This window comes from Chitinophaga sp. GbtcB8, assembly GCF_019091455.1.
Lineage (GTDB): Bacteria > Bacteroidota > Bacteroidia > Chitinophagales > Chitinophagaceae > Chitinophaga.
Genome location: NZ_JAGXJN010000003.1, coordinates 1 through 115,343, shown reverse-complemented (window position 1 = coordinate 115,343; position 115,343 = coordinate 1). Strand labels below are relative to the sequence as shown.

Below are 115,343 nucleotides of genomic sequence, written 5' to 3'. Positions count from 1 at the left end.
CTATTAAACAGGTGAACCAGGCGCGGAAAAGAAGCTTCCTGGATAAGCTGTACTGGGGCATTGGCGGCTTAGGCATAGGCGTGGCTGTTACGGCGATAATTGCAGCGGCGAATTAGGAGAGCGGTTAGCTGTTAGGATCGTAGCGGATTAGTGGGCAGTTGTTGCTTAATTTCTTATTGTTAACAACAGTAGCCATTACTGTACTATTTCCATAATGCATAACCGGCCCTAACAGCTAACGGCTAACGGCTAATTGCTAACCGCTAACCAGCCACTCCTGACAGTTATATTAAAATTTGTTCAATTCCCCAGGGCAACGGTTTCCACTGTCTGCCCGTATTAAAAGAAATTCGTATTATTATAGGGCAATTAATGGTAATCTTCACCGATCAATTTGCGCTTTTCGTCGAGCCATTCGCACAAATGCACTTTTTTCGCGTTTATATGTTTTACCAGATCAGTACCATTGTAACGTGGTAAGCCAACTATTAATCAGCTAAATGCAAGTTTGAATGAGAAAGCATTTTTTATCGGCCGGAATGCCCATGATAATAATGAGCCTGCTTTGCAGCAGCGTGTTCTTTTCCTGTAAAAAAGATAAAACATCACCGGGGGATGATAACTCCGGGAATAATGGCACCGCACGTACTGACGAGGATTCACTGAAATACCTGATGTACCGCATTATGCAGGTAACGTATGCAGATGGCGGCCGGAATGCAGCCAAAGGCCTGCCTACCTACTACTGGTACAGCCAGTTGCCTTCCATTGACCCGTTCAGCACTTCCTACGCCAAAGCGGAAGACCTGCTGAGCACCATGATCAGCTACCCTAAGCTGAACGGCAACAACCTGGACCGCTACAGCTTCCTGGACCGTACCGGCTCCCTTGCCAATAAGCTGCAGAACGGTGTGATCGAGAAAGCAGCCGGCACCAACGGCAGCCTGGGAATGGAAGTAACCTATGCCCTGGACCAGAACGATGCCAGCCATCTGATGGTGCTATATGCGGATAAGAACAGCCCGGCCGGTGTGCAGGGCGTACAGAGAGGCTGGGAAATAACCGCTATTAACGGCGATGATAATATTGCGTATGATAACGGCGGCGCTAACACTACCAAGGTAACCAATGCGGTCTATAACCCTACCGGCGCAACCTCCTTTACCTTTAAGAAAGCTAACAGCACTACCGCTACACTTACCCTAACGCCTTCCTCTTACAATGTAAACCCGGTATTATTTGATACTGTTTATACCGTAAGCGGAAAACAGGTAGGTTACTTCGTGTTCTATACTTACTCCAGTGTAACCAATACCAGCGGTGCAGCCACGCCTACCAAACAGGTGCTGGACCAGCTGTTTGCCAAATTTAAATCCGCCAATATCAGTAACCTGATCGTGGATCTGCGGTACAATACCGGCGGGGCCGTATCTACCGCGCAATACCTGGATAGCGCCATAGCGCCGTCCAGCGCGCAGAACAAGGTAATGTACAACTACACCTATAACGATAAGCTGACGCAGAACCTGGCGGCTACCGGCCTGCCGGCGTCTATTAAATTCAGCGCCACTGGCGGCCTGTCACTGGAAAAAGTATTTTTTATCACTGCTGGTCAAACAGCTTCTGCCAGCGAGCTAACGCTGAACAACCTGAAGCCGTATATGACCGTAAAACTGGTAGGCGACACTACCTACGGCAAACCAGTAGGCTTTTTCAGCTATACTATTTCGGATTATGACAGCACCGGCAAGGAAAATTACCTGGCCGACCTGTATGCCATTAACTTTGAAACCAAGAATGCATCCAACCAGGGCGGGTATTATTCCGGCATAGCGCCGGACCAGGCAGCTACAGACTATGTAAACATCCCCTGGGGCAGCACCGGCGACGACCACCTGAGCAAAATATTCAGCTATATCAGCACCGGCAGGTTCCGCCAGGCATCTACAGAGCTGCGTATGACAGCGGATCCAAGCCTGCGTAAAAATATTAAACGTTCCATTACCTCCGGCCAGTTTAATGGCATGGTGGATTTCAGAAAATAATGTACAGATCTGCAAATGTGCAAATGAAGGATCCTGCTTTGCCGGATACCGGTCATTTGCACATTTGCATTTCAGGCATTTCCATACCTGCGCTGTTCACATCCCCCCCGTAAATTATTGCCGGTTTTATTTATATTTGAATTAACCGCCTTTACCTATCATCCCTATCCTGCTGAAAGCAATATTTTCCTCAGATCGCAGTACACTATGTTACCAACCAGCGGAGCATGCCTGCGAAGCCTGTAATGAGGTAAAAAAAAAGTATTGGCCTGCAAATTGGATATTTATGGTAACGTACGTAAGTTAGCAGGAGATAAGGACTGGTACCTTTCCGGTACCAGGGGTAGTATGAAGATGCAGAAGGCCGGAATAACGGGCATGGTGCACCCGGATAACATGAAGCACTTTAAAGTCCTTAATAATATTCATCGCCATGGCGGATATACGATCAAAGGTTGAGCTGATTGATGAAGAGATCACCAAAGCATACAAAGAGCCGGCTGTAGATTTTACGCAGCCGGAGTGGGAAAAAACTATGCAGGCCGCCACACAGGCCTTCAGGCTTACCATACAGCCGGAGCTGGCCTTTATACGGCAGGCCATACTGGAATGCCTGGAACAGGCCAATTATGGCAATGTACATACCATCGCCAAACTCATTGGGCAAACGCATCAGCTGAAAAATTTCCTGGCGCCCATCACAGATGAAATAATAGCAGATCAGCAAAACCTGCAATATGCGCTCACCTTTTTTATGATGCGCGACCTGATGCCGGATGCACGGGATGAGATCATGTACTTCAACGATCTGCTGAAAGCCTGCAAAAAAAAGCGGATCCAGCTGGCGCCCCTGCTGGAAAAATTATTACCACATGCCAGCAGCCAGATACGGTTTGGCAACTACTCCGTAAAAATGTTATTTGAAGGCGCGCTATGAACCCTGCCGGCAAGTTAATCTTTAAGGATGCCAGCACCGGGCAGGTAACCGTTTTCCATTACCATACATTCTATGAAATGGTGATTGCATGTATTGTGGGGGAGAGGATGATTACTTTGACCGGTACGATGATTATATAGCAACCCACCAGCTGGCTACAGAACTATTGGTGGATGAATGAGTATCTTTAATCTATGAAGTATTTCCTTTCTGTTATCTGCACCATCCTATACTTTAGCGCGGTTGCGCAACACCCGGCTTTTAAGGTAATTCCCCTGGGTGTAAAAGGTGGTATGGATGAAAGCAATCTTTCCGCTTACCTGGTAGCCCCGCAGGGATCCAACAACTACATATGCCTGGATGCAGGCACCTTACACGCCGGCCTGCAAAAAGCAGTACACAACGGCCTTTTTAAAAAACCGGCGGGTGATGTGCTGAGGCAAAACGTAAAAGCATACTTCATTTCCCATCCTCACCTGGATCATGTGGCAGGGCTCATCATCAACTCCCCGGATGATACGGCCAAGACCATTTACGGCCTGCCTTTTTGCCTGGATGTGATCAAAGACAAATACTTTTCCTGGAAAAGCTGGGCCAACTTTGCCGATGCCGGTGAAACCCCGCAGCTGAAAAAATACCATTACAGCCCCATGGGGCCCGGTGAAGCAACACCTGTTACGCAAACGGAGCTAAGCGTGCAGGCGTTCCCGTTAAGTCACTCCGCTCCTTTACAGAGCACCGCCTTTTTGGTGCGTTCTAAAGATGCTTATTTACTTTATTTGGGCGATACCGGTGCAGATGCTGTTGAAGGGTCTGATAAGCTGTTACAGTTATGGCAAACCGTAGCGCCTTTGCTGAAAGCCAAACAGCTGAAAGCTATTTTTATAGAAGTATCGTTCCCCGAAGAACAGCCACGGAAGCAGCTATTCGGGCACCTTACCCCCAGCCTGCTGATGCAGGAAATGCATACGCTGGATAGCCTGGGCGGGCCGCATGCTGTGAATGGGCTTCCGGTAGTGATCACGCATATTAAACCTTCCGGTAATAATGAAGTTGCTATTCATAAACAGCTAACCAGCATGAATGCATTACACCTGCGGCTTATTTTCCCTGAGCAGGGAAAGCTGCTGGTATTTTAACGATGCTGCTCATACACATTCACCGCTACCGCCGCTTTTAACTGCTCCAGCTCCCCGGTATTCAGCAAAGGAGCATCAGTTGCCGCCACTGCATCCTGCAGCTGTTCAGGCGTGCGTATACCTACCACCGCAGCTGTTACCGGCCCTTGCTGCAGCACAAAACGCAGGGCTGTTTGCGCAGGGCCGCGTTGTGCATTGGAAAGGGCTTTAACGGCGTTGGCTGCGCGTTGTACTTCCTCTGCCGTATAATTTAAATACGCAGCAGCAGGTTTATTTACCAGCAAACCTTTGGCTACACTGCCGCGGGCCAGTATCCCAATATTATGCTGCTGCAGCAGCTCAAAACAGGTTTCTTCCGGGCGGCGGTCCAACAGGCTGTATTGCATCATTACACTTACGATACGGGACCTTTCCACATAGGCGCGTATTACATTCGGGCGAATGGAGGAAATGCCGTAATTACGGATCTTGCCCTGTTCCTGCAGCCGTTCAAAGGCTTCAATAGTTTCATCAATATTATCTTCCAGCGTGCCGCCATGCAGCTGGTACAGCTCAATATAATCTGTTTGCAGGCGTTGCAGGCTGCCCTCTACGGCGCTTAAAATATATTCCTTCCGCGGGTTCCAGTCCCAGCCGCTGCCATCAGGCCGCCACTGGTTACCTGCTTTAGTGGCAATGATCACCTCTTTGCGTTTGCCCTGTAAAGCCTTGCCCAGTGTGCTTTCATTAGCGCCTTTGTCATACAGATCTGCTGTATCAAAATAATTGATACCGGCGGCCAGCGCCTGCTGTATTAGAGCGGCATTGTCCGCATCACTACCCTGTAAAGACATTCCCCCAAAAGCAATTTCGCTGATCTTCAGATCAGAACTGCCTAATAATTTGTAGTTCATACAGCAAAACTAGGGCATTCGCTTTCATATACCAATCGCGTCATTGCGAGGAGCAAAATAAAGCCAGGGCGTGTGGGGCGACAAAGCAATCTCCCGAATGGCTGGGGATTGCTTCGTCGCCCTTCCGGGCTTCTCGCAATGACGATTGATTAGCCTTACTCATTTATAAAATAGTAACAGGATAGTCTATTGTGCGTGTAAGATCCGCTGCGTATATTGTTGTATGAAGAAAAAACTGGTACGCGCCGGCCTGCTCTTTTGCGCCGGTATCATAACATTATCATTTAACGCGCATGCGCAGCACAAAAGCCCGGTACTAAATCATATAGCCATTGCCGTATACGACCTGGATAAAGCCACTGCTTTTTACCGCGATGTAATGGAGATAGACACCCTGGCTGAACCCTTCCACGACGGCAAACATACCTGGCTGAAGATCGGCCCCCACAGCCAGCTGCACCTGATCAAGGCTGCCAGGGAAGTTTCAGAACATGATATAGCTGCACACTTATGCTTCAGCGTGCCCTCCATAGATGATTTTATTATTAAGCTGAATAAGCTGAACATTCCTTTCCGTAACTGGCAGGGCGAAAAGCAAAAGTATACCCTCCGGGTAGATGGTGTTAAACAGGTGTACCTGCAGGACCCTGATAAGTATTGGGTAGAGGTGAATGATGATAAATACTAAAATTATTTAGCGCCGTCCAGGTGGGCCCGGGTAGAGTGATCCTCGTTCGGTTTATACTGCACGTTCTCTATTTTCAGCACTACCGGGTTGGGCCACTTATTATTGGTGTAAAAACGCTGTCCGTTCACAGCGCTGATCACCAGCCCAACAGGGGTGGGTTGTACATAGATGTGCGCATCAAAATCCTTTTTATACTCCACCAGCTCACTGGCATAACCTAATATGGATACTTTGGTTTGTGCATTACCCTCCAGGGTTTTCAGCACCAGATCCTTACGCTCTCCATATTTCCATTCTGTACCGGCAGGTACAAAGGCATACACGGTATTGCCGGTTTTTGCTTTGGTGAACCAGATGTTGCCTTCGCGGATAATGTTCCAGGGGCGGATGGCGGCAATGCCTTCCTCATTGGCCATATTCCATAAAGCCAGCTCACGCAATAGGGATTCCTGCTCTATCTGGATCTCCCCATCTGCCTTGGGCCCTACATTCATAAGCAGGTTACCGCCTTTGGCGCGGGTTTCAATGAGCATGTTAATGATCTCTGTACCGGATTTGTGGGGATCGTTGGTAGGTTTCCACTGCCAGTCTGTACCCATGGTAAAGCAGGCTTCCCAGGGACCGGGCACCGGCTGGTTGGGCAGCTCCTGCTCCGGTGTGCGCATGGCGCCGCGGGTTACCAGTATATCCGGCTGCAGCTGCCAGGCATATTCCTTTAATCCATCTGCCGGACCGTCAAAAAATATCAGGTCTATTTTTCCGTATTGTGTAAGCAGCTCTTTTACCTGTGCCTTGTCATAGGCCATCAGCTCCGGGTTCTGGGCGGGGAAGTGCTGTGGCACCTGCATTCTGCCCAGGGGAATGTTATGTTTCCAGAAGTAGTGAAAATCTTCCGGTGAAAAATACAGGCCAATGGCTATGCCCTGTTTACGGAAAGCCGTAATGATCTCCTTCAGCGCATCGCGCTTAAAGGGGGTATGCATAATGCTGAAGTCTGTGGTTTTGGTGTCCCACATGCAGAACCCTGCATGGTGCTTGGTAGTGAACACCACGTATTTCATGCCGGCCAGTTTTGCCAGCACGGCCCATTCCTCCGGATCAAACTTTTTAGGGTTAAAGGTTTTAGGCAGCTCCGTGGTGAACTTCTGCAAATAATTTTCCGATGCGCCGGCCATAGAATGGCTGATCACTGCGCCCAGCTGCACATCCACGCTCCAGTGAATGAACATGCCCAGGCCCATATCCATGAACCATTGCTCTCTTTCAGGTTTGTTGGCGGTTTGCTGCGGGTAGACCATGCTGCCGGTTAAGATCAGCAGCAAAAGGATCGGAATAGTACGCATAAGTATTACGATGCTGGTTTGTTAAGGTACCTAAGATACAATCAAAACCAGGTGGCTGTATACCTAATCCCGGCCTTTACAACAAAGTATCAGGCTTTGATAATATAAAATCAGGTAGTAAACACCCCCGCTTCCCAAATATTCCGCTTTAGATAAAAATATTTCCCGATTGCGTAAACGGGACATAGATATGATGCAGCACATTTGCAGCACGAAATGCTTATATGAAAAAGGTCCTTTTATGTCTGGCGGGATGCTTCATCGCTATACCCTTCCTATACTCACAACAGTACACTCCTGCGCAGCAGCTAGTATTACGCACCAACGAAGATTCCCTGAATGCCGGTGTGGCCACAAATAAAACGGTAGTATCCGGTTATGGATCTGCGTTCTATCAACGGAACTTTAATGAAGAAATGTCCAGGGCTACGCTGGAAAGAGCGGTATTATTCATTGGGCACCGGTTCAATGACAAAATCTCATTCTTCAGTGAAATGGAGCTGGAAAATGCTGTGGTGGAAGCCGGGTCAGACAGTAAGGACAATTTTAAAGGGGAGCTGGCTATGGAGCAGGCCTACCTGCGCTTTAACCTGAATCCCCGCCAGTATATAGTGGCAGGTTTATTCACCCCGCGCATTGGTATGCTCAATGAAAACCACCTGCCGGTGAATTTTAACGGGGTAGAACGCCCGCTGGTAGAGCAGCTTATTATACCCGCCACCTGGCGTGAGCTGGGCATTGGCTTTTACGGCCGCTTACGCCGCCAGCCTTTGAACTATAGCATTGCGCTCTTAAACGGGCTAAGCGCAGCCTCTTTTGAACATGGCACCGGCATTATAGAAGGCCGGGCAGAAGGCTCCGGCGCTTTTGCCAACGATATTGCCATTACAGCCTCCCTCCAGTACTACTGGCAGAACTTCCGCTTCCAGGTATCCGGTTATATGGGTGGCACCAATGGCGCCAACAAACGCCAGTCAGACAGCCTGCAGCTGCACCACGGCGCATTTGGGCTGCCCCTTTATTTAGGTGAGGCCAACATACAATATTCGCATAACGGGTTTGCCTTTAAAGCCATTGGCAGCATTATCTCTTACCCTGATGCAGCCGACATTAACAAAGCTTACGCCAACAACGTAAGTAAGGTAATGTATGGCGCCTATGCAGAACTGGCCTATAACCTGCTGGAAAAAAGTATCAAGTACAAAGAGCAGCAGCTGAATGCCTTTGCACGTTACGAGGTGTTTGACCTGAATTCCTCCGTTCCTGCTAATGGCATTTATGATGGTACGCTTAAACAACAACACCTGATAGCCGGCCTCACCTACCTGCCCATTCTTAACGTAGCCATTAAGGCAGATGTACGGCTGGCGCATACCGGCGATGAAAATCCCGTGCTGGTTATTAATCCCAGCCCGGCGCGCATCCCTTATAAAACAAACAATACTTTCCTGAACGTAGGTATTGGCTACGCATTCTAAACCTGAAAACGCATAACGGTGAATAGAAGAAACTTCCTCAAAGATACGTGTAAGGCCTGCCTGTTAAGCGCTGCTGCTTTCTCCATGGCCGATGTGCTGGATGCCTGCGGCACTACCATGAAGGGTTTTAAGACTTCCGTAAATAACAACCGGGTAGAAGTACCGCTATCATTATTCGCCACCGGCGATCTGCAGATCATCAGCCCTAAGAATTATGAATACGAAATTGCCGTGCGCAAGAATGCGGATAACACCTATGAGGCATTGTTAATGCGCTGCACCCACCAGGCCAACCAGCTGATACCTACCGGCAACGGTTTTCTATGCAGCCTGCATGGCAGCCAGTTTGATAAAACCGGCCTGGTGAAAAAAGGCCCTGCAGAAAAGCGCCTGCTGCAGCTGGCCACAGAAACCAACGACACAAACCTTATCATACATATATAACAAGTAAAACACCATGAAAAAATTATCCATACTATTGGCAGCCTGTAGCTTAACCCTGTTTGCGTGCAGTAAAGATGATAACAACGGCGGTGATACCAATGAAGATTTCAATACCATGAAAACCACCGTGCTGGTGGATTTTGCTACTAAAACCGGCTTGCCGGGCTACAGCAACCTGAAAGATAAAGCCACTACTCTGAACAACGCCATCACAGCCCTGAACAGCAGCGCTACCGATGCAAATCTTACCGCTGCGCAGGCAGCCTGGCGCGATATGCGCAGCACCTGGGAACAATGTGAAGGTTACCTGTTTGGCCCTGTGGAAGATGATAACTACGATCCCAACATGGACACCTGGCCGGTGGATTATGTGCAGATGGACTCCCTGCTGGCCAGTAGCAATGCTTTGCAGCTGACAGACATTGAGAACCTGAGCACCCTTTCCCTGAGAGGTTACCACCCGATAGAATATGTGCTGTGGGGTAAAGACGGTAAGCGCACCGCAGCTTCCATTACGGCCCGCCAGAAACAATACATCACCAGCCTTTCCCTGGACCTGAAGAATATTTGTACGGCACTGTACACCAGCTGGGCGCCGGAAGGCGGCAACTATGCCAGCAAAGTACAAACCGCCGGCAGCGGCAGCACCGTATTTGCCAAAAAGCAGGAAGCCTTTATTGCCATTGCAGATGGTTTGATAGGTATTTGTGACGAAGTAGGCAGTGGTAAAATGAAAGAGCCCTTTGATGCGCAGGACCCGCAGATCGTGGAATCACCTTTCAGCGGTAACTCTGCTATTGACTTTAAGAACAACATTACCGGCGCATATAACGTATACATCTGCAAATTCCTGGGTAATGAAGGTACCGGCTTAAACAAGCTGGTGGCCATGAAGAACATTTCCCTGGATAATGAGATCCAGCAGAAGTTCCAGGCAGCTATCACCTCATTCAACAGCATTACGGTACCTTATGAGCAGGCCATTCTGACCCAGAAAGTACAATGCCAGAATACCATGAATGCCATTAATGATCTGAAAGCAACACTGGAAGAAAAGCTGAAGCCTTTCATCATTACCAACATTACCGACTAAGGCCGGTAGCTTATTATACACCACATGCAGATAAGGAAGATATACCTGGTGGCAGCATTGCTTACCTTACCATTTATGGTAATAATGTGTAGCAAGCCAGCCACTTTTGAGGACAATGAATACGACATTCGCCTGAGCGGAGGCGCTGCCACCGCGTTTGATGAAACCAGCAAAGCCTTTGGGCATATGATGGATGGCATGAATAGCAATGATCAACATGCACATGAGCTGGGCGACCATGCCGTGGAGCAAACCTTTGTAACAGCGCCTGCGCCCATTAACAGCGGCTTAGGCCCCATCTTTAATAATGTGAGCTGCGTAAGCTGCCATCATAACGACGGGAAAGGCAATCCCACCACGGGTTTGGTAAGCTCTTCCATGCTGGTACGTTTAAGCATGCCCGGTACCGACGAACATGGCGGACCGGCGCCTGTGCCCGGCTTTGGCCTGCAGCTGCAGGATGTGGCCATTTTTGGCAAACAGCCGGAGGCAAAGATAGGCGCCACCTACACCGACCAGCCTTTTACTTACCCGGACGGCACTATTGTAACACTGCGCAAACCCTGGTATACAATATTGAATCCTTACATTCCATTGCCTTCCGGCGTAGTTATCTCTGCCCGTATGGCGCCGCCCTTTTTTGGATTAGGGTTGTTACAGAACATCCCTGAATCCACGGTGCTGGGTTTTGCAGATGAAGGTGATGCAGATGGCGATGGTATCAGCGGGCGGCCCAACTATACCTGGGACCCCGTGAATAAAAAAATGATGCTGGGCCGTTTTGGAATGAAGGCCAATACCGCTACCATCCTTACCCAGGTGGCTGCTGCCTACCAGCAGGATATGGGTATTACCAGCACCGTATTTCCGCAAGAAAGCTCCTTTGGGCAGCCGCCGGCTGATGGGTTAAAGGATGACCCGGAGCTGCCGGATTCTATTTTAAACGCTACTGCATTTTACATACAAAGCCTGGCTGTACCGGCCCGCAGAAGTGTAACAGACCCGCAGGTACAACAGGGTGAAAAATTGTTTGCGCAAACCGGTTGCGCCAGCTGCCACAAACCTACCGTGCAAACGGGAGTGGATGTACGCTTTAAGCAATTAAGCAACCAGCGCATTCACCCCTACACCGACCTGCTGCTGCATGACCTGGGCGCGGACCTGGGTGATGGCCGCCAGGACTTTACGGCAAACGGGAATGAATGGAAAACACCGGCATTGTGGGGTATAGGCCTGTTTGAAAAAACAAACGGTACGCCTTTTTACCTGCATGACGGCCGTGCACGCACGCTGGAAGAAGCTATTTTATGGCATGGCGGCGAGGCGTCAAAAAGCCGCCAGCAGTTTGCAGCCCTCAGTAAAACAGAGCGGGATGCACTGATACGTTTCCTGAAGTCTATTTAAGAATCATTTATAGATCTATCAAGGCAAACCGGCCTGGAACAGTGAAAGCTGGTCTTCGCCGGTTTTGCTTTTTTCTTTTTTAGGGGCAGCCTTCACCGCTTCGCGCAGCTCATCGGGAATATGCATTGAACAGCCCTTCATAACTGCGCTCTGTATTAAACAGGTTAGCTTCCCGTCCCAGCTTCTGGGGCGAGTGTGCATCTGAGTTGGATATTAACGTAAAGCGGTCCAGCGCGCTCCATTGCCAGTTCATGGCGGGGTCTGATGACAGGCCGGTTTCAATAGCAAAGATGTGACCCGAAAGATCACGGAAACATTCGTCGATACTGTCATAACCGCCACGGGAGCCCAGGGTGGAGAACCAGGGTGTCCACACATGCGCTGGCACCAGGTAGGCCTGGTCGGAAGCGGCCAGCACAATTTCCAGCAGATCGCGCGATGGTAAACCCAATATAGGCCGTCCATCTGAAGCCAGGTTACCGATAGTGGAAAGCTTTGCATTGATGCGGGCTACGGTTTCAAAATCCGGCGCATATACCAGGTTATGGTTCTTGCGCACCTTATACCCGTACTTATAAATAGAGCTGATCTCTGAGGTGAGGCAAAAACGTACATCAATATCCTGCACCTTCATACCCGGCAGTGCCGGTGTGGCGGGCGGGTTCTTCAGGCGGAACAAACCATTGCCATCGGGCTCCAGTTTTTCCTGTAATTCTTTGAACCATTGGGGATGCGTAAAATCGCCGGTACCTACTACATGAATGCCTTTTACCCGGGCCCATTGATAGAGGGTTTCCAGGTTAAGATCCTTGCTGGTAGCACGGGAGTAGTGGGAATGGATATGGAGGTCTGCTATATAGAACATACAAATGACGGGGGGTAAATAGTAAAGATAAGGAAAGTCGATGGTCCATGGTGGATGGTCCATTGCATAAGATGAGCAAGAATTGGAATAGGGCTCCAAACCCCTGCATATACTTGCTGAACAGCCCTCATGAACGGGCTATGGACCATCAACTATGGCCCATGGACTAAAAACCATTTTTCATACTGATAATTTATTTATTTTCGTGTACATGGACCAGGTGCAAAATGGACATTCCGTATATGTACTGAAAACCGGGAAGAACCTTTATAAGATCGGCAAAACGCAGGATCTGCAAAAAAGGCTTTCTTCCTATCATACCCACCTGCCTATTGTTTTCCGCCTGGTACGCCAATACACCACTACACTTATGGATGACCTGGAAGTAAGCCTGCACATGGCTTTCCAGCATAAACGCGTAAAGGGTGAATGGTTTGAGCTGCTGCCGGATGATCTGGTGATCTGTGATAATATTGCCCGCGGTTTTGCCTGGGTACAGAAACCAAAGGAACGCAGCAAACATACCCAGATCCAGTACAGCAGTAATCCCATGCTGCAGGTAATGGAAGCCAACGAAAAATACCTGCACGACTATTCGCGTATTGCCGATGATCTTACCCTAGGCCTGAGCATTGACGAGGTATTTGCCCTGCATGACGGCGACGTTAGCATGACGGTTATCACCACCGTAAAACGCCTGCTTCAATACCGCACGCCCAACGCCGAATTCCTGGGTCAGTGGTGGTACATTGTAAGCGACCTAGGCGCCGGCATGAGCGAAACCAAAGTGGTGGAAAAATATAAAGGCCAAACCACCCGCACTACCGTGCAAATGATCAAACGCATCCTGCGTAACCAGCTGTATTAATTTTATTACTCCTCCTTAAAGAAATTGCCTGCATATTTAAACCCTGACATGAACTTCACTAGGGATGGACTAGTGAGAAACATGGGATCCAGTAGGGAAAGACATGAGAAACACATGAGAAAGACATGGGAAAAAGTGCGTAATTTATCCCTATGAAACGTTTCTTTTTCCTCACCCTGCTGTTGGGCTATACCCTGCTTACCTACTCACAATCCAAAACCAAAAGTTACTTTCCACCCCGCGGAGAATGGCAGCACCGCCCGCCCGCCGCATTGGGGCTGGATTCGGCCCAATTACAGGCCGCTATTAAATTTGCACGCGATAATGAATCCAAATATCCCCGCAACCAGGAGCTTACCCAGGCTATCCAGTTTGGGAAAGAGCCGTACAGCGCAGGCATAGGCCCGTTCTCTGAACGGGGAGAGCCTACGGGTGTGATCATCTACAAAGGTTATATTGTAGCGGAGTGGGGAGAACCGCTGCGTGTAGATATTACCAACAGCGTTACCAAAAGTTTTTTATCATCCGTGATAGGCGTGGCGGTAGACCATGGGCTTATACGCAGCGTAACAGATACCGTAGCGCCTTATATACCACCCATTGAAGTATATAACCCCGTTAGCACGGCTTCCACACCTGGGCAGCCGGCTTTGTTATATCCCTTTGCAGGTGAGCATAACCGTACCCTTACCTGGGATGTAATGTTACGGCAAACCAGCGACTGGGAAGGTACTTTATGGGGGAAGCCGGATTGGGCAGACCGTCCGGTGGGCAATGATCCCGAAGTTTGGCTGCACCGTAAACGCAATGCCCCCGGCGCCGTATACAAGTACAATGATGTGCGGGTGAATGCCCTGGCGCTGGCAGCTACCTGCGTATGGCGGCAACCGCTGCCGCAGGTATTAAAGCAGCATATTATGGACCCCATTGGCGCATCCAATACCTGGCGCTGGTATGGCTACCGCAATGCGTGGATCGTGCTGGATGGCGCACCCGTGCAATCAGTCAGTGGCGGCGGGCATTGGGGCGGTGGTATGTTCATCAGCGCATATGATATGGCCCGTTTTGGCCTGCTAACCCTGCACCGGGGTAACTGGAACGGTCAGCAGCTGTTGTCTGAGCAATGGGTTAAACAAGCGCTTACACCTACAGCTGCGGAGCCTACTTATGGTTATATGAATTGGTTCCTGAACACAGATCATAAGCTGGCGGCCAGCGCACCGGCAAATGCATTTATCCATATCGGCAATGGCACCAATTTCATTTATGTTGACCCCGATCATGAGCTGGTAGCCGTAGTAAGATGGATTGATTATAAAGCCATGAACAGCATGATAGCGCAGCTATTAAGTGCAATAAAATAATTGCCGGATTAACTGCTACCCTTATACGTAGTTATACGTAGATGATAGAACGCAGCCCGTCAGAACGCGCTAGCCTTTCATGTAAAAAAGGGGCCGTTTCCGGACGTATTACTGGCTAAATTCATACTTTTGGTCCGGGTGACTAATAAGTTCAGAACACGATGTAGCTTACCCGCAGACCAGTGATGCGACCAACATCCAAGGTCATTTCCCATCCGCTTTCAGGCGGGTAGGATTTTTTTTATCCATGAAACAGTATAGCCCCCGTGAACCGGGGGCTATATGCTCGCTTATGGGGAAGCCTCAACCTAGCTTCCTGATTTGCCTAAGCACCAGTTAGAAAACTGCACTCATTTATCTTGATGACTTGTAAGTGAACTTTTCGTTGAAAGAAGTTCTTACGGCGCCGTTCTGCGTCATAAAATAGCTTACTTCAAAAGAAGCCACTTTACCATCGCCGCCAAAGGTGATCTTGTTCACACCTGTAGGGTCCAGCTCTGCAGAGCGTTTATTGGCGCCGGACAGCTGCCCGTAATAATTGGTGATGGAGGTGATCTTTCCTGCATCATCAAAAAAGAACACCGGGCTAAAGCTGCCGTAGTAAGAGGTGCCGGTAGCGCCGCTCCTGATAGCATGGCCATAGGTTTTGGCCACAACCGGATCATACATGGCAATGGAATTACCGGAATAAGTGATCATGTTCACATCCAGCGGATAGTAACCCGTGAGGGAGGAGCTGGTGTTATCTGTCATAGATCCCGTCATGGTGTAAATTCCATCATAGCTGTTACGCACAGCAAAGGAAAACAGCGCAGTACCAAAGTTTCCGCTGATAATACCGGTGGAGGCAGATGCGATCTTTAACGGCAGCGCATAGTTCACATTAAAATCAAAATCGCTGCTCCGGGTAATAGCCACATATACCTGGATCTTTTGCGTACCGCTTTTGATCACAATATTGCTGGGCAGATGGTATACGCTGGCAGGGGGCGCAACATAGTTCGTCCCCTGTTCTGCATTGTATGCATTTAATGCAGCAGTGTCAACCTCCAGCGTTACCGTAATATCATTGGGCGCCATTTCCGCGCCTGAATAGCTCAGGTTAATATTTATGTTGGCAGACTCTCCTACTCCCAGGCTGCCCAGATCCACTGCAAACCGGGGCACTATAGCGCCGGCAGGTGATACAATAGAACCGGTATTCTCAAATTCCACCACGTTGTTAGACTGTGCAGGATCCATGGCCAGGTGATCCTTTAAGCAGGAAGTAAATGCCAGCGCCATTACAGCAAGCGATACTTTCTCTATGATATATTTCATCGTATTTTTTTTAATTGTTTATACTTCACAAAACGGCTCCCCTTACTGTGCTGCCCAGAAAATAAGTGATGAAAAAGGATTGATCCCTTTCGGCATGTTAGTACCGTTGTTGGATGATTCTGTATTGGGATACAGTAAGCGGGTAGGCAGCCTGTCAGCACGGGTGCTGATGGATTGTGTGGATGCAAATGTTTTCAGCGCATCTGAGGAACCATTTGTAATCGCAGGGTAATGTGTTCTGCGGTACTCATTCCAGGCCTCATGCCCATGTATGAAGTTCAGCGCCACATACTTCTGGGTAATGATGGCTTCTATCTGCTGCGGCTGCGTAGTGGCCAGGTCAAAATGCACCAGGTAGCTGCCTTCATTGTTCTCCAGGTAAGCATCGTAATCTACCTGCGGATCCCAGCCATTCAGGTCAAAGGTGCCATCCGGTTTCATATAATCATATTTGAAAGAGGCAAGTACGCCTGCATCAAACAGCGCTTTTGCATCGCCGGTAACAAACCCTCTTACCACGCCTTCTGCCTGCAGTAAAAAACTCTCAGCCGCTAACAGCAAAGGCTCGCCGGCGCTGGGCGCTTTGAAAATGCCAATGCTGCCACCGGCCGTAGTGCTGCCCCTGTCGCTGCCTGCATTGGCGCCGGATAACCAGGCGCTGCCTGCGGGTGCAGAGGGTACGCTGTTGCTCTCATAACCCAGCTGGTTGGCCGTAGTGCTTGGGAACTGGTAATAAATGGCATAACCCCGGTAATCATCCAGCTTGGTACCATCGTAAAATGAAAGGATCCATTTAGTAGGGATCCAGGCCTTATTGCCTGCGCTGCCGGTAGAAGTATATATCCAGGTGTTCCAGGCAGGGTTTTGCCGGTTATTATCCCTGGCATAACCGGGGTTTATAATGGCATCAGTGGTCAGGAAGCCGGCATCATCAAAAGCAGTGCTGGCAAAAGTAACCTTGCTGCCGGCACGTATCATTAAGCGGAGCTTAATGGTGTTGGCCAGCTGTTTCCATTTTTCCATGTCGCCTTTGAACATAGGATCAGAGCTGCTGCCCAGGTCTTTTACGTTACTGGTGGTGCTGCCTTCCTGGCTGGCTTGTGTATTTTTAATGATGGTGATGGCAGAATCCAGCTGTATGGCCAGGTCCTTGTAAATATCTTCTGCCTTATCATAAGCAGGTGTAAGCTCATTAACGCCCTTTAATGCATCCTTGTAAGGAACATCATTATAAGTATCTACCAGCAGCTGGAAGTTGAAAACTTTCATAATGCGGGCTGCTGCGTTAAAGTAGCCGTAATCCGCTATGGTATCTGTTTGCTGTATCACGTACTGGAAATCTTCCAGCAGGTCGTAGGAGGAGGTCCATAAGCCGGTGCTGGTAGCATTACTGAAATTGTAGGTGACCGCTGCGCCAAAACCACCGTAACCACCGGCGTTGGCGGCATAACCTACCAGCTGGGAGCCGTAGCTGTTAAAGCTGCTGATGTTGGCAGCCGTATATACAATTGCCTGCGGCAGCACTACTTCCGGCGTAGCGGAGGTAGCGGTATTCGGGTTGGTGTTGATATCCAGGTATTTTTTACAGGAGCTTCCCAACACAACCATCCCTATGGATATAAAAAGTAATAAGCGTTTTTTCATTTCTCTGATTTTTTAAGCTGCAGTTAGAATGTCAATGACAGGGTGGCACCGTAAAAACGGGAAGGAGGCGTTTGCCCCAGGCCGGTAAGGCCTATACCGTTGCTGTCATTACCTGCATCACTGTATTCAGGATCTGTATAATAGTTTGATTTGGCCAGCCAGATGAACAGGTTACGTGCCTGCACACTAATCGTGGCGGCTTTAATAACCCTGATCTTGCTGAGGAAGGATGCCGGCACGTCGTATGACAATGCGATCTCCCTCATCTTCCAGAAATCGCCGGAAGTAATGTAGTTAGAGGCCACCGTACGGTTTTCATCATTGGTCCAGAATCCGGAGTTACCATTACCATCTGTAACGGTGATGTTGGTATTCTTAATGTACTGGCCCGGATGGTTAGGATCTTCATATACGGAGTTGGGGAATACAAAACGGTCACGGTTAAACGCTGCTGACCTGTAACCGGTACCGGACCAGTCCAGCTCACCACCCATGTTATTAAACACCATGTAACCACCGCGGTATTCAAATAGGGCTGTTAAACGAAATTGTTTGAAACGTACGCTCAGGTCCAGGCTCAGGCGATGGCGCGCCACCGCATTACCCAGGATCTTAATGGTATCATCTGTTTTAGGTGTACCGGTAATACGGTCCACGATCACATGACCTTCCGGATCACGGCTGTAATCCTTACCCATAATTACCGGGAACATATTGCCGGCTACGGCATAAGAACCGGTACCGCTGCCATAGGAGGCCAGTGATAAACGGGGCAGATCCGCGCTGATGTTATTTACCTTATTGTCCAGGAAAGTATAGTTACCGCCTACAGTTACATCCCAGTCAGCCGTTTTGATGGGGGTTACGTGTGTGGTTACTTCCAGGCCGCGGCTGGTGGTTTGCCCGCTGTTCACACGGAAAACGGAGAACCCGGTAGCGCTGGAAACCGTAGTATTTACCGTTTGGTTATCGGTTTTGGTGCTGTACCAGGTTACACTGGTAGTAATGCGGTCATCCAGCAGGTTTAAGTCAAAACCAGCTTCATAACCTTTGGTGATCTCCGGTTTCAGGCTGGAGGAGATCAGCGTATTATTCACCGTATAACCGGCTACGCCATTGTAAGGGTAACCATTGGCCTGGCTAAAGGTGGGCTGCAGGTAGTACGCACCAAAATCACCGGCGTTACCCAGGTTCACCTGGCCTACTTTTGACCAGCCACCTCTCAGCTTCAGGTAAGTAATGGTGCGGCTTTGTTTTAATGCGGTAATGGCGTCGCTGGCTATGAAAGATACATCCACAGATGGATAGAAGAAAGACCTGTTATCAGGCGACAGTATGGAAACCCAGTCATTACGGCCGGTACCATGCAGGAATAGGAAATTCTTATAGCCGATACGAAAATCAGCATAAACACCCATCTGGCGGGCTTTATAATTCACCTCACCACCGCCCAGGTTAGAAGTAGTGTTACTGCTGTTATATAGCTCCGGGATGGTTAAGCCGGTTGCATTAACATTTACGAACTTGGATTCGTCCTGGCGCCACTGGCCGCCGGTGATCAGGTTAAAGCTGAAATCTCCGTACTCTTTGCGGAACTGTGCAAATGCATCGCTGAGCAGCTCCGTGATATAACCGCTTTCATCGGAAACCGCAGCAGGGATATCTGTTTTCGCTCCGCTGGTAGTTTCTGCATAAGCCGTATAATCAAACGCGCCCTGCCAGGTTTTGCCGGAGTAATTCCTGGTAGCAATACCCTGGCGTACCGTCAGGTCAATCCACTCAGCCGGGGAATATTTCAGCTCCAGGTTACCAGTTAAATAATCATTCCGGCTTTTGGAACGGTTGTTATCCAGGGTAAAGTAAGGGTTCTGGTACCAGGGATTATAGAACCCGTTGGGGTTGGCAAACTTATCGGTTTGCCAGTTCTTATACTTGGTAATATCCACGTTCTGCGGCATGTTCAGCAGGTTAGCATACATGCTGGCAGTTTGCGTGGTAATATCCCACCTGTTCTGCGTATAGCCAATAGCGTAAGTGCTGCTTACTTTACTGCCTATTTTACGGGTACCGTTGGCGCGTAAGGTGGTGCGGTTGAATTTATCTTTAGGTGTAGTACCTTTTGTGGTAGCGTACTGGCCAGAAAGGTAGAAGGTAGATTTATCATCGCCACTGGTAACGGAAAAATCTGTCTGGTTGGTTAAGCCATGCTGCCAGAAATTGTTGTGCTCATTGTTGCCGCTATATAGAGCGGAATCCTGGCTGCCATCTTCCAGCGGCACGCCCAGCGGTACTTTAGTGCCGTCAAATGCAGGACCGTATGACTGGTTTTCCAGGTTGGAGAACAGTGGTTTGCCGTTAACATCATACCCATAAGAGCTGCCACCTGCGCCAAAACCATTTTGCAGCTTAGGAAAGTAGGCTACAGATTCAATGGTGGTAGTGTTAGATGCTTTTACCTGCGTAATGCCATTTTTACCTTTTTTAGTGGTTACGATGATGGCGCCGTTAGATGCCTGAGAACCGTATAAAGCCGCTGCACCGGCACCATTTAGCACTGTCAGGTCTTCCACGTCTTCAGGGTTCAGGTTACCTAATACGGTGTTAGGTACAATTACGTTGTCCAGCACTACCAGCGCCTGGTTGTTACCGGTCAGGGAACGCTGGCCTCTTAATATCAAACGGTAGTTGGGATTTACACCACCATTGGTAGCATTGATCTGCAAACCGGCTACCTTACCCTGTAAGCCGCCGGCAATGTTCACTGCTTTTCCGGCCACCAGCGTTGCTGCTTTAATAGTAGTGTTGGCGGTACCTACTTCGCGGCGTTTGGATTTAATACCACCGGCGGTTACGATCACCTCTTCCAGTATGCTATTGCTTACTTTCAGTACAATGCGCAGGGCGGCCTCGCTCTCTACTTTTATTTCCTGCTGCTCATAACCTACAGAACGGATCACCAGCGTAGTGCCAATGGGTACGTTCAGCTCAAACCGGCCTTCCCCATCCGTAACGGTACCGGAGCTTTTGCCCTTTATCTGGATAACGGTGCCGGGTACGGGACCGCCATCAGAGCTGATCACCACTCCTTTCACAGGCCCTTGCACAGCCGCGGGTGTTATGCTTGCCTCAGCGCTTACATTGGTGGAGCCGGTGCTTCTTTTTACGATCACCACTTTATCTACAATGTTGTAGGTAAGCGGCTGACGTTGAAAACAAAGTTTTAATACGGATTGAAGATCTACATTTTTTACCTGCAGGTTGACAGGTTCTGCTTTTTCCAGGTCTTCTCTTGAGTATAGGAAGGAGTAACCTGTTTGTTTTTGTATCTCTTTGAAAGCCCTGTCCAGGGTAATGTCCTTTAAAGAAAGGGTAATGCTTTGTAAGGTACCGGCACTTACAGGCAGGCAAACGGCGAGTAATAATACCAGTGACAGGAATGATGTAACAAGCCTGCCTCTGCACCAGACGGCGAAGATCATAGATTAGATTTTGGTTGATTAATAAATGTTCAGAACACGATGGTTTAGATCACCCACAGGGTAATAGGGGAATGCGACCAACATTCCTATTTCCTTTTAAGGGTATTCATTTTGTTGTTTTCTCTACATTAATAAGCTGGCTGTTTTTAAAGGTGATAAAATAACAAGTCTAATACGAATTACTTAACGGTAAAATGATGACGTTCAATAGTTATTTGAAAACGGTTTACGGTTGATTACTTTACTTTGGTTGAGCTATAATATTTATTACGGTTGCGTTACTATTATCTTTTTGCCTTCTATCCTGAAACGGAGCCTTCCGGTTAGCTCCAGCATAGTTAGCAGTTTGGAAACCGGCACATCCCTGGGTATGGATCCCACAAAATGTTGTGATACGGCGCTGGTGTAAACAATTTCCGCATCGTACCAGCGGTTCACCTGCCGCATTATAGAGGCAATATCTGCATCGTTAAAGGCAAACATGCCATTCTTCCAGGCGGTAACAGCGGCGGTGTCGGTATCCGGCATCAGGCGGAAAGTGCCGTTGGGCTGTAATTGCGCCTGCTGGCCCGGTTGCAGCACCTGTATATTATTTCCCCTGCTTACTCTTACTGCTCCTTCTAAAAGTGTGGTGCTGATCCCTGCTTCGTCCGTGTAGGCATTAATGTTAAAACAAGTGCCCAACACGGTTACCTCCATACCGTTCACCATTACTTTAAATGGTTTATCCGGGTTCCTGGCCACTTCCAGGTAAGCCTCCCCGGTAATGGTTACTGTACGGCTGCTGCCTGTAAAGGTTACCGGGTAAGTAATGGACGATGCGGCATTCAGCCATACTTTACTGCCATCCGGCAATACCAGCCTGAACTGGCCGCCCCTGGGCGTGGTAAGCGTATTATAACCTGCTGTGGCGGCAGCATCGGAGGGCGTATCGTACACCAGCTCTCCGCTGTTCAGCTTCAGGCCCTGGGTATTTTCCAGCTGTGAAAGAAAGCTGCTGCTTCCTTCATACAACGCTATAGAGGTGCCGTTGGCCAGCGTTAATACCGCTTTACTGTTACCCGGCGGCAGATCATTCTGAAACCGGTTATGCGCCCATGCCGGCTCATGATGTTTTTCTCTGAACAGGAAGTAAAGCCCCGTAGCCGCCATCAGAACTATGATGGAGGCTGCAGCTACGGCAGGCCATGCCAATAACCGCTTTACTTTATTTCGTTTACCCGTTGCCGGTAGTGCATTGCGGGTAACCCTGCCGTACATATATTCCCAGTCAATGGGCGGTTCTGCCGTTCCGGGAAGTATATTTTCCAGGTGTTCATCGGCCAGCGCTTCCAGCTTTTCCTTCATTCCCGGTTGGCCGATGTATTCAAAAAACTCCTGCAATTCTACTTCCGTACATGTTCCATTAATATACTTCCTATACAAATAGGTGAGGCGGTCGGAATTCCCCGTCATTTGTTGACATTTTTGTACTCTGTACTTATACAGACTGTTTTAAAAAGGGATAGTACCGGGAAGAAAATATATATATTTTTCCGTTATGTGCCAGAGCCTTCTTAATGGCGCTTAAACAGGATTATAGTATTTAACCAGCAACATACAATGGATAATAATTGTGCATGCCGGGAGAGGTACGACTTTATATATTTTAATATATCCGTAAGATTATTTTTCACCGTTTGCACGGAAACGTCCATTTGCCGGGCTATTTCCTGGTGCGACAACCCATCCCGGCGGCTGAGCCAGAAAATGGCCTGCTTTTTTTCTGGCAGCTGGGCAATCACTTCGTTAATAAGCCGCTGACTTTCCTGCGCCTGCAAAAGCTCTTCTGTTACATTCTGCAAAGGGGAAAGATTGGCCCATATAGCCTGCATGGCCTTTTTATCTTTGGCCAGGGCAGCCAACAGGTCCAGGGCACGGTTGCGCGCCATGGTATAGATGTATTTACGGGGATAGCTGATAAGGGCCAGCTGCGCCCTGTTCTCCCAAAGTTTTAAGAAAATGTCCTGTACAATTTCTTCAGCATCGACAGTAGAATGCGATAACTGGTACGCAAAAATGAAGAGCCGTTGCCTGTACATCTCAAATAGCTGACGGAAGGCGGGCTCATTTCCTTCGGCTATACGCTTAAACAGTTCGGTTTCGTTATAGGAGCTCTGTTGCATTTCACCCGTTAGATGTTTGTTGCCACGGTTTATACTCTTATGTTATTTCACTTTCGGTTGGACAAGCTGCTTAAAAGCATTGCTGTTCAATGATGCCGGCAGATCTGTTGCTCCGTTTTGCTCCTTCTGGCCGGTTGGAAAACCTGTTTTGCCTTCATTAGGAACGTACTTCATTTGTTTTAAACACAAGCGATCCTTTTTTTCAGGTGATCAGGTCGCCCCCCTCTGGCAGTTCTCCTGTATGGCAGGGAAAGGTTATCATGCTCGGTTTCAATAAAATAGGTGAAGCTTCCCGGAAACTGCAGGAACTAAATTAATAGAAAATTTGTCTCTTTTCAGTCAAATTCCGACGAATCATATTTTTTCATCTTTTAATTGCGTTCTGCCTTATATTGTATAAATAACAAAAGTGGTATAGTAAATATCAGATAGTATTACCAAATTGTTATACCACGTGGCTATAGCTGGTTAAACAGATAGCTGAACGTAATTTTGTGGAACCTACAACTGCTACTATGAATAAGCAACCGTTCATTGCTGCCGCCGCCTGCATGGCGGTAGCGATCTGTTTGATTGGCTGCACCAGAGAGCTACCTGTTTACGAAGCACGCCCGGAGGCGGCATCCTATTTCAAGCACGCCACCTTTAAAACCTCTACGCCGGCGTATCCTGCCACCATTCCGCTTAGCGGCTGGATGGAGATGGTGCCTGGTAATGTGAACCTTACACACCTTTCCCTGCCCGGCTCTCACAATGCCTGCGCGCGTTACGAGCGTTTTGGCAAAACCGCTAAATGCCAGACATTAACTATCAGCGAACAGCTGGAGGCAGGCATCCGCTTCCTGGATGTGCGCTGCCGCCACATTGATAATAAATTCTCCATTCATCACGGTATTGTGTACCAGCGGCTTGATTTTGATGCTGTCATGCACGCCTGCACGGAATTCCTGGACCGCCACCCCGGTGAATGTATTATCATGAGCATTAAGGAAGAATACCGGTCTGTTAATAATACCCGCTCTTTTGAGGAAACATTTGATACCTATGCAAAACGGTATGCAGATAAATGGTATTTAAGCCCTACCATCCCTACCCTGCAGGAAGCCAGGGGCAAAATTGTATTGCTGCGGCGCTTTACCGCTAAAAATGAAGATATGGGGATCGATGCTACCGGCTGGGCCCGGAACCGCACCTTTACTATTAATAACGGCCCTACGCAGCTACGGGTGCAGGATGAGTTCCTGGTGCCGCGTAACCGTATTAAATGGAGCAACAGCAATGCGCTGCTTACAGAGGCCCGCTCCGTAAATACAGAAGCGCTGTATATTAATTTCCTGAGTGGGTATAAACCGCGCGCATTCCTACGCATTCCCAATATTAAAAAAGTATCCCTGGCCATGGGTAATAATATTATCCGCTTTTTTACGGCTAACCAGCGCGGGCGTTTTGGCATTGTGGCGATGGATTTTGCAGATGCGAACAAGGCTTCGCTCATTATCAGCACCAACTTTCAGCCAGTTACTGAAAAAGAGGCGCAGACCATTTATGTGTTAAATAACCCTGAATAAAAGCGGCGACTTTATTATCTTGTTATTCCTAATAAATAACACGATTATGAAGAAACCCACCCTGTACCGCCTGATGGCGGTTTTGTTCTTTACTGCAGCTGTTAACACCGGCGCTGTGGCGCAATCCAGGAAAGCCAATGCTTATTTTAAAGATCTTCCCAAGGGCAGCACCCCACAGGAAGTTGGCAAACGTGTAGCGGAACATTTTATTGAAACCCCGCACGGCAATGTGGGACATGGCCCTTCTAAATTTATTATTTACCCGGAAACCTGCGCCTGGTACGGCTCCTTAACCTTTGCCAAAGAAACAAAAGATAAAACCCTGTTAGATAAGCTGGAACAGCGTTTTATCCCGCTGTTCACCACAGAATCATCCCTGGTGCCGCAAGCGGTGCATGTAGACTATACCGTGTTCGGCGCAGTGCCGCTGGAATTATATATGCAAACCAAAGATGAGAAATATTTAACCCTGGGCCGGCAAATAGCCGACCAGCAATGGAGCGCACCGGAAGGCGCCCGCGCCACCCCGGAGGCAATGGAATGGTACCATAAGGGTTATACCGGGCAAACCCGTTTATGGATCGATGATATGTATATGATCACCGCAGTGCAGGCCCAGGCTTACCGCGCTACCAACGATCCGAAATACATAGAACGCGCCGCCAAAGAAATGGTGATGTACCTGGATAGCCTGCAACGCCCCAACGGCCTTTTTTACCATGCACCGGATGTGCCTTATTTCTGGGGCCGCGGCAATGGCTGGATGGCAGCCGGCATGAGCGAGCTGTTACGCTCTCTGCCCGAAAATAATCCTGACCGCGCCCGCATCATGAAAGGATATAAGACCATGATGGCCTCTTTATTAAAATACCAGGCCGCAGATGGTATGTGGCGGCAGCTGGTGGATGATGCCAGCTCCTGGCCGGAAACTTCCTGCACCGGCATGTTCACCTTTGCCATGATCACCGGTGTAAAGAACGGCTGGCTGGATGCTGCCACTTATGGCCCGGCTGCCCGCAAAGGCTGGCTGAAGCTGATCACTTACCTGGACGAAGACAATAACATCCGTGAAGTATGTGAAGGCACCAATAAAAAGAATGATCATCAGTATTACCTGGACCGCGGCCGTGTTACCGGCGATCTGCACGGGCAGGCGCCTGTGCTGTGGTGTGCAACGGCGCTGCTGCGGTAACAGTAGCGGTCCATGGCGTAGTGCGGTGGTATTAGTACTTCGTAAAGCCGTCCATTGACTATAGTGCGTTAGAATGATCTCTCAATAAAAAAGCAAGCATTTAAATGGCTTTGAGCTTCATTTAAATGCTTGCTTTTTATTTCTAGTATAACTAACTAATCCAACATAAGGCCATCATCCCTGGACCGTGATCCGTAGACAGTGGGCTGTAGCCCGCACCTACAACAGCTTTCCGGACTTGTTGCCAAAGGCTGCCTTCATTTTTTGCAGCTGCGGAATAATGTATTCTGCAGCACGCTGATAATCGGTACGCAGATCATTCGTTAGCTTATCATCCGGTAAAGATTCATAATAGGCGATCTGCTGCTCACAATCTTTGATGATCTTTTTTGAGATCGCTTCTGCCTTTGCCGGGTTACCGGCCAGGTAATAAGCATAGGCCACCTGCATGGAGCTCATGTTATGCGAATTTCCCTGCGAGGTCATGCCGTATGCATAATTATCTTCACGTATGTTACGATCCATGGTATCCAGCACATGCAGCGCTTTTGTTTTATCACCTTTGGCAGCCAGGTCAATAGCCAGGCGTGTATAGGTGGCGCGCAGCTGCTGCAGCATGCTACGGTTAGGCTCATCAAAGTAAACGCCCTTTTTATCCGCGCTGCAGAAAGCAAACTTTTTCAGGTTATCATACATCCTTCCTGAGTTTACCGGCACCCCGTCTACCGCAGCGGCAGCAGCATCGTCCGCAAGCGGTGTTAAAGGCACCAGGCGGTAGGTCATGCCTTCACTTTCCAGGTAGTTCTCCAAACCGGTGCCACGCGGAATAAACGGGTTGGCAAAATAAATGGGGCGTTCCCAGTTATTGGTGGCAATGATGTCCAGCATGGCCAGGTCGTTCTTATATAACGCATTCTTGTTAATGCGGAAGGTTACCTGCGGGGCCACCCGTGCACTGTCTGCCGCAGATACGGTACCATTCGCCAGCACCTGCGCTTTATTCACCGGCAGGAATAACTGCTGGGAGGGCAGGTAGTTCATGGATTCACCGCTGCTGGTCATAAGCTGCGCGCGCTGATCATCGCTGCCCATAAAGGCCATTACCTCTTTCAGGTTATAGAATTTATCCTGCGGAAAAATACCGGCATCATGGTATAGTATGTAATTGTGCTTATCTCCTTTATATTGATCGGCCCCCCAGGTCATGGCTACCGGCTTGCCGGCTTTATTGGTGCGCCGGGTCTGCTGCTCAATGTACCAGTCGGCGCTCAGCAGGCTGGTATGGATCACGCGCACATCCGGGCGGATGCCTTCAACTTCCTGGGCATACCACAAGGGGTACGTTTCATTATCACCTGCTACAAACAAAATAGCATTGGGTGCGCAGGATTCCAGGTAATCTTTGGCAATATCACGGGCCAGCACTTTCTGGGAACGGTCATGATCATCCCACTCCTGGGAAGCCATTAAGGCAGGCACTGCCAGCAGGCAGGTGAGCAGCGCTACCGGTGCCGCATATACGAACTTCAACCTGGCGCGCTGTTGTAACCAGGTGTGCACCGCTAATACCCCCAGCCCTATCCAGATGGCAAAAGCATAGAAAGAGCCAACAAAGGCATAATCCCTTTCCCTGGGCTGGTTGCCGGGCTGATTGATATAGAGCACAATAGCCAGGCCGGTGAAGAAGAATAAAAGTCCCACCACCAGGCTGTCTTTTCGCCGCTGTTTGTAATGATACAACAAGCCAAATATGCCTAAGATCAGCGGCAGGAAGAATAAAGTATTATGCGCTTTATTTTCTTTCAGGCTATCCGGCAGCTTACTCTGATCGCCATACAGCAGGTTGTCTATGAAAGATACGCCGGATACCCAGTTACTATCCCGCACGTTGCCGGATCCCTGTATATCATTTTGCCGGCCTACAAAATTCCACATGAAATAACGCAGGTACATAAAGTTCACCTGGTATCCCATAAAGAAGCGGATGTTATCCTTAAACGTAGGCTGCTCGCCCTGCGCCAGTCCCAGCCACTGCCGGTAAGCATCCACATGTCCCTGGTCGTTCTGCGTGTCCCAAACGCGGGGAAAAAGCATCATATCCTTACTGTCATACACGGCCTCATAACGTTTGCCGGTAACTTCATACTTATCAGCACCCTTGCTGTAGGTATTACCGGTTTCTTTGTAGTCCTGCGGTTTGGCAGTGAATACCTGCCCGTACACCAACGGAAAATCACCGTAATTCTCCCGGCCCAGGTAGCCCTTCAATGCCACGGGATTATCTACATTATACATATCAATACCAGGGTTGGCATTGGAACGGATGAGTGTTGTAATGTAAGTGGAGTAACCAATGAATAAAAAGATGGTGCACAGTAATCCCAGCCGCACAAAGTAATGTCCCTTACGTTTTGCCCAGCGCATACCCAGCACAAGCGCTACTACCATCATTACTACAAAAAACAGGGAGCCGCTGTTAAACGGCATGCCCAGTGAATTTACAAACCATACGTCCATTGCGCCGGCAGCTTTAGCAGGGTATTGGATAAACCCTATTTGTACAACCCCTGTAATGGCGCAGCCCAGCATTAACGCCAGCAGCGTGCCCCTGAGTGTAGGTTTGTGACGGCGGAAATAATATACCATTACCATGGCCGGAATGGTCAGTAAGTTTAAGAGATGCACACCAATGGATAATCCTATAATGTAGGCGATCAATATCAGCCAGCGGTCTGCATAGGATCTGTCTGCCTCCTGCTCCCATTTTAGAATGGCCCAGAAAGCCATTGCCGTAAACAGGGAGGACATGGCATATACTTCACCCTCCACAGCAGAGAACCAGAAAGAATCAGAGAAGGTATAAGCCAGCGCACCTACTACACCGGCGCCCATGATCAACAACGTTTGCTCCCCGCTGATGGTGGTATTGTCCTTTACCATTAGCTTACGTGCAAAATGCGTAATAGTCCAGAAAAGAAAGAGGATGGTAAACCCACTGGCCAGGGCGTTCATTACATTCACCCCTACCGCAGCCTGCGCGGGCGACAACCACAAGGTAAACAGGCGGCCCAGCAGCACAAACAACGGGGCGCCCGGCGGGTGAGGGATCTGTAATTTGTAGGAAGCGGCTATAAATTCCCCGCAATCCCAAAGACTGCCGGTGGCTTCCATAGTAAGCAGGTACACGGTACACGCAATCACACACACGATCCAACCGGTAATGTTGTTGATCTTGTTGAAGTTCATGTTTGATGGTTTTAATTGAGCATGGGCAGGGTTATGCCCTATTAAAATAAAACATCATTTCTTAAGAGTATGTTAAAGTGGAGGGGGCGCCCCAGCCAGTCATATGGCTTCTTACTGATCTTAATATGATCCGGATTATTTAAAAGGGCTTTACAGACATCTGCATCACAGCCGTGGAAACCTATGATGAGATTGGGCTTAACATCATACATTCACTACTTATTATGGGAGTAACAAACTATTTATTTACGGAGATCCCTGACAACCTTTGCAAGATTTTGGTAAGGCGCTGTGAAATTGCCATCCTTATCCAGGATACCGGCAGCTACAAGCTGACGCAATGCTTCCTCTGGGGTGACCTCTCTCTCAAGCTCTTCTTTGGCAGCTTTCATTGCCAGGTCGTAGGCAATACTATACTCGCTCATTTGCTAATCATTTTAGTAAATTTAGCACTTCCCCATCTTTCTACCAAAAAAATAATCATAGTATCACGCCGCCTTTTGCTCCTTCAAACTCCCTACCGGCGTGGCTTTTCCTCTTTTCAACACCCTATCTCTCAATCTTAAAAACGGTTTCTCAACCACCCATCTCAACACCAGGGCTGCCAGCACTACCATCCCGGTACAGATCACAAACATGCCCAATCCTGTGGGATCTAAAAATTTGCCTAACCACAATTGTGTGAGGTGTACCACTCCTTTATGGCTTAAGTAAATAGAGTAAGATAAAGTAGCAATTAAACGGGTGCCGTGCGCCGGCAGCTTATACAAAATGCAGGACGGACTTAACGCCGCTATCACCATCACACCAAACGCAATGGAGATCAGCGGAAAGCCGATCACAGTGGTATTCCAGGTGAACATCTCTTTATTACACAAAAAATAAGCGCCGGTGATCAGCGCCAGGCCCAATATCAGCATAACATTCCCGTGCCGGGTGAGCTTTTCTTTCAGCGCCGGGCGGTACTGGAATACGGCAGCTATGGCAATGCCGGTCAATAATCCATCGAGGCGGTTATAGGTAGGGTAATAGATCCATTTAAACCAGGCCAGGCCAAAACCATCCTGCCCGTCTAATGGCGCTACAAAATGCGCCCAGCCCCAGGCACGAATGAAAAACCCGGCAACAAAAAGGGTAAGTAATCCAAAGGCCATTACCCGCGGCACATTGAACCGGGAAACAAACAACAGGATCAATGGCAGTAATAAATAAAACTGTTCCTCAATACACAAGGACCATGCATGGCTGAAAGCCCTTGCAGTACCCAGGTACAGGCCAAAGTTCTGCGTAAAGGTGAGGAATTTCCAGAGCGGTGGTAAGCCTTCAAATTCCTTAAAAGCAGGCACGGCAAAATATAAGGTCAGCACTGCCAGGTAAGCCGGCAGAATGCGAAAAAACCGTTTGATGTAAAACTCTTTGAGGGAAATGCCTTTGCCCTGCTGCAAACTTTTGAAAAGCTGTGCGGAGATCAGGTAACCACTCAGCACGAAGAAAAGGTCCACGCCTGTCCAGCCGAAGCTGCCTGCTTCATTCACCCAATCCGGGTGGCCAAACATCCGGTAATGACAAAGGAATACCAGTGTAATGGCAAGCGCCCGTAAATGATCCAGTCCGGCCAGCTTTTTTACAGGCGGTTCCGTTACTCCGTTGGAAAATTGCATAATGGTTATACTATAGCAGATGAAGGCTTTAAAGATAATAATTATTTTTTCCGCCTGCCTTCCAATATGCGGTAAAAAGAACGGCTCCTGATCTCATCCAGCGTAAGGCCGGTGGTCAGAGCTTCAGATTCCCCGATGGCACCGCAGTTCATGGCTTTTAAGAAGAAGTTAAGCAGTCCCTGCCCGGTAGCGGCATCATCAAAAATATCTTTGGTAAGGGTAGAGATGGCAGCCCGTTCCACAAAAGTTTTTAAACGGAATACCGCATCTTCATAACTGCTTAAAAAGAAGTTATAGGTAGCGGCATAACGCATAGGCAGCTGTGCAGGATTCAGGTCCCAGCCCTGGTAAAAACCATTAATGAGGGAGTGCATGGTATGATGGAAACCGGTGCGCCAGCCGTTGTGCACAGCAGCGCGGTTCTCTGCCTGTTGTTCAAAAGTAAGGTCCTCTCCGCGGTGCGGGCCAATCGGCATTACATTGGTAGCCCCGTCTGACAGGAAAATGCCGGTACCTCCCAGCGCAACCTTGGTCATATGATGTGCAAAATCACATACCGGGTGCGCCATGGTCTGGTACCTGGCCGTAATACCGCAGGACGCCGTATAATCATACGTACCAAAATGTGCGGCAATACAGCGGCCTTCGCTGGCCTTAATGATGCGCATTAAAGGGTTACGGCCTTCCTCATCCATAATGATCTGCGTAGCTTCTACCATGGTTTCCATTTTCAGGGAACCTGCAGGCAGGTGATGCGCTTTTTCCAGTATTTCAAATAAACGTACCAGTGTAATTACCTGTTCCGGGATGGTAACCTTGGGTAACATCACTACAAAGTTGGCCGGCAGCACACTCTTGGTAGCTTCCAGCAAAGTGGTAATGAACAGGTCCAGCGTGCGCACGCCGCGGTGTTTAAGATCTTCTGTGAAGGGTTTGATGCGGATGCCGATAAAAGGCGATACTGTTTTTTGCGCCATACCTTTAGCCAGCTCCTGCGCAGCGGCAATGGCAGTGGCATCTTCCTCCGCATCCGGCCGGTTGCCAAAACCATCTTCAAAGTCTATACGAAAATCCTCTACCGGTTCTGTGCGCAGTTTGTGGATGATCTTGTTATACACGGTATAGGCCAGCCAGGCGGATTCCTGCCGGCGGGCGGGCTCCGGTAAACTATCCAGTTTATGCGTAAGGGTTATAATATCTTCCAGGGAATGAGGTAAATGCTGATGGCCGGCCAGCTCCAGCACATTGGCCAGCACAACAAAATTGGGCGCATAGGTTTGCAGGTTCTTTAAAGCCACCTCTCCCATTTTTACACAGGTATCTGCCTTAAACAGGTTAGCGCCGCCATACACCGTATGTACCGGCTGGCGGTCTGTTTTATCACCGGGATAGGTTTGCTGAAATTTTTTATTGGCTTCGCCCAGTGTGTTGAGCAACCGGGCCTGGTCGTTTTCATTAATGGACAGCATCATGAGTTAGAATTACGAATTATCAATCACGATCCCCGGTACGTGCTATACCCATACGGGCTTACCAGCAGCGGCACATGATAGTGTTCTCCCTTATTGAGATAGAATACAATTTCCACATAAGGATAAAACGTATTGATGCCTACACTTTCATAATATTCCTCCGTAGCAAATTTCAGCTTGTAGATGCCTTCTGTTAATACAGCATCTTCGCCCAGCATGTCCGGCAGGCGGCCATCATCGTCTGTAGCACCGCCGCCAATGGCTTCCCAGTCGTTATTATTCTGGTATTGGTATAAAAAAACAGTCATATCCACCACCGGCTTTCCCTGGCTGGTATCTAATACATGGGTAGTTATTTGCGTCATACGACTAATAATTTTTGTAAACGGATCCTGGTGATCTTGCCCTGTTCTGCCATGGCAATCCATATTTCTTTTGCCGGCTCATTGGTTAGCCGTTCCTCTAACAGTTGTAGCATTTCAGCGGCAGACTTACCGGTAGCGCAAACTATGAATATATATCCAAACTTTTGCAAATAGGCTCGGTTCGCATCTGCCAGCAGCAGCAAAGTGACGTTGGTAGCATGTTGTACAGCAGCCTGCTCTGCGGTTGCCCATTGGGTAGTACCGGCAAACTTTTTTTCCAGATCTTCCAGGTCGCCAATCATCGGATGGTGGGAGAACGCTTCTTTCCAGTCTCCGACAGTACAGCTTTCCCAAACTTCCGTTGCGGCCTGGTATAATGCAGCTTCATCCTGGAACGGAAAACGTCTGCTCATCCGCTCTACCCAGGTAGTAGAGCCGCAACATTGAAAAAGGGTTTCTTTTAAAACTGGCTGTGTCAGTTTGTTAAGTGCTTCAATAGTCATGGTGTAAAGGGGAATCGGTTTACGTTTTTATAATAAATGTATACAGCAGGCTCTTTACCCATGGCGGTAAACCACTGCTGACAGTACGGCGCCATCCAGATGGAATCGCCTTTTTTTATGGGATACCATTCCTGGTCCAGCATATACACGCCCTGCCCCTGCAGGTACAGCAGACCGTGTTCCATAATATGCGTTTCCACAAAAGGCAGGTGCCCGCCGCTATCGTAGGTAAATATATTCACGGCCATATCAAAGGCCGGGTGATCGGGTAGTAATACCTGCAAACGCAGGGCAGGATCGCCCAGGTAGGTAGGGCCCTCGATCTGCGCAGCATCACCAAAGATCACCGGTGGCGGCGCAAAGCCTTCCAGCTTTTCGTACACTTTATGGAAACAGAGTATTTGTGTACCCGGCACCGTATTTTCCAGCTGGTAAGTTTTACCAATGGGCACATACAGAAAACGTCCTGCGCTCAGCAGGTTCTTTTTACCGTCCGCAGTGGCATGGCAGCCGCCATTGATCACGTAAAAGAATACCTGCGAGGCGTGCGTAGCGCCGGTAATGCGCCCGCCTTCCCTGGCGGTAATGAGGGTTTGGGTGAGCTGCGCACCCATAGCCTCACTGATGATCACATTCACGGTGCAGTTTGTCCAGCCGGGAACGGTGCTGTTCACGTATCCGTCCGGGCTAATAACGGCATGACTGCCTTTTACCACGGAACGGGTTAATGCTGATATTTCCATACCTGATCATATTGATGAATAACATGCTGTATAAAATTGTCTGCTACCTCCACGGCAGCAATAAGATCCTTTAGCGCTACATCTTCCAGCGGGTGATGGCTTATGCCTTTAAAGCAGCGCACAAATAACATACTTACCGGCGCTACTGCAGCAATGGCCACGGCATCGTGCCCGGCTCCGCTCACTAATGCCAGCGGCTTATAACCGGCATCCGCAATGGCGGCTGTGAGCAATGCGTTTAAACCGGCGTCGCATAAGACCGCTGCGGTTTCCTGCACGGGCATCCATTCAAACAGTATGTTACGCTGTTTACAAATAGCAGCCGCTGTTTGCTGCAGCGTTTCATATGTGGCCGCTAACATACTTTCATCAGAACTCCTGAGGTCCAGTGTGCAGGTAACAAAGCCCGGAATTACATTGCTGGCGGCATTTTCCACCTGCAGCTTACCTACGGTAGCCACTATCTTATCCTTATGTAACAGGGCTGTTCTTTCTACTGCCTGCACAAATTCTGCCGCACAGCACAGGGCATCCTGCCGCATATCCATCGGTACGGTACCTGCATGGCCGGCCATTCCCCTAAAGGTAAGGCCTATTCTTTTTTGCCCGGCAATGGCCTGTACCACTGCTACCGGTATATCTTTTTCATATAACACAGGGCCCTGCTCAATATGTATCTCAAAATAGCCTAACCAATCCTGCGCCCCTATAGCATCATCCGGCAAGCCGGCAGGGTGGCTGCCATTAGCATGTATCACATCCTGTATAGTAACACCGGCTGCATCCGCATGCGCCAGCAAAGCAGGTTCAAAAGTACCGGACAGCACTTTGCTGCCCAGGTAAGTGGTATGAAAACGGCAGCCTTCCTCATCACAAAAAGCTACCAGCTCAATATCAAAAGGAAGCGCGGTACGGTTGCGGATCAATGCTTTCAGCATATCCAGGCCCATAACCACTCCCAGCGGCCCATCAAATTTACCGGCATTTATTACGGTATCCATATGGGAAGCAATCACAAAGGTTTTGGCGCCCGGTAGCCCGCAACGCAGGCGTCCCCTGACATTACCAATGTTATCCATACTTACTGTTAACCCGGCAACCTGCATCCAGCCCATGATGGTTAATGCGCCCTGCCGCCAGGCAGCGGTACCATAGGTACGCGTAATACAGCCTTCCATTTCACTGATCCTGGCCAGCGCCTGTATGCGATCCATAATATCTTCCGCTCGCTGTTTATACGTTTGCATGGCTTATCTTAATATAATGTTGCCGGTATGCGGCGCCGTTAAACGGCCCTTGTCATATACCAGCCGGCCCCCCAAATAAGTTTGCTCCACTACCCCATACAGGGTTTCATTGATATATGGTGTAACCTTATGTTTATGATGTAATATACCTTCTGTTACCTTAAACGTGGCTTCCGGGTCCCATATTACAAAGTCGGCACTATACCCTTTAGCGATCATGCCTTTTTGCAAACCTGCCAGCCGGGCCGGTGCAGCGCCCAACCATTCCGCCATGGCTGTTACCGGGATATTCCTTTTACGGGCGGCGGTCCACAATACGGGTAAGGCCAGCTGTAAAGAGGCTATGCCACCCCAGGCTTTGCTGAAGTTACCACTTTCCAGCTGTTTAAGGGCAGGCGTAGCAGGCGAATGATCTGTAGCTACAAAATCAATAATACCCTGCTGCAAGGCTTCCCATAACTGCTCATTATTGACTTTGTCACGAATGGGCGGCGCACATTTAAACTGCGTTTGCCCGTCAGCGATAGTTTCCGCATTAAAGTATAAATAGTGCTGCGCGGTTTCAACGGTAATTGGCAGCCCTTTTTCTTTGGCCTGCCGCAGCGGTGTTATGGATGATGCGGCGGACAGGTGTACAATATGCACACGGCAGCGGTATTTTTCACATAGCTGTATCATTAAGGCAATGGCTGCATCTTCCCAACGCGCGGGGCGGGAGGCCAGGTATTGCCGGTATGAATGTGGATCCGTTACAGGTGGCGCAGTATCATCACTTAATTCACAATGCACCAGTAAAGGCAAATTACTTTCGGCAATAAGAGGCATTATCTTTTCCAGGTCAGCGGCCGTAACATTGGGAAAATCATCAATACCGGAATGCGTGAGGAATGCTTTAAAACCCAATACGCCTTTGTCAATTAAACCGGGGATCTCCTTTTCATTACCCGGCACTACCCCACCCCAAAAACCACAGCTGGTATGCAGCTGATCTGCGGCAACCGCTAATTTTTGTTCAAAGGCTTTTACGGTAGTAGTAACCGGCAATGCATTCAGCGGCATATCTACCAGGGTAGTAATGCCTCCTGTAATAGCGGAGCGGGTAGCGGTTTCAAACCCCTCCCATTCCGTGCGGCCCGGTTCATTAATATGTACATGGGGGTCAATAACCCCGGGCATCAGCAGCCGGTTGCCTATATCTGTAATGTTATCAGGGGAAATATTATCCGGCAGGGCAGGCGCCACATCCACTATCCGGCCATGGCTCACTAATACCACCGCGCGTTGCAGCCCATCGCGCGTAAGGATTTTGTTGCCGCTTATAGCCAGATCAAACATACACGGGAGCCGGTTTTACTAAAAGTAGAATTAATTTTTTAAATTAGGATACGCTAAAGTTAAGTAAAACAAGCTCTATGAAAATCAAACTGGGTGAGAATGCTTACGGCAAAAATGCGGTGGAATTGTCAAAGATCATCCGGCATGCCGGCTACCATGAATTTCGCCAGGTATCTGTAAATACACTGCTGGAAGGCGATTTTGAAACAGCTTATACCCAGGGCGATAATACACGCATACTGCCTACTGACACCCAGAAGAATACCGTGTACGCTTTAGCGAAAGAACATTTTACCGGCAGCATTGAAGATTTTGCGCTGTACCTGGCCAATCACTTTAGCACCCATAATCCGCAGATACATAAGGTGCAGGTGGAAATACAGGAACATACCTGGACCCGCATGCAGTTTAACGGAGAGCAACACCCGCACGCTTATACCGGCGGCGGATCAGAAAAACATACCGCCCTTATTTTGCAGGAAGGCAATACCATTAGCGTTAGCGCCGGCATTGCGGACCTGCTGATCCTGAAAACCACCGACTCTGCTTTTGAGCATTATATCCAGGATGCATATACTACCCTTAAACCTGCCAGCGACCGCATACTGGCTACACAATGCACGGCCACCTGGCGTTATACCAAACCAGCAGAGGATTTCAGCGCATTGTTCAGCAACATCCGTCAAACGCTGTTACATACCTTTGCGCACCACAAAAGCCTTTCTGTACAACAAACCCTGTATGATATGGGTAAAGCCGTGCTGGAAGCCTATGATGCCGTGCAGGAAATTAGCCTGGTAATGCCCAACAAACATCATATTCCCTTTAACCTGGAACCCTTTGGCATGAAAAACCAGAACGAGGTATTTGTAGCTACCGATGCGCCTTATGGTTATATTAGCGGTACGCTGGTGCGGGAGTAAGTTTTAATCTTCTTTATTCTTAACCTGTATGATCTCCGCTGCAATGCTCACGGCAATCTCTTCCGGCGTATGACTGTTAACAGGCAGTCCCACCGGGGCATACAGGTTATACAGCTGCTCAGGCTTAAAACCTTCTGCAATGTATACCTCAAACATTTTTTCTATTTTACTTTTACTGCCCATTATCCCAAAGTAGCGGAATTTTTTATTGAGCAAGGCGCGGATGGCAATATCATCTGTACGGTAACCAAAGGTCATTACCACTACATAATGGTGATGGCCGGCAGATATTTTCTCTGCCAGCTGGCTGTAATCCTCTAACATACATATTTCGTCCGCATAATCATTTTGCAGGATGGTATGCAGCTCCGGCCGGTCATCGTATACATGAATGTAAAAGTTCATTGTGCTCATAAGCCTGGAAAGGGCCAGCGCACAATGGCCGCCACCGACAATGAACAGATGCGAGCGGTAACCGGTATTCTCCTGGTACACCCAGTTGTTTTCATCGGTCATCTCAAAGTAAGGCTCATCCTGTGGCATAAAGCTTTCCCGGAAATGCAGGCCTTCCGGTGATAGCTGTAAGCCGCCCTGCCGGTGCTGCTGCAGGCAGGTAATGATCTGCTGTATAGCGGGTGCTTCCTCCTGTTTTACACGGTATAATAAAATAGTTTGCTCACCGGAGCAGATCATGCCGCTTTGATCTTTCACCGCATTTTTATTGTGTACCTGTTTGCGGATGGTGGTTTCATCTTCGTGCTGCCGTAACCGTTCCCTGGCCATTTCCACAAACTTGTGCTCCATAATGCCCCCGCCAATAGAGCCTTCCATGGCCCCATTGGCCGCTACCGCCATAAAAAAGCCAGGACGGCCCGGGCTGCTGCCATGGCTTTGCAGCACGTACAACAGCATTACAGGCACCTGCTGCTGTAAACAATTATTTATCAACTGCCAGGTGGCTAACTGTATTTTCATGCGCTACAATAGTTCCGTTGGCTGGTTTTGAATACAAAGCCAGTAATACTTTTTCCGGTGTCATGGGTGCGGTAAAGGGAATATCGGCGGCGGGGTTAAAAGCCAGCATGGCATTGCGTAAGGCAAACCAGGCTCCAATGCCATACATCAAAGGCGGCTCCCCTACCGCTTTTGAGCGGAAAATGGCCAGGTTGTCCTGCTGGGTATCCAGGAATTCTATCAGTATTTCCTTCGGCGCTGCATAAATATCCGGCACTTTGTAGGTGGAGAGTGCGTTGGAGCGCAGGCGCCCTTCTGCATCATAGATCACTTCTTCCATGGTCATCCAGCCAATGCCCTGTACAATACCGCCTTCTATCTGGCCCTGGTCTATAGCGGGGTTCATGGTGGCGCCAAAGTCGTGCACCACTTTTACGGTATCTATGGTGTAGGTGCCGCGCAGACAATCTACCGTTACTTCCAGTATGCCCGTGCCATACACATGGTAGGCAAAAGGATGGCCCTTTTCCTTAACACCATCAAAGTGTATTTCTGGGGTGGCGTAGTGCGCATGTTCCGACAGGCTTACCCGTTTTGCGTAAGCAGCCATCAGCAACTTTTTCCAGTTCCAGCCTGTAGGTACTCCGTGTACGTGTACCCGTTCCTGTTGGAAGGTGATGGCATTAACGTCCACATTTAATTCCGCTGCTGCTACCTCTTTTAAACGGCCGGCAATAGCGGTGCATGCCATCCAGGTGGCTTTACCATTCAGATCGGCCGTGGCGCTGGCGGCGGAGGGCGATGTGTTGGCTATGCGGAAAGTGCTGGTAGGCTGTATGCGTACCTTATCCGCATGCAGCCCGAATACGGCTGCTGCTACCTGTACTATTTTTGTGTTCACCCCCTGCCCCATTTCTATGGCGCCGGTGCTTATGCTCACACTGCCATCCGTATACACATGCACTAATGCGCGGGCCTGGTTCATGAGGGTTTTGGTAAAGGAAATGCCAAAACAAACCGGCATCATGGCCATGCCTTTTTTATACAGCTTATTGGCGGTATTAAATGTAAATATGTTGTGCCGGATGGCAGCTGTATCATACCATTCCTCCGCCTTGTTCCAGCAGGCATGCGCTTCGCTTTGGGCCTTTTGCCCGTAAGGAAATTCATCGCCGGTATGCAGCAGGTTCTGTCGCTGGATCTTAGCGGCAGGCACACCCAGCGCAGCAGCGGCTTTGGCAATAGCCGCTTCAATCACAAACATGCCCTGGGGGCCGCCAAAACCCCTGAAAGCGGTATTGGGCGGCAAATGCGTGCGGCAGCTATAAGCCGTGGCCTTTACATTGGGAATAAAATATGAATTAGTGCAATGGAACAAAGTGCGCTCCAGCACAGCTGGCGACAGGTCGGCCGCTGCGCCGGCATTCTGGTAAAAAGTAACCTCGTATGCTACAATTTTCAGCTCATGATCCAGCCCTATTTTAAAATCGGAGGAGTAGGGATGCCGTTTACCCGTCATGGCCATATCATCCATACGGTGCAGCGAATATTTTACCGGTTTCTTTAAGTGATGGGCTGCCAGGGCGCATAATGCGGCCCAGGTATTGGCCTGGTCTTCTTTACCACCAAACCCGCCACCCAGGCGGGTTATCTCCACATCCAGCATATGCATGGGCAGACCCACAGATCTTGATACGGCCCGCTGCACAGCAGTAGGCCCCTGGGTGGAGGAATATATTTTCAGCACATTATTTTCCTGCGGAATTACATACGCACCCTGTGTTTCTATATACAAATGTTCCTGCCCGTTAGTATCAGCCCGGCCTTCTATCACATGCGTGCACTGCTGCCAGGCAGTGCTAACGTCGCCCAATGTAAAAGTGCGGGGCGGTACTATCAGCTCGCCCCGGGCCTGCGCCTGCCGCGGGTCGGTGATCACCGGCAGCGGGGTAATGGCAGTTTTTATTTTTTTGACCGCAGCACGGGCTGCCTCATTACTGGTGGCTACTACAAAGGCCAACGGCATACCGCAAAAATGTGTTTGCCCTTCGGCAAACAGGGGTTCATCGGGAATAATACCTCCTATCTGGTTTTCACCGGTAATATCTGCATGGGTAAAGATCCTCACTACCCCGGGCATTTGCGCAGCTTCCGTTACATCCAGCTGCTCAATATTGCCATGCGCTAGGGGGGATCCATATGCCGCGCCAAACAGCGTACCATTCACCAGTGGAATATCATCCAGGTAAACAGATCCTCCTTTTACATGTGTGCCGGCATCTATATTCTTCATCTGCTAAAGATTTAAAAGGTCTGCTACAGATAGCTGCGGGAACAGGCTTATAAAATGCGCTTTGATCAGCTGGTTCAGTAACAATCGTTTATACGCTTCCGTACCCCGGGCATCACTGATAGGGGTAATTTCTGTCTGGGCAATGTTCAGCGCCTCCTGCAGCAGCGCGGCGCTCAGCCATCGTCCCTGTAAAAAAGCAGCGGTACGTTCCAGCCGCATAGGCACCGGGCCTACGCCGCCGGCAGCCAGGTGCACCTCCGCCATTACTTCCTGCTCCATACGAATGTGCAGCGCTGTATTTACGCTGGCAATATCCAGGTGGGTGCGTTTGCTTACTTTTTCAAAGCGGAACAGGTGCTGCGCAGTTTCCGGCCACTCAAACCAGAGCTGCGTAATATATTCTTCCGGTGTTTTGGCCAGCTGTTTATACCCTTTATACAATTGGCGCAGCGGCAGCTCACGGGTATGCTCCCCGTCGCTTAATACCAATGTAACATCCAGCGCCAGGAAGAAAATGGTGAAATCCCCGATGGGGGAAGCATTAATGAAGTTACCGCCAATGGTGGCCATGTTACGTATAGGCGTAGAGGATACCAGCTTTATATACTCATCCAGCTGCGGAAAACAATCCTGCATAACAGGTGATTCCTGCAGATCCGTAACTGTTACGGCCGGCCCCAGCACCACGCGGCTGCCCTGCCGGGTAATGCCGTTCAGGGGCGGCTGGTCAAACAAAAAGCGGATGGCCTTTTGTTTCATCTCCTCCGGTTTTTGCACATACACATCCGTGCCGCCGCCTACGTAGTGTGCGCGCACATCTTCAGCCGGCGTCATTTCCCCGTTCAGGGATAACTGCAAGGTTTGCAGGCGTTCTTTAATATTGGAAAAATAAGCAGGTAGTATCTGTTGTTCCGCTGCAAATACAGCGGGCGCTGCTTCACCCCGGTCCTGTACCAGCTGTGCCACCCTGGCTGCGGCCCGCTCTATGGATTTATACCCTGTGCAGCGGCAAATATTGCCATCAATGGCCCTAATGGCCTGCTGCGTGGTGGGCGCTGCCTCGCTTAAACAAAACCCGGCCAGCGACATTACAAAACCCGGCGTGCAAAACCCGCACTGTGTGGCTGATTCATCGTACATAGCCTGCTGAATAGGGTTAAGCCCCTGCATATTAATACCCTCTATGGTCACTACATGTTTGCCATGCACATTACCCAGGGGTGTAAGGCAGGAGGTAAAAGAACGGTATTGCAGGCGGTTATTGACAAGGCGCCCTATCAGCACCGTACAGGCGCCGCAATCACCCTCATTACAGCCAATTTTAGTCCCGGTCAAATGCTGGTGGTAACGGATAAAATCCAGCAGCAACATCCCCGGGGGCATATCAGTGTGTAAAAGATTGTTATTGAGGAAGAAAGTTGTCAAAATTTTGGGTTGCTGGTCTATTTAAATTTACCACAAATCGGGCAATTAAAGAACAGGGGCAGACATATAGAAAAATATATGTTAATATTATCCCTATAAGATGATTATTAATAAATAATATATTATTTTCACGCATTTACGGATTTTACAACTTTAGTACATTGTCCCTATTCCTCTATTGGCTGGCGCTGCCATTCATTTACCTGGTATCGCTGCTGCCATTTCCGATACTCTACTTATTATCAGACGGGGTGTACCTGTTGTTATACTACGTAGCCGGCTACCGGAAAAAAGTGGTTGTTCAGAATTTACGCAATGCCTTCCCTGATAAAACGGAGGCCGACATCAAAAAGATCAGCAAAGAATTTTACCGTTACTTCTGTGATCTGTTCCTGGAAACCTTTAAAACGCTAACTATCAGCAAACGTGCCATGGTAAAGCATTGCAGCTTTCACCCGGACACGGTGGCCCTTTTTACCAAACTGGCGGCTGAAAAGCAAAGCGCTATCCTGGTAATGGGGCATAAAGGCAACTGGGAATGGGCAGGCAATACCTTTAGCATTCTTTGCCCGCAGCAATTGTACGTGATCTATCACCCGCTGGCGAATAAGCATTTTAACGGGCTCGTGTACAACATGCGCACCCGCTTTGGCACCAGGCTAATTGCCATGCAGGATACCTTCCGGGATATGGTGAAGTACAGGCAGGAAGTGAATGCCACGGCTTTTATTGCGGACCAGACACCGCAGCCGCAAAATGCCCACTGGATGACCTTTTTGCACCAGGATACCCCGGTGTTTAAGGGTACGGAGAAAATAGCGCAGAAAATGAATAACCCGGTGGTGTATGTGACTGTACAACGCATTAAACGGGGATACTATACGGTGCTGGCAGAGATCCTGGTAGAACAGCCTGCAGGCACCGCAGACGGGACAATTACAGAATTGCATACGAGGAAGCTGGAAAAAGACATTATGGATCAACCGGCTACGTGGTTATGGTCGCACCGCCGTTGGAAACATAAACGCATCTGAAAATTATTATTGTACTCATATCCTATGCTAGAAGGTAAAGACCTTATATTGGCCACCAAGCCATATGCCACTGAGATTAGAGCCAAGAGCTGGTTATACACCATCTCTACGCTGCTTTTGCTGATCCTGTCATTAACCGGCACCATTATGCTGCCTTACCTGCTGTTAAGGGTATGCAGCAGCGTGCTGGCAGGGTTGCTTATTGTACGCATGTTCGTGATCTATCATGATCATCAGCATCATACCATTTTACACAATTCCCCCCTGGCCAACGCTATTATGACCGTGTTCGGCATTTATGTGCTGGCGCCTACCAGCATCTGGAAACGTTCCCACGACTATCATCATAAACATAATTCCAAATTATTCAGCGCGGATATTGGCTCTTATCCCATTTTCACGCGTAAAAAATTTTTATCGTTGCCGCCCAAACAGCAACGGGCTTACCTGGTTATCCGCCATCCGCTTACCATTGCGCTGGGTTATTTTTCCATGTTCCTGCTGGGCATGTCCTTAAAATCATTTATTTCCAGCCCCCGCAAACACCTGGATTCTTTGCTGGCCATGGTGCTGCACGCAGCCGCTATTACCCTTACCGTTATATTCCTGGGCTGGCAGGCGGCCCTGCTGTTCATTTTTGTGCCCTTCTTTATTGCCTGCGGCATAGGCGCCTACCTCTTCTATGCACAGCATAATTTTCCCGGGGTGTCTTTTAATAGCAATGAAGACTGGTGTTACCATGATGCGGCCCTGCTTTCCTCCAGCTATATTGTAATGAATCCTGTAATGGCCTGGTTTACAGGCAATATCGGTTATCATCATATCCATCACCTGAACGCGCGGATCCCTTTTTACCGCCTGCCGGAGGTGATGGCCGCCATCCCGGCCCTGCAAACACCTAAAACCACCTCTTTCAGGATCGGGGATATTTATGCCTGCCTGCGCCTGAAGGTGTGGGATGCCGAGCGCAAGGAGATGGTAGGCCTATAAGTTGTTTGCCCGGAAAATTTTCCTTAGCTTAGGGTATACTCCAAAGGACACATGAAAAGACGTAACCTGTTAGCCATAATAGTTTTCCTGCTAACAATCTTATTTGCGTACGCTGCTGCGGTAAAGGCCCTGGCCTATGATAGATTTATTATGGACCTGGACCAGTCGCCCCTGCTTACGAACATTAACAAACCTATGCTGGCAAAAGCTATACTGGGCTTTGAATTTTTAACGGTAGTGCTGCTGCACATCACCTCTACCAAAAAATGGGGGTTGTATGCCGCTTTTTTCCAGCTGCTCATTTTCAGCGGATATTTAAGCACGCTGTACTTTTTTTACGCGCACATCTCTTATGCCTCCGATGGCATCCTGGGAAAGATCCCTTATCCCCTGCATATAGGATTTAATCTTGTTTGCACGCTGTTAGCTTTGTGCGGGGTGTTCCTGTTCAATAATATTCATAAAAGGCCCCAGCTGCGGGTGGTTTATAATGTGCACGCGCTTACACCAGCAGTTGATTATCAATAGCGCATTTCACCAGCATGGCGGAATTGCGGGCATTCAGCTTAGCCAGTAAGTTCTTGCGGTGACTGTCTACCGTAGTAGCGCTGATAAACAGCTTTTCTGCAATTTCCGGGTTGGTATATCCTTCTGCTATCAGCAGCAATATTTCCTTTTCTCTTTTGGTTAAATGCGGGTTACGCTGCCCGTTGGCTGGCTGCTCTGCCGGCTGTATGGCCTGCGCCGCCCCGGACGATAAATAGGTTTTACCGGCATGCACCAGGTGTATAGCCTGCAACAGCTCCTCCTTATCCGCATTTTTCAACAGGTAGCCGCTGGCGCCGCTGTCCATCATGCTGCTTACATATTTGCGTTCTTTAAAAGAGCTGAGGCCCAGCACCATAGTATCGGGATAGCGGGCTTTAATGGTGGCACAAAGGTCGCTGCCGCTAATGTCCGGCAGTATGCTGTCCATCAGGATCACATCTGTGCTGTGGTCCAGTAAAAATGAAAGGCAGGACTGCCCGTTGCGGGTTTGGCCTACCAGCTCAATATCTGATTCGGAACGTAACAGGGAACGCAACCCTTCCAGTACCAGTGGCTGGTCATCTACAAAATACAAGCGGATCATGGTTATTTCCAGTTTACTTTAACGGTCTTAACAATTTGGCACAGTTAACAGGTGCTAAGACGGGAATACAGGTTTAGATTAACTCTAGTAATATAGTGAAAACAGGGCTAATTTTCAGCAATTCTCTTAGTACTTGAAAAGATTAGCAGGGTGTTATGACAATAACAGGCAGCGGTCCCAGGCAGGCGCGGTTTGGGTGTCTACTGCTGCAATCAGCGCCAGCCCTACCCCGGTAATACCTTCCAGCAGGTTATAACTGTTCTGATAATCAGGATGTGCAAAGAATTTATACCCGGCCAGTCCATCCTGCCAGGTGTTCATTTCCAGTGTAGCCTGCAGCCATTTATCAGCGCCCTGCAGTAATAGCGCATCCCGGTTATCCAGCGCCATGCGCCGGTAAATATGGGCTATGCCGGCACTGCCGTGGCACAAACAGGCGTCGTGCACACTGCCATTTTTAAGGGTGCGCTGGTGTATGCTATGTTCAAAAATTGTGTATGCCGCCTGCTGGTAAACGGGCTGGCCTATACGTTTTCCGGTGTTCCATAAAGCAGCAGCAATGCTCAGGTCACCATAACACCAGCCCAGGCGGCTTTGCCCGCCGTTAATAGCTTCATTGGCCTCGCCTACCAGTGGCGGGTAAATGGAGCTAAGGCCTTCTGCCGGCGGGTTCTGAATGGCCAGCAGCCATTGCAGGCTGCCTTCTATCAGGCGGCGGGTGCTTTCCACTTCAATACCTTTTTCGTAGATCATGCCCAGGATAGTGATAATAGCCGGCATGCCATGCGCCAGGCCCAGGTTAAAGCAGCTTTGCCCGCGCACCTGCTCTTCCCTGCTGGTAAGGGAAAAACGGTCTTTCCAGCGTATGCCTTGCGCATCTGATACCGCGCTTTTTTCCAGCTGCTGTACCACCCCGCTTAAATATTTTACTGCCGTGGGATGCGGCAGGCGTTCTAAAAAGTAAATGGCTGTACCTAAGCCCTGGTGCAGAAAATCGTAGTTGTTATCGCGCAGGTCCTCATCCATAAAGTTGCCCAGGATCTCGTCGGCTTCTTCAAAAATATCCTGCATCCCATCCCCTTCCGCAAACCCCGCGTTGATGAGGTGCTGAATACTCCAGGTTATGCCGGAAATGCCGCTGCAATGGGAAAGCATCATTTGCTGCTCAGACAGGGCCTGTATGCTTTTCAGCATTACCGTATGCACCTGTTTCAGGTATTTCTTTTTACCGGTGAGATAGTAGTAGTAGGCGTAGAATAATGCGCAGCCGGTGTAACCGCTCAATAAACCGGGTGTTCCTTCCTGTTGAATAAAGTCGTCCAATATGGGACTGATCTGTTGTAATACCTTACCGGCCTGCTTTATATGGTTGTTCATGGTCTCAGATAGTGAACGGCCCGTCGTGATGGCGGACCGTTACCAATTTACTTAAAATAAGCTTTATAGCAGTAGCCTGCTTACCCGTTCAACGTAAAACAGCAGCAGGCTACCGGCTAATGAACCGTTCCTAGAAACGGCAGGAATCTTCGCTGCAGATCTCTGCACCCTGGCTAATATTATCCGTGCAGATCCTCAGGCTGCATAATACGCTGCAGGTGCCTGCGGTAAGGGCCATACCGCCCTTTACCAGCTCCTGTTTGGATTTGCTTAAGCTGGCAATTTTAATTTTGCCCAGGCTCAGTTTTTTTTCTGCTATTTTTTTCATGGTGGATTGTTTAAATGGTCTATAGTCCATGGTCCATAGTCCATGGTGTTTCTTCCCGGTGAAGGTTTGCGTAAAACAGACCACGGTGTTTTTCAATGTGAAAGAGTTGCACTATAAGGTATCAGATGGCGCATAAAACACGGCTATTTCCGTGAATGTGAAAGTGCGATCAATCATCCGTGGACTGTGCTTGCGGGTTAATACCGGCAAATGTCCTGGCTGCAAATTCCAGGGCCCTGGCTAATGCAGCTGAGCGGGTAGGAAACGCATTGCGCGCTTTTACCTTGTCCGCCGCCTTTCAGCACTTCCTGTTTGGCATTGCTTAAGGTGGCGATCTTAATTTTTCCCAGGCTTAGTTTTTTTGTTGTTTGCTTTCTCATTTGACTGCAGGTTTACGATTGGTGTATGCCATTTAAAAAGGCCCGCCACGTTCCGGGCGGACCTTTTTTATACAGGCAACACGTTAGAAAATACAGGAATCATCGCTGCAAATGGGCGCACCCTGGCTAATGCAGCTGATCTTAATGGAGGATGTTGTAGCCACACCACCTTTAACTGCTTCCTGCCTGGCTTTACTAAGGCTGGCAATCTTGATCTTTGCAAGACCCAGCTTTTTTGAAGGTTTACGTTTCATTGTTAAAATGATTTTAGATTCAACACTTCTTTGTTTACGTTCCAACAACATTATTGCTCCGGTGGCGGAGGCGTGATACAGGGCCGGGTAGGGCACAGTACACTGCAGGTGTTCATAAAAGTGACCAGCATGGCTTCGCCACCTTTGATCATTTCTTGTCTGGAGCGGCTCAGGCTGGCAATTTTTATCTTGCCCAGGTGCAGCTTTTTTAAAGGTTGTTTTTTCATGGTAACATCCTGTTTTGAAGGTTAATTTTCCCTTTCAGGGGGCGGGGGGCATTTATAAAGGCTGCAGCCAGTATAAGTAGGACGGAAGGCAGCGCCACCTTTACGGTTAGCCTGTTCTGACTGGCTTAATTTGGCAATTTTAATTTTGCCCAATGTCAATTTTTTCTCCATGCTTTTTTTCATGAGACTTACAGTTTAACGTTATAAAATGAAAAATGAATCCGGTAATTGTTAAGCGCACAAAACCGTGTTACAGGCTACAAAGTCGCTGAAGCAAACCGTATCACCCGGCGTGGTGCAAACCTGCACAGTGCGGATGTATGCTTCTTTAGGACCCGTGGTAACGGTTTTGCTGAAAGATGAAATTTTAATTTTCTGCAGGAGCAGTTTCTTTGAGGGTGACGGCTTCATAGTAGCAAGATTTAGGTGGCAGTGGAATTACAGTGTATCTAAAAGTAAAGAAAAATAAAAGGCAGCCGCCCCCTGTAAAAAGGGGATTTTTGTAAATTATCCTGCCTTTTTCGAGGTAGATAAGTTAAAAATATCCCTGTTTAAGGGGATATCCGGCTTTATGCAAATGCGCTAATTTTCATTTTTTAACGATCTGCGTCATGATAGCTGCTAAAGATTTTTACCTGATCAGAACCCCCTTGTTACCCCTGCAATTCCTGGATCAGTTTAATGATATTCCCCTGTCTGCATTAAACGACCGGGTGAAAGAGATCTTTACACAACCTTATTTGCTGGAAGCCATTTACATTGCTTCCCCGGAACTATGCCAGGAGCTGCAAAAGTGGCAACAGGGCCTCATTACAGGCGAAAAGGAAGTGAACAAGCTGGTAGCAGCGCTGTTCCGTTATATTCTGCGTATGTGCACGCGCAGCACGCCCTATGGCTTATTTGCCGGTTGTGCAACCGGGCAGGTAGCGGCTGCTACCCGCGTGGAGCTGGCGCCTATGGAGCAGCATAAAAAACACTGCCGGCTGGATATGAACTATGTGGCAGAACTGGCCGCCATGATCACACAGCTGCCGGAGATACAACAACAGCTGACCTATGTGCCGAATAATTCATTATACCAGATCGGTAACGCTTACCGCTATGCCTCCTTTACGGTAAAAAATAAGTTCCGGCATTATGATCTTACCTCCGTGAACTGTACGGATTACCTGGATGCTATTTTAGAAACAGCAAAACAGGGCGCTACCATTGCGCAATTATGTGAAAGTATTGTGAGCGATGATATTACGATGGGTGAAGCACGTGAGTTCATCCAGGAGCTCATAGACAGCCAGATCCTGGTAAGTGAGCTGGAGCCCACCGTTACCGGCGAAGAATTTTTTAACCACCTCATTCACAAACTGGCCACCCTGCAAAATACGGATGCTATTACCGCAGCGCTGCAAAACATCCGCCAGCTATTACAGGCTCCCGGCGCCAGCATTGATAAATACCTGCAAACACATGCGCTGGTAAAACAGCTGCTGCCGGACACCAATAGTAAAGACCTGGTACAAACAGACCTGTTCCTGGCTACACAGCATAATACGCTTAGCCATACGGTTATTAATGATATTCAACAGGAAATTATTCCCCTCTGGAAGCTAAGCCGCCGTAATAATAATCCTGACCTGCAACAATTTGCCCAGGCTTTCCGGGAACGTTACGAGGAACAGGAAATACCGCTGAACATTGCGCTGGATGCAGAAGCCGGCATTGGATACGCCGGCCATACCGGCGGGCAGGCGGATCATACACCGCTGGTAGATGATATTTTTGTAAATCAAAAAACCACGGGCAGCAATTCCATTTCCTGGGGTAAGCTGCAGGACTTCCAGCTAAAACAGCTGCATGAATGCCTGCGCAACCACCAAACGGAAATTGTATTAACGGATAAAGACCTGGATGAGCTGAAAGAAACCGATACGCCGGACCTGCCGTACAGTATGTACCTGATGGGCAGCCTGCTGGGCAAAAGCGCTGCGGATATAGATGCCGGTGATTACCTGTTTGAGCTAAGCACCTGCAACGGCCCTTCTGCCGCCAATTTGCTGGGCCGTTTCTGCCATGGCGACACCTTGCTTACCGACCAGGTAAAGAACTGTTTACAGGAAGAAGCTGCCCAGCACCCGGATTATATTTATGCAGAAGTAATACACTTGCCGGAAGCCAGGGCAGGCAACATTCTACTGCGCCCCCAGCTGCGTGAGTATGAAATTGTGTACCTGGGTAATGGCAGCGTGCCTGAAGACCACCAGCTACCGCTCGCTGACCTGATGGTAAGCGTGCAGAATAATACCATTGTGCTGCGCTCCCAAAAGCTGAACAAGCGGGTGATACCGCGTTTGAGCACGGCCCATAACTACCGCGCAGGCGGTTTGCCCGCGTATAAATTCCTGTGCGACCTGCAGTTCCAGCAGCTGCACTCCGGCCTTTACTGGGGCTGGGAGCACCTGGGCCAGGAGCCCTTTTTACCCCGGGTACGTTATGGAAAGATCATCCTGAGCAAATGCACCTGGCAATTGCATAAAAAAGATTACCCGGAGCTAACGGATAAAAATATAAAACCGGATTATACAGCGCTGTTTGGTAAAATACGCACGCAGTGGAACCTGCCGCGCTTTTTAGTGATCGCGGAAGGCGATAATGAATTGTTCATAGACCTGGACAATGCCGCCTGCCTGCAGCTGCTGGCCACTACGCTCATTAAAAAAGAGCGGGTGAAGCTGCAGGAATTTTTAAACACCGCAGACCTGGGCTGGGTAACCAGCGCAGAGGGCACCTACACCAACGAGGTGATCATACCCATGCACCGCGCAGCTGCCAAAGCCACGCCGGTAAATATCTCCACCGCCACGGAGGCCAGGCAGCCGGCCTTGCCTGCACGCCGTTTTATTACCGGCAGTGAATGGCTATACGTAAAAATATATTGTGGCACCAGCAGCGCAGAACGCATTTTAAAAACCGTGATCAAACCCTTAACGGAGCAGCTGGTAGCAGCCGGCGCCATTGATCAATGGTTCTTTTTACGGTATAGCGATCCGGAACATCATATCCGCATCCGCTTTCACCATGCCACGGATAAGGATTTCTGGAAAACGGTGCTGGAAAAATTATTTACTGCGCTTCAACCGGATCTGGACAGCGGCGCTGTTCATAAACTGCAAACCGATACCTACGAACGGGAAATTGAACGCTACGGCGGGGCAACGATGGAGCTTAGTGAAGCGCTTTTTTACTACGACAGCCAGGCCGTTATTGATTGTATAGACCTGCTGGAAGGTGAGGAAGGCGAAAGCTACCGCTGGCTGCTGGCGGCCCGCGGTATTGATATGCTGCTGCAGGATGCGGGTTATGACCTGCCGGCCAAAGCCGCCCTGCTAAAGCGTATGCAGCAAAGCTTTTTCCAGGAGTTTGGCGGCGACAAAGCCCTGCAAACCCAGCTGAATGATAAACACCGGGAGCATATGCGCCAGCTGGGCAGCTTTTTACAGCCGCAGCAGGATGCGGAAAATGCCATTGAAGAAGTGATCGCTATTTTTACCCTGCGATCCATGCGCAATACTGCTGCTTTGCAAAAGTCGGCACAACCGGTACACGAACAGCTTTCCAGCTATATACATATGTTCCTGAACCGTATGCTGCTCTCCAACCAGCGCAAACATGAGCTGGTGATCTACCATTTTATGAGCCGCTATTATGAATCACAGCTTGCCATTCAAAAAAAGAAACAGCAACAGCCATTACCCAGCAAACATGGACTTTCCAATTTATAGACAGTTAGCACAAATGGATTGCGGCCCTACCTGTTTACGGATGGTGGCCCGGCACTACGGTAAAACCTATACGCCGGAAAGCCTGCGGCAGTTTGTTACCATTGACCATGACGGCACCTCCCTGCTGCATTTGCGGCAGGCAGCCGAGCAAATGGGGTTTAATACCCTGGCAGCTTCTGTTACTTTTGAGCAGCTGGACCAGGAAACGCCCCTGCCCTGCATTATACTCTGGAACCGCAACCATTTTGTGGTAATACCCCCGCAGGACTATAACAGCGGGCAGCCAGGCAGCCAGATACTAATGGCCGACCCGGAAAAAGGGCTGATAGAAGTGGACAAAGCCACCTTTCTGAAAGGCTGGATCGAGGACCATGACCAGGGCGTGGTGCTGATGCTGGAACCCGGCCAGGCTTTTTAACCCCAGATCACTCCCCTTAAGAATAAAACGGGCCGCGCGGAAATATTGCATAATTTAGTGAGTACGGAAGCGTTTATACCATTAGTTAGATTATCAGTTATTCAATCCACTCACACATGAAAAGGATTTTAGTATTGGCCGCGCTCATTTTTCCATTGATCGTCAGCGCACAGGTGAAGCTGGCGGAAGCCGTGGCCGAAGATTTTTCTACCAAAGCAGCAGAGAAGTTCCAGCAGAAGAATGATCCCCTCCTGGTATTTGTAGCCGACCAGATGTCGCGCAGCGGCGCCGGCGGCCTGGAAATAGATAAAACCATGGTGGAGCTGAAAAAGGACCCTGCGGCCCTGGATGCAGCCCTGAAATACGTGTACCAGTTCAGTGATTGTAACCGGCAGCAGCTGATTGCCAACCTGCGCGCCATGAACCTGCAAACTAACAACGTGTTCCCCCTGGCTACCTATACGGTAAATAAATTTAAAGGGGAGGCCAAAGCCCTTACAGAAGAAAAAGCAACCCTGATAAAATCCGGTGAATTTGCCACAGTAGCTCCCGGCACACCGCCGGCAGCACCTGCCCAGCCACAACCGGCTACCTCCACTGCCCCCACCGGGCAGCCGGTAACACCGGGCAGCAGCGCCCAGGAAACCGCGCCTGCTAGCGCTACAGCGCCTGCTGCCACACCCGCTGCTCCAGCTGCGCCGGCAGCAGATCCGTATGACTGGGATGTGCGCAACATTTTTCCCTTAACCACCCCGGACCAGCTGGCGGAAAAATATGGTAAGGAAAATGTAGCAGCCCGTCCTGCGCAGGACCTGGAAGGCAATGACCTGGGCACCGGTTACTATGTGTTCCCGGACACGGATAATGAAATGGAAGTAGTATTTAAAGAAGATAAAAGCAAGCTCGTAACCTTTACCCATGAGCATTCCAAATGGAAATCGCCTTTTGGTATTAAACCCGGCGACCCGCTGGAAAAGCTGATAAAGATCAACGGCCGCGCATTCCGCATCAATGGTTTTGACTGGACCAACGGCGGTATGATCGATAGCTGGGACGGTGGCGCTATGGATAAAAAAGGCGTGACCCTGCAGCTAAAAGCTAATAATACCGGCGATCCGAAACAATATGACCAGGTTACCGGCGATAAAAAAGTAAGATCAGACCAGGCAGCGCTGAAGAAGTTAGATGTGGTGGTGGAGAAGGTTTCTTTCCAGACAGCGCCGCAGCAGTAATAGAATGTAAAATGTAAAATTTTAAATCATAAATGTAAAAGTGAAATGCCGCGATACGGGTACTGGCCCATATTCGCGGCATTTCACTTTTACATTTATCTCGTTCATAAAGTCTTTTAAATGGTCTCTATGAACCTCCTTCGTCGGTTTGAAATTTTACATTTATGATTTTACATTCTTTTATTTCCCCCAGGTTTTATTAGGTACCGGCCCCATTTCCAATACCAGCTGGCCGCCGTTCATCAGCTGATCGTGCGTAAACCAGGGCGTGTTCAGCGCCTTGCCGTTCATAGTAGCATGCTGAATATATTTATTGGTAACAGAACAGTTCTTTGCAGTGAGCGTAAACTTTTTGCCATTGGGCAGGTCAATGGTTACTTTGCTGAACACCGGGCTGCCTATAGTATACAGCGGTAAGCCGGGCGTAAGCGGGTAAAAGCCCATAGAAGAAAATACCACAAAGGCCATCATGCCGCCACCGTCTTCATCGCCGGGCACACCAAATATGTTATCCTTAAACCACACATCCAGCAGTAAGCGTATATGCTTCTGCGTTTTCCAGGGTGCATCCGTAAAGTTGTACAGGTAAGGAATGTGAAAGCTGGGCTCATTACCCATAGAGTACTGGCCCACCAAACCGGTAGCATCGGGAAACTTGGCCCAGAAGGCATATTTGGAACGGTCCAGCCCTTCGCGGAAAAGCTGGTCCAGCCGGTCTTCAAAAGGTTTTTTGCCGCCCATTAAATCCACCAGGCCCGGTACATCCTGCTGCACCTGCCACATATAGGTCCAGCCGTTATTTTCATCATAATAATCACGGCCACCCATGCCGCCGTCAAACTTAGGATCTATATTGATCCAGTTCCCCTTTTCATCTTTAGGTAAAAAGAACTGCCGCTCATTGTTCCAGAGGTTCTTATAGTTCATGCCTCTTTTGGAGAACTGCGTATAGTCATCCTGTTTATCCAGGTCTTTAGCCAGCTGGCTCAAAGCCCAGTCGTCATAGCTATGTCCCAGTGTAATGGCTACTGCCTGCCGCTTTTCAAAGTTATGCGCTTTAGGTTCTGTTTCCTTTTCACCTTCATGCAGGGCCGGGAAGTAACCATGCTCATGATAAAAGTCATCCAGCCGTGTTTTATCACCATTTTCCCAGGGCAGCATAGTGGCGCTGGTAGCGTTCTTACGCATACCTTCATACGCCTTTTGCACATCAAAATTTCGCAGCCCTTTGCGGTAAGCATCTAAAAATATGATGGAAGAATGGAACCCGTTCATACAGGCATTGTCGCCAAACAAGAGCGGGAAGGTTGGCATCCAGCCGCTTTGCTCATACATGCGTACGTAAGACTGCAACATATCTTCCTCCACCTTAGGGTTAATGATCATACGCAGGGGGTGCAGGGCCAGGTAAGTATCCCATGACCAGTCATCCACGTAAAAAGCACGCGGATCCTTATTCACCTGCTTATTATAACCGCTGTAGTACTGGCCATCTTCAGTAATATTCACCATTCTTTCATAACAGCGGTACAATGCGGTGTAGAAGGAGCGTTTTTGCGCAGTGGTGCCACCTTCTACCTTTATCTGGCCCATGGCTGCTGCCCATAGCTTTTTACCGTTGGCAGCTACTGCATCAAAGGCCGGCTGGCTGATCTCTTCTTCATAATTCTTTTTAGCCTGCGCTGCGCTTACATAACTAATGGCGTATTTAAATTCAACGGTTTTGGTGGCAGCCGGGAAGCTGATCACGGATCTTACATGCCGCCCGCTGTTCTCTGTGCCGGCCTGCAGCTGCCCATTATCCCATATGCTGGTGGCGCCGCCGGTGCTGAACCGGCCATAGAGGTATACCTCAATATCATCATGGTAGGTTTCTATACCTGTTAGCTCCTTATCAGATAAAAATTTATACTCGGATGGGCCATCGTTATACACGCCCAGTAAAAGCGCTTTATCGCCGGCAGCCGGGAAGGTAAACCGGTAAATGCCGGTTTTGGCGCCGGGCGTAAACTCCACCTTCACCTCATCATCCACCAGCCAGGTGCTATAGTACCAGGGCCGGGTAATTTCCTGGTCGTAGGTAAGCCTGGCGCGCCAGCTTTCTTTGGTAACCGGTTTCACCACCGGCTTCAGGGAAAATACTTCTCCCATGCGGTGGGAAACAATATTCAGCGGAAAGCCGGAAAGCTGGTCATCCAGGAAATCTTTCCGGTCAGGCGCCATGCGTATCATCTGGTTGGGCAGCTGCACCGTAGGGCGGGTGGGTTCCAGCAGCTGGCCCACATTCCCAATGGTAGGATCTACATAATCAAGATTGCTGCCGTTTAACGGTGTTTGCTGCGCATGGATGGCAGTATACAGGCACACCTGTGCCCCTAATAGAAATACCAGTTGCTTCATGTTCATGGAAAACAAGTCATTTAACTAAAAACTGGGTGCAAGAAACATTTATAGCACTAACAGCGCCCTTAACAGCTGCACTAACCGGAAAATTATTTTTCATTACCGGGTAAAAATACGCACAAACCTTGTTGGCAGGTATATAAAATGTTAATCCTGTGAGGAAGATCCGGCCTTGCTTAGCTCATTACATAAATTATAGAAGTGCTTCACTACATCTACCGTTTGTGTATAGGAAATAGGTTTTATTACATAGGAATGCGCGCCTAAAGCCAGGCACTCATCCCGCTCAATAGGATTCAGGGAGGTGGAAAAAATAATAACGGGAATATCGGCAAAGGTCCCATTTCCCTTTAAGAAACGCAGGGTTTGCGTACCGTTCATTTTAGGCATGTTCAGGTCCAGGATAATAAGGGAGGGTAACAGGGGTGTGCATTGCTGCAGGTATTTCACTGCTTCTTCCCCGTTCTCTTCAAAATGGATCACAGCTCCGTATCCAAGATCTTCAAAGGTATCTTTGATGATCTGGCGGTCTTCCGCATCGTCATCCACCATCATAATTTTAGGAAATCCTTTTTCCATAGATAATACTATCAGTTATTCGCAGTTATTGGTTGAGTGGTAAGGTGATCCTGAAGGTGGCGCCCTCATTTACTTTGCCGGAGGCGGTGATAGCGCCGTTATGCAAAGCAACGATCTTCCTGCAAATGGCTAAGCCCAAACCAGTGCCCTTATATTTATCCCCGGTATGCAGCCGTTGAAAAAGCGTGAACATTTTGGGCAGATACTTTTCATCAAATCCTATTCCATTATCCTTAATAAAGATCTCCAGGTAATGGGTGTTTAACCGGTTGGTAACCTGGATCTGCGGCCGCTGATCATTCTTGCAATATTTCAGGGAGTTGTTGATAATATTGCCAAACAGCTGGCGGATCATACTTTCATCGGCATCAATAGAGGGCAGGGCGGTGATCTCAATATTGGCCTCCTTTTCCCGGATCATGATCTCCAGGTCCTGCAGGGTATCCTGTATTACGTGGTTCAGGTTAATGTGCCGGTATTCCACCTGTTTCTTTTCTACCTGGGAAAAAGCCAGCAGGTCATGGATCAGGTTACGCATACGGTGCGAGGCGGATAACATGCCCTTCAGGTAGTCTTTACCTTTATCATCTATTCTATCAGCGTATTTATTCAGGAAGTAATCACTGTAAAAGCTGATCTTCCGGATGGGCTCCTGCAGATCGTGGGAGGCTACAAAGGCAAACTGCTGCAGCTCCTGGTTGCTGCGGTTCAGCTCAGAAATATTGTCTTCCAGCAAGGTTTGGTTTTCCTTTAACTGGGTTTGTGCCTGTTGCAGCTCCTTATTATTTTCCAGGGTTTGCTCCACCACCTTTTGTGCATGAATATCCACCAGGTAACCGATCCAGTATAAGAGCTGTCCTTTATCATCCTTCAGGGGCGATAAAGCGGCCAGGTGCCAGTAGTATTCCTTTTCATTCACATGCCGCAGGCGGCACTGGGCTTTAATGGCGGAGGCGCCGGCGGTGATCCTGTGCGTTAATAACAGGCTAAAGGCATCATAGTCGGCCGGGTGCACCACTTCTTTCCATTTGGTTTGGTTCAGCTGTGCAATGGTTTGCCCGGTAAAGTTATACAGCCATTCATTGGCATAGATCAGCTCACCCTGCAGGTTCAATGAAAAAATAATGATAGGTAAAGTATCGGTCAGTGTTTTATACTGGCTTTCATTTTCCTGCAATTTTTGCGACAGGTCCTGCAGCAGCTCGTTCTTCCGCTTTAGCTCTTCATAAGGGGAAATAGGCGGCTCGTTACGGAACATATTCCGCCAGTCGTCTATCTTCCGGTGGTCTATTTTTTCTGCGGCCGGTAAGGCATAATAAAGCTCTACGGATGTTTCATCACCGGTGGTGGTAATGCTATATTTATTCACCAGGCGCTTGGCATATTCCAGTCCCTGGTTGGTTTGTACATTATGTGCTTCATCTGTAACACGGGCAACAATATACTGTTCCCGTTTCTGGCCGGATACGCTTAGGACCAGGTAACCGTTCTGCCCATGCTCTATAGCATTCCTGGACACTTCAGATACCGCGGTGGCAAAAGTGGTTTGAGCGGAAAGGGAAAGGCCCGCCAGCTCTGCCAGCTTCATGGACCGCTTGTGCGCCAGGATCAGATCCATCTCATTACTAAGCGTAACTTTTACCAGGTCCAGCATCATTTATACATTTATTTTACAAGCAGCAATAGACATATCATCATTATTACGCGCAAAATCTTTCAGCAGGGCAGCCGCCATCACCGTTAGATCATAGCGGAACAAATTCGGGTAGCGTAGCAGGTCCCAGCGCGACTTAATACCATCGCTGCACATGATCAGGTGCTGTCCTTTCTCATATGCTACTTCCTGGTCCTTCATGGTATTGGGAATATTTAACCCGATGATACCATTGTATGCTACATAACTTTTTGAGAAGGTAACACCCTGTAGCTTGGTGAGAATGTTGCCAATACCGCAGATGGACCATTTCTTTTCCTTCCGGTCAAATACAACTACCGTACCTACCAGCCCCCTTGTTTTTTTTACTTCCCGGTGTATGAAACGCAGGTTTTCCAGCGGGCTGTGATCCGGACAGATCCTGAATGCATCAATGGCGGCCTGCACAGCTTTCTGTGCATCCGGCCCATGGCCTAACCCATCACCCAGGAACAGCTTAATATATTCTTTAGTCTCTTTATAATGAAATCCGTCTCCGCATGCAGTTTCACCCGGTTTGGGCACGATCAGGGAGCGGATCTCAATATTTTCAGGCCTGGCAAGAGCCGGTAATGCTTTATTGAAAATAGCACAGTGCAAGATGGTGCCCCATCCTTTTAAAGAATAGATCTGGAATTTGTTGGTCAGGCGTTTTATAGAGCCCAGGCCATGCCCTAATGTGTTGGATGTAGAATGGCCGTCCAGCATCATCTTCGGAACATCCGCCATGCCGGGGCCGCTGTCAATGGAGATCAGCTCAATACCCTGCTGATGATCTTCCTCCACCAGTTTTACCAGCAGCTCTCCATCAGTGGCATATTTGGCAAGGTTAGAAACAATCTCTGCCACCACAATATCTATCTCTCCTAATTTTTTTGCTGTAAACCCCACGCCGGCAGCCAGGGCATGTATCTCTTTTTTTAGTATCGCAAAGTAGCTCCTATCAGTTGCCTTAAAGCGAAGATGAACTGCATTAACCATTTTTCCATTTAGTAATGGTAACCGTAGTACCCTTGCCTACAGCACTCTTAATATCAAATTCACTGACCAGGCGTTTAGCGCCGGGCAGGCCCAATCCTAAACTCCGGCCAGTGGAATAACCGTCTTTCATGGCCAGCTCCACATCTTTTATACCAGGTCCTTTATCTATAAAAGATAAACGGATGCCGTTCTCCCTTCCTTTGCTTACTACTTCTATCACGGTGTTGCCGCCATTGCTGTATTTAAGCATATTACGTACCAACTCTGAAGCGGCAGTTATCAGCTTCGTCTGGTTCACCAGGCTCATGCCGATCTTAACGGCATATTCTTTTACCCGGTTACGGAACGGCACTACATCCTGTTCCCTCTGGATGATCATCGAATCTTTAGTCAGCACTACTATCATCGTGTTCTTCCTCCTCTGTGGTGTCTTCTAAAGAACCGATTTTCTTGTGTAACAATTCCATTCCCTTTACTACGTTCAATGCCGTGCTTACACCTCTCAGCTCCAGCCCCAGCTCTACCAGGGTAATGGCCACTGCAGGCTGCATGCCCACCACTACAGTTTCAGCATCCATGATCTTGCTCATATTACCAATGTTACCAATAATGCGTCCCATAAATGAGTCCACTATAGATAGCGCTGATATATCGATCAACACGCCCCTTGCTCCGGTTTTGCTTACCATCTGCACCAGGTCACTTTCTAAATTCAGAGCCAAACGGTCATACAAATCCACCTGAATAGTCACAAGCAGGAATTTGCCCATTTGAAGAACCGGTATCCTATCCATATTCAATTACTAGCTGTTTTTTACTGATGATTTCCTTACTTCTAATTGCAGCACTGCAAAAGCATATTTTAAGGCGCTGGCCAAAGTTGCTTTGGTGATAATAGTGGAGAGATCAATACCCAGGTGCACCACGGTTTGTGCAATTTCAGGGCGAATGCCGCTGATAATACACTCCGCTCCCATTAGACGCGTAGCGCTGATGGTTTTTAAAAGGTGCTGTGCTACCAGGGAATCTACTGCCGGCACACCGGATATATCCAGGATGGCAATGCTGCTGCCGGTTACTACAATTTCCTGCAGCAGGCTTTCCATTACTACCTGCGTACGGGCGCTGTCCAGGGTGCCAATAATAGGCAGGGCCAAAATGCCGTCCCACAGGCGTATCACCGGGGTAGAGATATCTGTGATCTCATCTGTCTGGCGCAGGATCACCTCTTCCCTTCCTTTAATAAAAGTTTCAAAAGTGGTTACGCTAAAACTATCGATCAGCTTGTTCAGCTTAAGTATAAGGGATGTCAGCTGTGCCGGGTCGCTCTTCAACTCTTCCTGTAAGATCTGTAACAAAGCCTCTTTCAGACTGAAGATGTAGGCACCGGTTTCCCGTGGTGAAAAACCCTGACGGGCCCTGGAAATAGAGATACCGGATAATATTTCTATTACATTCTCAAAGTCTGTGGATTGGGCATCCGACAGGTTGTTATCATTCAATGATCTAACCAGGGCGTCCAGCAGCTCATCCGATTCTGTACGGAGCTCTTCATTGCTCATCAGATCTTCACGCAGGCTTTCATCTGCAAGCTGATTCTTCATCCATTGTTCCAGGATCTGTTTCTTTTTTTTCAGGAATACCTTGGAGATATCAATTTTCATGTTGTATCAATTAAAGTGCTTAATATAAATAAAGTGCGGTATACAAAAGGAACGGGGCTCTTATAACCAGAACCTAGTTTTGATGACGAACCTGCAGGCTACCTGTAATGATTTTTTGTTCAATTGCTCACGACATAGACAAACAAAGCAATTCATAGTATTAATAAATATTTGTAACACTATGAAGCCGAAAAGCATGATGTAAATTGTTGTAGAACTGACACGGAACCTTGTGCTACGTAGCAACGAATGTCAGGAAAATTTTTAGTATTTGCAAAGCGCGCTTAAAAATAAAAAGGGCTTATTTTATTGATGAGAACGGCATAAAACAAATCATGATAGTATAAAGATACTATCATGATCATTGAAACGATTGATTACCTGCAAACGCAGGAACAGCTCTTTTATTTACCGGTTACCACACTATTCAGGAACTCCTCAATATTCGTATAACCATCCTGGTCCCGGTCTGCTACCGCATCCTTCGCATCTTTCGGGTTCAGGTGATGCTGTGTTTCCCAGCTATCCGGCATGCCATCATTGTCCGCATCTTTATACGGTGTGCCTTTGTATACCGGGTAACCGCCTACCTGGTCGGGATGGGTGATGATGCCCAGCTTGTAGGAATCTGCCGGCAGGCGGCGTTTAATAAATTTACTGGCAGTGTTGGGTCCGCCGCCCGTATATAAGATCTTACCGGTCCTCACCTGCTCGGCTATACGTTTATCTACCGCATCCCTTTTAGGTAAGGTGGCGCCGGCATGTTCCGGCACATAAACATAGGCTTCCTTTGCCGTCATAATGGGAAATTTAGCGATCGGGAAAGGCTCATTTACGCGGATGGCTTTTGTAAACTCACCGGCATCCGGCATTTCCCCGATCTGTACGCCACCGGCCCAATTATCCTTAGTGACTGCCTCATTACCTTCCATAATATTACCGCCCACATAGGCCTGGCCGTAATGGTTAGCGTCTGTTCTATCACGGTTACCTTCCGGCTTTAAAATGCGGTGGCCGATGGGTTTATCCAGCGGCGTTATAGGGCCGGGTTTAAAGTAGTTGTTAATGAAATTGAATTTTGAACGATGATCGCCGCCATCTGCGCTGCGGTTCCACCAGTTAAACACTACGTTGTTCACAAAACCAAAGTCGCCATACATACCAATGGAAGGGTTGCGGCTAATGTTGCTGCACCACATGTTGCGCATAAAGGTGCTGTTTAAGCCGCCAATGGTGCTGCCAAAGGCATGGTTATATACGTCCAGGGCTTCTGAAAAAATGGAGTTCTGGATGGTAATATTTACCGTGGGCAGCTTCTCCGGTTTGGAGCCATCGCCTTTATCATATACGTGCCGGTACATGGACATATTCTCATCCAGGCCCCAGCTGGCGGATACATGGTCTATCATAATGTTGCCAACCCCATTGCCGCCCAGCGCATCATCACGGCGGGTTACTTCTGTGGCGCCACGGCGAAAGCGCATGTAACGGATCACTACATCATGCGTATCGATCCATACGGATTCACCGGCTACGCACACCCCATCGCCGGGCGCTGTTTGCCCTGCAATGGTGATGTACGGCGCACGTATACTGACAGGACTTTTCAAATGAATAATACCGGCTACATTAAATACCACTATGCGGGCGCCTCCCTGTTCGCAGGCATCACGGAATGTGCCGGGACCACTGTCTGCCAGGCTGGTAACTACGCATACCTTACCGCCACGGCCGCCAAAAGTATAAGCGCCGCCGCCTTCTGCACCGGGGAAGGCGGGGATCTTAGCCTGGGGCAGGTCTTCCGGTTTTTGCGCCCAGGGTATATAGGGTTTCCCTTTTTTTGCTTCTGCTTCAATAGTAGGCATTGCTTTGGTAAAAGCTATGTCCGATTGTTTTTTGTATTGCGCCATTACGGCATCGGCAGAATCCTCCATGGATTTGGGGATCACCGGGTACTGTGCGTATGCCGTGCAGGCTATGCCGCTCATGCAGGTTACAGTAAGTAGTTGAAATAAGAGCTTCTTCATATCAGGCATATATTATTTGTGCTTTAATAACCATCGTTCTGTTTAAACTCGCTTTTATTGGTAACTGCATCCAGCTGGGCCTGTGGTATGGGGCGCAGCATGTGATAAGATTTTATGTAAGCAGCTGCATCCGGGTTATGCGCTCCCACGCGCTCCAGCAGCTTGCCCGTACGTTTCAGGTCAAACCAGCGCAGCTGTTCACCGGCAAGCTCGCGCGCACGTTCATCCAGTATAAAATCTATATTAATAGCAGCCGGCTTCACCTCCATAGCCGCTTCCTTTCCGGGAATAATGGCCCGTTTGCGCAGGTTATTGATGTACAGGGCGGCAGAATCCAGCTTGCCCAGCTTCATTTGCGCTTCAGCCACTACCAGGTACATTTCAGCCAGGCGTATTAAAAAAACATCGCGGGAACTTTGAGGCTCTGTAGCTGATCCACGGGTAGGGTCTGCAAACTTCTGCAGGGTAATGTAGTGGAAGCGGTCCTTAGGTTTGCCATTTGCATCATAGATATCATCCCGGTCATAAGTGGTATAACGGTAACGGGTACTGTATTTCTGCTGAAAATTATCAACCGGGTATTTGCTTACAAATAATGCAGTATCGCCCACCTCAAACTTATTGCTGCCTACCAGTGGGCCTAGCACCGGGTTCTGTGCTGCATCGGCGGTGGTCCACTTAGGCAGTGTTTTGCTGTTGTTGGCTATCCAGGCCTGTTTGAAAGAGGCGCTGAAACGGGCATCGGATGTTTCGTCAAAAAGATCCAGCAGGAACTGTGTGGGCATCCAGCGTACATTGGCTACTTCATTGGGCACATCCGGCTGCATGCCCGGCTGGTCAATATAGTTCATTACAAACATGCTATGCCCTACATTGCTGCCTGCATTCACCTCCAGGTTTTTGGAGTAGTTAAGGCCCCATACTACTTCTGCATTCTTTTCATTCTCCATCTTCCACAGATCGGCATAATTAGGCAGCAGTGAAAATTTGTAATTTTTAATTACGCTGCTTGCGTAATTACTGGCTGCCTGGTTATTGCCGCGGGTAAGGTTTATACGGGCCATTAATGCTTCTGCTACCGGTTTGGTGGCGCGGCCGTAATCAGCTGCGGTGGATGGCAGGTGATCTATTGCAAACTGCAGGTCGGCAAAGATCTGCTCATATATTTTTTCAACCGGGGTACGGTTGGCGGTTGTAAGCATCCCTTCTGTAGGCTCCAGCGTAAAATTCACCGGGCCAAATGCTTCTGCCAGCAGGTAATAATACCAGGCCCGCATACAGCGCAGCTCCCCTTCCAGCACCGGCTTACGGGTATCAGCCAAACCGGCGTCATTGATATGTTTTAAGCCGGTATTACACAGGTTAATGGCCGCGTAACAGGGCACCCACAGACTGGTATTTACCCACAGGTTATCGGAAATAAGCCCCTGGTAAGTGGTAAGCGGTGTGTTGGGAAAAATACCGTTAATGCCCGTGTTGCCATTAAAAGCAGCATTGGTCCATATATCTGTGCCGGCTTCCAGCAATGCATAACCTTCTTCTTTACCGAATAAGCTACGGTTATAGGTATACGTAGCAGTAACGGCCGATTCAAAACCTTCCGGGGTATTGAACAGGCTTTCTACCGTGGCGCCACCCGGGTTATATTCATCCAGCTTTTTAGTGCAGGCTGTTATAGTGCATGTTGCCATTAACAGCAGTACTATCTTGTTTATATGCAGCTTCATCATTTTCTTCAGATTTTAATGATTAAAATGTAACATTCAAACCGGCCACGAACAGCTTGCTCAAAGGCTGGTCAATGATCCCTTCACTTTCCGGATCAAAGTCTTTGTTGTTACTGGAATAGAACCATAGGTTTTTACCGGATACATAGATCCTTACGTTCTCGATCTTTGCCCTGCTGATGAATGATTTAGGCACATTGTAACCCAGCGTAATGTTGCGCAGCTTTACATAAGAGTTCTCATACTCTGTTAAAGTGGTGATGTTTGATGAGCTGCGGGTGGCATTCGGACGCGGGTAAGCGTTCGTGGGATTTTCCGGTGTCCAGTAATCCACTGCCGATCCGTTCTGGGAACCGTTGCGCACATATTTGGCATAATAGTCAGAGCTCATCCACTGGCCTACACGGGCAATGAACAAGATATTCAGGTCAAAATTCCTGTAGGTAAAATTGTTATTAAAACCGCCCGTCCATTTGGGTACACGGGTGCCTATAATGGTACGGTCGGCTGCCGTGATCTTCCCATCCGGTTTACCATCCGGCCCTGAAATGTCCGCTAGCTTAATATCACCGGGTAATGCATCATACTGGGCGGCCTGCGCGGCTTCACCGGTTTGCCATATACCCAGTTTCTTGTAGTCATAATAAATGGTGGGCGACTGTCCCAGGATCAGCGATTTGCGATAGTCGTTATCAATTACATTGCCGTTGGGCAGCTCTGTAATTTTTTCTTTATTGTGTGCATAAGAGATGGTAGAGGTCCAGCGGAAGTTACGGCTCACAATATTATTGGTGGTTAAGCTTACTTCCACGCCCCGGTTGCTGGTCTTACCTATATTACGGCTGATGGTGGATACTCCTGTGCTGCTTGGCATGGTGTAGGGGAATATCAGGTTATAGGTGCGCGCATCGTAATAGTCAACCGTACCACTGATGCGGTCTTTCAGCAAACTAAAGTCAACGCCTATATTGGTGGTGGCAGTCAGCTCCCATTTCAGATCGCTGTTACCAATACTGGGATTAATGGTATAGGCGGGGGCCAGGTTGGTATCGTCATAAGAGAACTTGATCTGCGTTAAAGTATTTTGCGTAGCGTAAGGCGCAATTACATCGTTACCGGAAATACCGTAGCCTACTCTTAATTTCAGCTCGCTGAACAGGCGCTGCTTTTTCATAAAGTTCTCGTCGCTCACACGCCATGCGCCCGCTACTGAAGGGAAGAAAGCCCATTTGTTACCGGGTCCCAGCTTGGAAGATCCATCACTACGGCCGGTTAGTGTTAACAGGTACTTGCCCTGGTAGCTATAGTTAATACGGCCGGTAAATGATAATAATGCATACTTGTTGTAGTTACTGCCATAACCGGGCGACTGTGTAGCGCCGGCCAGGTTATACCATAGCTGTGAGGGAAAGGTTTGGTTCTTTGCAAGCGCATAACTTCCGGTACCAATGTTCTGTATATAGCTGGTTACGCCTGTAACTGTAAAGGCGTGATCTTTTATTTCCTTGTTATAGGTGATGATGTTTTCCCAGCTTATAAAATTACTTTGCGTATTGGTAACAGAGGCCTGTGAATTGGCGCCATTGCCGTTAATGGAGTTTTTTCCATAAAACTGCCCGGCTACGGAGCTCCATTGCGTAGTAGAAAAAGTGGACCGGATATCCAGGCCTTTCAGCGGCGTTATATCTGCATAGACAGCGCCTGAAAAACGGTTGGTCTTTGTATTGGCGGCCCAGGAGCCGGGCTGCTCATCTATCAATGGATTTATCTGCAAACGGTCTACCGTGTACATGACCACATTACCCGCCGAGTCATAAGGCAGGCCCAGGGGAATGGCTTTGGATGCAGCGTTGAAAGGATCGCGGCGTATATTATTATTAATATTCGCATACTGGCTGCTGATACCCACCTTTAACCAGCTGTTAATAGTCTGATCCAGGTTAAAACGTGCGGTATAACGTTTATAATCATCGCCCGCTAAAATGCCCTTTTCACGATAGTATCCTGCAGAGAAATAGATCTTTGTTTTATCCGTACCGCCTGACACCCCTACCTGGTAGTTCTGCTGGGTACCATGGTGCAATATCAGATCGGGATAATTAATATACTGCTGGTTCTGAATGGCGTTCAGCTCTTTCTGGTTAAAGATCAGCGGATCATCCGCAACACTGTTCCAGGTGCCTACAGCACGGTAAGCTTCGCGCTTAAACGCAACATACTCAGGCCCGTTTTTCATGCGCCCATACTTAGACACATCTGAAACGCCGGCATAACTGCTGAAGGTTAGCTTCGGCTTACCGGTAGTACCTCTTTTGGTAGTGATGATGATAACGCCATTGGCGCCACGCGAACCGTATATGGCGGTAGAGGAAGCGTCTTTCAGCACATCTACCGATTGTATATCATTCGGGTCAATGTCCGACATACTTACGCCCTGCACGCCATCTACAATGTATAACACATTGTTTGAGCTGGCAGGGTTACCGATAGAACGGGTACCCCGTATACGTATGTTCGACTGGCCGCCTGCATAACCATTGTCACGGTAAATATCTGCACCGGGAATTTTACCCTGCAAGGCCTCAATGGCATTGGAGGCAGGCACCTTTACCGTTTCATCGCCCTTTATGGATACAACAGCGCCGGTAAGGTCGCGCTTTTTCACCTGCCCATAGCCGATCACCACTATCTCATTTACGTTGGAGATGGCATTGCTTAATGCAATGTTCAGGTCTGTTTGTTTACCAACCGTGATCTCCTGTGTGCCGTAACCTATGTAGGTTACCACCAGCACCGTATTATCACCCGGCACCGGGATGGAGAATACGCCACTGGCATTGGCGGCAGCGCCCTGCGAGGTACCTTTTATATTTACCGTGGCGCCGGGCAGCGGCTGTTTGGTAACCTGGTCAATGATCTTACCGGTTACGGTTCTTTGCTGGGCCATTACATGCGTGTAACTGCCTAGCAGCAATACAATAAATAAGTATACTAACGTGGTTTTATTTTTCATAACGCAGTATTTGTTTTAGAATGGTTAAGCATAAATACACTGGTAGCTGTTTGTTGGGCTGCGCCCCAGAAAAGCTCCCAGTATGGCAAATAGATCATAAGCTGTGTAGTTGCATAGGTTACCTGACGTGGTTTCCGTTATTTGAACATGCGATAAAAACAATCCCTCCCCTGCACATGCATGTTACAGGGCTATATGCCGCATAGAAGGCTATTTCCTTAGTGTTATATTTCCATTCCGATCTGTTCCTGCTTTTCAGCGCGCCTGATCTCTCTCCAGCCGCTGTACAACAGGCTCTTATCAATATCAGGTTTGGGAAAGAACAGGCTGGCCACATATCCTACCCCTATTACAATTAAATGGCTGTATACGCCCAGCATTAATTTATGATGGGTAAAATTGTATTTACCCAGGTCCAGCAGCAGTTTTTTATGATCCCCTAAACCAATGGCTGTGGAAGTAAGAAAGGCATACGCGGTAAATAATATGCATACAATAATGGCAATGGTAATGCCCTGGTTATTGGCCCTTGCGCTTAACAATCCTAACAGGAAAATGCCAACAATGCCGCCGGAAAAGATAGCATAGAGGGTGAAAATAATTCCCAGCACGCCTTCATCACCTGCGCTGATGTAAAACATAGCAATGAGTATAGACAGTAAGCCGGATATTACTACCAGCCACCTGCCGGCTTTCAGGTATTCCTTATCAGTGCGGTTGGGCCGTATCTTTTTATAATAATCTTCCACACCTACCGCGGCCAGGGAATTAAGATCGGCGCTCAGGCTGCAGATAGCGGCAGAGATCATAGCGGCAATGATAATACCTACCACACCCGCCGGCAATTGTGTTACAATAAAATAAGGGAACACTCCATCCGGCTGCATACCAACGGGCAGGGGCTGCTGGGTGTAGAATACAAACAGCGCGGTACCGATAAACATAAATAAGGTCCATACCGGAACAGTAAGCAGTATGCCCATTAAAGATGCTTTGATGGCAGCTTTATCTGTACGGGCAGTTAAATAACGCTGCACTACTGTTTGATCTGTACCATACTTCTGAATGGCGTAGAATGCACCATTAATAGCCATTACCCAGAACGTAAGCCGGGAAAGGCTTGCGTCATAAGGGCCAAAACCGGTGCGGTGATTGGCAGATGCTACCTTCCACACCTCCGGCAAACCGCCTTTCACGGAAAACAGTAATACACTGATGCAGATGATGCCCGTGGCAAAGAGCATAAATCCCTGGAATACATCCAGCCATATTACCGCTTCTATACCGCCCAGCAAGTTCACCGCAATAATGATCAAACCAACTACCAGTATAATCGTTATGGTATTGCCTCCTGTAATGCTGTGCAGGGCCAGCGCCAGTAAAAAGAATACGGTGCCCATACCTGAAAACTGGCGTAACACAAAGGCCAGGGAGCTGTAATACCGGGCAAAAGGACCAAAGCGTTTTTCAAAATATTCGTAGGTACTTAACCGTATTACCTTGCGGTATAGCGGTACTATGAACCAGATCACGCATATTAATACAATGGGCACCATGAGGCCCTGTACCAGTAAGATCCAGTTAGAGGAATAACCGGTACCGGGGTAAGCCAGGAAAGTTACGCTGCTGATAAGGGTGGCCAGCAGCGACATGCCCAGCGCCCAGGCCGGAATTTTACCCTTGGCTAAAAAATAATTCTGGCTGGTTTTCTGTTTCCTGGCAAATACAAATCCAAAGGAAATGGTAGTTACCAGTAAAAGAATAATGATGACGTGGTCTATTATATGCAATGATGTATTCATAATGTGGCATTGCTTATTGCATGAGTGGAAAAAGATCTAATGGCGGCCATTCATAGCTGCCTGGTTTTAATGTGAGATGCAATTCTTTGTTACCCTGTACGCGCATACGCGTTACCCCCGGCGCCAGCGCCATGGTGGGGTATAATCTGTCAATACCCAGCTTACGCATTACGGCAGCAGCCGTGGAGCCGCCTTCTATCAGTATTTCATGCAGCGTGGCCTGGCCTGCAATAAAGGCTGCTGCTTCCGCCATCTTGTTCCGTATGTTCAGCGCATGCGCTTTATCATCCTCCATTTGCGGATGTACGGCTATGCTTACTTTCCCTTCCTGTTTCAGCTGTTGCAATGTGTCTTCCATCCAAAGCTGAAATAATTGCGCATCTGCCATAGCATTACCCAATGCAGCGGGCATGTAGCTTACGGGAAATCCATCCTGCTCTATTTTCTTTACAAATGCACGGCTTTTATGAAATGCGCTGCCGCAGATCATCAACGCAGGCGGGTGCAGGGTAGCGTTGCTTTTTTCCATGATCACCGGGCGCATATTCCTTGCTTCCAGAACAGTGGCAAAAAATTCTGCGGCGCCGGCTACCAGTGTACTTGCATCCAGCTTTTTACTCCACGCAACCAGGTCCGTACTGTCCTGCACTTCCGCTACCACAATGCCGGCGCCCGGTTGTGGCGCATGGTGTGGCAGCACCTGTATATCCCCGTCCTTTGCCTGCAGCAGCTCCCTTATGCCGGAGCTGAATACCGGAAATTCCGGGTCCTGCGAAAAGCTGCTCTGGTGCAGGGGGCGTCCGTTTAGGAAATAAGTGTTATTCACTACGGTTCTGCCCAATCCCGGGTTAGCCGGTACTATCAGGGCTTTGGGCAGCTGCAATAGCTCCTGCTGCAGCTGTATTTCCGCCAATACATGACCGCGTAATACAGAATCTATTTTTTTAAACAGTAAGGTGGGCTGCAATTCTTTCAGCCCTGCGCATATTTCCGTTATCACTGCTTTGGCAGCGGATTTGGACAGGGAGCGGGTATCGGTGTCAATGATCAGCAGGTCTGCATCGGAACGCAGGTTCACCGTGGTGGTGATCTCCGCCATTAAACCGTACTTCAATGCCAACCCGCCTATTTCCGCTGCGCCGGTCAGGTCATCTGCAATTACTACCATCATAAGGGCTGCCTGTTTTTAGATAACTGTACAGCAGATTCAATGGCCAGTAACATAGCATCTGCGCTGGCAATGCCTTTTCCGGCAATTTCAAACGCAGTGCCATGGTCTACAGAAGTGCGGATAATGGGCAGGCCCATGGTGATGTTCACCCCTTTCACGCTATCCATCTGTTGTTTTTCCGCATTCCATTTAAAACCGGAGAGCTTGAATGGAATATGCCCCTGGTCATGATACATGGCTACAATACCGCCGTAATAACCGGTAGCTGCTTTGGCAAATAAAGTATCCGGCGGCACAGGGCCGTCTACCTCGTAACCCAGGCGGCGGGCTTCTTCCACGGCAGGCAATATTTCCATGTCATCCTCCGTACCAAACAAACCGGCATCCCCTGCATGCGGGTTTAAGCCGGCAATGCCTATTTTCAAATTCGTCTCATTCAGCTGTATTAAACCATTGCGCAGCAGCTCCGTTACTTCCAGTATGCGGTCTTTCTTTACCAGGTCGCAGGCTTGCCGCAAGGATACGTGGGTGGATACATGGATCACCTTCAGGTGCTCCTCTACCAGCAGCATAGCGTATTTTTTAGTGCCGGTGAAATGCGCATATATTTCTGTATGCCCGGCAAAGTGATGGCCTGCTTCGTTAATGGATTTTTTATTAATAGGGCCGGTGACCGTGGCTGCTATTTCCCCGGCCATGGCCATATCAATTACTTTTTTCACTGCTTCAAAAGCGGCATTACCTGCCATGGCAGATACCTTTCCGAACTCCAGCGCCGCCATGTTCACATTCTGCAGGTCAATCACATCTATTTGCTGTAACCGGAATTTTGCTTCGGCTGCATGCTGAATAGCGTTTACCGTGGCGGGCAAGCCCAGGCGGGTAATAATATCGCGGAACACTGCTGCATCGCCCACCAGCAAGGGGCGGCAAATGGCGTGTATATTCTCGTTCAACAGCGCTTTCACCGCAATCTCCGGCCCAATGCTGGCCGGGTCGCCCATGGTAATTCCTATTATTGGTTTGTGATCAGTCATTATTAATACTGTTAATGTTATTTAAATCACCAAATACAGCGCGCGCTTCCTGCATCAGCTTTTGTTCTTCGGCAGCAGGCAGGCGGTAGAGCGGTGGCAGCACATCCGGTCCGCAGAGCTCATAAGCCGCCAGCATGGCCTTAAAGGCCGCCAGCGACTGGCTCAGGATCCTGTCTTTCTGGTACATTTCAGAGATCTGATCTGCTTTTTGCTGTGCCTGTGCAGCGGCTACGGTATCCCCTGCACGTACGCTGTCATATATTTTGCGGTATACAGCCGGCGCCAGGTTGCCACTGCTGGGTACAATACCATCTGCCCCCTGCTCCAGGGCTGAGCGGGATTGCAGGGCCCAGCCCAGTAAATAGGAAAAATCTTTACGGTCCTTCCATAAAGCAGTAGCGGTGCTAATGCGCTCCACGCCTTTTTCAGAATCTTTAAATCCAACAATGTTGGGATGCTCACTTAATTGTTCCACCACATCCAGCGGAATAGACAAATGTGTGGTGGCCGGAATATTGTACAGCACTAAAGGGCAGGGCAGCGCATCTGCCAGCGCGGTAAAGTAGCGCAGCATTTGCTCCGGCGCTACCGGGTAGTAAGATGGCATGGTGCTCACCAGCACATCTGCGCCCAGGCCGTGATAGGTTTTACCTTCCTCCACTGCATCCTGCAGGCTGTTGCCTGACATACCGGCATACACCAGCGCACGGCCGCTGTTAGCCTTAACAGCAGCCGTGACCAGCGTTGCTCTTTGGTGACGTGAAATAGAAGCTGCTTCCCCGGTAGTACCTAAAATAAAGGGATGTGTTTTACCGGTTATTAAATGATTCACCAGCTTTTGTACGGCTGCTTCATCAATGTTATGCTGCGGAGTAAAGGGTGTCATCATAGGCACCACTACCCCGCTGTATCTTTTTTCGCTTTTCATGTTGCTACTTTATTAAAGGCGGCCTGGTAAATGTTAACGGCATCCTGTTGGGTAACGGGCCGCAGGTTGTTCTTCAGGAGCCGCTGGATCTTCAGGGCATCTTCCGCCATTTTATCAATACTGTCAAAAGGAATGTTCAGCTCTTCCAGGGAGGCAGGCAGTCCGCAATCGCTGATCAGCTTTTTGATCAGCTCAACGCCCTCGCGGGCAGTGGCTATATCAGGCTGGCCCGGCGCAGCACCCAGTGCAAGGGCAATCTGCGCATGCCGTTCCGGCGCTGCCGGTAAATTAAATTCCATCACATAAGGCAGCAGCAATGCAATGGACAAACCATGCGGCACGTGGTATGATACGCCCAGCGGGTAAGACAGCGCGTGAACGGCCGCCGTATTCACCGGCCCTAAGCACATGCCACCGTACATGCTGCCCAATGCCACCTGCGCACGCGCCTCCAGATCCTGCCCGTTGTCACAGGCACGTTTCAGGTAACGGGCGATCAGCCGTACACCTTCCAATGCAATAAGGTCTATAACTGGATGCGCAAAATTATTCGTGTATGCTTCCAGGCAATGCGTTAACGCATCAATGCCGGTGGAGGCTGTAATGGAGGCCGGTATGCTCAGCGTCAGCGCAGGATCTATATACGCGGCATCCGGCACAAGGAAAGGGCTGATCACGCCCACCTTGGCGCCGCTATCATCTATAAACAATGCATTGGGCGATACCTCACTGCCGGTGCCGGAGGTAGTGGGAATGCAGGCCAGGTAAGTTTTGCGCTCTTTCAGGTTACGGATACCTATTACTTCTGCCGTGGTTTGCGTGTTCTTAATCTGTGCGGCTATCAGCTTGGCTACATCCAGCACGCTGCCACCGCCAATACCTGCTACACTATCGGCCCCAAAAGATCTTGCTTCTGCCAGCAGCTTTTCAAAATCATTAAAGGAGGGCTCTCCTGTAATACGGTCATTCACCTGTATGGCTACCCCCTGTTGCTGCAGGGTATGCAGGCTCTCTGCTATTTGTGCAGCTACCGGTGGTATGGTTACCAGGTATAAGCGCTGCAATCCCAGCGCAGTGTAGTCTGTGATAAACTGCGCAAAGCTGTTCTCCCCAAACACCAGCTTATTAGGGTTTATGATCGTTACACTTTGCATGCTCAGGTTTTTCATTTTTATGTAAACGTTTACATTTTTCAATCAAAAAAACGCCGGTAACCATTTCCGGGAGGGGCATTTTCGCCGCACCGGCAGGATCTTACTTAAACCCACAGGACCGCCGGATCATTAGCTCCGTTTTCACGATCACATTAGCCGGCAGGCGGTCGGGCTGCTGGATCCTTTGGTACAGCAGCTCTATGGCCCTTTGCCCTATTTCAAAACCATGCTGGCGTACAGCCGTTAACGGTGGGTTCAGGGAAGTAGCCCAATACACATCATCAAAACCCACAATGGCTATTTCTTCCGGTATTTTCAGCTCCTGCTGCAGAATGGTTTCCAGCGCGCCTAAGGTCAGCAGGTTATTGGCAGTAAAAATGGCGGTAGGCCTTTCCGGCAATGCCAGCAGCTGTTTAGTGATCTCTACCCCGCTGATAAAGTTAGATTCCTTACCCTTAATGATCTTCTGATCTACCCGTAACCCGTAATGCTTATGTGCAGCTATATAACCGGCAATGCGTTCCTGGGTTGTAGGAATGGCAGGGTCGCCGGTAATATGGGCTATACGTTTATGGCCTAGTTTGATCAAATGCGCTACAGCGTTAAAAGCGCCTTTTTCATTATCTGATTTTACCACATCCACATTCAGGTTGCTGAGGCCCCGGTCAATACATACCACGGCATGCCCATCGTTGATCAGCTCCTCCACATCCTCGTCCTTCCCGTGGGAAGGCGCTACAATAAAGCCATCCACGGACTCTGAGCGGAGAATATCTATATATAGCTTTTCTCTTTTCGGATCCTGTGAAAAGTTGCCGATCACCACGGCAGACCCGTTTGCATAAGCATATTCCTCTATGCCCCGGATCACATCTACATAAAACGGGTTTTGAATATCCGGTATCAGTAATCCGATCAGCTTCTTGGAACGGTTGGTGGAACGTAAGCGCTGCGCTACGCGGTTGGGATGGTAACCGGAGGTTTTGATAGCCCTTTGTACGGCCAGCCGGGTTTCGTCCTTTACCACGGGATCACCGTTCAATACCCTGGAAACAGTGGCTATTGACACACCCGCTAAGCTGGCAACGGTTTTTAAACTGGCGACGGTTTTGGCAGTTTTCACAAAGCGATCAGTTTTTCCGTGGATTTATGTAAACGTTTTCACAACTAATCAAAGCTACAATTATTTTTGAATTTCCTATAGGAGTATAAAGTATTTCACCCGATGGGTTTTGCGGGTACTCCCGGTTCTCAATAAACAATATCTTTTTTGATTATTATGAGCGGTATTTACATGATTAGTTCATTACAAACCCTCTTTCACTGAAATTCAATAACAGCAAGCCTTTCACAACATTAAAATTTCATAAGAATTTATTGTTAACCAGGTAGCTGTTATGATTTTTTATTCACTCAAAGTGATATTATTTGCTAAATCGTTTTATGATATTTATATTGAGACGGGTTTTTATAAACGTCATCAACCTTCAATATTTTATCATTCTAAACTGCTGTAGTGTGTAAAACTTGAGCCGTTAATTCAAACAACAACAACCAGGGGACAATTAATATCAACCGGAAATATATGCCATGCATCTGCTAAAGGATGCTGTCAATATTATTATTCTCTATTTTATTTACTTGTTATTCGACTAAACCGTGAAATCAATGCAGAGCTGACTTGACTGCTTTTAAAAGGTCCATTTTATAATCAATCTATCAAACACAGAACTATGAAAAGATTACTCATCTTTTTATCGCTATCCCTATGCGTGTTCGTAAACGCAATTGCACAGGAGAAGCGAGCGGTATCCGGTAATGTAAAGGATGCCGACAACAATCCCCTCCCTGGTATAACCATTATTGAAAAGGGGACTTCTAATGGCGCCGTAACTGATGGCGCAGGTAATTTTACACTACAGGCAGGCCCCAATGCAACACTGGTGCTTTCCGGTGTAGGCTTTCTTTCACAGGAGATAGCCGTAGGCAGCCAAAGCACACTGCAGGTGCATATGGCCATTGACAACAAAAACCTGGGCGAGGTGGTAGTAACCGCGCTGGGTATTAAACGCGAGAAAAAATCACTGGGTTATGCCCTGCAGGAAGTAAGCGGCGAATCGCTGACCAATGCGCGGGAAACAAACCTCACTAACGCCCTAACCGGTAAGGTAGCCGGTTTGCAGGTACTGCGCTCCAGCAACGGCCCTGCCGGTTCTACCAAGATCACGCTGCGTGGCAACAACTCGCTCACCGGAACCAACCAGCCGCTGATAGTAGTGGATGGTATTCCGATGGACAACTTCATCGGCTCTAACAACAACGACTTCTGGAACCCTGCAAGAGATATGGGTAATGGTTTATCCGATATTAACCCGGAAGATATTGAAAGCATGTCCGTATTAAAAGGCGCTACTGCTGCGGCTTTATATGGCACACGCGCCGGTAATGGTGTGATCCTGATCACCACCAAGAGCGGTAAAAAACAAAAAGGTCTGGGTATTACCTACTCTTCACAGATCGGTTATTCTGAGATCTTTACCCGTCCTGAATTGCAGCAATCTTTTGCCCAGGGCGACCGTGCCATCTTTGATGCGATCTCTGAGCAGAACTGGGGGCCTGAAATTACCGGGCAAACCGTAAAAGACTGGCAGGGTAAAGATGCTCCGTTGGCAGCACATGATAATCTGGACGGCTACTTCGGAAGAGGGATCAATATAAAGAACAGCATTTCTTTCCAGCAGCAGGTAAGCGAAGGTACCTCCATCTACTCTTCCGTTACCCGCCTTACTGATAAAGGTATTATTCCCGGCACCAAGCTGAATCGTACCAACCTCACTGCCCGCGCTGTATCCCGCTTTGGCAAAGGTAACCGCTGGAGCACCGATACCAAAGTACAGTACATTAACTCCGATGCAGTGAACCGCCCGCAGAACGGTATGAACGACAGCAACCCGTTCAGCACCATGTATATGCTGCCGGTGAACCTGAACATCCACGATTTCAGCGCTGCAAAAAGGGAGAACGGCAGAATGTTATGGTACAGCAACAGTAATAAGCTGAATCCTTACTGGGCTTCCCAATACAACCAGAATCAGGATATTCGCGACCGCTTCCTGATGACCGGTACAGTAAAATATGAAATGACCGATTGGCTGAGCGCAGAGGTAAGAGGCGGTGCAGATATCTATACCACCAACTACGAAGCTAAACGTTACGCCGGTGCTCCTGGTGTGGCTAACGGCAGCTATAGCCAGGGCAAGGAAACCTTTAGTGAGATCAACTACAGCGCTTTGATCTCTGCCCATAAAGATAACCTGTTCGGCAAGCTGGGTGGTACAGCCTCTGTAGGCGGCAACCTGATGAAGCAGAAAAGAAGCCGCCTGGATGCCGGCGTTGGCGAGCTGCAGATCCCTGATTTCTTTTCAGTGAACAACGGTAAATCCAGCCCTTCAGTAACGGAATTAGTAAGTGAGAAAAGGATCAACTCCTTATACGGTACAGTGGGTGTGAACTGGGATGCTTACTGGTTTGTGGACGCTACTTTCCGTAACGACTGGTCATCTGCGCTCAGCCCGGATAAACGTTCTTTCTTCTACCCTTCTGTGAGCACCTCACTGGTATTAACAGAAATGATCGAGCGTATGGGTGGCAACGTACCGTCCTGGATCACCTACGGTAAATTACGCGGCTCTTACGCCCAGGTAGGTAATGACCTGGCAGCATATGAGCTCTATAACACTTATGAAGTAAGTAAAGATCCAAACGGCAATACCGTGGTAAAAAGAAAGAATACGCTTTATGACGAGAATGTACGGAGTGAATCCATCCGCTCTATTGAGGTAGGTGCTGAAGCACGTTTCTTTGGTAACCGTTTAGGCATGGACGTAGCTTTATATAAAACCAATGCTACCCACCAGCTCATTAACCTGCCCATGGATCCACTGAGTGGTTATTCCTACAGGAAGATCAACGCGGGCAATATTCAGAATAAAGGGATAGAAGTAATGTTAAACGGACGTGTGCTGGATAAACCTAAAGGTATTTCCTGGGATATGACCGTGAACTACTCCGTGAACGACAACACCGTTAAGGAGCTGACCAACGATGTGAGCCTGTATTCCCTGGGCGGTTACGACGACGTGCAGGTATATGCAGAAACCGGTAAAAAGTTTGGTGAGATCTATGGTACCGCTTTCCAGCGCGTAACAGATGCGAGCAGCCCTTACTTCGGTAAGATCATCGTAAACGGCAACGGCCTTCCCCTGGCCACCCAGAATAAAGTAAGACTGGGCAACCAGCAGGCCAGCGGCTTATTAGGTGTAGGCAATACCTTCTATTGGAAAAGCCTTTCACTGGGCTTCCAGGTAGATGCCCGCTTTGGTGGTAAAATGTTCTCCGGAACATTGATCTCCATGCAAAGGGCGGGCACTGCTGCTGAAACAGTAGTGAATGGCAAACGCGAGAATTTCATAGTAGATGGCGCTGTGTATAATGCAGACACCAAAACCTATGAACAGAACACCGTGGCTGTATCTGCACAGGATTACTGGATGAACAGCATTGGTGCAACCAATGTTGGTATTGTAGAAGCCAACCTGTATGATGCTTCCAACATCCGCTTGCGTAATGTGCAGCTGAGCTACGCCCTGCCCGCCAAACTGCTGTCCCGTACACCGGTACAGCGTGCCAGCATTGGTTTCTCCTGCAACAATGTATGGTTAATATCCAGCCATCTGAAAGGTATTGACCCGGAATCTGTTTTTGCAACCAATACCAACGCTACGGGTTTTGAAAACGGCAGCGCGCCTACCACCCGTACTTTCCTGTTTAATTTATCCGTTAGTTTCTAATTGCTGAAAAAGGACATTTATGAAAAATATTATAAAGAGCACATTTGTACTGTTTGCAGCCAGCCTGCTTGTACAATCCTGCTCAAAGTTTGAAGAGATCAACAGAGATCCGAAGTCTGCCAATGAAGCGCAGGTGGAGGTGGAATACGCACTGAATGGTTCTATCATTGGTGCGCAAATGAACCCGGATGTAGCCGAACGTTCCTTTGTATTGTATTGGAAAACCGGCGGCCGCCAGCACCGCCAGGGCGGCTTATCCAGCGGTGGTTATGATGACGGCTGGACCACGGCCTATTACAATTCTGTATCCGGCTGGCTGAATGGGGTGAACCTGGCAGTGGAGCTGGCTACCAAAAGGATTGGTACCGATGCCGAGAAACCTTACACCAAGAACCTGCTGCAGGTAAGCCGTATCTGGCGTGCGTACCTGTTAAGCGAAATGTCGGACAACTTTGGGCCTATTCCCATTAAAGCATTCCAGGGCGTGAACCCTGAGTTTGTAAGTGTAAAGGATGTGTATTATTACTTACTGCAGGAGCTGAAGGAATCTATAGCTGCCATTGACGAAAGCGTGGCGAATACAGATGAAGTAAAGAAATACGATCCTGCATTTGCTTTTGATTATAACAAATGGAAACGTTACGGCAACTCCCTGCGTATGCGTTTGGCCATGCGTTTGTCTGAAGTAGATCCCGGCAAGGCAAAAACAGAGTTTGAAGAAGCGGCTAATTCGGGTTTACTGCTCACAGAATCATCACAGATCTTTAAAGTGCAGGAAAAACCGGGATGGGACGACCTGACCGGCGTAATGAGCCGCGAATGGAATGCCCAGCTGATCTCTGCTACGCTGAATAACCTGTACGTTAACTTAGGCGGTGTTCCGTCTGCAGCTCAGCTGCCGGATTCCCTGCAATCTCACATTAAGCCTGCTAACTGGGCAGGGCTGCGGTTCTTAAACCATTTCTCCCAGCGTACCAATGAGCCGATGGCTGGTTACTGGTTTGATGGGTTACAGAATACCATTGACCCGCGTGCATACAAAACCTTCATTATTCCCGGCCAGTTCAACAACCCGGATTTTTGCCCGTATGGCGGCGACAATGCCAAGACAACTGTTCGCAGCCTGGACGACTTTGGAGATATAAATGCTGCTTATACCTGGAATGCTACCACTACCGGTGACTGGGGTACGAAAGGCGCCAAGAACAAAGTGTATACTTTCGAAGGCACCAACCCGCGCCTGGCATTACGCTTCCGTAACAGTACTGCACAACGCATCTTCTTTGCACCATGGGAAACTTACTTCCTGCTGGCAGAAGGTAGTGTAAGGGGCTGGACCACTCCTATGACTGCGCAGGCAGCATATGAAGCCGGTATTGGCAGCAGCTTTGAATACTGGGGCGTGAGCCAGTTCCTGGGCACTTACCTGGCTTCGCAGGCCTATAACAATGATGGTACTTCCGTAAGCTGGACCCACACAGTGGAACCAGGCGCTACGCATACCATGAACTACAAGGATGGTTATACCGGTACTGCCGGCACCGTGAACATAGCTTACCCGGTGAACACTTTGTATAAAAATGGCGCTGTCCGTAATGATCAGCTAACCAAGATCATTACGCAGAAGTTCATTGCACAGGTGCCCTGGTTACCGTTAGAATCCTGGAGCGATCAGCGCAGACTGGGCTTACCCTTCTACGAGAACCCGGCTATTGAAAATCCGCTGCCTAACCTGCCGGGACTGACTGCTGCTAATTTTATGACCAGCAATATCCAGTTCTTCCCACAGCGTATTAAATACCCCAGCAGCCTGGCCAGCAGCAATGCAAATGGTTATGCGCAGGCAACGGCTTTGCTGAATGGCACTGATGCCATCCTGACGCCGCTCTGGTGGGCAAAACATTAATTTGATCTGACGTAGAGTATAAAGGAGGCCGTCTCTTATGTTTGCAAAAAACAGGAGACGGCTTTTTTTATGGGCGATGCTGGTATTAGCTTCAGATGTTTGGGCATACAGGAAATATATGAGCGGCCTTTATAGACACCCCTTCACTAAGATGTTTAACCCCAAAGTGACTTTTTGCAGTTTTTAACCTGAAAAGTATCAGTTAAACCCACTGCCGCTGCAAGTACCTTTGCAGAATGAAAATATCAAGTATCTCACGTCCCAGAATGCATTTCACCAGCGATCACGAATGGATTGATTATAATGGCACTGTGGGCTTTGTGGGCATTTCCGCTTTTAAACTTAAGGGTATTAAAAAAATTGATAGCATAAAATGGCACCGGCAGCGTGGAACCGTTAATAAAGGCTTGCTGGTGGCCGAACTTTATTCTGAAGACTACAACATTCCTATACATGCCCCTGTAAGCTGTGTGATTTTAGGTCCTAATCCCAAACTGGCCAACCGGTTAGACCTGATCCTGGAAAGCCCGCAGGACAACGGCTGGGTGTTTTTTATCAGCCCCTTAAAATTTGGCACCCCGGAGCCATTACTCTCCCCGGAAGAATATCAAAAGCTAACCAGTGCAAAAAAAATTTATTGAGTGTAATGCAGAGCATACTTTAATAAATCCAGGCGGCTATATAATGACGCATATAGCATTTTAGTAAATTATTTGAAGGATGAAGACAGATAAATATTTATTACTCATAACGGAACAACTGAAGAATGCACCACATAATAAGCAGGTAGAAATAATTATTTTACAATCAATAGCAGATATTGAGAAAAAGGAAGGCGCAGATCTGATTAAACCCTTTCTGATCAAATTGCGGAGCTGGTTAGAAGATCTATCGCCGCTTGATTGCGACAGTACGCAGTGGAGCCGCTTACGTTATGCTGTTATATATCTCCGGGAATCTTTGATGATGGACATTGTTTTAAATGGAGAATCTATGAGCAGCTTATAATTATGTTGATGAAATGTTTAAAGGAAGTGATATATGCTTCGTCATACGGGAAGGAAGAGGAATTATAGGCATAATTTACGGTTAGCAGTTCTTTTGTGCTTTACTGCAGGAATGGTAAATGCTGCCGGCTTATTTGCGTTCTCTGTGCTTACCACCAATGTAACAGGACATGCCGCATTACTGGCGCATAAATTAGCAACAGGGGATCTGCAGGCGTCATGGATGGTTGGATTATGGCTCTTGCTGTTCCTCACAGGAGCTTTCTTTTCCAGCTTCTGCATTGGAAGGGTAGGACAAAACAAAAGGTTTGCCTATACATTGCCCATAATAATAGAGATCATAATTCTGTTACTGGTGGGCAGCTTTGGACATACCTTTAATCAATCAGTTATCAAAACAGCCTATTTTGCCGGTAGCCTGTTATTTGCAATGGGAATGCAAAATGCTTTTGTTTCTACGATATCAGGGTATACTGTCAGAACCACTCATCTTACCGGAATGTTCACAGACCTGGGGATTGACCTGTATACACTCATATCGGCACCACGTAAAAATATCGCTGTAATCAAAAGAAAGATCATTTTGCGGCTGGTGATTATCTTCTTTTTCCTGGCCGGAGGTATCGTTGGCGGGTATGCATTCCTGAGCTTGAAATATTACACCTTTTATTTACCGGCAGTTATATTGGTTATTGCCATGTTCTACGATGCTTTCCGGATAAGGCTAAGTAAGATGATAAATCGTATCAGGATCCGGAAAAGAAAGGCCGTCCCCATTTCCGGTATTTTTATCTATTTGTGATTAGCAATTTTAATCAGCGTATTAATGTCTTTCACTATAATTTTTCTGCCCTTTGTTTCCAAAATGCCCTTTTCCTTAAATTCAGTTAAGATCCTGATTACGTTTTCCCTGGCAGTGCCTACAAGGCTGGCCAGGTCCTCCCGGCTAATATTTATTTCTACAGGCGCCCCTTCAATAGAATCCACTTTATGCTTTTCCCGGATAACAATTAATTGCAGCGCCAACCGTTCCCGTACCGTTTTTTGAGCGAACATGGTCAGGCTGTTTGCCAGTACGGCAAACTCATGGCTTAAAGTTTTAAGCAGTCTGTTGTTCAATGCCGGAGATTGATCCAACGTCTTTAAAAAATCTTCTTTAGGAATAAAAGTAATAACGCTTTCTTCCATAACAGCAGCTGAATCCGGGTAACGATCTCCCGAAAGAACCGCGTGATAACCGATAAGCTGCGCGGTATTGGCTAAATAAATTATCTGCTCCTTGCCATCCTTGTCTACTTTATACTTTTTTACCTTTCCCTTATTGATAAAAAATATTCCTGATGGGTAAGTTCCTTCCCTGAAAAGAATATCATTCTTTTTATAAACATGCTCACTTTTATGGGCTGTCAGCAGCTCAAAGTCATCCGGCCGCAGATCGGCAAAGATGGATTCACTCTTGAAATCCCACTTGTCTATAGGAAAAAGTCCTTTGATACTCATAACAACTAAAATTAACATTTTAGAATTGAAAAAAGTCACTTTTCAAGGTGATAAAGTTTACTGTAAACGAATAGATTGCGAAATACCTTTGTAAATGAATTAAGAAGATTATGTAAGGAAAATTTTATTACACCAGTGTATGTCATTAACAACACCCTCTTTATCCGGACATTTAAATAAATGGTTTGATTCCGATTTTAATTTTCATCATCTATATCCGCTTTACATACGGGAGCTCGCACAAAAGCATTGGACCCCTTTAAAAGTTGCCCAAAAGGCCTCGGATTTTCTGGCAGCCAAACCTGGCGCAAAAATATTGGATATAGGCAGCGGGCCGGGAAAATTTTGCCTGAGTGGCGCCTATTATAACCCGGCAGCCAGCTTTCACGGAGTTGAACAGCGGAATGACCTGATATTTTATGCCACCACTGCAAAAGAAATGTTAGGGCTCGGCAATGTAACATTCATACATGCCAACCTAATTGAGCTTGATTTCAGAGAATATGATCATTTTTATTTTTTCAACTCCTTCTATGAGAACCTCCCGGGTACTCAAAAAATAGATAATAAATTTTCCTATTCCAGATCCCTGTATAATAGTTATAACCGGCATTTATGTGATCAGCTGAAAAAAATGCCCGCAGGTACAAGGCTTGCTACCTACCATTGTTCAGAGGAAGAAGTCCCGGATGGTTATCATTTGGTGGGCACTGAAATAGATCATTTACTAAGTTTCTGGATCAAGGTATAAAATTAAGGAGCACAGACGTGCTCCTTTTTCCAGAAAACTTTTGATTATGCGACACTACTATCTAAAAGGGTTGGTTTTTGATCCTTTACGTGTATAGCAATCTGTTTACTTACCATGTTGCCTTTTAATAATTTCAGCATCCGGATCATGATAAACATAAAAGTTCAGATACACTATCCGGGACAAGCGCATGAGAACAGGCATAGATAGGGTAAGTATTATTCCATTAACAATAAGCCAGTGGTACACACTATTATCTTTCCATGTTATACCAAAGATCAGCCAATACCAGGTTAAATTAAATATGGAAAAAAGTACCGCCAATAAATAGCTGACATACCCCGTACCATACCAAAATCCGATCTCTAATTCTGTTTGCTGTCCACATACCGGGCACTGTTCGTGCATGTCAAGAACATGCTTTAGCTGGTAGGGGTTATTTGCTTTAAATAATATCCCCATTCTGCACCGCGGACATTTACTCTTCAAAATGCTGGTAATAAAATTAGATTTACTCATCAGGGTATTTTTCTTCTAGTCCTTAATTACATTCTTAACCGTCAATTTCCCTATGCAGATCAATGCAAACCGGTAGCAATTCCACCGGCTATTACTAGATTCAAGTACCTGCAGATCTTGTATAGCAATGCCTAATTTGTCCATGCATCGTTGTATAATGAACCCATTTTTTTTTCTTTCTTCCATTTTTGTAACCGCTATTTGAATGATCCTTTCCACCTCCTTATCATCTTTTGCAACCTCAATTTGCTCAATGATAGTGGTCACGTACTCATCAGTGGTCATGTTTGAATGTATTTACTTTAACATTGATCTGTCAGAGATCTTAATCACTGCTTTATCCATGTTTTTAATAGAAGATCCGTTGAGACATCTACTATTTGGTAACTGGAAGGAATTTCATCTTCAAGGCTATGGAAGGTCGCCAGTCTTGTTCCGCTGGGTTTAGCATCCAGCTCTTTAAACAGGTAACGGGAGTAATAGTTATATAAACCAGTGGAATACTCCATCTGATGATCCATCCTGCCATTACTATCTAAATTTTCAAAAAAAGCATTATAAAAATAAAAGTGATCATATTCTGCCAGGTCAACCTGTGTAAAGTTGCCATGAATAAAGTCAGCATTATTTGTTTTAGTATACTCTTTAGCTGCCTGTGCATAGTGGTGCAGCTCTCTTCTTTGTTCCACCCCGTAGAAAAAAACATCCGGAAAGTGATGCGCACCGATGAGGGCAAACTTCCCAACACCGCTGCCAATATCCAGGACCTTCTTTCCCGGTTCTGTTGCTAAAAACCGGGCAGCCTTTTTAGCCACGTCCACTGGGGTCCAATGCCGTTTTGATAGTAGCTGTATCCGCTCGGGATACAACCAGTCAAATGCGGCATCTGTCGTGTACCAGGTAGATTTAACCAAGGCTTTTCCCATTTTAGTATTAATTAGCAACTTTAATGTGTTAATTCTGATAGTGAGAAATAGTTGATATTTCCATATTGCAAAGGTACCTTTGGGGATGTCTGGTTTAACTGATACTTTTCAATTTAAAAGTTGCAAAAAGTCACTTTTTATCAATTAGATCGATTATGAGTTTAGCGGGTCTGTTCCCAATTGATAAATGGAACTTCAAATCACAGTCCATCCTGAATAATTTGCCGGAAGACGAATACGGATACCTCTGCGCTAATATGTTAGAGCAGAAGTATAATAAAGGAGAAGTAATATTCAGGGAGGGTGCGGTTGCTTCCGGCATCTTCTTTATTAAAAAAGGGAAGGTGAAAAAGTACCAGGTTGACCAGACAGGAAGAGAACAGATCATATATGTTGCCAATACCGGCGAGCTAATAGGATATCATGCTATTTTAGCAGATGAACGTTACCCGGACTCTGCTGCTACTTTAGAAGAATGCGTTATTGCATTCATTCCCAAAGAGGATTTTTTAAGTGCCTTAGAAAAGTCTGCTGTTTTACCACGCAGACTGCTCAAAACGCTCAGCCATGAATTTGCCGTATTGATAAATAGCATTTCTGTTGTTGCCCAGCGTTCCGTAAAGGAACGATTAGCGATCACGCTGATTGTATTACGTGAAAAATTTAAAGAAGGAACCGCAGCCGGAGAGGAGATCATGATCAATGTTTCCCGCAACGATCTGGCGAATATGGTAGGCACCGGCGATGAGAACATCGCCCGGTTTTTAACAGAATTTAAGCTCGCAGGTATGCTAATTACCAAAGGCAGAAAAATTTGCATCACTGATCTAAAAAGATTGATTGAGATATCCGGGTATGGCACATCAGGATAACTGCATAAGTGCTGATGAATATCGTGCTTATTTTACTCCTTCAGCTACCAGCAGCGCTTCCTGTAATAACAGCCTGTTTAACCGCATCATCCCCTTTAACCAGGATGTTACCTTTTTCAAGATACACTACCCTTACATCTGCAGTGCGGCCCAGGTTATTGAGGTCCTGGCCGGTGTGATCTATTACCAGATCTGCTTTAACCGGGCTGTCAACCGTTCCTTTAAACAGGAATGTGCCCTCCTTTATTGCAGCAGAATCCAGCGCCCGCTGTACATTCATTCCGTAATCACGGACCAGGTAAGCCTTTTGATAGAGTCTCCTACCCCCTTTTTCGAAAATTTGGACGATTCGCTTCCGGCTAAAACGTCATCAATACCAGATTTAGCCCGATATTGAATGTCAAGTCGGCTAAATCTATAAATTTTATCCCCATCCACTCCCTCACGCCGCCATAAATTATTAGTGTCATGCATACAATTATAATTATTTACTGTATATTTAGTATAAGATAATGCCATCCACTGTTCTACTCGGAAGAATTCCCGTTATGAAAGAACGCCCGTTATGAGTGAAAAAAGTACTATAGCTGATCTGCAGCAGAAAATAGCTCTTTATGAGGACATGAACGCATACAGGCAATTGTATGAGCTACTTAATGAGCGGCTTTTCTGGTTTGTTTTTTCATTTGTAAAATCCAGAGAAGCAGCAGAGGAAATAGTTTCAGACGTTTTTATCAAATTGTGGAAGATCCGGGATGAGCTCCCCTCTATCAGGAATTTACAGGTGTTCCTCTATGTAATTGCCCGCAATTACTCCCTGAACTATATTATTAAGGAATACAAATACCCGCACGTTAGCCTGGACGAGATCCAGCTGGATGTAAGCACCCCCATTAATCCGGAAGAGCTATATATTTCCACTGAAATGTCCGAAAAGATCAATAAGGCTATCGCTGAGCTGCCGGCCCAGTGCAGGCTGATCTTCCGCATGGTAAGGGAAGATGGCCTGAAACACAAGGAAGTAGCCGATATTCTGAACCTCTCAAAAACAACCATACGGAACCAGCTGGTTATAGCGGTGCGTAAAATAACCCAGGCCATCCGGCCACATTTGGAACCTGTAACAGCCAAACAGCGATATGGGCAATAGATGCCCCTCCCCCACTCCAAAAAAAAATTTCTTTTCCCTTTGGTACCTCCTTCTTTTTTTATTGTCCTATTGACACATGTTCCATAAATAATGAAGGACGAAAAAATCTGGGAACTCATTGTTTTAAAACTCTCAGGAGAGACAACACCCGATCAGGAAGCTGAACTGGAAGAAGCGCTGAAACAGCGGCCTGACCTTGCATTGCAGGCAGGTTTACTGGAAGGCGTATGGAGTAGCAGGCAGGAAAGAGAGCAGCCGGATACAGCAGACAGCTTTAACAGGCACCTGCAACGGCTAAGCAATCATCTGTCAGACGGAACGCTGAAATATGATACGGAGGCCCGTTCCACACGGCGCACTTTCTCCCTGCGGGCCATCCTGCCGGTAGCTATTGCCGCCTGCCTGGCGCTGGGAATCATCCTTGTATTGCTTGGCACCAGGAAGGAGAAGGTGCCGGTAGCCGCTGCACAGAACGAGGTATGGACAAAGAAAGGCTCCCGGTCAAAGTTAACGCTGCCAGACGGCACGCAAGTATGGCTCAACGCCAGCAGCAAAGTCACCTATGGCAATGATTTCAACGGTGACACCCGGAAAGTGACGCTGGAAGGAGAGGCCTTTTTTGAAGTGACCAAACGCAATGGCATACCATTCATTATCCATACGGATATGGTGGATGTAAAAGTATTGGGAACAGCTTTGAATGTGCGTGCTTACGCTGATGAAAAGATCACGGAAACAGCATTGATCAGTGGAGCGGTAGAGATCGTACTGCAAAGGAACCCGGAGAAAAAGATCATCCTCCGGCCGGATGAGAAACTGGTAGTAAGGAACGATACCGCTACCCTTACAAAACCGGAACCCATCCTGCTGCTTACGCAGGTGCATTACCTGGATAAGAAACAGCAAAACCCGCCGGTAGAAGCGCTATGGATGAAGAACAAGCTGGTGTTTGACGGCGAAACCCTGCAGCAGATCGCCCTGAAGCTGGAGCGCTGGTACGATGTAAAGGTGATCATACAGGATAAGCAGCTGGAAGACGTGCAATACAGCGGCATTTTTGAGAATGAAGATATTTCAGAAGTACTATATGCCTTACAGCTAACAGGCAATTTTCGTTATACTATTCGTAAAAAAGTAGTCACTATAGGGTTATAGAAAGGTCCCATACCAGACTTGTAATAGATACATAAATTCCATTTTTTCACCAAAAACTGATACCACATGAAAGCAGTTCCAACCTGACCTATTCCATATTTGTCATAAAAATGGGAGAATGCTGACACATTCTCCCAGCTACGTAAAAGACAGATAAAGCTCACTGGCGGTGAGCCATTTCATCTTAAACCTAAACATTGCTAAAGTATGAAAAATATCCCAGAGCGCCTGTCGTGTAAGACGGGCAGCCTGACTATTAAATACGTATTGATGACGAAGCTTACCATCATACTGCTCCTGGGATTTATGATCCCGGCATTTGGCACCACCTACGGCCAGAAAAATATCAACCTGAACCTGGATCACGTTTCAATGAAAAGCGCGCTGAAAGCCATTGAAGAACAGGGCTTTTACCGCTTTGTGTATAAGAACCGCCTGCTCCCGGAAGATAAGAAGGTGTCTGTGAATGTACGGGATGCCTCTCTCGGGGAAGTGCTAAGCATCATACTGGGTAATACATCCCTTACCTACAACGAAGTAAGCGATAAGCTGGTAGTGATCATGGGCGCGGGCCAGCCAACAGACAGCGCCGTGATTGCAACAACCGTTACAGGGAAGATAGCGGACAAAGACGGCCATCCCCTGATTGGCGTAAGCATACAGGAAAAAGGCACTAATAACGGTACTATTTCCGGGGAGGACGGAAATTTTTCACTGACTGTTACTGATAATAACGCCGTATTGGTAGTAAGGCTGGTAGGATTTGAAACAAAAGAAATTCCTGTGAGCAGCAATACCCGGCTTAATATTGTGCTGGAGGCTTCCAATAAGGCATTACAGGAGGTAGTTGTGATCGGTTACGGAACACAGCGGAAGGCCGATATCACCAGCGCCGTTGCCACCGTGAAATCGGAAAGCTTTGTGAAAGGCGCCGTGGTGGATGCCGGCCAGCTGCTGCAGGGTAAAGTGGCAGGGCTGTCCATATCAGCTCCCAGCGGAGATCCCACCAGCAGCACACAGATATTGCTCAGGGGCAATACTACCCTGCTGGGCGCTAATGCCAATCCATTGGTGCTGATAGACGGGGTACCCGGGGATATGAAAACTGTGGCGCCTGAAGATATACAGTCCATTGATGTGCTGAAAGACGGCTCCGCAGCCGCTATCTACGGCATCAGGGGCACTAACGGCGTGATCCTCATCACCACCCGCAGGGCCAGCGGCAATAACATCAATACGGTAGAATACAGCAGCTTTGTAAGTACAGAAACAATTGCCCGTAAGCCGGAAATGCTCACCGCAGACGACTATCACAGGCAAATTGCCGCAGGCACACGGGATGCTAACTGGGATTACGGTGGCTCTACCGACTGGATAAAAGCTATTTCCCGTACACCCGTTTCCCATGTACACAACCTCACCTACCGGGGCGGCAACTCCCAAACCAATTACCTGCTGAATGTGAACTACCGTGCTATGCAGGGTATCTTCCAGAAATCAGACGACCAGGTATTCAGGGGCCGCATAGACATCAATCACAGCATGCTGGATGATAAGCTGAAATTCAATTTCGGCCTTATCAGCTCCCAGGAGAAATATACCACCACCGGCGATGGCTCCAGCTTCAACGGTTTTACCTGGCGGCAGGCCATGTGGCAGAACCCTACACAGCCCATTCGTGACAGTACTGGCAACTGGTTTGAAAAACCATCCCTGTTTGAATATGAGAACCCACTGGCACGCCTGTACGAAAGTGACGGCCGGAACACGGAACAGCGCACCCGCTATAATGGCAACATCACCTTTACGCCGGTAGCAGGTCTGCGCCTGAATGCCCTGTTCTCCTATTCCAAATACAACCAGTCAAGAGGATATGCTGAAACCAAACGGCATATTTCCACCCTGCGCGATGGCCGTAACGGCTATGCATCCACAGGCGCAGAAGAAAGTGTTGACAGGCTAATGGAGCTAACGGCGGAATACAGCAAAACCATTCTCAATCACCGGTTCACCATACTGGGCGGTTACAGCTACCAGGAAAGTGATTTCAGTGAGAACTGGATACAGAACTGGGATTTCCCGACAGACATTTTCAGCTATAATAACATCGGCAGCGGCAATGCTATAAAAGAAGGGCTGGCGCCGGAATACAGCTTCCGGTCTGAAACCAACCTGATAGGCTTTTTTGGCAGGGTTACCTACAGCTACAAGGACAGGTACCTGCTGCTGGGAAGCCTGCGGCGCGAAGCAGCCAGCCAGCTCTATGGCGCTAAGAAACCCTGGGGTAACTTTCCTGCGATCTCTGTAGGATGGCGCATCAACCGGGAACCTTTTATGCAAGGGCTGGAGATCTTTGATGACCTGAAATTAAGAGCCGGTTACGGCGTAACAGGCACAGCGCCTTCTGCACTCTTCCTGGGTGCAGCTACGCTCTCTTACGGCGACTATTACCTGCTGAACGGTAACTGGGTAAGGTCCCTGACCCCGGCACAAAATCCTAATCCCAACCTGAAGTGGGAGGAGAAGAAAGAAACCAACCTGGGTTTGGATTTCTCTATCCTGAAAGGAAGGATCAGCGGCTCCGTGGACTATTATGTCCGCAATATTGACGGCCTGCTGTGGGAGTACCAGGTGCCCAGCCCTCCCAACCAATATCCCTCCACTACCGCCAATGTAGGCGTAATGCAAAACAAGGGAGTGGAAGTACAGCTGAATTTTATACCGGTACAGAAAAAGGACTTTGAGTGGAGCACCACTATTAACTATAATACCAATAGCAACAAGCTGGTAAAGCTTTCTAACGATCTGTATAAGCTTAGCGTTAACTACTTTACGGAAGGCGCTGCGGGCGTACCCATACAAACACATACACACCTGGTGGAGATTGGCAAGGAGATCGGCAATTTCCATGGTTACAAGGTGGTTGATATTTCCGAAGACGGTAAATGGATCTACGAAGGCAAGGACGGCAAACCGGTTCCCTATGACCAGTTCAACCGCGGGTTTGAGGATAAGAAGGTTATTGGCAACGGCGTTCCAAGGTTCCATGCAGCCTGGAACAACACGTTCAGGTATAAACACTTTGACCTGAATATCACCATGCGCGGATCATTCAAATTCCAGATCATCAACTCACAGCGCATGTATTATGAAAACACCGGCTACCAGCAGTACAACCGCCTGAAATCTGCGTATGACAAGATCTACGGGAAAGCGGTGCTGAACAGCAACCTGCCACTGGAATTCAACAGCTATTATGTGGAGAACGGTGATTTCTGGAAGGTTGACAATATTGCGCTGGGATATAATTTCCCCACAACAGGCATCAAATACATACACTCCGTAAGAGTATATGTATCCTCACGCAATACTTTCATGATCACAGGATACAAAGGCATAGACCCGGAAGTGACCTGGACCGGCCTGGCGCCGGGCAATGATGGCCGTGAGAAATATCCTACCACGCGCGCTTTTACTGTTGGTATTAACGTAAACTTTTAACCGATGAACAAAAGAGATCATTCAATCATAGCAATTGCTTTTCTATGCCTGCTGCCGGCTTTTTCCTGCACCAAGCTGAAAGACAAAAATTATAACCAGGTAATAGTAGACCAGTTCAAGCCTACGGAAAAGGACCTTGAACCGCTGATTGCCGCAGCATACATACCCTGGCGCAAACTGTTCAACCTGTGGCAAAGCTATTTCTGGGCACAGGAGCTTTCAGGTGATGAATTGCTGATACCCAAAAGGCCCTGGGGATGGGTGGACGATGGAGGATACCGCAGGTTCCATTATCACAAGTGGACCTCAGAGGATGCCATCCCGGTTAACTGCTGGACTAGGACCTACGAAGGCATTAACAATTGCAACAGGGTAATTGAACAAATATCATCCGGCGTGATCCCCGTAGCAGATGGCAAAGAAAATGTGCTGGCAGAGCTGAAAGTATTGAGGGCCTCTTATTACTGGGTGCTTTGCGATATGTTCGGGAATGTGCCCGTTGTTACTGATTTTACAGTGCCTGACGGCTTTCTGCCCAAACAGAGCACCCGGAAAGAGGTATATGATTTTATTGTGAAAGAGATCACGGATAATCTTTCATTGCTCAGCACAAAAAGCGACCAGTCCACCTACGGGCGGTTTAACCAGTGGGCTGCACGCACCTTACTGGCCAAAGTATACCTGAATGCGGAAGTGTACTCAGGTACCGCGCAATGGGCAAAGTGCCTGGAGCAGTGTAATGCAGTAATAGATTCCAAACTGTATAGCCTGGAAATGAACCAGAAAAATGTGTTCATCACCAATAATGAAGATTCAAAAGAGATCATTTTTCCCCTTCCGTTTGATGATAAATACGTAACAGACTGGAATGCGTTTGACCATCATATGCAAACGCTGCCACAGGAATGCCAGGCCACCTTTAACCTGCAATCCTCGCCCTGGGGCGGTATTTGCGCGGTGCCGCAGTTCATTAATACTTTTGACCCGCAGGACAGCCGGTTCACGGATAACTGGATCAGGGGACAGCAGTATTCATCCGCAGGCGCCACGCTGATAGTACAGAACGGAAGGTTCACCGGGCAGCCGCTGAACCTGATCAATGTAGTGCCGGCCATTGATACCTCTGAGGCGATCCATGGTTACCGGCTGGGGAAATTTGAAATAAAGAAAGGTGCTACTAACCGTTTAAGCAACGATTTTCCCCTGCTCAGATATGCAGATGTTATTTTGATGAAAGCCGAATGCCTGTTACGTACAGGTAGCGCCGGGGAAGCAGCTGTAGCAGTTACAATGGTGCGGGAAAGAGCTTTCCGTAATAACCCTGCAAAAGCGATAGTAACTGCGGCAGACCTGCAAAAAGGAAGCAGCTATGATTATGGACTGCGCGATGTACACGCTACCACCAATGAAGGAGGTGCAGACATACAGTTTGGCCGCTTGCTGGATGAGCTGGGATGGGAGTTCTTTGAAGAATGCCATCGCCGGCAGGACATGATCCGCTTTAATGTTTTTGCAAAGAAATCATGGTTATCCCACGCACCCAACGGCAATTACAGAATACTGTACCCCATTCCGCAATCAGAGAAGAACAAGAATGGAAATTTAAAACAGAACGACGGGTATTAAGCATAATGCCGGTAGGAAAATAATAATTAAGCCGTCTCCCTGGGGACGGCTTAATTATTTAACGAAGCTCTGCCATCAGGCCCCCTTGCGGTTTCAATGCGACAGGTGATAGCTGCACGAAAAAAATCCTGAATATTTTCTTACTTTACTATACGTATGAAACCAGTTATCCTGACCAAAGCACAAGCCAGAAAAATCATCCTCCACGCAGCAGGACTCTCTCAACGGGCGCAGTTTGGAAAGGGCCGTGAGGCGGTCTACAAGCTCATTGACCATCTTGGTTTTATTCAGCTGGATACAAATTATACCGTTGAGCGCGCGCATCACCACAGCATTGCAGCACGGGTGCCTGACTATAAGCTGGAATGGCTCGATGAGCTGCAGGAGGATGGAAGGATCTTTGAATTCTTCACTTCCGACTCAGGGTATATGCCCATGCATAACTTTCGCTATTCACTGCCTGTAAAACAAAGCTTTTCAGATAACAGGCAGCCATTGCCACAGGCCGAGATCAATCTTATGAACAAGGTGCTGGACAGGGTTGCACGCGAAGGCCCGCTGATGGTAAAGGATTTTGAAAATGACCGTCCGCTGCCAAGTGAAGGCTGGTGGGATTGGCGCCCATCCAAGATAGCGCTCGAACGCCTGTACCTGGATGGAAGACTGATGACTACGCGAACAAAGGGCTTCCTGAAAGTATATGATCTGCCTGTGAATTTAATTCCGGATGATGTGGATACCACCCTGCCAACACCCGTTGAATTTGCAAGGCATGTTATTCTGCGTGATTTGAAAGCCCTTGGTATTGCCTACGCAAAAGAACTAGCCTGGCGTGCCCGCCGCGTGAAAAATAATTTAGTAAAAAAGGAGCTGGAAAAGCTCGTGGATGAGGGTGCAATTTGTAAAGTTGAGATCGAAGGCCTGAAAAGCGCGCCCCTCTATATGTTACCTGCTTATAAAACCAAAAAGATCCAGCTGTCCGGCGAGGCATTTATTCTTTCGCCCTTCGATGTATTAAATGTATTCAGGCATCGTTTAAGGGATTTTTTTGATTTCGACTACCAGATAGAATGTTTTGTTCCCGAGCCAAAACGGAAATACGGATATTTTTCATTGCCTGTATTGGTTGGTGATACTTTTGTAGCCAGAATGGATTCAAAGGCGGACCGGAAACAGCGGACATTGATCATTCACAACCTTCACTTTGAACCGCTGAAATTAAGCAACCCCATGATCGTTCAGATCATTGATGCTATTAAAATATTCGCCAAATTCAACCAGTGCAGGGATGTTACCATTACAAAATCAAATAACAAACAGTATCTGAAAGCCATAAAGGATGGGCTTACAAAAATCATCTAGCTCATTTCCCGAACTCGTCTTCGTAAACCATCTTATTTTTACCATTCTTCAGTTTCACATAATCTACTCCCCCGGGACCGGTAAAATGATACGCCAGTCCCATTATTTTACCAAAATCCTTTTTAAAGCGGATGGTACGTACCGGCTGGCCATCCAGGCTAATGGTTGCCTGTTTATTCACCACCTGGATCTGTAGCTGTTGCCACTTGTACAGATCTCGGCCAAATGAGGAAAGGTCGTTTTGTACACCATCCTCGTATACTTCTCCCATTTTAATATTGCTGTTCCGCTCACATCCTTTTCTGATCATGCACACAAAAAAGATGTCTTCCTCACACATCACTACCAGGCTAAGACCCGGACATGCATTAAGATTTGTACTGTCCAGGATTACTCTTGTATCCAGCGAAAAATTATCGCTGTAAGTATCCTCAAATTCCCGGACATTAAAATAGCTCAGGGTGAAATCTTTATTTACATCAATATGGGAAGCAACAAGCGTCTCCGTGGAAATGTGCAAGGCTCCATCTCTTATAGAACCCTCTTGGGGGAGATAGACCGGCATACTCTCCCGGGATACATGGTGGGCCAGTGGAAACCATCCGTCTGTCGTAATATGTACTTTAAAACGCTTCAGGATGGAATCGTTGGCTATAAGCTTGGCCCTGTGAAAACCGGGATAATAATATATAGCAGAATAGTAATGCTTTCCAGGATCAATCTTTACGCGCTCCTGCTCATTCCAGGATTGTTGGAAAAAGAAACTGTCGGCTACCACATTACGCACATCGTAATTAAAAACAATGGTGTTGGGCACCCCCTGCGCAACCGTTTTATTCCCGGTGAAAGTAACCGGGCCTTTCACCACCGGTTTTAGGCTGGCGGGCTGGCCTGAGCGGAAAGCGATCAGCCAGGAAAAAACGACCAATGCAGCTACTGCAGGCAAGATCATCCAAAGGTTTAAACGCCGGGCAGGCTTTTCAGCTACCGGGGCAGCAGGAAGAGGGGCTTGTTTTAACCGGAATTCCTGCCAGTCCTTATACCCGAGTACCGAAACCAATGCCTGCAGGGTGGATGGATGCGGCACCTGGTCATAGTCTTTTTTCCACAACCGTTTTAAGGTGGAAAGACTGAGCCTGATGCCTGACCTTTCCTCAATACTATCCGCAAGAGATTCCAGGTCCCGTTGACGCAGCGTTCCATCATCGGACACAAGGCGTAACTGTTCCCCGATCAATTGCTTGCAGCGCGCTATGTATTCCTTTTCCGTGAGGCTCATGCAGTTAAATTACAGCTTAAAGCGGATTTGAACAATAAATGACCGCTAAATGAACGCTGAATGAACATAGGTTCTTTTCATCTCTTTGTTTATTGCGCATGGATCAGATAAAACAAACTGTATGAAAAAATCCTCTTTATCAGCTTGCATGCTGTTGTTATGCTACTGTTTTGCAACCGCACAAACCATTAAAGTACCTTTTACCTCAGACCAGTGGATCAGCAGGCAGGCGGAGATGGTTCAGGAAACCTATATGGGCAAGGAAAGCATCTTCCTGAAAGCCGGGGACATTTATCTAAAAGATGTTGGCTTCCTGGATGGCACTATTGAATACGATATCAATTTCCCCAGGGCCCGCAGCTTTCCCGGCTGTTATTTCAGGATGCAGGATACCGCTGAACTTGAAAACTTTTATGTGCGCCCCCATCAGTCCGGCAATCCGGATGCAACACAGTACACTCCTGTTTTTAATGGGGAAGCTGCCTGGCAATTATATCATGGCAAAGGGTATTCCGAGGCATTCGATCTTAAATTTGATTTCTGGCATCATATCAAAATTGATGTACATGGCCTGCAGGCGGAAATTTATATAGATGATATGCAAACCCCTTTGATAAAGGTGGCAGAATTAAAGCGCACGCCCAAAGCAGGCGGTATAGGATTAACTTCCGGCGGAGCGCCTGTTCATTATGCTAATCTGCAATATGCCCTGCGGCCGGCAGTTGCATTTTCTCCGGCGCCCATCCCTGCCAATGGAACAGGTGGCCTTATAACCCGGTGGCAGGTATCCAATGTAGTCAGCAGCAGCCTGTTTGAGAAAAAATATCAGCTTACACCCGCCATCAAAGAAAGTCTTACCTGGACCACGCAACAAACCGAGCCTTCCGGCATTATTAACTTTTCAAGATTTGGCAGGTTAACGAATACAACAACCACGATCGTAGCCAGGGTTAGCATTGAATCGGGCATGGATCAGATAAAAGCGCTGTCCTTCGGATTCAGTGATGTCGTAACGGTTTATTTCAATGGCCGGGCTTTGTATGCCGGTGCAGATGTTTTTAGGTCAAGGGATTACCGGTTCTTAGGCTCTATTGGTTTTTTCGATAAGGTTTTTCTTCCCCTGAAAAAAGGCAGCAATGAGCTTTGGTTTGTAGTAGCTGAAAACTTTGGCGGATGGGGCTTGCAGGCGAAGTTTGATGATATGGAGAAGATATCGCTGAAATAAAATAAAAAGCCGTTCCCAAAGGGGGACGGCTATGTTAATATTATATTGTAATGGCATCACCAACGCGAATGGTCCCGCTGCCCTGATACAACAGGTTCTGGCCAAAATGGATCTTATTTTCTTTCATACGGTAAGTGCTGAGTGTTTTCAAAGGTTCTTTTGCTTTTACAGCGGTTTGCTGATCGATGGTAGTCATGACGCAGCGTGCGCAGAGCTTAACACCCCAAAAGCGGATATCGCCAATACTAAATTGTTGCATATCGTCTTCCTGGAACGGCAGCCCCCCGGTAAATACTATATTGGGTCTGAAACGGTTCATAGGTAAAGGAGATGCTAACCGGCTGTTCAGGTCATCAAGGGAGGCCTGACCAATCATCAATAAAGGATATCCGTCAGAAAAACCGGTAATTTCTTTATTGTTTGCATAACGCTCATCTACGTGCCGGTGGCTGCTATCCGGCATATACACCAGCCTGCATGAAAGATCCAGCTGTTCACTAAACCAGGCATCGGCTTTTGTACTTACCCATTGGGCAGGGCACTGATCGTCCCATACAGTAACCATGGTAGTTTCAGTGGTTAAAGGGTGAAGCGGGATCGGGTAAAAAAAATCCGGCTTATGTATATTTTTAACCACCAGGTAATCGTTCTGTAGCTCTACATGTAAACAAGCCATGAGCGGTACCTCACGCTGCGAAAGGAAACGGTTGTTCTCATCTACCAGCATCCACCTTCTGTCGTATTCAAAACCACGATCAGTCAGAGAAGCCGCAGGCAATGCAATTCCCCCTAATGATTTAACAGGATAAATATATAGTTCGCTAACTGCCAGCATAGTGCTAAGATACGGAAGTGTCTTATTCATCCAGCTTAGCTGTTACCATTTTTATCACTTTCAGCTTATCAATGATCAGAAGCATGATAAATATAACCATTACAAGCAGCAGTAATGAGCACATTAACACTGCATAATATTTAATCGTCCACTCCAGGGCTACTTTAACCCGTTTGGCAAAACTTACTTTCTTTTCCGGGGCGCCTTCATAGAGTGAGAACCGGACGGTACAGAATTCATTCTCCGTATCAAAATTACCCAGCTCAACACCCAATTCCTGCATTTGGGTTTCTATTTCCAGGATCTTCTCATGTAATTTAATATAGTCTCCAATGGCGCCGCCCCTGGATCTCAGCTCATTTAACGAAGCCAGGTTCTTTTCAAGAGAGGCTTTCTTTGCGTTCAGCTGCCGGTATTCATTTGTTTTATCCACCTTTGTGATCTCTGTTGATTTCACCTGGCCTATATGCTGGATCTTCTCATAAAAGCTGTCAAACTTCTCAGGGTTAATCCCGATCAGCAATTGAATTTGCCGGTTTCCTTTATTACCGGTGTTTTGCTCATACTGGATCACACCTTCAAAACTGGTTGTAACTTTTTTGATCGTATCTATGTCCTTTTCAAATTGTGATGTCTTTGATCTGACTGTAGCTGTTTTCTCGTATTTCTGGGAAGATGCAGCATTAGCCTGTGGCGCTACATCCTGTTTTAGCAGCTGTTTTTCAGAGGCGTAGTTCTTTCTTAAATTCGCTACAGTGCTGAAGAAATCACCTGTATATTCTCCTCCTTGCGCCGCGTCTGTAACAACGTAACCGTAGATCAGCCGGAATATCAGCATCAGGAGAAATAACCCGCCGAACCATTTTGCGGATTTCCAAAAGCGTTGTCTGAATGTTTGTTTCATGGGTTTTTGGATCAGTTTTATTTATTACTTCATATGATGCAGAGAGCTATTAAAATGCATACTTTTTATCCGTCTATTATTTATACCTTTTAATTACCCGGTCACTGAGTATAACCCGGATGAATATATTAGAATGATTAAATAACCTATATTCTATGAATACAAAAATTTACTGCTTATCCCTTTTTACCTTGCTGGCATCCCTTACCTATGGTCAATCAAATCCTGTAAGAATACTTAACAACATTTCCCTGCCCAAGGATACTGCTATAAAGGAGGCGCTGCTGCGTAGCCTGGATGGATTCCTGCGCAGTAAAGACAGCGCAAATGCGGCAAACGGTTTTGTATCAAAAGCGGATCTCCTGGAAACCAGCCTGTTAACAGATGAAATGAAGGGCATTGAAAAAAATGCCCGGTACAATAACAGCACCTTTTTTAAACCCTACCTAACCAATGTTATTCAAAGGGATGAACATACTTACCTGCTGCAGCTATCGTACATGGGAACCAGGGAAGATACGGCGATACTGAGGGGGAGTTTCAGGCTGCTGGCCAGGCAGGAGGCAGACCGGTTTATTTTCCTTTCTCCATTATCCACCAATGTTATGCTTTGGAAAACTCACCGGATAGATAATGTTGTATTCAGGTACAAAGAGAAGATCAACCTGGAGGACGCCAAAAAGCTGCAGCAGATGATCCTGTATTATGATAAAAAGATCGGGGCTCCCCAACAGCAGATCCGGTTCTATTGCTGTGATGATTTTGAAGAAGCATTGAAGCTGATTGGGGTTGAGTACAAGGCCATTTACAACGGGTATAACCATCTTTCCCTGTATACTTGCCACAATAACCAAACATTAATAGTTAGCGGAATGGCTAACCCTACGGGTTTTAATGAGTTTGACCCGCATGATCTGTGGCATGACCGCTTGCACAATATGTACTCCACCGGGATCATTAACAAGCCGGTAGATGAAGGATGCGCTTATTTATACGGAGGCAGCTGGGGCATTGAATGGAAAGAGATCCTGGCTGCATCCAGGGGCTATGCTGCCAAAAATGAACATTCCGACTGGCTTGCCCTGTACATCAGTGAGCAAAATTTTGTGGAAGGAACCAAACGGTTGAATATTGCTTATGTCATCAATGCCCTGATCGTTCAGCAGCTGGAAAAAGAAAAAGGGTTTGATGCCGTGAAAGCGCTTTTGTGCTGCGGCAAACGTGAGAAAGGAGATGAAAATTATTTCAGGATGTTGGAGAAGGTAGCAGGCATTAGCAAGGCTGTGTTTAATAGTAGGGTAGATCGTTTGATTGCGGAGAGGTAACCATATATGATTGACCGCTACAATAAGCTGCATGGCCTGGGCATTCAATATGCCAAAGACCATGATATTCAATTGGTGGAAATGCCCTCCTTCAACCGGTAGCGGCAAACTGGCCGGCTACACCTGGGAATAGGAGGTTGGAACCAAAAAGGTATTCCTGATAGTAGAAATAGTATTTGCATACTGAGGATCCGCTACTAATTTTTTCCATTCAGGATCCGCTACAAAAGCAGACCATCCTTTGTCGCGTTCTTCCATGCTGGGGCATGTGATCATATAAGTGAGACGGGGTTGCTTGTCGCCGGCAATCACTTCACCACAGAATACGGGATTTAATCCCGCCCTTTTAAAAATGGGGAACTCCCCGTCATGGAACATTTTAATTTTTCTTCTTACGGCATCTTCACTATAACCCTCATACGTTCTTAATTCAAACATCCGGGATCCACCTGAGGGTAAAACCATTGCAGGCCAGCCATCAAAAGCAATCATCAAAGAAGAGGTAAAGCGGTTATATACAGGTTTATCAGCCGGTATGCTGTTATATGCTGAGCTATTTTTAATATAATCTGCATCCGCCTTTGCTTTCGTATTTACCGAAAGGTAGTTGTCAAGAGAAGAATAAGGTACGAATAAATAAAATTTAGCTGGTTCCGATGGTCTCCATTCCTTGAATACACCCACTGTTTTTACACCATATTTATTCAATGCAGGAATAAGCGCTGTCTTAAAATAATCTTCCAGCTGCGCAGGGTTGGAGCCAAAGCGCATTTCATATTCACGCCATTCGTATATTTCTTTTTGCATGGGCTGCTTATCACCCGCTGTTGCAGAATTGAAGGGTATTGCCATACCCGCAGTAGCCGCAAGCGAAGACTGGAGGAATTTCCTGCGTTGCATATTGATTGTAATTTTGGTTTGCAAATTTTAGAAGGAGCGTATATAAGTTTTGAAGATCTGCAAAATCATTCAATTAAACAATACCGGGTTTTAGGGTACTTTTCGAGCCTTGGTATAAATTTGTCACTTTTAAATTATGTGCGGTTACTTCCCGATACAAAACTTACTAAATATCCAATCCAGCTGCTCCTCATTCGTGATCTCTCCCGTTATCTCACCCAGGAAATGCAAACACCTCCTGATATCCAGCGCCAGCAGGTCGCCCGGCAAACCGCTATCCATCCCGCTCCGCACATCGTGCAGCGCCTGCAGCACAGACTGCAATGCTGCGTAATGCCGTGCATTTGTTACGATGGTAGCCTCCATATTAATATCGCCGCTCATTACTTTTTGTACCAGCCGGTCCTTCAACAGGTCAATATGTGCATGGTTCTTCGCGGAGATAAACAGGATGTCCGGGATCCCCGCAAACTTAGCAAGCGCCTCGTCTTCACCTAAAACATCCATCTTATTCCCTACCAGCAGGTAATTAATGCCGTCCTGCTCAAAAAGTGAAACCTGATTACGTATATCCGCCGCTGTTAGCTCGCTTACATCAAACAAATAGATCACCACACCTGCCTCTTTGATCTTCTCCAGTGTTTTTTGTACTCCAATGCTTTCAATGGTATCCACACTTTCACGGATACCGGCGGTATCTATCAAGCGGAATAAGATACCCTGTATATTCAGCACTTCTTCAATCGTATCACGGGTGGTGCCTGCAATATCGCTCACAATGGCACGGTTCTCATTCAGCAGGGTATTCAGCAAGGTAGATTTGCCCGCATTAGGTTTGCCAACAATGGCTGTATTCACGCCATGTTTTATCACATTGCCCATACGGAAAGAGTCCGTTAAATGCTGCACCACTTCCAGGGCAATTTTGATCAGTGCATAGAGCTGGGTACGATCCGCAAATTCCACATCCTCCTGGCTAAAATCCAGCTCCAGCTCTATAAGGGCGGAAAAGCGGATCAGCTGCTCCCGCAAGGCCTGCAGCTCCCGGGAAAAGCCACCCCGCATTTGCTGCATGGCAGTTTGGTGGCTGGCGGCGGAATGGCTGGCTATCAGGTCTGCTACCGATTCTGCCTGGGCCAGGTCCAGCTTACCGTTCAGGAAGGCGCGCATGGTAAACTCACCAGGCTTAGCCAGGCGGGCGCCGGCCTGTATACAGGCATCTATTAATTGCTGTTGTATGTAGGGGGAGCCGTGGCAGGATAGCTCTATTACATTTTCTCCGGTATAGGAACGGGGGCCTTTGAACAAGCTTACCACTACTTCATCAATGATCTTACTATCTGATACAATGCTGCCCACATGCAGCGTATGGCTGGCCTGCTGCAGCAGGTCTTTGGAGGGGAATAGCTGGTTGCAGATGGTAATGGCCTGCGGGCCGCTTAAACGGATCACGGCAATAGCGCCTACACCCGGGGCGGTGGCCAGCGCCACTATCGTATCATCGTATCCTGTGAGTTTGTTTGACATAATAAGAGCGCAAAATTACGCTAAAAAAAAATTCCCCACCGGTTGGCCGGTGGGGAATTCAGTAATATCGTTTTAACAGTACTACTCTTGCAAAGTAAAGCGGATGGGCAGGTTAAACTGTACGGATACCTGACGGCCGTTCTGCTTACCAGGTTTCCATTTGGGCATGGTTTTCACCACGCGTACAGCTTCATCTTCCAGACCACCACCTTTGGCGGCGCCAACTGTTTTTACGTCTTTGATCGTGCCTTCAGAATCTACCACAAACTGCACAAATACAGTTCCGGAAATACCGTTCTCCTGTGCTACGCGCGGGTATCGGATGTTCTTGCTCAGGTATTTGGCCAGGGCTTCCTCACCACCAGGGAAGGTAGGAGGTTGCTCCACAAAGGTAAAGATCTCTTCTTTCGGCGGCGGGGGCGGTGCTTCTACCACACCGGTACCTTTACTGTCTTCCAGTAATCCCGGGTCAATACCGTTGGGATCACCTTCCATGGTTTTAGTACTTACCGCTTTATCCTTGATCTCTTCTACTTTTGGTGGTTCTTCTTCCGGCGGCACCTCATTATCTTTCTTAATAACGGGTGGTGTAAACTGCACTGAAGGTTTCACCGGCGGGGGTGGTGCAGGCGGAGGAGGTGGCGGAGGTGGCGTTTTGGGATCATCCGGAAGCTTAATGTCTTCCATTTTGATCTGCTCAATAACGGGTTTCTTCGGATTTCTGTCCTCGATACCCTTTATGATATTGCTGACAACATAGCCACCTACACACAAGAGCGCTACAGCGGCAGTACCCAGGAGGGCATTGCGTACGCGCTTCTCGTACTTTCTTCTTAGTTCATAAGCACCGTATTCTTTATTCCTGCCTTCAAACAGGATATCAAGAAAATCGGCCTTTAGTATTCTAGCTGAATCCATTGTCTGTTTTTTATAGATGGATGCAAAAAATCTGCTTTTTCCACAAATTACTGTGCGCCACCTGTATTAGCCGTTTCGGTTTGCTTGATCCATTGCTTATCCTGATCGCTGATATCAACGGCAGCATAGCGCTGGATACGGTTAATGGCCATTTCATCCAATATATCCACGAAGTTCTTATAAGTCGCGTCGTCATTGGCTTTAATGATCACTACCACGTCTTCAGGCTCACCTTTTGCATTCCGCAGCTGTGCTACTTCATCTCTTTTCTTGATGAGCACATCCCGGATACCATTTTTGTTGGCAAAGCTGGTAGCCTTGAAAAAGTCCGGGTTAGCAGATGCGTTCGGGTCCTGGGCAAGACCGGCGTAGTAATATACACGGTTGTTCTTTCCAAGCAATATAGTAAGGGCAGTACTCTCTTTCACTTTATTCTGCTCCTTCTCATCTTTGGTATCCTTGGGCATGATCAAGTCCATGGTTTTGGGCTTGGACATGGTAGTGGTGAGCATGAAGAAGGTGATCAGCAAAAAGCCTAAGTCCACCATCGGCGTCATATCCACACGGGTAGAAAGCTTTTTCGATTTCGTTCCCTGGTGTTTCTTTCCACCACCACTACTGCTGGTATCCATTTCTGCCATAGTAGCTCTTTTTTTTAGTTTGTGATAGCAGCGGGCTTTCCGCGGAAAACACCTGCCGTTTACTGATGATGACTATTCTGATTTCTTAGCCGGTGCAGCACCTGTATTTGCCAGTGCAGCAGCAGTGCCCGGAGGTACTGATTCCAGGCTGGTAACCAGGTTCAGCTTCTGTATCTTCAGATCCTTAAAGGTTTGCATGATCTCCTTTATCTTGGGATAAGGGGTACCATTATCTGCTTTAATACAGTATTGCAGCCTGGGGTTTCCACCCTGTGCAGTTCTGGCGTAGTTTATCCAGGTTGACAGCTCATTATTGGCCGAATCAGAAGGGATCCCTGTTTCCAGGCCGGAAGCTTTCCGGTCCTCCATCTTCATATCCAGGTAAGATTTCAGGTTCTTTATTTCAGTACCAACACTGGCGCCTACTATAAAGTTGTTCATAGCCTTCTGATCCAATCCCAGTTTGAACTGTGAGTTCAGGTCCTCAATTAATTTCTTCCGCTTGGGCTGACCGTCCATGCTGAAGAAGATCCTGCCTTTTGGGTCCACTGTGAACATGATCACATCGGAATCAGGCAGCAGTTTCGTGTTAATAGAGGACGGAGTAACCACAGTCACCGGCTCTTCGGGCTTAAACTTAGTGGCTAGCATGAAGAACGTCAGCAACAGGAACGCAACGTCGCACATTGCGGTCATGTCGATGGTTGTGCTCTTCCGGGCCATTTTAACTTTTGGCATCTTTACTCCTTTTTAGTTTACTTTAAATAGATTCAAACCTGCTGGTTTTCCATACAAATAATTAAAAATTATTTGTGGTTAGCAGCAAAGCTCTGAGTTAAAGTAAAGCCAGACTCATCGATTGCATAAGTGATGCTATCAATGTTGGTAGTAAAATAGTTGTACATGATGATGGATACAGCGGAAGTACCGATACCCAGTGCAGTATTGATCAATGCTTCGGAGATACCACCTGCCAGCTGAGCGGAATCAGGAGCGCCACCGGTTGCCATTGAAGCGAACGCGCGGATCATACCTAATACCGTACCGAACAGACCTAACAGGGTTGCGATAGAAGCGATAGTAGACAGGAACACCAGGTTCTTTTCCATCATCGGCAGTTCCAGCGCAGTAGTTTCTTCGATCTCATTTTTAATGGTCAGTATTTTCTGATCAGTATCCAACTCAGTGTTGGTGATCATTTCTTTGTATTTTTTCAGACCAGCTTTGATCACATTACCAACAGAACCTTGTTGTTTGTCGCATTCTGCCAGGGCAGCATCAACGTTCTTGTTAGCCAGGTGATACTGTACTTTACGTACCAGCTCAGCGCCGCTGAATTTACCTTTTGCTTTAGACAGGTAAAGGAAACGCTCGATCACGAAAGTTAAACAAATCAATAATACAGAAATCAATACAGGAACTACATATCCTCCCATATAAACTGTGCCAAACCATTTACCAATGCCTTCTTCAACTGGATGCCCGCCTACAACGCCACCCTGAAAGTTTGCCGGGCTACCTAATACAAAAGCGTAGAAGAGTATACCGATCACTAAACAAATAGGAACGGCTAATGCCGCAAACACATTAGATGATTTCTTAGGTTGATGAGAAGTGGTTGTCGTTTTGGCAGCAGCTGCAGTCACAGTTGTTTTAGTCTCAGCCATGTTGATTGAATTTTAGTGTTAAAAATTAAACTATGGTTTTTTAGTATTTCCGTTTAGATTGAATTATTAAATGTAACAACTACAATTACGGCTTTCGCAAATATTAGACGGTTGCCTTAAAAAAACAAGTGCTGCTCAAAAAATCTCACAAAATTTAATCTCCCCACAAAAGCCTGTAACAGGCTTTTTATCTCCAAATTGATTGAGCATACACTTAAAACACAAATGAGTGAGCAACAATGTCTAATGGCTATTCTAAACCTGTATTGTTACTGTCCTTGAAAATCGAAATTTATTGATTTTTTTTCAAAGTTGGACGCACAATTTAAGGAAATTTTTAAATGTTCCAACAAATTTTATCATTATTCACATTTAAGTTCCCTTCAGCCACAGTAGCTGTTTTTAACTTATCACCCCGCTAAAAACATGCCCTTTCCCACCCTTAGGCCTTCTAATTCATCACAATAGCTGAAAACGGCTGTTATATATCAAAGACAATATTAATATAATAATGCTAATTTACTAAATTTAAAAGTCCCTGGCCATTAACGTGGTCAATATACTGCTATTATTTCCATTCCTAAGACAATTATAACGTTTATGGAATTTCCTGATAAGTTACTGCATTATATATTTATTTGCAACAACGGATAAAATAAACATATCCTGTCAGAAATCAACCCTTTTGATCAAATCATTATGAACATGCATGTAAGAAGCAGGTCTGTTGCGGTAGCAGCAGTCCTATGCTGTATAAGCCTGGCGCTTAGCGCACCGGCATCTGCACAAAGGAAAAAGAAAAAACACGCGGTAACCGCCGGCGCAGAAAAGGACACCACCGCCAAGCCACCCATTATACCACCGCAGGGCACGCCTAAAGCCAATCCCAAGCCATTCAGCGAACTCATTACCCCTAAGGCAAAAGCCGATTCCGGCCTGTTCAACATTTATAAGCTGGATGACAAGGTATATTTTGAAATAAGCGATTCCCTGCTGGGCCGCGATATACTGGTGGTAAACCGCATCTCTAAATCCGCCGCCGGCCTGCGCTCCTTCTTTTATGGCTACAGTGGTGACCAGATCGGTGAAAACGTGATCCGCTTTGAGAAAGGACCCAATAACCGCATTTTCCTGAAGAACGTTTCCTATAGCGAAATATCAAAGGATAGCACCCAGCCTATGTTCAATGCGGTAATGAACTCCAACATACAGCCCATTGCCGCCGCCTTTGATATCAAAGCCTTTTCAAAAGAGAACAATGGCAGCATTGTAGACCTCACAGACTATATTAATGGTGATAACGAGATCCTGTTCTTTGACCAGCGCATGAAAACGGGCCTGCGCCTGGGTGGCGTGCAGCCTGATAAATCTTACATTGTAGATGTACGCTCCTACCCCATTAATACAGAGATCAAAACCGTTAAAACCTACTCCAAAAGCGGCGCACCGGGTGCTCCCGGTTTTCCGCCTGCTGCTGGTGGCAATGCTACCCTGGAGCTGAACAGCTCCCTGGTACTGCTGCCCAATGTGCCTATGCAGCCCCGGTACTTTGACCCGCGCGTAGGCTTTTTTACCACCAGCGTAACCGACTTTGATGCAGATCCCCAGGGTGTAAAACGCCTGCAGATGATCACCCGCTGGCGCCTGGAGCCTAAGGAAGAAGACCTGGAAAAATACAAACGCGGCGAGCTGGTAGAACCTAAGAAACCTATCATATTTTATATAGATCCCGCTACACCGGCCAAATGGCGCAAGTACCTGATACAAGGGGTGAACGACTGGCAGGTTGCTTTTGAGCAGGCTGGCTTCAAAAACGCTATCCTGGCTAAAATGGCGCCTACTGCCCAGGAAGATTCTACCTGGTCCCTGGAGGATGCCCGCTTTTCTGCTATTGTGTACAAGCCTTCTGATATTGCCAATGCCAGCGGTCCGCATGTACATGATCCCCGCTCCGGCGAAATACTGGAAAGCCATATTAACTGGTACCATAATGTAATGCGCCTGCTGCGCAACTGGTATTTTGTGCAATGCGCCCCCAATGATTCCCGTGCCCGGACTATGGAGTTTGATGATGAGCTGATGGGAGAGCTGATCCGCTTTGTATCGTCGCACGAAGTAGGCCACACCCTGGGCCTGCGGCATAACTTTGGCTCCAGCTCTGCCTATCCGGTAGAAAAGCTGCGCGATAAAGCCTGGGTGGAAAAGAATGGCCACGCTCCTTCTATTATGGACTACGCCCGTTTTAATTATGTAGCACAACCGGAAGATAGCATTACCGGCGCCGACCTGTATCCCCGCATTAACTTTTACGATAAATGGGCTATTGAATGGGGTTACCGCGAGATCCCGGAAGCAGCCACCGCAGAAGCTGAAAAGCCCATCCTGAATAAATGGACCATCAACCGCTTAAAAGATAAACGTTACTGGTTTGGTACAGAAAGCAACCCGGATGATCCGCGCTCACAGAACGAAGACCTGGGCGATAATGCCATGAAGGCCAGCTATTACGGCATTAAAAATCTGCAGCGCATCATTCCCAATCTTATGGCCTGGACCCGTGAACCGAACGAAGGGTACAGCAACCTGGGTGAATTGTACCGCGAAATAACCGGCCAATACTCCCGGTACCTGGGCCATGTAACCAAAAATGTAGGCGGCATTTATGAAACGCCTAAAACAGTGGAGCAGGAAGGCGCCGTGTATGAAGCCGTACCCAAAGCTACCCAGCAGGAGGCTATTAAATTCCTGAACCAGCAATTGTTCATTACCCCTAAATGGTTATTGGATAAAGATATTCTGCAACGTACCGGTAATGATGCTACCACGGTGATACTGGCGCGCCAGGAACCCATACTGGACCGCTTATTAAGTACCGGCACACTGAATAAGCTGTTAAACGCATCGGCCATGGAAGGCAATAATGCTTACCAGGCTACAGACATGATGAATGATCTGAAGAAAGGTATTTTCAGTGAAGTATATACGCACAAGCCTATTGACATTTTCCGCCGCAACCTGCAAAAGGTTTATGTGAAAAATCTTACAGAGCTGCTGGCGTCCGGTGGTGGTCCCAGCCTGAGTGGCGGTATGACTATCATGTTCGGCAGCGCGCCTGCAGATCCCAGCAGAACGGATGTAAGCAGCATTGCACGTGCACAGCTGACCACCTTACGTAATGAGATGCGCGCCGCCGCTGCTGCTATGCCGGATAATATGAGCCGTTACCACTTAACAGACCTGGTGCAGCGTATCACTTCAGCATTAGAGCCGAAGTGATAATCACGAATTGTCAATTACGAATGAGTGCACTGTGGTAGTATAAACATTCATAAAAAATCAGTCCTGCGTGTAAACATGCAGGACTGATTTTTTATAAACAACTTACAAATGCACTACCTCACAACAATCTACTCATTCGTAATTCAATTCTCCTTCTCCTCCGCTGGTTTGCTTTTCCACCACGTAGCCAGTGCTGATCCGGTAATATTCATTAAAGGGCCGAATACTGCCGGCGCTAAACCTACTGTAGCCAGCTTGCCCATTTTTAATGCCAGGCCGGAAGCCAGTCCGCCGTTTTGCATGCCTACTTCCAATGCTACGGTACGGCAATCTTTTTCCGGCATGCGGAACAACCGTGCGCCCCAGTACCCCAGGAAATACCCGCACAGATTATGCATCAAAGTAGCCACCACCAGCAAAGGGCCTACTGTAAGCAGGCTATCACGTCCGCTGGCCGTTATTACTACTATGATCAATCCTATGCTGATCATAGATACCAGGGGCATGGCTGCATCCAGCCATTTGAATTTACCATGCAGGAAATGGTTGAACACCAAACCCAGTATGATAGGCAGTATTACGATCTGGATAATATGCCACATCATTTCTTCAAATACAATATCTACATATTGCCCGGCCAGCACTTTCATCCACAACGGTGTAATAATAGGCGCTAAGAGTGTAACCGTTGCAGTTATAGATACCGATAAGGCCAGGTTAGCGCCTGCCAGGTACGACATTACATTAGATGCCAGCCCGCTGGGGCAGCTGCCGATCAAAATAATACCTGCTGCTATTTCCGGTGGAAAATGAAACAGCTGCGTAATGGTAAAACCGATCAGCGGCATAATAGTATAATGCCCGATAATGCCAACGCCAATACCCATAGGCATTTTAGCTACCTGTGCAAAATCCTTCCAGCTTAAACCGGTACCCATCCCGAACATAATAATCTGCAACAACGGCACAATCAGCTTCGACAATTTGAAATCACCTACCTGGATGAAATGCTGGGGGTAATACATCGCCATGCTTACCGCTGCAAAGATCATCACCGTGTATGAAAATCCTTTTAATACCGGGTATCCCCTGAAAGCCAGTGCCAGCATAGTAAAGCCGCACATCAGCAACCAGCCGCCTGCCGCGTGTAAGTGCAGAATGGTAGTAATAATGTAAGTAATAAAAGCCAGTGCGGCTATATACCAGAATAGTTTGTGCATAATGAAATGGTTTATAATATCAGCTCCACAGCCGGTCCCAGGAGCGGTTATCGTCCCATTCCGGCGTAGGTGCAAAGTAACTTTTATCTTCAGGCGCCAGGTGTTTTTTCAGCTCTTCATCATTCAGCTCTATGCCTAATCCCGGTTTGTCAGGCACAATAGCAAAACCTTTTTCAATAAGCGGTTTATCTGACTTCACTAAACTATTCCAATACGGTACATCCAGCGAGTGATGTTCCAGCGCTACAAAATTTTGCGTAGCTGCAGCGCAATGCACATTGGCCATAAAAGAAACCGGCAGGCCAGCAAAATGCATGGCCATGGCCACTCCTTTCTCTTCCGCATAATCACCAATACGTTTGGTTTCCAGGATGCCGCCGGCTGTTGCCAGGTCAGGGTGTATAAGATCTATTGCATGCGCGTCTATCAATTTAATAAATTCTTCTTTCAAATAAATATCTTCCCCGGTAAGGGTGGGCGTTTCTATTGCATTGGTGATCTGTTTCCATTGTTCGGTGAATTTCCAGGGGATCAGGTCTTCCAGCCAGGCCAAACGGTAGGGCTCTACGGCCTTGCCTAAACGAATAGCGTTGTTCTGATCAAAATGTCCGTAGTGATCAGATGCCAGTGGTATATTATAACCTACTGCTTCCCGCACCTGGCTGATGCGCTGCGCCAGAATGTCCAGTCCTTTGGGTGTGATCTGCACCTGCGTGAACGGGTGTTCCGTAGCGCCATAGGTCATGGGCTGATTGGTCCATTGCCGGCCTACATCCCAGAAATTATCATTCACTAAAGCGCCGGGTGTATTCTTCAGCAGCTCAATCCCAAAATCCATTTTCAGGAAAGTATAACCTTTACCTTCCAGGCGGTCTTTGAGCTTAGCAGCAAATTCAGTGGGATCTTCTACTTCAGGCGTATCTGCATACAACCTTACGCGGTCGCGGTATTTACCGCCTAACAGCTGGTACACGGGCACGCCATAGGCTTTACCGGCCAGGTCCCATAATGCCATTTCCACACCGGACACTCCTCCTCCCTGCCGGCCGTGGAAGCCAAATTGTTTAATGCGTTTAAAGATCATTTCCACGCTGCAGGGGTTCATGCCCAGTATGCGGCTTTTCAGGAACAACGCGTACCGCCAGCTTGCACCATCTCTTACTTCGCCCAGGCCGTAAATACCCTGATTAGTGTCTATACGGATAATGGGACAACGACCCGTTGAGTTCATACCAATTGCGTAGCGCATATCCGTGATCTTAAGATCAGACGGTGAAGAATTGCGGTTCACTTTGGAAGTGCTGAAAGCCAGCGTATCTTCCAGCGGTGCAAACATAAAACCACCCAGCGCCAAACCGCCCAGGGTTCTTTTCAGGAAAGAGCGGCGGTTATCCAGCGCCTTTTCATTTTGTGGATCTGCTGGTTCGGCTACGCCAAGTTTTGAGAGGAATTTTTGTGATGGGTTCATAAACGATGATTTTGAAGTAAGATGTAGGAGCTAAGAATTTACTACCATGTTCTGTTCTGCATGAATTTGTCCAGCTCAGGGCGGCTCATGGGCAGCTTATCACCCTGGGTATCCAGCCATTGCAGGAAATCTTTTTTAATAACATCGGTCCATTGGGTATCTATCTGGCCGGGCGTGTATTTGCCTTCCCGCAGGCGCTGGTGGCCGAACTGGTCGCGCAGGGCTATGAACTCTGCGTTCAGCACTACCTCTTCCAGCAGATGCGCAGGTATGAATATTACGCCGCCTTTTTTTGCCAGCACCACATCTCCGGGCAGCACTGTTGCACGGCCAATGCGGATGGGTACATTAATGCCGGCCAGCATCATTTGCTGTATATAGGAAGGATCGTACCCTTTTACCCAGGCCGTGAAACCATCTATTTCCTCCAGCCCTTCCATATCGCGCACGGATCCGTAAAAGATCACACCGTTCTTTGATTTGGCGTAAATGGAATTACCCAGGTTATCACCGATCAATGTACCATCCACTACCTTGCCGTAGCTATCCGCCACATATACGTCACCGTTAGAGAGTACATCAATGGGCCAGGAGTTGGTACCGCCAATACGGCCTTCTGCTTTGCCTTTGTCTTTGATCAGCTGATCCATATCCGGGCGCATAGGCATGTACTGGGCAGTTACCACGCGGCCGGTCATTACCTGCTCATTACGCAGCAGCATCCACTCGCCTTCAAACTGGTTTTGGTAACCTTTGTTGCGCAAAATGCCCCAGGCTTCTTCAATGGATATTTTTTTCAGGCGTTGCAGCAGGGCATCCGGCACTTTAGGCCGGCCATCGGGAAAACGTTCTCCTTTCCAGGCAGCCGTGAGGGACTTTATCTGCTCCGGTGTTAACGTTACCTGCTGTGCGCGGGCAACATCAGCCAGTAACAGGCAGCCGGCTAACAACCAATAAGTGAAATGTAATTTCATATATGCTGTATGTTTAGTATCGTGTTATTTCACATCTCACTACATACGGATGTTCAGCTCATCTGTTTCCTGTTGCCACAGCGTTTCCTGGTAGTGCAGGGTGTTTAAATAGATCCGGTATCAGGGCAGCGCGCCGGTGGATGTTCTCTGTTTTGGGAATATCCTGGGTTGGGTTTTCATAAACCTTACTGCAGCAAAAGGATCAAATTGCTGCCATTGACACCACAGCTGCACAAGGGTTTCCGGCACTACATCTTCTGTATTTTTTGTAAAATTCCCAAGGCAAAATGGCATAACCGTGGATGGTAACTGCTGTGCTACTCATACAGCTTTGGTAAAGGAGCGTATCAGTTTCATAACGGAATTTCAATCAGCCTTAAAAATTAGGAATAATTATGGAGTTTTTCAAGCTCCACCGCTGAAATAATACTGTCTGCAGCAAGCCGTGCTTTTTCGCCATTTGCAACAAAGGGGTTATTGCAATATGAATCAGCATTTCAATTGTAATATAAATTGCTTAATATAGCTTATTTTTATTTTATAACTGAAACCTCAAAAAGTGAAACCGGCATAATCGCCTGGTTCCATGATCTATAGAAAAAAAACTCCGAATGAAAGAACGCAGTAAGATCACCATCTACGATATTGCCCAGGCGCTGAGCCTGTCTGCATCGACCGTATCCCGCGCCTTGCAGAATAACCCCCTGATCAATGATGATACCCGCGACAAAGTGCAGAAAATGGCTGCTGAAATGGGGTATGTGCCCAACTGGATCGCCTCCAGCCTGCGCAAGAAACGGTCTAATATTATCGGGTTAATTGTGCCGCGTACTTCCATGTATTTCCAGAGTACTGCTATCAGCGGCATTCAGCATGAGGCGCATAAATATGGTTTTAGCATCGTGATCGGCCAGTCAGATGAAACGGTGGCTATGGAAAAGGAGTTGGTACACACGTTCTTTTCCCTGCGGGTGGATGGGCTGCTGGCCGTAGCTTCCATGTTCACCACCAACTACGAACATTTCAGCCCTTTTATAAAGAACAATATACCCATGGTGTTCTATGACCGTGTGCCTATTGAGTTCCCGGGCTACAGCATTACGGGCGATGATTTTACCGGCGGTTACCTGGCTACGGAGCACCTGATAAAACAGGGCTGTAAACGGATAGCCCACTTTTCCGGTGTGCTTACCTGTAACCTTTACCAGCAGCGGCTGGCCGGTTATAAAGCTGCACTGACCAGGTATAATATTCCATATGATGAACAGTTGTTGTATATTCACAATCTTACTACCGATGCGGCAGCTACTGCAGCCCAGGAGCTGCTAACCAGCAAGCCGCTGCCGGATGGTTTGTTTGCGGCCAATGATACCTCTGCAGTTTCCTTTATACAGGAAGCGCGGCGCCACCAGATAAACATACCGGAGCAGATAAAAGTGGTGGGCTATTCCAATGATCTGTCCTCCCGCATCATTTCTCCTTCCCTCACTACCATTGAGCAATCGGGTTATAAAATGGGGCAAAAAGCCGTGGAAACGGTGATCCAGCTCATTAACCAGGATGAAAATGTAAAAGTGACCAAGAACTTTGTGTTCCCTGTAGAGCTGATCCCCCGGCAATCCAGCTTATTAGAATAACAAGTATATACCTACAACTGACTAAATGTTAAGAGAATGCTGAAAACCTTTATTACTCCCTGCCTGCTAGGCGCTGCTATTTTCCTGGGCGCCTGCAATAAGAACATCTATGTTCCCAATACAGTGAATGCTCCTTTATTAAAAGAGCAATTTGAATTTAAAGGGAGCCTGTCTCCCACCAATTACCAGGCTGCTTTTGCTGTTACTGATCATATTGCCGTTATGGCTAACGGGCAATATGTATTTCGTCCCTTCGGCAATAATGATGATAATGATGATGTGTTTGTTGATAAATACGCAAAAGGGGGCTTGTTTGAAGGCGGGATAGGATTCTTTTCGCCTTTTGGGTCGAAAAAGCGGATGGTGTTTGATGTTTATACCGGTTTGGGTTCCGGCAGCTTTAAAACGCTGGATGCAGCGTATCATGACGATGGTAATACCGGTAACGTGAATGATTACCTGTTACGTTCCCATTTCAGCAAATTCTTTGTACAACCCAGTATTGGTTTTGTGCATCCTGCCATTGAAACCGCTTTTAGCAGCCGTTTTTCTGTAGTGAACTTTTACGATATGTCCCTAGGCAATAAGGTATTTGAGAATGACACTGAGCGGCGGGATGGCTTTGGGCAGATCAGCCAGAAAACCCGCTTTTTTATGGAGCCGGCATTTACCTTCCGTGCGGGTTATAAGTATGTGAAGTTCCAGATGCAGCTGTCTTTTTCTGTTCCTTTGTCTGATAACGGGTATGATAACCGGGATGACGGATCTGTTGTAAACAAGTACTTTCAGCCGGTGTCGCTGGGGTTAGGCGCATCTATAAATATTGCGCACTGGTATGATGATTTCCACAAGAAGCGCTAAGGAAAGATCATTCAGTAAAAGGATATAAAACAAAAAGGCTCCGATCATATGATCAGAGCCTTTTCTAATAAATACGGCGGCTACCTACTCTCCCGCATTGTGGTGCAGTACCATCGGCCATGAGGGGCTTAACTT

Annotated in this window: 97 protein-coding genes (1 of these 97 running past the window's edge); 37 read left to right on the top strand and 60 right to left on the bottom strand. The window is 47.8% G+C overall.

Features of this window, described 5'->3' with window-relative positions:
- From KVT36_RS05885 to KVT36_RS05870, 4 genes are all read left to right on the top strand, one after another.
- Positions 1-116, top strand: the 3' end of a protein-coding gene (locus KVT36_RS05885) for a hypothetical protein (RefSeq protein WP_217602573.1). Its footprint begins 454 nt before the window's first position; 116 of the gene's 570 nt are visible here — the last part of the coding sequence; its start codon lies beyond the left edge, outside the window; the stop codon is at positions 114-116.
- 396 nt (positions 117-512) lie between these two features.
- Positions 513-2,045 carry a S41 family peptidase gene (locus KVT36_RS05880; protein WP_217602572.1) on the top strand — a complete coding sequence of 511 codons (1,533 nt, stop codon included), beginning with the start codon at positions 513-515 and terminating at the stop codon, positions 2,043-2,045.
- A gap of 433 nt (positions 2,046-2,478) precedes the next feature.
- Positions 2,479-2,982 (top strand): hypothetical protein, encoded by a 504-nt coding sequence (locus KVT36_RS05875; RefSeq protein WP_217602571.1) that lies wholly within the window; start codon positions 2,479-2,481, stop codon positions 2,980-2,982.
- 194 nt (positions 2,983-3,176) lie between these two features.
- On the top strand, positions 3,177-4,121 hold the full coding sequence (locus KVT36_RS05870) for an MBL fold metallo-hydrolase (protein WP_217602570.1): 945 nt from the start codon (positions 3,177-3,179) through the stop codon (positions 4,119-4,121).
- Here KVT36_RS05870 and KVT36_RS05865 read toward each other — a convergent pair.
- Entirely contained in the window at positions 4,118-5,014 is an 897-nt protein-coding gene (locus KVT36_RS05865) for an aldo/keto reductase (RefSeq protein WP_217602569.1), read from the bottom strand. The genes KVT36_RS05870 and KVT36_RS05865 overlap by 4 nt on opposite strands.
- Positions 5,015-5,237: 223 nt before the next feature.
- Between KVT36_RS05865 and KVT36_RS05860 the strand changes: the two genes are divergently transcribed.
- Positions 5,238-5,702, top strand: coding sequence for a VOC family protein (locus KVT36_RS05860; RefSeq protein WP_217602568.1), 465 nt, complete (start codon positions 5,238-5,240; stop codon positions 5,700-5,702).
- Positions 5,703-5,704: 2 nt separating this feature from the next.
- Here KVT36_RS05860 and KVT36_RS05855 read toward each other — a convergent pair whose 3' ends face one another.
- The gene (locus tag KVT36_RS05855; RefSeq protein ID WP_217602567.1) at positions 5,705-7,045 is read right to left on the bottom strand and encodes an alpha-L-fucosidase; all 1,341 of its coding nucleotides are present in this window, start codon (positions 7,043-7,045) and stop codon (positions 5,705-5,707) included.
- 224 nt (positions 7,046-7,269) lie between these two features.
- Here KVT36_RS05855 and KVT36_RS05850 point away from each other — a divergent pair, with 224 nt between their 5' ends.
- From KVT36_RS05850 to KVT36_RS05835, 4 genes are read left to right on the top strand one after another with little or no spacing between them, the layout of a single operon-like run.
- Positions 7,270-8,523, top strand: coding sequence for a hypothetical protein (locus KVT36_RS05850; protein WP_217602566.1), 1,254 nt, complete (start codon positions 7,270-7,272; stop codon positions 8,521-8,523).
- An 18-nt stretch (positions 8,524-8,541) separates the two neighbouring features.
- Positions 8,542-8,967, top strand: a complete 426-nt coding sequence (locus KVT36_RS32965; RefSeq protein WP_217602565.1) for a Rieske (2Fe-2S) protein — start codon at positions 8,542-8,544, stop codon at positions 8,965-8,967.
- Positions 8,968-8,980: 13 nt separating this feature from the next.
- Positions 8,981-10,060, top strand: a complete 1,080-nt coding sequence (locus tag KVT36_RS05840; protein ID WP_217602564.1) for an imelysin family protein — start codon at positions 8,981-8,983, stop codon at positions 10,058-10,060.
- Between the two features lie 24 nt (positions 10,061-10,084).
- Positions 10,085-11,464 carry a di-heme oxidoredictase family protein gene (locus KVT36_RS05835; RefSeq protein ID WP_217602563.1) on the top strand — a complete coding sequence of 460 codons (1,380 nt, stop codon included), beginning with the start codon at positions 10,085-10,087 and terminating at the stop codon, positions 11,462-11,464.
- An 18-nt stretch (positions 11,465-11,482) separates the two neighbouring features.
- Here KVT36_RS05835 and KVT36_RS32960 read toward each other — a convergent pair whose 3' ends face one another.
- Positions 11,483-11,605, bottom strand: a complete 123-nt coding sequence (locus KVT36_RS32960) for a hypothetical protein (protein ID WP_256449943.1) — start codon at positions 11,603-11,605, stop codon at positions 11,483-11,485.
- Positions 11,574-12,329, bottom strand: coding sequence for an endonuclease Q family protein (locus KVT36_RS05830; protein WP_217602562.1), 756 nt, complete (start codon positions 12,327-12,329; stop codon positions 11,574-11,576). The genes KVT36_RS32960 and KVT36_RS05830 overlap by 32 nt, the downstream gene beginning before the upstream one ends.
- A gap of 211 nt (positions 12,330-12,540) precedes the next feature.
- On the opposite strand from KVT36_RS05830, the gene KVT36_RS05825 reads away from it, so the two are divergent.
- A complete protein-coding gene (locus tag KVT36_RS05825) occupies positions 12,541-13,197 on the top strand; it encodes a GIY-YIG nuclease family protein (RefSeq protein ID WP_217602561.1) in 657 nt (218 codons plus the stop codon).
- A 152-nt stretch (positions 13,198-13,349) separates the two neighbouring features.
- Positions 13,350-14,561, top strand: coding sequence for a serine hydrolase (locus tag KVT36_RS05820; RefSeq protein WP_217602560.1), 1,212 nt, complete (start codon positions 13,350-13,352; stop codon positions 14,559-14,561).
- A gap of 354 nt (positions 14,562-14,915) precedes the next feature.
- On the opposite strand, the gene KVT36_RS05815 is transcribed toward KVT36_RS05820, so the two are convergent.
- From KVT36_RS05815 to KVT36_RS05795, 5 genes are all read right to left on the bottom strand, one after another.
- On the bottom strand, positions 14,916-15,881 hold the full coding sequence (locus KVT36_RS05815) for a DUF1735 domain-containing protein (protein WP_217602559.1): 966 nt from the start codon (positions 15,879-15,881) through the stop codon (positions 14,916-14,918).
- A 42-nt stretch (positions 15,882-15,923) separates the two neighbouring features.
- Positions 15,924-17,525 (bottom strand): SusD/RagB family nutrient-binding outer membrane lipoprotein, encoded by a 1,602-nt coding sequence (locus KVT36_RS05810; RefSeq protein WP_217602558.1) that lies wholly within the window; start codon positions 17,523-17,525, stop codon positions 15,924-15,926.
- Between the two features lie 23 nt (positions 17,526-17,548).
- Positions 17,549-21,004 carry a SusC/RagA family TonB-linked outer membrane protein gene (locus KVT36_RS05805; protein WP_217602557.1) on the bottom strand — a complete coding sequence of 1,152 codons (3,456 nt, stop codon included), beginning with the start codon at positions 21,002-21,004 and terminating at the stop codon, positions 17,549-17,551.
- A 267-nt stretch (positions 21,005-21,271) separates the two neighbouring features.
- Entirely contained in the window at positions 21,272-22,459 is a 1,188-nt protein-coding gene (locus KVT36_RS05800; RefSeq protein WP_217602556.1) for a FecR family protein, read from the bottom strand.
- Between the two features lie 101 nt (positions 22,460-22,560).
- A complete protein-coding gene (locus KVT36_RS05795) occupies positions 22,561-23,169 on the bottom strand; it encodes an RNA polymerase sigma factor (protein ID WP_217602555.1) in 609 nt (202 codons plus the stop codon).
- A gap of 515 nt (positions 23,170-23,684) precedes the next feature.
- Between KVT36_RS05795 and KVT36_RS05790 the strand changes: the two genes are divergently transcribed.
- Positions 23,685-24,737 carry a phosphatidylinositol-specific phospholipase C gene (locus tag KVT36_RS05790; RefSeq protein WP_217602554.1) on the top strand — a complete coding sequence of 351 codons (1,053 nt, stop codon included), beginning with the start codon at positions 23,685-23,687 and terminating at the stop codon, positions 24,735-24,737.
- Positions 24,738-24,783: 46 nt separating this feature from the next.
- Complete coding sequence (locus KVT36_RS05785; RefSeq protein WP_254639857.1) at positions 24,784-25,929, top strand: glycoside hydrolase family 105 protein; 1,146 nt, start codon at positions 24,784-24,786, stop codon at positions 25,927-25,929.
- Positions 25,930-26,148: 219 nt separating this feature from the next.
- Here the strand turns inward: KVT36_RS05785 and KVT36_RS05780 are convergent, their stop codons facing one another.
- The 9 genes from KVT36_RS05780 to allB all read right to left on the bottom strand — a co-directional run bounded on the left by KVT36_RS05780 (position 26,149) and on the right by allB (position 36,501).
- A complete protein-coding gene (locus tag KVT36_RS05780; RefSeq protein ID WP_217602553.1) occupies positions 26,149-29,175 on the bottom strand; it encodes a DUF2723 domain-containing protein in 3,027 nt (1,008 codons plus the stop codon).
- Between the two features lie 242 nt (positions 29,176-29,417).
- Positions 29,418-29,600, bottom strand: a complete 183-nt coding sequence (locus KVT36_RS05775; RefSeq protein ID WP_217602552.1) for a hypothetical protein — start codon at positions 29,598-29,600, stop codon at positions 29,418-29,420.
- 63 nt (positions 29,601-29,663) lie between these two features.
- Positions 29,664-30,836 (bottom strand): acyltransferase, encoded by a 1,173-nt coding sequence (locus KVT36_RS05770; RefSeq protein WP_217602551.1) that lies wholly within the window; start codon positions 30,834-30,836, stop codon positions 29,664-29,666.
- A gap of 41 nt (positions 30,837-30,877) precedes the next feature.
- A complete protein-coding gene (locus KVT36_RS05765; RefSeq protein ID WP_217602550.1) occupies positions 30,878-32,308 on the bottom strand; it encodes a phosphoenolpyruvate kinase in 1,431 nt (476 codons plus the stop codon).
- Between the two features lie 23 nt (positions 32,309-32,331).
- Entirely contained in the window at positions 32,332-32,673 is a 342-nt protein-coding gene (gene uraH / locus KVT36_RS05760; RefSeq protein ID WP_089918052.1) for a hydroxyisourate hydrolase, read from the bottom strand.
- Positions 32,670-33,176: a 2-oxo-4-hydroxy-4-carboxy-5-ureidoimidazoline decarboxylase gene (uraD, locus tag KVT36_RS05755; RefSeq protein WP_217602549.1), complete on the bottom strand. Its 507-nt coding sequence runs from the start codon at positions 33,174-33,176 to the stop codon at positions 32,670-32,672. Before uraD ends, uraH begins: the two co-directional genes overlap by 4 nt.
- Complete coding sequence (gene allE / locus KVT36_RS05750; RefSeq protein ID WP_217602548.1) at positions 33,173-33,919, bottom strand: (S)-ureidoglycine aminohydrolase; 747 nt, start codon at positions 33,917-33,919, stop codon at positions 33,173-33,175. Before allE ends, uraD begins: the two co-directional genes overlap by 4 nt.
- On the bottom strand, positions 33,901-35,166 hold the full coding sequence (locus tag KVT36_RS05745) for a M20 family metallo-hydrolase (protein ID WP_217602547.1): 1,266 nt from the start codon (positions 35,164-35,166) through the stop codon (positions 33,901-33,903). Before KVT36_RS05745 ends, allE begins: the two co-directional genes overlap by 19 nt.
- Positions 35,167-35,169: 3 nt before the next feature.
- Positions 35,170-36,501, bottom strand: a complete 1,332-nt coding sequence (allB, locus tag KVT36_RS05740) for an allantoinase AllB (protein ID WP_217602546.1) — start codon at positions 36,499-36,501, stop codon at positions 35,170-35,172.
- Positions 36,502-36,578: 77 nt separating this feature from the next.
- On the opposite strand from allB, the gene pucL reads away from it, so the two are divergent.
- A complete protein-coding gene (pucL, locus tag KVT36_RS05735) occupies positions 36,579-37,424 on the top strand; it encodes a factor-independent urate hydroxylase (RefSeq protein ID WP_217602545.1) in 846 nt (281 codons plus the stop codon).
- Between the two features lie 3 nt (positions 37,425-37,427).
- On the opposite strand, the gene KVT36_RS05730 is transcribed toward pucL, so the two are convergent.
- The 3 genes from KVT36_RS05730 to KVT36_RS05720 are packed head-to-tail and all read right to left on the bottom strand — an operon-like array spanning position 37,428 to position 42,096.
- The gene (locus KVT36_RS05730) at positions 37,428-38,399 is read right to left on the bottom strand and encodes an XdhC family protein (RefSeq protein ID WP_217602544.1); all 972 of its coding nucleotides are present in this window, start codon (positions 38,397-38,399) and stop codon (positions 37,428-37,430) included.
- Positions 38,362-40,671 carry a xanthine dehydrogenase molybdopterin binding subunit gene (locus tag KVT36_RS05725; protein WP_217602543.1) on the bottom strand — a complete coding sequence of 770 codons (2,310 nt, stop codon included), beginning with the start codon at positions 40,669-40,671 and terminating at the stop codon, positions 38,362-38,364. The genes KVT36_RS05730 and KVT36_RS05725 overlap by 38 nt, the downstream gene beginning before the upstream one ends.
- 3 nt (positions 40,672-40,674) lie before the next feature.
- Positions 40,675-42,096 (bottom strand): FAD binding domain-containing protein, encoded by a 1,422-nt coding sequence (locus tag KVT36_RS05720; RefSeq protein WP_254639856.1) that lies wholly within the window; start codon positions 42,094-42,096, stop codon positions 40,675-40,677.
- 161 nt (positions 42,097-42,257) lie between these two features.
- Here KVT36_RS05720 and KVT36_RS05715 point away from each other — a divergent pair, with 161 nt between their 5' ends.
- Genes KVT36_RS05715 through KVT36_RS05705 form a run of 3 tightly spaced genes read left to right on the top strand, consistent with a single transcriptional unit; the run spans position 42,258 to position 44,648 of the window.
- Positions 42,258-43,130, top strand: coding sequence for a lysophospholipid acyltransferase family protein (locus KVT36_RS05715; protein ID WP_217602542.1), 873 nt, complete (start codon positions 42,258-42,260; stop codon positions 43,128-43,130).
- A 24-nt stretch (positions 43,131-43,154) separates the two neighbouring features.
- Positions 43,155-44,120, top strand: coding sequence for a fatty acid desaturase (locus KVT36_RS05710; protein ID WP_217602541.1), 966 nt, complete (start codon positions 43,155-43,157; stop codon positions 44,118-44,120).
- Positions 44,121-44,171: 51 nt separating this feature from the next.
- Positions 44,172-44,648: a MauE/DoxX family redox-associated membrane protein gene (locus tag KVT36_RS05705; RefSeq protein ID WP_217602540.1), complete on the top strand. Its 477-nt coding sequence runs from the start codon at positions 44,172-44,174 to the stop codon at positions 44,646-44,648.
- On the opposite strand, the gene KVT36_RS05700 is transcribed toward KVT36_RS05705, so the two are convergent.
- The 8 genes from KVT36_RS05700 to KVT36_RS05665 all read right to left on the bottom strand — a co-directional run bounded on the left by KVT36_RS05700 (position 44,623) and on the right by KVT36_RS05665 (position 48,229).
- Positions 44,623-45,252 (bottom strand): response regulator transcription factor, encoded by a 630-nt coding sequence (locus KVT36_RS05700; protein WP_217602539.1) that lies wholly within the window; start codon positions 45,250-45,252, stop codon positions 44,623-44,625. The two genes, KVT36_RS05705 and KVT36_RS05700, sit on opposite strands and share 26 nt — an antisense overlap.
- 153 nt (positions 45,253-45,405) lie before the next feature.
- The gene (locus KVT36_RS05695; protein WP_217602538.1) at positions 45,406-46,629 is read right to left on the bottom strand and encodes a lanthionine synthetase C family protein; all 1,224 of its coding nucleotides are present in this window, start codon (positions 46,627-46,629) and stop codon (positions 45,406-45,408) included.
- Between the two features lie 130 nt (positions 46,630-46,759).
- Positions 46,760-46,957: a class I lanthipeptide gene (locus KVT36_RS05690; RefSeq protein ID WP_217602537.1), complete on the bottom strand. Its 198-nt coding sequence runs from the start codon at positions 46,955-46,957 to the stop codon at positions 46,760-46,762.
- 197 nt (positions 46,958-47,154) lie between these two features.
- Positions 47,155-47,337: a class I lanthipeptide gene (locus KVT36_RS05685; RefSeq protein WP_217602536.1), complete on the bottom strand. Its 183-nt coding sequence runs from the start codon at positions 47,335-47,337 to the stop codon at positions 47,155-47,157.
- A gap of 83 nt (positions 47,338-47,420) precedes the next feature.
- Positions 47,421-47,591, bottom strand: coding sequence for a class I lanthipeptide (locus KVT36_RS05680; protein WP_156093027.1), 171 nt, complete (start codon positions 47,589-47,591; stop codon positions 47,421-47,423).
- A 50-nt stretch (positions 47,592-47,641) separates the two neighbouring features.
- The gene (locus tag KVT36_RS05675) at positions 47,642-47,818 is read right to left on the bottom strand and encodes a class I lanthipeptide (protein ID WP_217602535.1); all 177 of its coding nucleotides are present in this window, start codon (positions 47,816-47,818) and stop codon (positions 47,642-47,644) included.
- Between the two features lie 21 nt (positions 47,819-47,839).
- Positions 47,840-47,989: a hypothetical protein gene (locus tag KVT36_RS33140; protein WP_368670002.1), complete on the bottom strand. Its 150-nt coding sequence runs from the start codon at positions 47,987-47,989 to the stop codon at positions 47,840-47,842.
- Between the two features lie 60 nt (positions 47,990-48,049).
- Positions 48,050-48,229, bottom strand: a complete 180-nt coding sequence (locus KVT36_RS05665) for a hypothetical protein (RefSeq protein WP_143081116.1) — start codon at positions 48,227-48,229, stop codon at positions 48,050-48,052.
- 200 nt (positions 48,230-48,429) lie between these two features.
- Here KVT36_RS05665 and KVT36_RS05660 point away from each other — a divergent pair, with 200 nt between their 5' ends.
- The 3 genes from KVT36_RS05660 (at position 48,430) to KVT36_RS05650 (ending at position 53,244) form a co-directional block, all read left to right on the top strand.
- Positions 48,430-51,594, top strand: coding sequence for a lantibiotic dehydratase (locus tag KVT36_RS05660; RefSeq protein WP_217602534.1), 3,165 nt, complete (start codon positions 48,430-48,432; stop codon positions 51,592-51,594).
- Positions 51,575-52,012: a cysteine peptidase family C39 domain-containing protein gene (locus KVT36_RS05655; protein ID WP_217602533.1), complete on the top strand. Its 438-nt coding sequence runs from the start codon at positions 51,575-51,577 to the stop codon at positions 52,010-52,012. Before KVT36_RS05660 ends, KVT36_RS05655 begins: the two co-directional genes overlap by 20 nt.
- Positions 52,013-52,128: 116 nt before the next feature.
- Complete coding sequence (locus KVT36_RS05650; protein ID WP_217602532.1) at positions 52,129-53,244, top strand: hypothetical protein; 1,116 nt, start codon at positions 52,129-52,131, stop codon at positions 53,242-53,244.
- A gap of 180 nt (positions 53,245-53,424) precedes the next feature.
- On the opposite strand, the gene KVT36_RS05645 is transcribed toward KVT36_RS05650, so the two are convergent.
- The 16 genes from KVT36_RS05645 to KVT36_RS05570 all read right to left on the bottom strand — a co-directional run bounded on the left by KVT36_RS05645 (position 53,425) and on the right by KVT36_RS05570 (position 74,546).
- On the bottom strand, positions 53,425-55,650 hold the full coding sequence (locus KVT36_RS05645) for a GH92 family glycosyl hydrolase (RefSeq protein WP_217602531.1): 2,226 nt from the start codon (positions 55,648-55,650) through the stop codon (positions 53,425-53,427).
- A 144-nt stretch (positions 55,651-55,794) separates the two neighbouring features.
- Complete coding sequence (locus KVT36_RS05640) at positions 55,795-56,226, bottom strand: response regulator (protein WP_217602530.1); 432 nt, start codon at positions 56,224-56,226, stop codon at positions 55,795-55,797.
- Between the two features lie 25 nt (positions 56,227-56,251).
- Positions 56,252-57,883: an ATP-binding protein gene (locus KVT36_RS05635; RefSeq protein WP_254639855.1), complete on the bottom strand. Its 1,632-nt coding sequence runs from the start codon at positions 57,881-57,883 to the stop codon at positions 56,252-56,254.
- On the bottom strand, positions 57,884-58,900 hold the full coding sequence (locus KVT36_RS05630) for an ATP-binding protein (protein ID WP_217602529.1): 1,017 nt from the start codon (positions 58,898-58,900) through the stop codon (positions 57,884-57,886).
- Positions 58,893-59,279, bottom strand: a complete 387-nt coding sequence (locus tag KVT36_RS05625) for an anti-sigma regulatory factor (RefSeq protein WP_254639854.1) — start codon at positions 59,277-59,279, stop codon at positions 58,893-58,895. Before KVT36_RS05625 ends, KVT36_RS05630 begins: the two co-directional genes overlap by 8 nt.
- Positions 59,280-59,286: 7 nt before the next feature.
- Complete coding sequence (locus KVT36_RS05620) at positions 59,287-59,670, bottom strand: STAS domain-containing protein (RefSeq protein WP_254639869.1); 384 nt, start codon at positions 59,668-59,670, stop codon at positions 59,287-59,289.
- 33 nt (positions 59,671-59,703) lie between these two features.
- Positions 59,704-60,564, bottom strand: coding sequence for an STAS domain-containing protein (locus tag KVT36_RS05615; RefSeq protein WP_217602526.1), 861 nt, complete (start codon positions 60,562-60,564; stop codon positions 59,704-59,706).
- Positions 60,565-60,968: 404 nt separating this feature from the next.
- Entirely contained in the window at positions 60,969-62,591 is a 1,623-nt protein-coding gene (locus KVT36_RS05610; RefSeq protein WP_217602525.1) for a polysaccharide lyase family 1 protein, read from the bottom strand.
- A 23-nt stretch (positions 62,592-62,614) separates the two neighbouring features.
- Positions 62,615-64,321 carry a RagB/SusD family nutrient uptake outer membrane protein gene (locus KVT36_RS05605; protein WP_254639853.1) on the bottom strand — a complete coding sequence of 569 codons (1,707 nt, stop codon included), beginning with the start codon at positions 64,319-64,321 and terminating at the stop codon, positions 62,615-62,617.
- A gap of 19 nt (positions 64,322-64,340) precedes the next feature.
- Positions 64,341-67,331: a TonB-dependent receptor gene (locus KVT36_RS05600; protein WP_254639852.1), complete on the bottom strand. Its 2,991-nt coding sequence runs from the start codon at positions 67,329-67,331 to the stop codon at positions 64,341-64,343.
- A 224-nt stretch (positions 67,332-67,555) separates the two neighbouring features.
- Complete coding sequence (locus tag KVT36_RS05595; protein WP_217602524.1) at positions 67,556-69,133, bottom strand: sodium:solute symporter; 1,578 nt, start codon at positions 69,131-69,133, stop codon at positions 67,556-67,558.
- A gap of 13 nt (positions 69,134-69,146) precedes the next feature.
- A complete protein-coding gene (locus KVT36_RS05590) occupies positions 69,147-70,304 on the bottom strand; it encodes a four-carbon acid sugar kinase family protein (protein ID WP_217602523.1) in 1,158 nt (385 codons plus the stop codon).
- Positions 70,301-71,341: a 4-hydroxythreonine-4-phosphate dehydrogenase PdxA gene (gene pdxA / locus KVT36_RS05585; protein WP_217602522.1), complete on the bottom strand. Its 1,041-nt coding sequence runs from the start codon at positions 71,339-71,341 to the stop codon at positions 70,301-70,303. The genes KVT36_RS05590 and pdxA overlap by 4 nt, the downstream gene beginning before the upstream one ends.
- A complete protein-coding gene (locus tag KVT36_RS05580) occupies positions 71,334-72,269 on the bottom strand; it encodes a dihydrodipicolinate synthase family protein (RefSeq protein WP_217602521.1) in 936 nt (311 codons plus the stop codon). Before KVT36_RS05580 ends, pdxA begins: the two co-directional genes overlap by 8 nt.
- Entirely contained in the window at positions 72,266-73,438 is a 1,173-nt protein-coding gene (locus KVT36_RS05575) for an iron-containing alcohol dehydrogenase (RefSeq protein WP_254639851.1), read from the bottom strand. Before KVT36_RS05575 ends, KVT36_RS05580 begins: the two co-directional genes overlap by 4 nt.
- Positions 73,439-73,523: 85 nt before the next feature.
- On the bottom strand, positions 73,524-74,546 hold the full coding sequence (locus tag KVT36_RS05570; protein ID WP_217602520.1) for a LacI family DNA-binding transcriptional regulator: 1,023 nt from the start codon (positions 74,544-74,546) through the stop codon (positions 73,524-73,526).
- Positions 74,547-75,156: 610 nt separating this feature from the next.
- Between KVT36_RS05570 and KVT36_RS05565 the strand changes: the two genes are divergently transcribed.
- The 5 genes from KVT36_RS05565 to KVT36_RS05545 all read left to right on the top strand — a co-directional run bounded on the left by KVT36_RS05565 (position 75,157) and on the right by KVT36_RS05545 (position 81,988).
- Complete coding sequence (locus KVT36_RS05565; protein ID WP_217602519.1) at positions 75,157-78,273, top strand: SusC/RagA family TonB-linked outer membrane protein; 3,117 nt, start codon at positions 75,157-75,159, stop codon at positions 78,271-78,273.
- A 19-nt stretch (positions 78,274-78,292) separates the two neighbouring features.
- Complete coding sequence (locus KVT36_RS05560; RefSeq protein WP_217602518.1) at positions 78,293-80,179, top strand: SusD/RagB family nutrient-binding outer membrane lipoprotein; 1,887 nt, start codon at positions 78,293-78,295, stop codon at positions 80,177-80,179.
- Positions 80,180-80,415: 236 nt separating this feature from the next.
- Entirely contained in the window at positions 80,416-80,820 is a 405-nt protein-coding gene (locus KVT36_RS05555; protein ID WP_217602517.1) for a hypothetical protein, read from the top strand.
- Positions 80,821-80,899: 79 nt separating this feature from the next.
- A complete protein-coding gene (locus tag KVT36_RS05550; RefSeq protein WP_217602516.1) occupies positions 80,900-81,187 on the top strand; it encodes a hypothetical protein in 288 nt (95 codons plus the stop codon).
- A gap of 33 nt (positions 81,188-81,220) precedes the next feature.
- Positions 81,221-81,988, top strand: a complete 768-nt coding sequence (locus KVT36_RS05545) for a YoaK family protein (RefSeq protein WP_256449942.1) — start codon at positions 81,221-81,223, stop codon at positions 81,986-81,988.
- On the opposite strand, the gene KVT36_RS05540 is transcribed toward KVT36_RS05545, so the two are convergent.
- On the bottom strand, positions 81,979-82,704 hold the full coding sequence (locus KVT36_RS05540; RefSeq protein ID WP_254639850.1) for a Crp/Fnr family transcriptional regulator: 726 nt from the start codon (positions 82,702-82,704) through the stop codon (positions 81,979-81,981). The two genes, KVT36_RS05545 and KVT36_RS05540, sit on opposite strands and share 10 nt — an antisense overlap.
- Before the next feature lie 121 nt (positions 82,705-82,825).
- Between KVT36_RS05540 and KVT36_RS05535 the strand changes: the two genes are divergently transcribed.
- Positions 82,826-83,437 (top strand): methyltransferase domain-containing protein, encoded by a 612-nt coding sequence (locus KVT36_RS05535; RefSeq protein WP_217602514.1) that lies wholly within the window; start codon positions 82,826-82,828, stop codon positions 83,435-83,437.
- An 848-nt stretch (positions 83,438-84,285) separates the two neighbouring features.
- Here the strand turns inward: KVT36_RS05535 and KVT36_RS05530 are convergent.
- The gene (locus KVT36_RS05530) at positions 84,286-84,882 is read right to left on the bottom strand and encodes a class I SAM-dependent methyltransferase (RefSeq protein WP_217602513.1); all 597 of its coding nucleotides are present in this window, start codon (positions 84,880-84,882) and stop codon (positions 84,286-84,288) included.
- 155 nt (positions 84,883-85,037) lie between these two features.
- Here KVT36_RS05530 and KVT36_RS05525 point away from each other — a divergent pair, with 155 nt between their 5' ends.
- On the top strand, positions 85,038-85,754 hold the full coding sequence (locus tag KVT36_RS05525) for a Crp/Fnr family transcriptional regulator (RefSeq protein ID WP_217602512.1): 717 nt from the start codon (positions 85,038-85,040) through the stop codon (positions 85,752-85,754).
- Positions 85,755-85,794: 40 nt separating this feature from the next.
- Here the strand turns inward: KVT36_RS05525 and KVT36_RS05520 are convergent, their stop codons facing one another.
- The gene (locus tag KVT36_RS05520) at positions 85,795-86,052 is read right to left on the bottom strand and encodes a DUF4369 domain-containing protein (RefSeq protein ID WP_256449944.1); all 258 of its coding nucleotides are present in this window, start codon (positions 86,050-86,052) and stop codon (positions 85,795-85,797) included.
- A gap of 267 nt (positions 86,053-86,319) precedes the next feature.
- On the opposite strand from KVT36_RS05520, the gene KVT36_RS05515 reads away from it, so the two are divergent.
- The 5 genes from KVT36_RS05515 (at position 86,320) to KVT36_RS05495 (ending at position 94,548) form a co-directional block, all read left to right on the top strand.
- Complete coding sequence (locus KVT36_RS05515) at positions 86,320-86,904, top strand: RNA polymerase sigma-70 factor (protein WP_217602510.1); 585 nt, start codon at positions 86,320-86,322, stop codon at positions 86,902-86,904.
- A gap of 90 nt (positions 86,905-86,994) precedes the next feature.
- Positions 86,995-88,059, top strand: coding sequence for a FecR family protein (locus KVT36_RS05510; RefSeq protein WP_217602509.1), 1,065 nt, complete (start codon positions 86,995-86,997; stop codon positions 88,057-88,059).
- A gap of 207 nt (positions 88,060-88,266) precedes the next feature.
- Positions 88,267-91,560: a SusC/RagA family TonB-linked outer membrane protein gene (locus tag KVT36_RS05505; protein ID WP_217602508.1), complete on the top strand. Its 3,294-nt coding sequence runs from the start codon at positions 88,267-88,269 to the stop codon at positions 91,558-91,560.
- A gap of 3 nt (positions 91,561-91,563) precedes the next feature.
- Positions 91,564-93,186 carry a RagB/SusD family nutrient uptake outer membrane protein gene (locus KVT36_RS05500; protein ID WP_217602507.1) on the top strand — a complete coding sequence of 541 codons (1,623 nt, stop codon included), beginning with the start codon at positions 91,564-91,566 and terminating at the stop codon, positions 93,184-93,186.
- Between the two features lie 156 nt (positions 93,187-93,342).
- Positions 93,343-94,548, top strand: coding sequence for a winged helix-turn-helix domain-containing protein (locus tag KVT36_RS05495; protein ID WP_217602506.1), 1,206 nt, complete (start codon positions 93,343-93,345; stop codon positions 94,546-94,548).
- Position 94,549: 1 nt separating this feature from the next.
- On the opposite strand, the gene KVT36_RS05490 is transcribed toward KVT36_RS05495, so the two are convergent.
- Complete coding sequence (locus KVT36_RS05490) at positions 94,550-95,827, bottom strand: hypothetical protein (protein WP_217602505.1); 1,278 nt, start codon at positions 95,825-95,827, stop codon at positions 94,550-94,552.
- A 121-nt stretch (positions 95,828-95,948) separates the two neighbouring features.
- Between KVT36_RS05490 and KVT36_RS05485 the strand changes: the two genes are divergently transcribed.
- Positions 95,949-97,052: a DUF1080 domain-containing protein gene (locus KVT36_RS05485; protein ID WP_217602504.1), complete on the top strand. Its 1,104-nt coding sequence runs from the start codon at positions 95,949-95,951 to the stop codon at positions 97,050-97,052.
- A gap of 40 nt (positions 97,053-97,092) precedes the next feature.
- On the opposite strand, the gene KVT36_RS05480 is transcribed toward KVT36_RS05485, so the two are convergent.
- A complete protein-coding gene (locus KVT36_RS05480; RefSeq protein WP_254639849.1) occupies positions 97,093-97,917 on the bottom strand; it encodes an MOSC domain-containing protein in 825 nt (274 codons plus the stop codon).
- Positions 97,910-98,791 (bottom strand): DUF4349 domain-containing protein, encoded by an 882-nt coding sequence (locus tag KVT36_RS05475; protein WP_217602503.1) that lies wholly within the window; start codon positions 98,789-98,791, stop codon positions 97,910-97,912. The genes KVT36_RS05480 and KVT36_RS05475 overlap by 8 nt, the downstream gene beginning before the upstream one ends.
- 155 nt (positions 98,792-98,946) lie before the next feature.
- Between KVT36_RS05475 and KVT36_RS05470 the strand changes: the two genes are divergently transcribed.
- Positions 98,947-100,116, top strand: a complete 1,170-nt coding sequence (locus KVT36_RS05470) for a hypothetical protein (RefSeq protein ID WP_217602502.1) — start codon at positions 98,947-98,949, stop codon at positions 100,114-100,116.
- A gap of 117 nt (positions 100,117-100,233) precedes the next feature.
- On the opposite strand, the gene KVT36_RS05465 is transcribed toward KVT36_RS05470, so the two are convergent.
- The 6 genes from KVT36_RS05465 to KVT36_RS05440 all read right to left on the bottom strand — a co-directional run bounded on the left by KVT36_RS05465 (position 100,234) and on the right by KVT36_RS05440 (position 105,769).
- Entirely contained in the window at positions 100,234-101,040 is an 807-nt protein-coding gene (locus tag KVT36_RS05465) for an NIPSNAP family protein (protein ID WP_254639848.1), read from the bottom strand.
- A 120-nt stretch (positions 101,041-101,160) separates the two neighbouring features.
- Complete coding sequence (gene mnmE, locus KVT36_RS05460; RefSeq protein ID WP_217602501.1) at positions 101,161-102,543, bottom strand: tRNA uridine-5-carboxymethylaminomethyl(34) synthesis GTPase MnmE; 1,383 nt, start codon at positions 102,541-102,543, stop codon at positions 101,161-101,163.
- 81 nt (positions 102,544-102,624) lie between these two features.
- Complete coding sequence (locus KVT36_RS05455; RefSeq protein WP_217602500.1) at positions 102,625-103,461, bottom strand: energy transducer TonB; 837 nt, start codon at positions 103,459-103,461, stop codon at positions 102,625-102,627.
- Between the two features lie 47 nt (positions 103,462-103,508).
- Positions 103,509-104,102, bottom strand: a complete 594-nt coding sequence (locus tag KVT36_RS05450; protein WP_217602499.1) for a biopolymer transporter ExbD — start codon at positions 104,100-104,102, stop codon at positions 103,509-103,511.
- Between the two features lie 72 nt (positions 104,103-104,174).
- The gene (locus KVT36_RS05445; protein ID WP_217602498.1) at positions 104,175-104,840 is read right to left on the bottom strand and encodes a biopolymer transporter ExbD; all 666 of its coding nucleotides are present in this window, start codon (positions 104,838-104,840) and stop codon (positions 104,175-104,177) included.
- A 68-nt stretch (positions 104,841-104,908) separates the two neighbouring features.
- Positions 104,909-105,769, bottom strand: a complete 861-nt coding sequence (locus KVT36_RS05440) for a MotA/TolQ/ExbB proton channel family protein (RefSeq protein ID WP_217602497.1) — start codon at positions 105,767-105,769, stop codon at positions 104,909-104,911.
- A 705-nt stretch (positions 105,770-106,474) separates the two neighbouring features.
- Here KVT36_RS05440 and KVT36_RS05435 point away from each other — a divergent pair.
- Complete coding sequence (locus KVT36_RS05435) at positions 106,475-109,045, top strand: zinc-dependent metalloprotease (protein WP_217602496.1); 2,571 nt, start codon at positions 106,475-106,477, stop codon at positions 109,043-109,045.
- A 146-nt stretch (positions 109,046-109,191) separates the two neighbouring features.
- Here the strand turns inward: KVT36_RS05435 and KVT36_RS05430 are convergent, their stop codons facing one another.
- Genes KVT36_RS05430 through KVT36_RS05420 form a run of 3 tightly spaced genes read right to left on the bottom strand, consistent with a single transcriptional unit; the run spans position 109,192 to position 112,710 of the window.
- Complete coding sequence (locus KVT36_RS05430; protein ID WP_217602495.1) at positions 109,192-110,268, bottom strand: bile acid:sodium symporter family protein; 1,077 nt, start codon at positions 110,266-110,268, stop codon at positions 109,192-109,194.
- 19 nt (positions 110,269-110,287) lie between these two features.
- A complete protein-coding gene (locus KVT36_RS05425) occupies positions 110,288-111,736 on the bottom strand; it encodes a mandelate racemase/muconate lactonizing enzyme family protein (RefSeq protein ID WP_217602494.1) in 1,449 nt (482 codons plus the stop codon).
- Between the two features lie 41 nt (positions 111,737-111,777).
- Positions 111,778-112,710, bottom strand: coding sequence for an RraA family protein (locus tag KVT36_RS05420; RefSeq protein WP_217602493.1), 933 nt, complete (start codon positions 112,708-112,710; stop codon positions 111,778-111,780).
- A 611-nt stretch (positions 112,711-113,321) separates the two neighbouring features.
- Between KVT36_RS05420 and KVT36_RS05415 the strand changes: the two genes are divergently transcribed.
- Both KVT36_RS05415 and KVT36_RS05410 read left to right on the top strand, forming a co-directional pair.
- Positions 113,322-114,347: a LacI family DNA-binding transcriptional regulator gene (locus KVT36_RS05415; protein ID WP_217602492.1), complete on the top strand. Its 1,026-nt coding sequence runs from the start codon at positions 113,322-113,324 to the stop codon at positions 114,345-114,347.
- A gap of 36 nt (positions 114,348-114,383) precedes the next feature.
- Positions 114,384-115,208 (top strand): hypothetical protein, encoded by an 825-nt coding sequence (locus KVT36_RS05410; protein WP_217602491.1) that lies wholly within the window; start codon positions 114,384-114,386, stop codon positions 115,206-115,208.
- Positions 115,209-115,343: the final 135 nt, after the last annotated feature.

Excerpts from the sequence above, each read along its gene's own strand:
- KVT36_RS05835 (WP_217602563.1), top strand. The coding sequence starts at position 10,085 with ATGCAGATAAGGAAGATATACCTGGTGGCAGCATTGCTTACCTTACCA.
- KVT36_RS05815 (WP_217602559.1), bottom strand. The coding sequence starts at position 15,881 with ATGAAATATATCATAGAGAAAGTATCGCTTGCTGTAATGGCGCTGGCA.
- KVT36_RS05770 (WP_217602551.1), bottom strand. The coding sequence starts at position 30,836 with ATGCAATTTTCCAACGGAGTAACGGAACCGCCTGTAAAAAAGCTGGCC.
- KVT36_RS05595 (WP_217602524.1), bottom strand. The coding sequence starts at position 69,133 with ATGAATACATCATTGCATATAATAGACCACGTCATCATTATTCTTTTA.
- KVT36_RS05730 (WP_217602544.1), bottom strand. The coding sequence starts at position 38,399 with ATGAAAATACAGTTAGCCACCTGGCAGTTGATAAATAATTGTTTACAG.
- KVT36_RS05560 (WP_217602518.1), top strand. The coding sequence starts at position 78,293 with ATGAAAAATATTATAAAGAGCACATTTGTACTGTTTGCAGCCAGCCTG.
- KVT36_RS32960 (WP_256449943.1), bottom strand. The coding sequence starts at position 11,605 with ATGAAGGGCTGTTCAATGCATATTCCCGATGAGCTGCGCGAAGCGGTG.
- KVT36_RS05800 (WP_217602556.1), bottom strand. The coding sequence starts at position 22,459 with ATGACGGGGAATTCCGACCGCCTCACCTATTTGTATAGGAAGTATATT.
- KVT36_RS05685 (WP_217602536.1), bottom strand. The coding sequence starts at position 47,337 with ATGAGAAAGCAAACAACAAAAAAACTAAGCCTGGGAAAAATTAAGATC.
- KVT36_RS05410 (WP_217602491.1), top strand. The coding sequence starts at position 114,384 with ATGCTGAAAACCTTTATTACTCCCTGCCTGCTAGGCGCTGCTATTTTC.
- KVT36_RS05490 (WP_217602505.1), bottom strand. The coding sequence starts at position 95,827 with ATGAGCCTCACGGAAAAGGAATACATAGCGCGCTGCAAGCAATTGATC.
- KVT36_RS05525 (WP_217602512.1), top strand. The coding sequence starts at position 85,038 with ATGAGTTTAGCGGGTCTGTTCCCAATTGATAAATGGAACTTCAAATCA.
- KVT36_RS05505 (WP_217602508.1), top strand. The coding sequence starts at position 88,267 with ATGAAAAATATCCCAGAGCGCCTGTCGTGTAAGACGGGCAGCCTGACT.
- uraD (WP_217602549.1), bottom strand. The coding sequence starts at position 33,176 with ATGACTATTGAAGCACTTAACAAACTGACACAGCCAGTTTTAAAAGAA.
- uraH (WP_089918052.1), bottom strand. The coding sequence starts at position 32,673 with ATGACGCAAATAACTACCCATGTATTAGATACCAGCCAGGGAAAGCCG.
- KVT36_RS05535 (WP_217602514.1), top strand. The coding sequence starts at position 82,826 with ATGTCATTAACAACACCCTCTTTATCCGGACATTTAAATAAATGGTTT.
- KVT36_RS05625 (WP_254639854.1), bottom strand. The coding sequence starts at position 59,279 with ATGATCATCCAGAGGGAACAGGATGTAGTGCCGTTCCGTAACCGGGTA.
- KVT36_RS05565 (WP_217602519.1), top strand. The coding sequence starts at position 75,157 with ATGAAAAGATTACTCATCTTTTTATCGCTATCCCTATGCGTGTTCGTA.
- KVT36_RS05440 (WP_217602497.1), bottom strand. The coding sequence starts at position 105,769 with ATGGCTGAGACTAAAACAACTGTGACTGCAGCTGCTGCCAAAACGACA.
- KVT36_RS05695 (WP_217602538.1), bottom strand. The coding sequence starts at position 46,629 with ATGAACAACCATATAAAGCAGGCCGGTAAGGTATTACAACAGATCAGT.
- KVT36_RS05710 (WP_217602541.1), top strand. The coding sequence starts at position 43,155 with ATGCTAGAAGGTAAAGACCTTATATTGGCCACCAAGCCATATGCCACT.
- KVT36_RS05450 (WP_217602499.1), bottom strand. The coding sequence starts at position 104,102 with ATGGCAGAAATGGATACCAGCAGTAGTGGTGGTGGAAAGAAACACCAG.
- KVT36_RS05635 (WP_254639855.1), bottom strand. The coding sequence starts at position 57,883 with ATGATGCTGGACCTGGTAAAAGTTACGCTTAGTAATGAGATGGATCTG.
- KVT36_RS05435 (WP_217602496.1), top strand. The coding sequence starts at position 106,475 with ATGCATGTAAGAAGCAGGTCTGTTGCGGTAGCAGCAGTCCTATGCTGT.
- KVT36_RS05420 (WP_217602493.1), bottom strand. The coding sequence starts at position 112,710 with ATGAAATTACATTTCACTTATTGGTTGTTAGCCGGCTGCCTGTTACTG.
- KVT36_RS05880 (WP_217602572.1), top strand. The coding sequence starts at position 513 with ATGAGAAAGCATTTTTTATCGGCCGGAATGCCCATGATAATAATGAGC.
- KVT36_RS05610 (WP_217602525.1), bottom strand. The coding sequence starts at position 62,591 with ATGAAGAAGCTCTTATTTCAACTACTTACTGTAACCTGCATGAGCGGC.
- KVT36_RS05600 (WP_254639852.1), bottom strand. The coding sequence starts at position 67,331 with ATGAAAAATAAAACCACGTTAGTATACTTATTTATTGTATTGCTGCTA.
- KVT36_RS05825 (WP_217602561.1), top strand. The coding sequence starts at position 12,541 with ATGGACCAGGTGCAAAATGGACATTCCGTATATGTACTGAAAACCGGG.
- KVT36_RS05855 (WP_217602567.1), bottom strand. The coding sequence starts at position 7,045 with ATGCGTACTATTCCGATCCTTTTGCTGCTGATCTTAACCGGCAGCATG.
- KVT36_RS05645 (WP_217602531.1), bottom strand. The coding sequence starts at position 55,650 with ATGAACATGAAGCAACTGGTATTTCTATTAGGGGCACAGGTGTGCCTG.
- KVT36_RS05605 (WP_254639853.1), bottom strand. The coding sequence starts at position 64,321 with ATGATGAAGCTGCATATAAACAAGATAGTACTGCTGTTAATGGCAACA.
- KVT36_RS05665 (WP_143081116.1), bottom strand. The coding sequence starts at position 48,229 with ATGAAGCCGTCACCCTCAAAGAAACTGCTCCTGCAGAAAATTAAAATT.
- KVT36_RS05810 (WP_217602558.1), bottom strand. The coding sequence starts at position 17,525 with ATGAAAAAACGCTTATTACTTTTTATATCCATAGGGATGGTTGTGTTG.
- KVT36_RS05455 (WP_217602500.1), bottom strand. The coding sequence starts at position 103,461 with ATGGATTCAGCTAGAATACTAAAGGCCGATTTTCTTGATATCCTGTTT.
- KVT36_RS05650 (WP_217602532.1), top strand. The coding sequence starts at position 52,129 with ATGAAAAGGATTTTAGTATTGGCCGCGCTCATTTTTCCATTGATCGTC.
- mnmE (WP_217602501.1), bottom strand. The coding sequence starts at position 102,543 with ATGTCAAACAAACTCACAGGATACGATGATACGATAGTGGCGCTGGCC.
- KVT36_RS05530 (WP_217602513.1), bottom strand. The coding sequence starts at position 84,882 with ATGGGAAAAGCCTTGGTTAAATCTACCTGGTACACGACAGATGCCGCA.
- KVT36_RS05870 (WP_217602570.1), top strand. The coding sequence starts at position 3,177 with ATGAAGTATTTCCTTTCTGTTATCTGCACCATCCTATACTTTAGCGCG.
- pucL (WP_217602545.1), top strand. The coding sequence starts at position 36,579 with ATGAAAATCAAACTGGGTGAGAATGCTTACGGCAAAAATGCGGTGGAA.
- KVT36_RS05805 (WP_217602557.1), bottom strand. The coding sequence starts at position 21,004 with ATGATCTTCGCCGTCTGGTGCAGAGGCAGGCTTGTTACATCATTCCTG.
- KVT36_RS05475 (WP_217602503.1), bottom strand. The coding sequence starts at position 98,791 with ATGAAACAAACATTCAGACAACGCTTTTGGAAATCCGCAAAATGGTTC.
- KVT36_RS05660 (WP_217602534.1), top strand. The coding sequence starts at position 48,430 with ATGATAGCTGCTAAAGATTTTTACCTGATCAGAACCCCCTTGTTACCC.
- KVT36_RS05545 (WP_256449942.1), top strand. The coding sequence starts at position 81,221 with ATGCTTCGTCATACGGGAAGGAAGAGGAATTATAGGCATAATTTACGG.
- KVT36_RS05630 (WP_217602529.1), bottom strand. The coding sequence starts at position 58,900 with ATGGTTAATGCAGTTCATCTTCGCTTTAAGGCAACTGATAGGAGCTAC.
- KVT36_RS05690 (WP_217602537.1), bottom strand. The coding sequence starts at position 46,957 with ATGAAAAAAATAGCAGAAAAAAAACTGAGCCTGGGCAAAATTAAAATT.
- KVT36_RS05790 (WP_217602554.1), top strand. The coding sequence starts at position 23,685 with ATGAATAAGCAACCGTTCATTGCTGCCGCCGCCTGCATGGCGGTAGCG.
- KVT36_RS05550 (WP_217602516.1), top strand. The coding sequence starts at position 80,900 with ATGAAGACAGATAAATATTTATTACTCATAACGGAACAACTGAAGAAT.
- KVT36_RS05680 (WP_156093027.1), bottom strand. The coding sequence starts at position 47,591 with ATGAAACGTAAACCTTCAAAAAAGCTGGGTCTTGCAAAGATCAAGATT.
- KVT36_RS05500 (WP_217602507.1), top strand. The coding sequence starts at position 91,564 with ATGAACAAAAGAGATCATTCAATCATAGCAATTGCTTTTCTATGCCTG.
- KVT36_RS05775 (WP_217602552.1), bottom strand. The coding sequence starts at position 29,600 with ATGAGCGAGTATAGTATTGCCTACGACCTGGCAATGAAAGCTGCCAAA.
- KVT36_RS05795 (WP_217602555.1), bottom strand. The coding sequence starts at position 23,169 with ATGCAACAGAGCTCCTATAACGAAACCGAACTGTTTAAGCGTATAGCC.
- KVT36_RS05725 (WP_217602543.1), bottom strand. The coding sequence starts at position 40,671 with ATGAAGAATATAGATGCCGGCACACATGTAAAAGGAGGATCTGTTTAC.
- KVT36_RS05830 (WP_217602562.1), bottom strand. The coding sequence starts at position 12,329 with ATGTTCTATATAGCAGACCTCCATATCCATTCCCACTACTCCCGTGCT.
- KVT36_RS05860 (WP_217602568.1), top strand. The coding sequence starts at position 5,238 with ATGAAGAAAAAACTGGTACGCGCCGGCCTGCTCTTTTGCGCCGGTATC.
- KVT36_RS05745 (WP_217602547.1), bottom strand. The coding sequence starts at position 35,166 with ATGCAAACGTATAAACAGCGAGCGGAAGATATTATGGATCGCATACAG.
- KVT36_RS05780 (WP_217602553.1), bottom strand. The coding sequence starts at position 29,175 with ATGAACTTCAACAAGATCAACAACATTACCGGTTGGATCGTGTGTGTG.
- KVT36_RS05640 (WP_217602530.1), bottom strand. The coding sequence starts at position 56,226 with ATGGAAAAAGGATTTCCTAAAATTATGATGGTGGATGACGATGCGGAA.
- KVT36_RS05700 (WP_217602539.1), bottom strand. The coding sequence starts at position 45,252 with ATGATCCGCTTGTATTTTGTAGATGACCAGCCACTGGTACTGGAAGGG.
- KVT36_RS33140 (WP_368670002.1), bottom strand. The coding sequence starts at position 47,989 with ATGGAGAAAAAATTGACATTGGGCAAAATTAAAATTGCCAAATTAAGC.
- KVT36_RS05590 (WP_217602523.1), bottom strand. The coding sequence starts at position 70,304 with ATGATGGTAGTAATTGCAGATGACCTGACCGGCGCAGCGGAAATAGGC.
- KVT36_RS05850 (WP_217602566.1), top strand. The coding sequence starts at position 7,270 with ATGAAAAAGGTCCTTTTATGTCTGGCGGGATGCTTCATCGCTATACCC.
- KVT36_RS05875 (WP_217602571.1), top strand. The coding sequence starts at position 2,479 with ATGGCGGATATACGATCAAAGGTTGAGCTGATTGATGAAGAGATCACC.
- KVT36_RS05515 (WP_217602510.1), top strand. The coding sequence starts at position 86,320 with ATGAGTGAAAAAAGTACTATAGCTGATCTGCAGCAGAAAATAGCTCTT.
- KVT36_RS05785 (WP_254639857.1), top strand. The coding sequence starts at position 24,784 with ATGAAGAAACCCACCCTGTACCGCCTGATGGCGGTTTTGTTCTTTACT.
- allE (WP_217602548.1), bottom strand. The coding sequence starts at position 33,919 with ATGGAAATATCAGCATTAACCCGTTCCGTGGTAAAAGGCAGTCATGCC.
- KVT36_RS05580 (WP_217602521.1), bottom strand. The coding sequence starts at position 72,269 with ATGAAAAGCGAAAAAAGATACAGCGGGGTAGTGGTGCCTATGATGACA.
- KVT36_RS05480 (WP_254639849.1), bottom strand. The coding sequence starts at position 97,917 with ATGAATAAGACACTTCCGTATCTTAGCACTATGCTGGCAGTTAGCGAA.
- KVT36_RS05555 (WP_217602517.1), top strand. The coding sequence starts at position 80,416 with ATGAAAATATCAAGTATCTCACGTCCCAGAATGCATTTCACCAGCGAT.
- KVT36_RS05415 (WP_217602492.1), top strand. The coding sequence starts at position 113,322 with ATGAAAGAACGCAGTAAGATCACCATCTACGATATTGCCCAGGCGCTG.
- pdxA (WP_217602522.1), bottom strand. The coding sequence starts at position 71,341 with ATGACTGATCACAAACCAATAATAGGAATTACCATGGGCGACCCGGCC.
- KVT36_RS05615 (WP_217602526.1), bottom strand. The coding sequence starts at position 60,564 with ATGAAAATTGATATCTCCAAGGTATTCCTGAAAAAAAAGAAACAGATC.
- KVT36_RS05820 (WP_217602560.1), top strand. The coding sequence starts at position 13,350 with ATGAAACGTTTCTTTTTCCTCACCCTGCTGTTGGGCTATACCCTGCTT.
- KVT36_RS05840 (WP_217602564.1), top strand. The coding sequence starts at position 8,981 with ATGAAAAAATTATCCATACTATTGGCAGCCTGTAGCTTAACCCTGTTT.
- KVT36_RS05865 (WP_217602569.1), bottom strand. The coding sequence starts at position 5,014 with ATGAACTACAAATTATTAGGCAGTTCTGATCTGAAGATCAGCGAAATT.
- KVT36_RS05430 (WP_217602495.1), bottom strand. The coding sequence starts at position 110,268 with ATGCACAAACTATTCTGGTATATAGCCGCACTGGCTTTTATTACTTAC.
- KVT36_RS05765 (WP_217602550.1), bottom strand. The coding sequence starts at position 32,308 with ATGATGCTGTCCATTAATGAAAACGACCAGGCCCGGTTGCTCAACACA.
- KVT36_RS05620 (WP_254639869.1), bottom strand. The coding sequence starts at position 59,670 with ATGGGCAAATTCCTGCTTGTGACTATTCAGGTGGATTTGTATGACCGT.
- allB (WP_217602546.1), bottom strand. The coding sequence starts at position 36,501 with ATGTTTGATCTGGCTATAAGCGGCAACAAAATCCTTACGCGCGATGGG.
- KVT36_RS05540 (WP_254639850.1), bottom strand. The coding sequence starts at position 82,704 with ATGTTAATTTTAGTTGTTATGAGTATCAAAGGACTTTTTCCTATAGAC.
- KVT36_RS05495 (WP_217602506.1), top strand. The coding sequence starts at position 93,343 with ATGAAACCAGTTATCCTGACCAAAGCACAAGCCAGAAAAATCATCCTC.
- KVT36_RS05655 (WP_217602533.1), top strand. The coding sequence starts at position 51,575 with ATGGACTTTCCAATTTATAGACAGTTAGCACAAATGGATTGCGGCCCT.
- KVT36_RS05445 (WP_217602498.1), bottom strand. The coding sequence starts at position 104,840 with ATGCCAAAAGTTAAAATGGCCCGGAAGAGCACAACCATCGACATGACC.
- KVT36_RS05425 (WP_217602494.1), bottom strand. The coding sequence starts at position 111,736 with ATGAACCCATCACAAAAATTCCTCTCAAAACTTGGCGTAGCCGAACCA.
- KVT36_RS05705 (WP_217602540.1), top strand. The coding sequence starts at position 44,172 with ATGAAAAGACGTAACCTGTTAGCCATAATAGTTTTCCTGCTAACAATC.
- KVT36_RS05575 (WP_254639851.1), bottom strand. The coding sequence starts at position 73,438 with ATGAAAAACCTGAGCATGCAAAGTGTAACGATCATAAACCCTAATAAG.
- KVT36_RS05675 (WP_217602535.1), bottom strand. The coding sequence starts at position 47,818 with ATGAAAAAACAACCTTTAAAAAAGCTGCACCTGGGCAAGATAAAAATT.
- KVT36_RS05485 (WP_217602504.1), top strand. The coding sequence starts at position 95,949 with ATGAAAAAATCCTCTTTATCAGCTTGCATGCTGTTGTTATGCTACTGT.
- KVT36_RS05510 (WP_217602509.1), top strand. The coding sequence starts at position 86,995 with ATGAAGGACGAAAAAATCTGGGAACTCATTGTTTTAAAACTCTCAGGA.
- KVT36_RS05470 (WP_217602502.1), top strand. The coding sequence starts at position 98,947 with ATGAATACAAAAATTTACTGCTTATCCCTTTTTACCTTGCTGGCATCC.